Raw genomic sequence first — 111,930 nt, forward strand, 5'->3', positions numbered from 1 at the left:
CATCGCGCTGTCGGTCGACCCGGTGGATTCGCACCACAAGTGGATCGAAGACATCAACGAAACCCAGAACACCGTCGTCAACTTCCCGATCCTGGCCGATGCCGATCGCAAAGTCTCTGATCTGTATGACCTCATTCACCCGAACGCCAACGATACGCTGACCGTGCGTTCGCTGTTCGTGATCGACCCGAACAAAAAGATCCGCCTGACCATCACCTATCCGGCGAGCACCGGGCGCAACTTCCACGAGATTCTGCGTGTAATCGATTCGCTGCAGCTCACCGACAACTACAAGGTGGCCACCCCGGCCAACTGGCAGGACGGTGAAGAGGTGGTGATCGTGCCGTCGCTCAAGGATGAGGACGAGATCAAGCAGCGCTTTCCGAAGGGCTATCGCGCGGTGAAACCGTATCTGCGTCTGACGCCACAGCCGAACAAGTGATCTTATTGGGCAGATCGTTCCCACGTCGAGGCGTCGAACCGTCCGCGTGGGAATGCCGCCCGTGACGCTCCGCGTCACAGTGGACGCGGAGCGTCCATGGATTCATTCCCACGCAGAGCGTGGGAATGATCAGCGTGTAGCCACAAAGCAGGGGATTTCAGGCCGTTTCGACGGCCTTTTTTTTCGCCCGCAGTTTGTTGAAATGTATATCTCTAAAACGAATAACCAAATGAATAAATATGATTTATGGATATATAAATCAGCTGGTAAGGTCACTCCATCGAAGCGAGATCGCAACCCGCGAATCGCCTGTAACGCTTAAGGAATGGTCTCAATGCTGGTCGTCTCACTCGGTGGCAGTCCCAGCCTGCGCTCCCGTTCCGGAGTGCTGCTGGAGCGCTCGCAACGTTGGTTGCAGCAGCAAGGCGTGGAAGTGGTGAGTTATCAGGTGCGCGACTTTCCGGCTGAAGACCTGCTCCATGCCCGCTTCGATAGCCCGAAAGTGCTCGACCTGCTGCAACAGATTGAAAATGCCGACGGCCTGCTGATCGCCACGCCGGTTTACAAAGCGTCGTTCTCCGGCGCGTTGAAAACGCTGCTGGATCTGTTGCCCGAGCGCGCCCTGAACCACAAGATTGTCTTGCCGATGGCCACTGGCGGCAGCATCGCCCACATGCTGGTGGTCGACTACGCGCTCAAGCCTGTTTTGTCGGCGTTGAAAGCCCAGGAAATGCTTCAGGGGATTTTCGCCGAGGACAGCCAGATCGCTTACGGCGAAGGCAGTGCTGCGGCGCAACTGGCACCGGCGCTGGAGCAGCGTCTGCATGAAGCGCTGGATCAGTTTGTCGGTGCCATGGCCCGCCGCCCGAAACCGCTGGAACCGGGCCTGTTGAATGAACGTTTATTGAGTGCTCGCTGGAGCATTTAAGCCACACCCGAACTTGATGTAACTCACCTTACTCAGCCGCTAACGGCCAAGCAGGTGCAGCCAAAACCCAACAGCAAAAAGGAGAGCGCTATGCGCACTGTATTTTTGCGTCGTGGTCTGGTCGCTCTGTTTGCTGCGGCTGTCACCTTCGGCGCCATCACTCAAGCTCAAGCCGAGACATTGCGGATCGGTTATCAGAAGTACGGCACGCTGGTGCTGCTCAAAGCCAAAGGCACTTTGGAAAAGCGTCTGGCCGCCCAAGGCGTCGACGTGCAATGGACTGAATTCCCCGGTGGCCCGCAACTGCTCGAAGGCCTGAACGTCGGCTCGATCGACTTCGGTGTCACCGGCGAAACTCCGCCAGTTTTTGCTCAGGCTGCCGGCGCCGATTTGCTTTATGTCGCTTATGAACCACCAGCGCCGAACAGCGAAGCGATCCTCGTGCCGAAAGATTCGCCGATCAAATCGGTGGCCGATCTCAAAGGCAAGAAAGTCGCTCTGAACAAAGGTTCCAACGTGCACTACCTGCTGGTGCGCGCACTGGAAGACGCCGGCCTCAAATACAGCGACATTCAAACCGTATTCCTGCCGCCCGCCGATGCTCGCGCCGCGTTCGAGCGTGGCAGCGTCGACGCCTGGGTTATCTGGGATCCGTACCAGGCCGCCGCCGAGAAACAACTGCAAGCACACACCCTGCGCGACGGCAAAGGCATCGTCGACAACCACCAGTTCTATCTCGCGACCAAGCCTTACGCGCAGAAAAATCCTGAGGTGATCAAGACCCTCGTGGAAGAAGTACGCGCCGTTGGCGAGTGGTCCAAAGCCAATCCTGAAGACGTGACTCAACAAGTTGCGCCACTGCTCGGTCTGCCGGCGGACATCACCCTGACTTCGGTGAAACGCCAGGGTTACGGCGCGCTGTTCCTGACCCCGGAAGTGGTCGCCGCGCAACAGAAAATCGCTGACACGTTCTTCCAGCTCAAGCTGATTCCCAAGCCATTGAGCATCAAGGATGTGATCTGGACCCCACCGGCCGCTGTGGCTAAAGCGCAGTAATTCGAATCCCCAAGGAGACCACTCCATGAGCCTCAATATCTTCTGGTTCCTGCCCACCCACGGCGACGGCCATTACCTTGGCACCGCCGAAGGCGCTCGCGCCGTCGACCACGGTTATCTGCAACAGGTCGCGCAAGCGGCGGATCGTCTGGGCTTCGGCGGTGTGCTGATCCCCACCGGCCGTTCCTGCGAAGACTCGTGGCTGGTGGCAGCGTCGCTGATCCCGGTGACCCAGCGTTTGAAATTCCTCGTTGCCCTGCGCCCCGGGATCATTTCCCCGACGGTGGCAGCGCGGCAGGCCGCCACGCTGGATCGTCTGTCCGGCGGCCGTGCGCTGTTCAATCTGGTCACCGGTGGCGACCCGGAAGAGTTGGCAGGCGACGGTCTGTTTCTCAGCCACGAAGAACGCTATCAAGCCTCGGTGGAGTTCACTCGCATCTGGCGCCGTGTGCTCGAAGGCGAAACCGTGGATTACGACGGTCAGCACATCAGCGTGAAAGGCGCGAAGCTGCTCTATCCGCCGATCCAGCAACCGCGTCCGCCGTTGTACTTCGGTGGCTCGTCGGAAGCGGCGCAGGACTTGGCTGCCGAACAAGTGGAAATGGTCCTGACCTGGGGTGAGCCGCCAGCAGCAGTGGCCGAGAAGATCGCACAGGTTCGCGCCAAAGCCGCCAAGCTCGGCCGCACCGTACGCTTCGGCATTCGTCTGCACGTGATCGTCCGCGAAACCAATGCTGAGGCGTGGCAAGCGGCGGATCGGCTGATTTCGCATCTGGACGACGACACCATCGCTCGAGCTCAGGCTTCGCTGGCGCGTTTCGATTCGGTCGGCCAGCAACGCATGGCCGCACTGCACGGCGGCAGCCGCGACAATCTCGAAGTCAGCCCGAACCTGTGGGCCGGTGTTGGCCTGGTACGCGGCGGTGCCGGTACGGCGCTGGTTGGCGATGGCCCGACCGTCGCAGCGCGCGTGAAGGAGTACGCCGATCTGGGCATCGACACCTTTATCTTCTCCGGTTATCCACACCTCGAAGAGTCGTATCGCGTCGCCGAACTGCTGTTCCCGCACCTCGACATCGAGCGTCCGGAACTGCCGAAAAGCGCCGGTTATGTCAGCCCGTTCGGCGAGATGGTCGCCAACGACATTCTTCCCAAAGCCGCGTCGCAGAGCTGAGGCGCGCCATGAAGAAAATCATTCACAGCCTCGCGCCCTGGGCGTTGCCGGTATTGCTGCTGGCGGTGTGGCAGTTGTCAGTGTCGGCGGGTTGGTTGTCGACACGGATTCTGCCGGCACCGGTGGCCGTGATCGAAGCCGGCGTGAGCCTGGTGCGCAGCGGCGAAATCTGGACGCACCTGGCGATCAGCGGCTGGCGCGCGGCGCTCGGTTTCACCATCGGCGGCAGCATCGGTCTGGTCTTGGGTTTCATCACCGGCCTGTCGAAATGGGGCGAACGCCTGCTCGACAGCTCGGTGCAGATGATCCGCAACGTGCCGCACCTGGCGCTGATTCCGCTGGTGATCCTGTGGTTCGGCATCGATGAGTCGGCGAAGATTTTTCTGGTGGCGTTGGGCACGTTGTTCCCGATCTACCTCAACACTTATCACGGCATCCGCAACGTCGATCCGGCGCTGGTGGAGATGGCGCGCAGTTATGGCCTGAGCGGTTTCAGCCTGTTCTGGCAGGTGATTCTGCCGGGTGCGCTGCCTTCGATTCTGGTCGGTGTGCGCTTCGCGCTGGGCTTTATGTGGCTGACGCTGATCGTCGCCGAAACCATTTCCGCCAGCTCGGGCATCGGCTACCTGGCGATGAACGCCCGGGAGTTTTTGCAGACCGACGTGGTGGTGCTGGCGATCCTGCTTTACGCGGTGCTCGGCAAACTCGCTGACCTTGCGGCGCGTGGCCTTGAACGTGTGTGGTTGCGCTGGCACCCGGCCTATCAGGTTGCCAAAGGAGGTGCGGCATGACTGCTCAACAACCTCCACGCCTGCTGCGCGGGATCCCGCTGGCGGTGCGCAACCTGCAGAAAACCTTCGGCGCGCGGCAGGTGCTGCGTGACATCGATCTGCACATTCCGGCAGGGCAATTCGTCGCTGTGGTCGGGCGCAGTGGTTGCGGCAAAAGTACCTTGCTGCGCTTGCTCGCCGGCCTCGATCAACCAACGGGCGGTGACTTGCTGGCCGGCTCTGCGCCGCTGAGCGATGCGCGGGAAGACACCCGATTGATGTTCCAGGAAGCGCGTCTGCTGCCGTGGAAAAAGATCATCGACAACGTCGGCTTGGGCCTTAAAGGCAACTGGCGCCCGAAAGCTCTCGAAGCACTGGACGCGGTGGGGCTGGCGGATCGCGCCAATGAATGGCCGGCAGCGTTGTCGGGCGGACAAAAGCAACGCGTTGCGCTGGCCCGTGCGCTGATCCATCAACCGCGTCTGCTATTGCTCGACGAACCGCTCGGCGCACTGGACGCGCTGACCCGCATTGAAATGCAGCAATTGATCGAACGTCTCTGGCAGCAACACGGCTTCACCGTGCTGCTGGTGACCCACGACGTCAGCGAAGCGGTGGCGATTGCCGACCGGGTGATTCTGATCGAGGACGGCGAAGTCGGCCTCGATCTGCATGTGGAACTGCCGCGGCCGCGAGTGCGTGGTTCGCATCGGCTGGCAGCGCTGGAAACCGAAGTGCTTAACCGTGTTCTCTCCCTGCCCGGCGAACCGCCGGCGCCGGAACCTGTTTCACCACTGCCTACGCAACTGCGTTGGGCTCAATAACTCAAGCAAACGACAGGAATCATTGCCATGACTATCAAAGCCATCAACGTCCGTAACCAGTTCAAAGGCTCGATCAAGGAAATCGTCCTCGGCGACGTGCTGTCGGAAATCGACGTGCAGACCGCTTCCGGCATCGTTACTTCGGTGATCACCACCCGCTCGGTCAAAGAGCTGGAACTGGTGGTCGGCAGCGAAGTGATCGCCTTTGTGAAATCCACCGAGGTGTCGATCGCCAAGTTGTAAGCCGGTGAGTAAAAAACAACCCCGAAGGGCGTGAGCCCTTCGGGGTTTTTTGTGCCTGGCGATCGTTCCCACGCAGAGCGTGGGAACGATCATGGCTCAACGCTTGGGCAGATACGGTGGCAGATACAGGCCGATATAGGCATCAAACACCCGCATCCCTTCCTCGGCCATGCGCGGCGTGATTTGCCCATGTTGCTGCACCGAGCGCGCATAAACCCGGTCACCCAACTCCATCGCCAGGGCGAATACATCGACATCCTCCGGCAGCCTCGGCAACTCGAAGTGATGATCGAACAGCTTGTGCATCAGGTCGCCCAGTTCTATGTCGTGCTGACGGTCAGCCTGGGTCACTTCGGTCAAGCCGTGTTGGGCGAGGATCAACTGGCGCGCCGCCGCATCTTCGTCGTAGATCTCCAGCATCCGTTGCTCGACCAGTCGCGACAGATCTCGCCAGTCACGCAGCGCGTCATGATCGATCGGCGCTTGCAGGCAGGCGCGGAACGCCGCGTGTACATCTGCCGTCAGTGCCTCAAGCAGCGCCGGCACACTGGCGAAGAAGTGGTACACGGAGGAGGGCGGAATCTGCGCGCGCTCGGCGACGCTATAGATCGACAGACTCGCCACACCCTCGGCCGCCAGTAATGTGCGCGCGGCGTCGAGTATCGAGTCGATGCGCGCCTGGCTGCGGGCACGGGGTTTGCGGACGGGGGCGGGTCGCGTCATGAAAGTCTCCTGCGGGGCAGCGGGCATTGTACGAGCCGGTTCCTGTGTTGTCTTGTCGGCCGCCATCGCTGGCAAGCCAGCTCCCACAGTGATCTTCAGTGAACCGGGATTTATGTGCGCAGAAAATCCCTGTGGGAGCTGGCTTGCCAGCGATCCGCCGCAGGCGGCCAAAAAAAAACGCCGTTGGCTAAATCAGCCAACGGCGTTCTTTCCTGAAGCTGCAACCGCTTAAACGGTATGCAGATACCAGTTGTACTCAAGGTCGGAGATGGAGTGTTCGAACTCCTCCAGCTCGCTTTCCTTGCAGGCGACGAAGATATCGATGTACTTCGGATCGATGTACTTGGCCATCACCTCGCTGTCGTCCAGCTCACGCAGGGCATCGCGCAAGTTGTTCGGCAGGCTTTGCTCGTTCTGCTCGTAGCTGTTGCCTTCGACTGGCGCGCCCGGCTCGATCTTGTTGGTCAGACCGTGGTGCACGCCGGCCAGTACCGAAGCCATCAGCAGGTAAGGGTTGGCGTCGGCACCGGCGACGCGGTGTTCGATACGCACGGCATCAGACGAGCCGGTCGGTACGCGAATCGCCACGGTGCGGTTGTCCAGACCCCAGCAAGGCGAGTTCGGTACATAGAACTGCGCGCCGAAACGGCGGTACGAGTTGACGTTCGGGCAGAGGAAAGCCATCTGCGCGGGCAGGGTCTCGAGCACACCGCCGATCGCGTGACGCAGCGCGGCGTTCTGCTCGGGATCCTCGCTGGCAAAAATGTTTTTGCCTTCTTTATCCAGAATCGAAATGTGTACGTGCAGACCATTACCGGCCTGGCCCGGATAAGGCTTGGCCATGAAGGTGGTGTCCATTTCATGGTCGTAGGCGATGTTCTTGATCAGACGCTTGAGCAGTACCGCGTAGTCGCAGGCCTTGATCGGGTCGGCGACGTGGTGCAGGTTCACTTCGAACTGCGCCGGGGCACTTTCCTTGACGATGGCGTCGGCAGGGATGCCTTGCTCTTTGGCACCTTCTAGAATGTCCTGGAGGCAGTCGACGTATTCGTCGAGGTCGTCGATCAGGTAGACCTGCGTCGAGTGCGGGCGTTTGCCGGAGATCGGCGAGCGTGGCGGCTGAGGGCGGCCGTTCACGTTTTCCTGGTCGATCAGGTAGAACTCGAGTTCGAATGCGGCGCAGATGGTCAGGCCCAGCTCGTCAAACTTTGCAACAACTTGACGGAGCACTTCGCGCGGATCGGCGAAGAATGGGTCGCCTTCGAGTTCGTGCATGGTCATCAACAGTTGCGCGGTCGGGCGTTTCTGCCATGGCTCGTTGCACAGGGTATCGGGGATTGGATAGCAGATACGATCGGCGTCGCCGATGTCCAGGCCCAGGCCGGTGCTTTCCACCGTAGAGCCATTGATATCCAGAGCAAATAGAGAGGCCGGCAGGTTGATGCCTTTCTCGTAAACCTTGTGGAGGCTGGTGCGTTCGATGCGCTTGCCGCGCACCACACCATTCATATCCGCAATCAGAAGGTCAACGTACAGAACCTCAGGATGTTCCTTAAGGAACGCGTTCGCTTCGTTAAGCTGAACGGCACGCGGGGGTACCGACATGATGCAACACCTTTGTTGTTAAAAATATCAATCATTGATCTTTTCTGGTTTCAGTCAACCCGAACGGCCTGCCGAAGTCAAGCGAGGCCTTTTTTGCCCTAAAAAAGCGCTGCAAGGGCATTTATGGGGCACTTTCGGGCGTTTTTTTGTCCCTGGAAGACTGTGCACCCGCGGGCTTGAGCAGGCCGTGTTGTATTTTTTACGGGGGTGTTGTGTAAAAAAATGAACAAGGCTAAGCTCGGATCAAACCCATAACAGCAATAATACCGGGGTGCTTCATGTCTCGCCTGCCGTTAATCGGCATCACCGACTGCTCGCAACAGTCCGGTCTGCATGCTCATCACATCAGTGGCGACCAATCCGTCCGTAGCGCAGCCAGCATGGCTCGCCAGTTGCCGACGATATTCCCGTCCATGGCCGTTCAAACGCCAGCGTCCGATATTCTGGACGTACGGGAAAGCATCCTGTTTATGGCGTCCCCTTCCAATATAGATCGCTTTCACCCTCAAAGCCTGTGCCGCTTGCCCAGCCGTGCTCATGATTCTGCACGCCTGGACTGTGCACAGGAAATGCAACGCCAGCGTAAAGGGCAGGTAAGCTCCTCTTTCATTGTCTATGCGCGGTGCCGGGCGTAAGCCGGTACTGCGCGAGCAAGCCCCCTTTAACGCGACGCTCCAAGCGTCAAACTTTGCCTGACATTCTGTCAGGAGACTCAGCCCAGAGGCATTTATGAGTAACAACCTCGACCAGCTCACCGATTGGTTGAAAGACCACAAGATCACAGAAGTCGAATGCATGATCGCCGACTTGACCGGTATCACCCGGGGCAAGATCTCGCCGACCAACAAGTTCATCGCCGAAAAAGGCATGCGTCTGCCAGAAAGCGTGCTGTTGCAGACCGTGACCGGCGACTACGTCGAAGACGACATCTATTACGAACTGCTCGACCCGGCCGACATCGACATGATCTGCCGCCCTGACCAGAACGCGGTGTACATGGTGCCGTGGGCCATCGAGCCGACCGCGCAGGTGATCCACGACACCTACGACAAGCAAGGCAACCCGATCGAGCTGTCGCCGCGCAACGTCCTCAAGAAAGTTCTCAAGCTCTATGCTGACAAAGGCTGGCAGCCGATCGTGGCGCCGGAGATGGAGTTCTACCTGACCAAGCGCAGCGACGACCCTGACTATCCGTTGCAGCCGCCGATTGGTCGCTCGGGCCGTCCGGAAATCGGTCGTCAGTCGTTCTCGATCGAAGCGGCGAACGAATTCGACCCTCTGTTCGAGGACGTCTACGACTGGTGCGAACTGCAGGAGCTGGATCTCGACACGCTGATCCACGAAGACGGCACGGCGCAGATGGAAATCAACTTCCGTCACGGCGACGCACTGTCGCTGGCCGACCAGATCCTGGTGTTCAAACGCACCATGCGCGAAGCCGCGCTCAAGCACGATGTAGCCGCGACATTTATGGCCAAACCGATGACCGGCGAGCCGGGCAGTGCGATGCACTTGCACCAGAGCATCATCGACATCGAGACCGGCAAGAACGTCTTCTCTAATGAAGACGGGACCATGAGCCAGTTGTTCCTGCACCACATCGGTGGTTTGCAGAAGCTGATTCCGGAATTGCTCCCGCTGTTCGCGCCGAACGTCAACTCGTTCCGCCGCTTCCTGCCGGACACCTCGGCACCGGTGAACGTCGAGTGGGGCGAAGAAAACCGCACCGTCGGCCTGCGCGTACCGGATGCCGGCCCGCAGAACCGCCGTGTGGAAAACCGCCTGCCGGGCGCTGACGCCAACCCGTACCTGGCGATCGCCGCGAGCCTGCTCTGCGGCTATATCGGCATGGTCGAAGGCCTCAACCCGAGCGCGCCAGTGGTGGGCCGTGGTTACGAGCGCCGCAACCTGCGCCTGCCGCTGACCATCGAAGATGCGCTGGAGCGTATGGAAAACAGCGCGACCATCGAGAAGTACCTGGGCAAAACCTTCATCACTGGCTACGTCGCGGTAAAACGGGCCGAGCATGAAAACTTCAAGCGCGTGATCAGTTCCTGGGAGCGTGAGTACCTGCTCTTCGCCGTCTGATACGCCGGGCGCGGTCCTCACCGGCCGCGCCTTCACCGATAACAAGGAGAATTGGCATGACCAGCAACAACCCGCAAACCCGCGAGTGGCAAGCACTCAGCAATGATCATCACCTGGCCCCGTTCAGCGACTTCAAGCAGCTGAAAGAGAAAGGCCCGCGGATCATCACCAACGCCAAGGGCGTTTACCTGTGGGACAGCGAAGGCAACAAGATTCTCGACGGCATGGCCGGTCTGTGGTGTGTGGCCATCGGTTATGGTCGCGATGAGCTGGCCGACGCGGCTGCCAAACAGATGCGCGAACTGCCGTACTACAACCTGTTCTTCCAGACCGCGCACCCGCCGGCGCTGGAACTGGCCAAGGCCATTGCCGACGTGGCACCGCAAGGCATGAACCACGTGTTCTTCACCGGTTCCGGTTCCGAAGGCAACGACACCATGCTGCGTATGGTCCGCCACTACTGGGCGATCAAGGGCCAGCCGAACAAGAAAGTCATCATCAGCCGCAAGAACGGTTATCACGGTTCGACCGTGGCCGGCGCGAGTCTCGGTGGCATGACGTATATGCATGAACAAGGCGACTTGCCGATCCCGGGCATCGTCCACATCGCGCAGCCGTACTGGTTCGCCGAAGGCGGCGATATGTCCCCGGAAGAGTTCGGTATCTGGGCGGCCAATCAGCTGGAAGAGAAGATTCTCGAAGTCGGCGTCGACAACGTCGGTGCCTTTATTGCCGAGCCGATCCAGGGCGCCGGCGGCGTGATCATTCCGCCCGACAGCTACTGGCCGCGCATCAAGGAAATCCTCGCCAAGTACGACATCCTCTTCGTCGCCGACGAAGTGATTTGCGGTTTCGGTCGTACCGGTGAGTGGTTCGGCAGTGATTTTTACGATCTCAAGCCGGACATGATGACCATCGCCAAAGGCCTGACCTCCGGCTACATCCCGATGGGTGGCCTGATCGTTCGCGACTCCGTGGTGGCGGTGCTCAATGAAGGCGGCGATTTCAATCACGGCTTCACTTACTCCGGTCACCCGGTGGCAGCAGCGGTGGGCCTGGAAAACATCCGCATCTTGCGTGATGAAAAAATTATCGAGAACGCGCACAACGAAACGGCACCGTATTTGCAGAAACGTCTGCGGGAACTGAACGATCACCCGTTGGTGGGTGAAGTTCGCGGAGTCGGTCTGTTGGGCGCGATCGAGCTGGTGCAGGACAAGGCCACGCGCAAGCGTTACGAAGGCAAGGGCGTCGGCATGATCTGCCGCCAGTTCTGCTTCGACAACGGCCTGATCATGCGCGCTGTGGGCGACACCATGATCATTGCGCCGCCGCTGGTGATCAGCAAAGCGGAAATCGATGAGCTGGTTACAAAGGCACGCAAGTGTCTGGACCTGACCCTCAGTGCGTTGCAGGGCTAAGTGCTAGGCTTTGAGCGGGGGAGCCGTGGCGCTCGCGCTTAAAGCTGTCAGAAAGGCTGGTCTTTTCTTGAAAGACCGCCTCGGATCTTGCCAGACTAGCCGCGGTTCCAGTTGTCCGGGTTCGGCCGCTGAACAAAGTGGTTCAAAAAAGAAAAATTTGGAGCATTAACGCATGAAGGCATTAGGCAAAAAGCTCGCTGGCAAGACTCTGCTCGCCATGTCCCTGATGGGAGTCATGGCGGCTGCGGTTCAGGCGGACGACAAGGTGTTGCACGTCTACAACTGGTCCGACTACATCGCCCCGGACACCGTGGCCAACTTCGAAAAAGCCACCGGGATCAAAGTCGTCTATGACGTCTTCGACAGCAACGAAACCCTGGAAGCCAAGCTGCTGGCCGGCAAGTCCGGTTACGACATCGTGGTGCCTTCCAATAACTTCCTCGCCAAGCAGATCAAGGCCGGTGTTTACCAAGAGCTGGACAAGTCCAAGCTGCCGAACTGGAAGAACCTCGACGAAGACCTGCTCAAGGCTGTTGGCGATGCCAGCGACCAAGGCAACAAGCACGCGTTCCCGTACATGTGGGGCTCGATCGGCATCGGCTACAACCCGGCCAAGGTCAAGGCAGCGCTGGGCATCGACAAGATCGATTCCTGGGACGTGGTGTTCAAGCCGGAAAACATCGAGAAGCTCAAAAGCTGCGGCGTAAGCTTCCTCGACGCACCGACCGAAATGATTCCGGCGGCGTTGCACTATCTGGGCAAGCCGACCAACAGCAAGGACAAGGCTGACCTGAAGGCCGCCGAAGACCTGTTCCTGAAAATTCGTCCTTCGGTTGCCTACTTCCATTCCTCCAAGTACATCTCCGACCTGGCCAACGGCAACATCTGCGTCGCCGTCGGTTACTCGGGTGACCTGGAACAATCCAAGACCCGCGCCCAGGAAGCCGGTGACAAGGTCAAGCTGGCATACACCATTCCAAAAGAAGGTGCCGGCACGTTCTACGACATGGTCGCCATTCCCAAGGATGCCGAAAACGTCGAAGCCGCCTACAAGTTCATGAACTACCTGCTTGAGCCGCAAGTGATGGCCGGCATCACCAACGCCGTGCGTTTCCCGAACGGCAACAAAGCTGCTACGCCACTGGTCGACAAAGACATCACCAGCGATCCGAGCATCTACCCATCGGCTGAAGTGAAGAAACAGCTCTATGCGATCAGCGACCTGGACGCAGCGACCCTGCGCCTGATCACCCGCAGCTGGACCAAGATCAAATCCGGTAAATAAGCCGGTTTGAAGCAGCAACCTCTGGCCGTCGTCTCCCGCGAAGGCGGCCAGCGGATCAATTAAATGACAGGAAGTTTTGCAGGAACGGTTTTTCGAGGGTAAGTTGCGCGCCGGTTTTGTTGCCGGGCAGCCACGGCTGTCATGCAGCGCGGGGCAACTTGGGCCCAACTAATTTAGAGGACCTCCACTTGCCTATTTTTTCTTCTTTGCGCAAAGCCCTGCTGGCCACTGCCGGCCTGACGATTGCTGTCGGAGCCCAGGCCGCCGGTACGGTGCATATTTATAACTGGTCCGATTACATCGGCGAGACCACCCTGGCCGACTTCCAGAAAGCCACCGGGATCAAACCGGTCTATGACGTGTTCGATTCCAACGAAACCCTGGAAGGCAAACTGCTGGCCGGGCGTACCGGTTACGACGTGGTCGTGCCGTCGAACCACTTCCTCGGCAAGCAGATCAAGGCCGGCGCGTTCCAGAAACTCGACAAGTCGCAGCTGCCAAATTATTCCAATCTCGACCCGGCGCTGCTCAAGCGTCTGGAGCAGAACGATCCGGGCAACCTGTACGCCGTGCCGTACCTGTGGGGCACCAACGGCATCGGTTACAACGTCGATAAAGTGAAGGCTGTACTGGGTGTCGACAAGATCGATTCCTGGGGCGTTTTGTTCGAGCCTGAGAACATCAAGAAGCTGCAAAGCTGCGGTGTGGCATTCCTCGATTCGGCGGATGAAATGATGCCGACCGTGCTCAACTATCTGGGCCTGAATGCCAACAGCACCAATCCGAAGGATTACGAAAAAGCCACCGACAAATTGCTCGCGGTGCGTCCTTACGTGACCTACTTCCACTCCTCGAAATACATCGGTGATCTGGCCAACGGCGACATCTGCGTGGCCATCGGTTTCTCTGGCGATATCTTCCAGGCGAAGAACCGCGCAGCCGAAGCCAAGAAGGGCGTGAACATCGCCTACGTGGTGCCGAAAGAAGGTGGTGCGCTGTGGTTCGACATGCTGGCAATCCCCAAGGATTCGTCGAACGTGAAGCAGGCCCATGCCTTCATCAACTATCTGCTGAAACCTGAGGTGATCGCTCAGGTCAGTGATTACGTCGGTTATGCCAACCCTAATCCGGGTGCGGACAAGTTGATGGAGCAATCCATCCGCACCGATGCGTCGGTGTATCCGCCGCAGGCCGTTATCGACAAGGCTTATGTGTCGATCGAGTTGCCACCGAACATTCAGCGCCTGATGACCCGCAGCTGGACCAAGGTCAAGTCGGGGATGTAAGGCACACACTATCCTGGGTTCGCCTTGCGGGGCGAACTGCATTGTTTTTTTCTGGGAGTTTCGTAAATGGCAGTTGCCTCCGGCGCCTATAAGAAAGCCCTCGAGGGCGACCAGACACCGAAACAGGTGTTGGTCAAAATCGACCGGGTCACGAAGAAGTTCGACGAGACGATTGCCGTGGACGATGTGTCCCTGGAAATCAAAAAGGGCGAAATCTTCGCCCTGCTCGGCGGTTCGGGATCGGGCAAATCCACTCTGCTGCGGATGTTGGCAGGGTTCGAACGGCCCACGGAGGGGCGCATTTTCCTCGACGGCGTCGACATCACCGACATGCCGCCGTACGAACGTCCGATCAACATGATGTTCCAGTCGTACGCTTTGTTCCCGCACATGACCGTGGCGCAGAACATCGCCTTCGGCCTCAAGCAGGACAAGATTCCGGCCGCTGAAGTCGATGCCCGCGTGGCCGAGATGCTCAAGCTGGTGCAGATGAGCCAGTACGCCAAGCGCAAGCCGCATCAACTGTCCGGCGGTCAGCGTCAGCGCGTGGCGCTGGCACGTTCGCTGGCGAAGCGGCCGAAACTGTTGCTACTCGATGAGCCGATGGGCGCATTGGACAAGAAACTGCGTTCGCAGATGCAGCTGGAACTGGTCGAGATCATCGAGCGCGTCGGTGTGACCTGCGTGATGGTGACCCACGACCAGGAAGAGGCCATGACCATGGCCGAGCGCATCGCGATCATGCACCTGGGCTGGATCGCCCAGATCGGCAGCCCGATCGACATCTACGAAACCCCGACCAGCCGCTTGGTCTGCGAATTCATCGGCAACGTCAACATCTTCGAAGGCGAAGTGATCGACGACGCTGAAGGCCACGCAACCATTACCTGCAAAGATCTCGATCGGCAGATCTACGTCGGCCACGGCATCAGCACCTCGGTGCAGGACAAGTCCGTGACTTACGCGATCCGTCCGGAGAAGCTGCTGGTTACCGCCGATCAACCGACCTGCGAATACAACTGGTCGAGCGGCAAAGTCCACGACATCGCCTACCTCGGCGGGCACTCGGTGTTCTACGTTGAATTGCCGAGCGGCAAACTGGTGCAGTCGTTCGTCGCCAACGCCGAGCGCCGTGGCGCGCGTCCGACCTGGGGCGATCAGGTTTACGTGTGGTGGGAAGACGACAGCGGCGTGGTACTTCGCTCATGAACATGCGCAAATTCAAACGCCGCATCAACCGAATAATCCCCAATGGCCGCCAACTGGTCATCGGGGTCCCGTTCATCTGGCTGTTCCTGTTCTTCATGCTGCCGTTCTTCATCGTTCTGAAGATCAGCTTCGCCGAAGCCGACGTGGCCATCCCGCCGTACACCGAGATCTACACGTACGCCGAGCAGAAGCTGCAACTGCTGCTGAACCTGGGCAACTACGCAATGCTGGCGGGCGACGAGTTGTACATCGCTGCTTACCTCGGCTCGCTGAAGATGGCGCTGATCAGCACCATCCTCTGTCTGGTGATCGGCTACCCGATGGCCTACGCCATTGCCACCGCCCGTAAAGAGCTGCAAACGGTGCTGGTGTTGCTGATCATGATGCCGACGTGGACGGCGATCCTGATCCGCGTTTACGCGTGGATGGGCATCCTCAGCAACAACGGTTTGCTCAACGGTTTTCTGATGAGCATGGGTTTCATCGACGAGCCACTGCAGATCCTCAACACCAACCTTGCGGTGTACATCGGTGTCGTTTACTCGTACCTGCCGTTCATGATCCTGCCGCTGTACGCCAACCTGGTGAAGCACGACAACAGTCTGCTCGAAGCCGCATCGGACTTGGGTTCGAGCACCTTCAACAGTTTCTGGAAAATCACCATCCCGCTGTCCAAGAACGGCATTATTGCCGGCTGCATGCTGGTGTTCATCCCGGTGGTCGGTGAGTTCGTGATCCCGGAACTGCTCGGCGGTCCGGAAACCCTGATGATCGGTAAAGTGCTCTGGCAAGAGTTCTTCAATAACCGTGACTGGCCGGTGGCATCCGCGCTGGCAGTGGTGATGCTGGCGATCCTGATTGTGCCGATCATTCTGTTCAACCGCAGTCAGGCCAAAGAAATGGAGGGCAAAGAATGAAGCGCATCCGTTTCTCCAGCCTGATGCTGGTTATCGGTTTGTTGTTCATCTACCTGCCGATGCTGATCCTGGTGATCTACTCGTTCAACGCCTCGAAACTGGTAACGGTGTGGGGCGGCTGGTCGATCAAGTGGTACGTCGGGTTGCTCGACAACACCCAACTGATGGGCTCGGTGCTGCGCTCGCTGGAAATCGCCTGCTACACCGCAGTTGCTGCGGTGGCGCTGGGCACACTGGCGGCGTTCGTGCTGACCCGTATCACCCGCTTCAAGGGCCGCACGCTGTTCGGCGGACTGGTGACGGCGCCATTGGTAATGCCGGAAGTGATCACCGGTCTGTCGCTGTTGCTGTTGTTCGTGGCCATGGCGCAGATGATCGGCTGGCCGCAGGAACGTGGCATCGTCACCATCTGGATCGCCCACACCACGTTCTGTGCGGCGTATGTGGCGGTGGTGGTGTCGGCGCGTCTGCGTGAGCTCGACCTATCGATCGAAGAAGCGGCGATGGACCTCGGTGCGCGGCCGTGGAAGGTGTTCTTCCTGATCACCATCCCGATGATCGCGCCATCGCTGGCGGCGGGCGGCATGATGTCGTTCGCGCTGTCGCTGGATGACCTGGTGCTGGCGAGCTTCGTCTCCGGTCCGGGGTCGACAACCCTGCCGATGGAAGTGTTCTCGGCGGTGCGTCTGGGTGTGAAGCCTGAGATCAACGCTGTGGCGAGTCTGATTCTGCTGGCGGTATCGATCGTGACCTTCATGGTCTGGTTCTTCAGCCGCCGTGCCGAAGAAGCGCGCAAGAAAGCCATCCAGCAAGCCATCGAAGAAAGCGCAGCCGATTCGTGGAAGCAGCCGGACGTGCGTCGCGCACCAAGCCCGGAAGCCGCGTAAGCACTAATGGGTTGGCCTCATTCTCGAGGTCAACCCAATTCAAACTGTAGGAGTGAGCCTGCTCGCGATAGCGGAGTGTCAGTCAGGAAATTTCCAACTGACAGGACGCCATCGCGAGCAGGCTCACTCCTACATGGGTTTTAGGCAGTCCAGGGTGAGTGGCGGATGACCTCGACAAAGTTCATCGGCTTGAACCCCGGCTCCTGATCCTTCAGCACATCGGTCTTCACATTGCCGAACGTGGTCTGCGGACGATGGCGCAAACCCTCGGCAAACGCGCAGATGATGCACTCCTTGAAGCCTTCCCCGCGCGGGTGCGCATGCACCACCGCTTCGCGCTGCACAGTGCTGAACGCGGCGTAGTCCATTCCGAGTACATCCATCTCGACACCTGCAGTGACCAGTGCCACGGTCGGACGCAGATGCTTCGGTACGCCCGGCGTGGTGTGCAGGGCAATCGACAGCCACACCTGTTCTATATCGTCATCACTCAACCCGTACGGTTTGAGAAACGCCGCCGCCGCGTTGGCACCGTCCACTTCGAAACGCTCGTCATCACTGCGATGACCTTCGACCAGACCGAGGTCGTGGAACATCGCGCCGACGTAGAGCAGCTCCGGATCGTAGGCCAGTCGTTGGCGTTCACCGCTCAGTGCGCCGAACAAAAATACCCGCCGCGAGTGGTGGTAGAGCAGGTCGGACTCGATGTCGCGGATGTACTCGGTGGTGGCCCGGACGAGGGCGCTGTCGGGGATTTTGATGCCGGCGATGGTTGTGCTCATGGCAGGTTTCCTCACTGAAACGCCGTTGTGGCGCTGCTGGGGAAAGTCTGTTCCCGACGCTGAAAGGGGACAATCGATGCATGGCTGCGATCCTTGCCAATCGACCTGCAAATCGTGCCAAGCTAAAAGATCGCAGCCTTCGGCAGCTCCTACATGGGAACGCGGACACCTGTAGGAGCTGCCGCAGGCTGCGATCTTTTGCTCTTAAAGGGGGAATCCACAGCCATGAGCAAAACCGTCGCCATCGTCGTGTTCGCCGGAGTGCAGTCACTGGATGTCAGCGGCCCGATGGATGTGTTCGCCGAGGCCAATCGCTTCCTGGCGGCCGAGGATCACTATCGGCTCGAAGTGATCGGCGTCGAACGCGGCCCGATGGCCTGCTCCAACGGTTTGAACCTGAATGCCCATCGGCATTTCAGCGAAGCACTCGACGCCTACGATCTGCTGCTGGTCGCCGGTGGGCCACAATTGCCGTTCATGGATTTTGGCGCGACGTTCGACGGTTGGCTGCGTGAGGCCTGTGCACGGGCGCAGCGTTTTGGTTCGATCTGCAACGGCGCGTTCACGCTCGCGCGCGCGGGGTTGCTGGAGGGGCGCACCGTGACTACGCACTGGAATGACGCCGAGGCGTTGGCGCAGTTGTGTCCGACGACGCAGGTCGAGGCTGATCGCTTGTATGTCGAGGACGGCACGCTCTATACCTCGGCCGGGGTCACGGCGGGGATTGATCTGTCGCTCTACCTGCTGGCGCGTGATCACGGTGCTGAAGTGGCGCTGAGCGTGGCTAAACGGCTGGTGGTGTTCACCCAGCGGTCTGGTGGGCAGTCGCAGTTCAGCCCGTTCCTCACGCCGCATGCAGAGCCGACGTCGGCGGTGGCGATGGTGCAGTTGTATGTGTTGGCCAATCTCACGGGTGATCTGACGATCGCCGATCTGGCCAATGCGGCGAACATGAGTGCGCGTAACTTTTCTCGGGTGTTTGCTCGTGAGGCGAAGGTGACGCCGGCGGAGTTTGTCGAGCGGGCGCGGGTGGATGCGGCGCGGGTGATGCTGGAGAGCACGGCGGCGCCGTTGAAAACTGTGGCGTATCAGTGTGGGTTTCGTGATGCGCAGCACATGCGCGGGGTGTTTAATCGCCGGCTGGGGGTTACGCCGCAGCAGTTTCGGCTGAATTTTGCGGTGATGGTTTGACCCTTACCCTTACCCCAGCCCTCCCGAAACGTCGGACCGCCCAGAGGGAGAGGGGGCCGACCGCAGTGTCTGGCGTGATACATCGACCTGAAAGACCTTAGCGATTATGGATTCGGTAAAGCAGTGTCAGGTCGCTGTAAACCTTGAGCATCCCCCAATCAGTCCCCTCTCCCTCTGGGCGGTCCGACGTTTCGGGAGGGCTAGGGTGAGGGGCTCTTAAGGCGCTGCCCGCGCCGGCAACAGCTTCAAGGTACTGCGCGTATTCGCCGTCACCTCTTCGGCATTGAAATGCGCCTGCACATACATCCCGTCGACATACGCCTCAGCCTGATCGTCATAGTGACTGTCGAACGGCACACCACTCTGCCCAACCGGGTTAATCGTCAACCCATGCGCCGGATCGGCAAAATCCACCAAGCGCCGCGTCGACGGCCCATACGTCACCGGCCATGGCGCCGGGCCGATCTTCGCTGAAAGGTTGTTCGGCACTTCATGACTGCCCGGCGCCGCAAACGGCCCAACGTTGAAAATCCGATCCAGCGGCTTCTGCTGTCCCAACGGATGGCCGTGAGTCAGCGTGTGCGCAGCGCCCCATTTCCACTCGGCAGAGTTATCGCCGAGGGTCAGCTTCAAGTGCTGCATGCTCGCCTGCCACGCCGCGCGGACGATATCGGCGCGGGTCTCCTTGTTCGGCGTGCTGCGGTTGTCCCACCACGGTGAATCGGCATTCGCCGCCAGTTTCGGCAGCGCCGCATCGATCACCCGCGTCGACAGTAATGTCTCGAAGAAGTCATTGCCCAACTCATCACGCATCGCCGCATCGGCAAGGTCATACAAGAACTGGTTGAACAGCGTTGCACTGACCGAATCCAGCGGATAGTCGCCTGGCCACTGCGCCAGTTGCTCGACCAGTTTCAGTTGCGCCGGATCGCTGACCACCTCACGCAGCACCGGCAGCAACGGCGCGAGCAAGCGCGGGCCGTAACCGGTGGTGGTGCCCAGTTGCAGCTTCTGATTGGCCTCGTTGGTCCACTTCATGCTCTTGTCGCTGAGCTGCCGGTTCAGTTGCTGACCGCGATCGGCGAGGTTGTAGTAACCAGGAATCTGCATGCCGGTCGGCGACACGGGCTGGAAGTTGGCCGAGACGATGTAGCCGCGTGCCGGGTTCTCTTCCTGCGGGTTGGCGCTGAATGGGTAGAAACCCTCCTTGTCGGCCTGATTGCTGCTGCCGTCGAGCATGAATTCCGGCCGCACCCCGGCCGGGCGCTTGGGCAGCAATGCCGAGGCCCACCAGGCGATATCGCCCTTGGCGTTGGCGTAAACCAGGTTCAGCCCCGGCGCCTGGACTTTTGCGGCAGCGGCGCGGGCCTTGGCCAGGGTGTCGGCGCGATTGAGCTGGTAGAAGCCTTCGAGGATCGGGTTCGGTGTTTCGAGAAAGGCCCACCACATGGCGATCGGCGTCTTGCCGGCAGCGGTGCCGAGCGCATCGTTGACGATAGGGCCGTGGGGCGATTGGCGCAGGGTCAGGGTCACCGGCGACTGCCCCTTCACGTTGATCTGCTGTTGCGTGACGACCATGTCGGTCCACTGGCCGCGATACCAGACCTGATTCGGATTATCCGGGTTGACCTTCTCGGCGATCAGATCGAGATCGTCGTTCTGGAACATGGTCAGGCTCCAGCCGAAATCGAGGTTGTGACCGAGAAACGCAAACGGCACCAGCGCCTGATGATGGCCGTACAACTCGAAGCCGGGCGCCGACAATTGCGCTTCGTACCACACCGACGGCACCGAGAAACGAATGTGCGGATCACCCGCCAGCAATGGCTTGCCGCTCTGGCTGCGGCTGCCCGCGATGACCCAAGCATTACTTCCTTCGAACTGCGGCAGACCGTTGTCGATCAACGCCTGTTCGCTGAGGCGGGCGAGGGCGTTGAGGTCCTTCCAGTCGCCAGCGGCGAGGGCCGGCGCAGGCTTGGCGTGACCGTTGACCAGCACGCCTTTGGGCTGCCAGTCGAGGTCGAAAACGTTGAGGTAATCGGCGCCGAGCTGATCGCGCACGTAGGTCAGCAGCGGTTCGGTGCGAAACGCCGCGGCAAAGCTATAGGCCATGTAGCCGGCGACGCTGATGCTGTCTTCCGCCGTGAACGGCCGTTTGGGGATGCCCAGCACATCAAACTCGATCGGTGCAGCGTGGCTGTCCTGATATTGATTGATGCCATCCAGATAGGCTTGCAGGCCCTTCCACGCCGGTGACTGTTTATCGAGACTGGCGACGTAACTGGCCGCGCGTTCGCGGATGCGCAGGCTGCGGAACAGTTTGTCGGTGTCGAGCAGTTTCGGCCCGAGCACTTCGGCCAGTTCGCCGCGGGCGAGGCGGCGCATGGCTTCCATCTGGAACAGGCGATCCTGGGCATGCACATAACCGAGGGCGCGATAGAGGTCGGTTTCGTTCTCGGCGCGAATGTGCGGCACGCCGCGTTCGTCGTAGCGCACGGTCACCGAACCCTGCAGGTTGCGCAGCTCGACCTGACCCTGGCGCGTCGGTTGTTTGCTGTAGACATACCCGCCGACGCCGACAAGCAGAACAACGATGAGCAGGGCAAGTACGGTGAACACGCGCTTCATGGTGACTCCTTGTGCAGGCGGGATGCCGCCCGTCGGGCTGCAAACAATTAGCACAGACCTTCAGTGCCGTGCAGCGCTGTCCTTGAAAAGTCCGGAATGCCTTACTGCGTCTCCACCGGCCACGGGCAGTAGCAACCGACCGCCAGGGTGTGCGTGGCATTGACCGGGCGATCTTCCGTCAGGGCATTCAAAATCGGTTCGATAAAGCTGTTGCTGGAATTGCAGGTGAGGCCTTCGCTGTACGGACCGAAGTAGGCCAGTTTGCCGCTGCGGTCCCAGATCGCCACGGCCGGACTGGCTGGAACCTGTTCGGAGCCGGGCAATATCGTGATGGTTTTCAGGCTGCTGAGGGTTGCCGGCAACTGACCGTGGCTGCCAGCCTTCTGCACAGCGAAGAACTCCACGCCTTTGGCGCCAAACTGCTCGACCATCTCGGTCAGGTGCTGTTGGTTGCCGACGTTGCACGGGCAGGCCGGGTCCCAGAAGTGCACCAGGCGAATCTTGCCAGGGCCGGCGAGGTTGTCCGGCAGGCGCAGCGGATCACCGGAAAATACCGCCGTGTGTTCGCTGAACGCTCGCAGATAACGCCCTTGAAACCAGTCATACGCCGCCCACAGCACCCCGGCGCAAATCATCGCGAGCAGGCTGGCAAACAGTGCGGTGCGGTAGGGCGAACGCATGGTTTTCGATCCTCGAAAGGTCGGCTAGCTTGCCATGTCTGTCACTACAGATGAATATCGCAGGCCGATAAAGTCTGTTTACCGCTTTGGAATTGCCTTATGTCTGCCACTTTCGACCCCGATCAAATCCGCGCCAGCCTCAAGCCTTTGGCCGAGTGGCAGCCGTTGTCGGACGAGGCGAAGGCGTACCAGCAGTTTTATCAAACCGATTTTCCCCATCGTGATGTCTGGCGTGGCATGGGCCGTTTCGAAGTCGATGGTTATGAAGTGGTCAGCCATTGCTGGTGGCCGGAGAAGGTCAAGGCGACGCTGTTTCTGCTGCACGGCTACTACGATCACACCGGGCTGTATCGGCATGTGATCGAGTGGGCGCTGGATCAGGACTTCGCGGTGATCGCCTGCGATTTGCCGGGGCATGGTCTGTCGAGCGGGCCGCGCGCGAGCATTCGCGATTTCTCCGAGTATCAGGACGTCCTGCAAGCGTTGTTCGCCGAGGCGCAGTCGATCACCCTGCCGCAGCCGTGGCATTTGTGCGGGCAGAGCACTGGCGGGGCGATTGTGGTCGATCACCTGCTCAACCATGCTGAAAACAGCCCGGCGCAGGGCCAGGTGATTTTGATGGCGCCGCTGGTGCGGCCACGGGCGTGGGGCTGGTCGCAGCTGAGTTATTACCTGCTCAGGCCTTTCGTCAGGGGTGTCGCGCGACGCTTCAGCGAGAATTCCAACGACCCGGATTTCCTGCCGTTTCTGCAGGCCGATCCGTTGCAGCCACGACGCTTGCCGACGAAATGGGTGGGGGCGTTATCGCGCTGGATCATTCGCGTCGAGCACGCGAAGAAGAGTCCGCGGCGGCCACTGATCATTCAGGGGCAGGCGGACATGACCGTCGACTGGCAGCACAATCTACAGGTGTTGAAATGGAAGTTTGATCGGCCGCAGATCTTGTTGTTAGCCGAGGCGCGGCATCATCTGGCGAATGAGACGGCGGAGATGCGGGAGGAGTATTTCGAGTTTCTCAGCAAGCGCATCAGAGGCCGGAATCTCTAGTGAAGCTGAAGGCCCCATCGCTGGCAAGTCAGGCGCTGAAGCTCATTGCCCGACCGCCAACCCTGCGCGAATCGCCGCCAGCGCCGCCTGATAGTAGGCCTTGCCTTCAGTCGACTCGGCAAACGTCGCAAACTCTTCCAGCTCTTCATCCGACAAATCGCGATAGACGTAGAGCAGCGTGTTGTTCATGTCCGCGCCAATCTGATCCATCAAACGCTGGCGCTGACCGTTGAGCATACCTTGCGCCTGACCACCACCGAGCAGCCCCGGAATCATCGAACTCAAGCTGTCCGCCGCCACACCAGCAATCGCCAAGCTCACTTCGGCGCCAGCTTCACGGGCCGGCAAGGCTTGCGCGAGGTGGCCGATGATCAGCAGACGGCTGTCGCTGGCCTGCATCTTTGGCAGACCCTTGGCATTTTTCGCCAATTGATCGCGCCGGGTCGCCAGCAATTCGGCTGCGACGATTTTCTTGCCCAGCGGTGATTGAAAGAAGGTCAGCGCCGGTTTCGGGTCGGCAAGCTTCTGCCGCAGTTGCGCTTCGGCGCGTTGATCGACGGCCTGCGGCGCGAAGCGCTGGTTGCTGTTGTTCACCAGCGCTTGAAACACCGCCGGCGGCAGGCTGTTCTGATAGCGCTGCTGTGCGGCCGTCAGGGCGTCATTGAAATGCGCACGTTGATCTGGCCAGCCGGCGACCTTGTACAACTGATCGTGGCCGTCCGCCCAGGCGGGCAAAACGCAGAACATCAACAGTGAAAAAAGCAAACGGCGCATAGGGACTCCTGTCAGCAGCGGACTATTCTCCGTGCGGTGCCGGTACTTGTCGAGAATTCGTAGCAAGCCGCCGCGTGGCTCTGTCGGATTTGTTGCCGCCGACATACTATGCGCGCCATGCAAATATCCTCTGAACACCCACTGCTGTTACGCATTGTCGATGACCTGGCCGAACACGGCTGGTCGCAGCAGAACATATTCCTGCCCGCCGGTTTGACCCGCGAGCTGGCGGCCGAGTGCCGCAAACGTGAAGCCGAGGGTGAACTGGCGCCGGCGGCGGTGGGGCGTGGGCCGTTTTCGGAGATCCGCGAGGGGATTCGTGGCGACCACATTCAGTGGATCGATCCAGGTCAGGCCGAGGCCAGCGACCGCTATCTGAACTTGATGGAAAGCCTGCGTGAGGCGCTCAACCGTGGCCTGTTTCTCGGTCTTGAGGATTTTGAGTGCCATTTCGCCTTGTATCCGCCCGGCGCTTTTTATCGCCGGCATGTCGACCGTTTTCGCGACGATGACAAGCGCATGGTGTCGGTGGTGGTCTATCTCAATGACGCGTGGCTGCCGGAGGATGGCGGTCAGTTGCGCATGTACCTGAATGATGAGCGCGTGCATGACGTGCAGCCTACTGGCGGGTGTCTGGTGGTGTTTCTCTCTGGTGAGGTGCCTCATGAAGTGCTGCCGGCGAACCGCGAGCGCCTGTCGCTGACTGGCTGGTTTCGTCGCCGTGGCAACGAGCCGTTCTGAGATGCACAGGATTCTGGTCAGTCGCTGCCTGTTGGGTCATCGCGTGCGTTATGACGGTGGTGCGAGCGGGCCGTTTGATTTGCTTGAACAGTGGATTGCCGAAGGGCGGGTGGTGCCGTTGTGCCCGGAGGTCGCGGGAGGATTGCCGACGCCTCGGGCGGCGGCGGAGATTCCCGGCGGGCAGGGTGGTGAAGTGCTCGATGGTGTCGCGACGGTGATCACTACCGAAGGCGAGGATGTCAGTGCGCAGTTTCTCGATGGCGCGCGGCAGGCGCTGGAGCTGGTGCACAAGCACGGGATTCGTGTGGTGGTGCTCAAGGCCAACAGTCCTTCTTGCGGGAATCTGTTGACGTATGACGGGACGTTCAGCGGAGTGAAAGTCTCTGGCGAAGGCGTGACGGCTGCGTTGCTCAAGCGCCATGGTGTGCAGGTTTTCAGTGAGCTTGAATTGGCTGAGGCGGCGGTGGCCCTGGCGGCTTTGGGCTGATCCGGAATCGTTGCCCTCACCCCAGCCCTCTCCCGGAGGGAGAGGGAGCCGACCGAGGTGTCTGACGTCTTGCATCGACCTGGAAGACCTTATCGACTATGGATTCGACACAGCCATGACCGATCGATTATGGAATCGACAAAGCCATGACCAGTCGATTTCGGATTCGGTATAGCCATCCCAGGTCGGCGTATCTCTAAAGCAACCCCAAATCAGTCCCCTCTCCCTACGGGCGGTCCGACGTTTCGGGAGGGCTAGGGTGAGGGGCTTCTAAGGCTTCAACCACTTCTCGGTCAGTGCCGCCAGGCGTCCGTCCTCCTTGATCCGCTGCATCGCACTCGCAAGGCTGGCCTGAAACGCCGGATTACCCTTCTGAAACGGAATCGCCAATTCCACCGGCTCTGCCACTTTCGGCTTCTCTTCCGTCAACGCCTGCACCAGCACCATCGGCCGTGGCTGCTCGTCTTTTTTCGCCAGCAACTGCGAATCGACCTTGCCGTAAGACTCGCTGAAGTCGAAACGATCCTTGAGTTCGGATGTCAGTGCTATGTGGTTGAGCGCAACGTCGTACTTGCCGCTTTCAACGCCCTGGAGCAGGTCTGCCTCATCCGTGACGATGAAGTCAGCGCGTACATCCAGCTCCCGGGCCAGCAGTTGCCCAAGCTCGACCTCGAACCCCGTGAGTGTGTCGCCTTCCTTGTAATTGAACGGCGGTGTATTAGCCTCAAGGGCTATGCGCAGCTCGCCACGGTCGTTGACGTCATCAATCAGTTCGGCGTGAGCCAAAGGGCTCAAAAGGGGTAGCAGGCAGATCAGGCCAGGCAGAAAACGCATGGTCACTCCTTTGAAATCATTATCGCGACGCTCTGATTCAGGCTCGCTTTGCTATGGTTGTCGAGTGCCTTCGACAACGAATGGTCATGAAGTTGTCATGACCGTGCGGATTTTACGGAAAAACTGGAGAAGAAAATGAAAAGCTTTATGTCACGTGCAGCGTTGGCGGGTGTGCTGATGGGGGTTTCGGTGCTGGCCAGTGCGGCGACACCGGCACCAAAAGGCGCCGAAGTGTTCATCGTTTCTCCCGAGGACGGGGCCACGGTTTCGCAGACCTTTACCGTCAAATTCGGTACCAAGGGCGTCGCCCTGGCGCCGGCCGGTGACGTCACCAAAAACACCGGTCACCATCACCTGCTGATCGACGCCAAGGAAATCGTTCCTGCCGGTTCGGTCGTCCCTACCGATGCCAATCATATGCACTTCGGCAAGGCGCAGACCCAGGCTGACATCAAGCTCGCCCCGGGCCAACACACCTTGCAGCTGGAACTTGGCGACAGCGGTCACATGGCGTTCGACCCGCCAATCGTCTCGAAAAAAATCACCGTCAACGTCGAATAACCTTTTCGCCGTGCATGAAAAAGGGAGCCCGAAGGCTCCCTTTTTTGTCGCTCAACGCTAAATCAGAACAACACACGGCTACGGATAGTGCCGTTGATGTGCTGCAGCTTCTCTTGCGCCAGATCCGAGTACTCGGCGTCGACGTCGATCACCACGTAGCCAACCTTCTCGTTGGTCTGCAGGAACTGACCGGAGATGTTGATGCCGTTTTCGGCGAAGACCTTGTTGATCTCGCTCATCACACCCGGGATGTTCTCGTGGATGTGTAGCAGGCGGTGCTTGCCAGGGTGAGCCGGCAGGGCCACTTCCGGGAAGTTCACCGACGATACCGAAGTACCGTTGTCGCTGTACTTGACCAGTTTCTCTGCAACTTCCAGACCGATGTTGGCTTGCGCTTCGGCGGTCGAACCACCGATGTGCGGGGTCAGGATCACGTTGTCGAGGCCACGCAGCGGGCTTTCGAACTCTTCGTCGTTGGAGCGTGGCTCCACCGGGAACACGTCGATGGCCGCGCCGATCAGGTGCTTGTCCTTGATCGCGTCCGCCAAGGCGTCCAGCTCGACCACGGTACCGCGCGCCGCGTTGATCAGGATGCCGCCCTTTTTGATGGCGCGGATTTCCTTCTCGCCGATCATCCACTGGGTCGCAGCGGTTTCCGGAACGTGCAGGGTGACGATGTCGGACATGCCCAGCAGTTCGGTCAGGCTGCCGATCTGAGTAGCGTTGCCCAGTGGCAGCTTGGTCACGGTGTCGTAGAAGTACACCTGCATGCCCAGGCCTTCAGCCAGAACCGACAGCTGCGTACCGATCGAGCCGTAGCCGACGATACCCAGTTTCTTGCCACGGATCTCGAAGGAGTTGGCTGCGGATTTGATCCAGCCGCCACGGTGGCAGGAAGCGTTTTTCTCCGGGATGCCGCGCAGCAGCAGGATCGCTTCGGCCAGCACCAGTTCCGCTACGGAGCGGGTGTTGGAGTACGGCGCGTTGAACACGGCAATGCCGCGCTCACGGGCAGCACTCAGGTCAACCTGGTTGGTGCCGATGCAGAAACAGCCGACCGCTACCAGCTTCTTCGCGTGATCGAAGATCTCTTCGGTCAGTTGGGTGCGCGAACGAATGCCGATGAAGTGAGCGTCAGCGATCTTTTCCTTGAGCTGGGCTTCCGGCAAGGAACCTGTCAGGTATTCGATGCTGGTGTAGCCCGCCGCCTTGAGGACGTCGACAGCCGATTGGTGGACGCCTTCGAGAAGAAGGAACTTGATCTTGCTCTTATCGAGAGAAGTCTTGCTCATCTGCGTAAACCTGTATCCCGGAGAAAAATGGCAGGAAATGGTCAACAGACGCTGACCCGGACGACAAGAAAGTCGTCTCCGCGGATCTGGCCTTGGGCGCTGTCCTGCGGGGTCGATATGCTAGCATAGCCTCCCCGCTAAACACTCATTCCTGCGACGTGAAGCGTTCTCAGGATGACCATGAATTGTTCGAGAGTTCTGTCGATGACCAATCCTGCCCTGATTGATGAACTGAAGACCCTGGTCGAGCCTGGCAAGGTCCTGACCGACGCCGACTCCCTGAATGCGTACGGCAAGGATTGGACCAAACACTTCGCCCCGGCGCCAAGCGCCATTGTGTTTCCCAAGACCATTGAGCAGGTGCAGGCGGTGGTCCGTTGGGCCAACTCGCACAAGGTCGCACTGGTGCCATCGGGCGGGCGCACCGGACTTTCCGCCGCTGCCGTGGCGGCGAATGGCGAAGTGGTCGTGTCGTTCGACTACATGAATCAGATTCTCGACGTGAACCTCACCGACCGCACCGCCGTTTGTCAGCCGGGCGTGGTCACCGAGCATTTGCAGAACGTCGCCGAAGAGAAAGGCTTGTACTACCCGGTCGATTTCGCTTCGGCAGGTTCCAGCCAGATTGGCGGCAATATCGGCACCAATGCCGGCGGGATCAAGGTGATTCGCTACGGCATGACCCGCAACTGGGTCGCCGGCATGAAGGTGGTCACCGGCAAGGGTGATGTGCTGGAACTGAACAAAGACCTGATCAAGAACGCCACCGGCTACGACTTGCGTCAGCTGTTTATCGGTGCTGAAGGCACCCTCGGTTTTGTCGTCGAAGCGACCATGCGCCTCGATCGTGCGCCGAAAAACCTCACCGCGATGGTCCTCGGCACCGCTGATTTCGACTCGATCATGCCGGTGCTGCACGCCTTCCAGGGCAAGCTTGACCTGACCGCGTTCGAATTTTTCTCCGACAAGGCCTTGGCCAAAGTCATGGGCCGTGGTGACGTGCCGGCACCTTTCGAAACCGATTGCCCGTTCTACGCACTGCTGGAATTCGAAGCGACCACCGAAGAAGTGGCCAACAGTGCACTGGAAACCTTCGAGCATTGCGTCGAGCAGGGCTGGGTGCTGGACGGCGTGATGAGCCAGAGCGAAACGCAGTTGCAGAACTTGTGGAAACTGCGCGAATACATCTCCGAAACCATCTCGCACTGGACGCCGTACAAGAACGACATCTCGGTCACCGTGTCGAAAGTGCCGGCATTTCTCAAGGAAATCGACGCGATCGTCGGCGAACACTATCCGGACTTCGAAATCGTCTGGTTCGGCCACATCGGCGACGGCAACCTGCACTTGAACATTCTCAAGCCGGATAACCTTAGCAAGGACGAGTTCTTCGCCAAGTGCGCGACCGTCAACAAGTGGGTGTTCGAAACCGTCGAGAAGTACAACGGTTCGATTTCCGCTGAACATGGCGTGGGCATGACCAAGCGCGATTACTTGACCTACAGCCGTTCCCCGGTCGAGATCGAGTACATGAAAGCGGTAAAAGCGGTGTTCGACCCGAACGGCATCATGAACCCGGGCAAGATTTTTGCGGTTTGATCGGCAATCTTTGATGAATCAATGAAGGCAGGAGTCGGTAAATGAGCTATCAGCACCAGTACGTCGACGGCACGCGCATCCACTTCCCGATCGGGAAAGTCGTGTGCATTGGCCGTAATTACGCCGAACACGCCAAGGAACTGGACAACCCGGTGCCTACCGAGCCGTTACTGTTCATCAAACCAGGCAGTTGCGTGGTCGAGCTGGAAGGCGGTTTCGCCATTCCGACCGAGCGCGGTTCGGTGCACTACGAAGCGGAAATCGCCGTGTTGATCGGCAAGCCGTTGTCGACCAAACCGAGCCGTGAAGAAGTACTCGACGCCATTTCCGGTTTCGCCCCGGCGCTGGACCTGACCCTGCGCGACAAGCAGGCCGAGCTGAAAGCCAAGGGCCTGCCGTGGGAAATCGCCAAGTCGTTCGACGGCGCGGCGGTGCTTGCGCCGTTCGTGGTCGGCAGCACCTTTGCTGACCTGACCGACATCGGTATTCGTCTGACCATCAACGGCGAAGTCCGCCAGGACGGCAACAGCAGTGCGATGCTCAATCCGATCGTGCCGATGATCCAGCACATGGCCGGCTGCTTCTCGCTGCAGGCCGGTGATGTGATCCTCACCGGTACGCCGGTGGGTGTTGGCCCGCTGAACGTGGGCGACGACATCGTCCTCGAGCTGGTCGGCGCGAGCAGCTTCACCAGCAGCGTGCGCTGATTTAACGCGGTCCCCTTGCAGGAGTGAGCCTGCTCGCGATAGCGGTCTGTCAGTCAACGATTGTTTCGACTGACCTGACGCCATCGCGAGCAGGCTCACTCCTACAGGGTTTTGTGATCTCTCCCACAATGGCGCAGGGCAATCCCGCCATTTGCCGTTTTTTTCACATCCTGTACGGATAATTCCTCTCATTCTGGCGTCTGAGCCGGCCTCTTTGTGCTATTACCCATAGCCTGAATTTTCGGAACGCGTCCATCGATGTCATCTCAAACTCAGCTCAAACCCACCCGCCGCTCACGTTTCTCCCTGCGCTGGTATGTCTGGCTCTTGCTGGTGGTTGCCGCCGCTTATGCCTTGGCGTTTGCCATGCATTGGGATGATCGCGGGGTGCTCTGGCTGCAGGAAAGCTTCGAAAGCCAGGCCGAGCAGAAGGAAAGCATCTGGCTGCCGGACTATCGAGTGGTGATAGATGCCAAACCGCTCAAGGGGATGGAGAAGGACGAGGCTTCGGATCTGGCATACAACCCGCAGACCAAAACGCTTTTCTCGGTGATGGGCAAGAACCCGTTTCTCGCCGAGCTGACCTTGCAAGGTGATGTGCTGCGCAAGATGCCGCTGGTGGGCTGGAGCAATCCGGAAGGCCTGACGATGATGGAAAACGGCCTGATGGCCATCGTCGATGAGCGCCAGCACCTGCTGTCGATCGTCAAAGTCGACGGCGACACCCGCGAATTGAACATCGCCGACTTCCCGAAATACGATCTCGGCCCGTCGAAAGACCAGAACAAAGCCTTCGAAGCTATTACCTGGGATGCGCACAACCAGCAATTGCTGTTGGGCGAGGAGCGGCCACCGGCGCTGTTTACCTGGAAAAGCGATGGCAGCCAGATCCTCAAGGGTGAAAAGCAGAAACTTGCCAGTGATGAACTGGATATTCGCAACCTCTCGGCCTTGGCGATTGACCCGCGCACCCAGCACACCCTGGTGCTGTCCGCCGACTCACATCTGCTGCTGGAACTGGACGAGAAGGGCGAACAGGTCAGCTTCATGACCCTGCTTGGCGGCTTCAACGGTCTGAAAAACACCATCCCCCGCGCCGAAGGCGTGACCATGGACGAGGCGGGCACGCTGTACATGGTCAGCGAGCCGAACCTGTTCTATCGCTTCGAAAAACAGAAATAGCAGCCTTTACCGATTCCAATGTAGGAGCTGCCGAAGGTTCGGGCCGCGTTCGGACGATCTTTTGACTGTGGGACGCAGAGCGTCCCCGGCTGCGTTCCCACGTAGAGCGTGGGAACGATCAGATCGCAGCCTGCGGCAGCTCCTACAGGGGTTGGCTTGTGGTTTGAGGCAAGTGGCCATTAAGCTTCAGTTCAGACGGGCGTGATATTTCATCCGCCTGTTTTGATCCCGAGCTCATCCGAATGCGTCGACTTGCCCGCCCCAAGCCTCTGATTATTTTCCTGTCGGTGATTGCCCTGATCGCGTTGATTGCGATCGGCCAATACATGCGCCTGTTCGAGCGCGCCTGGTTCAATCTGCACACGTTGTGGCAACCGCTGAGCAGTGAATCCATTGCGTTGGACCAGTATCGAGTCGAGATTGAAGCGCGGGTGATTGACGGGCTGGACGACGATGTCTCGGCGCTGACCTTCGATCCGGTGCGCAAAAGCCTGTTCACCGTGACCAACAAGAATTCCGAACTGGTCGAACTGTCGCTCGAAGGCCAGATCCTGCGGCGCATTGCCCTGATTGGTTTTGGCGATCCCGAAGCCGTCGAGTACATCAGCGCCGACACCTACGTGATCACTGATGAGCGTCAGCAGCGGCTGATCAAGATACACCTGGAAGCAGACACCACATTCCTCGACGCGGCGGACGCCGAGCAGATGACCCTCGGCGTGCATATGGCCAGCAACAAAGGTTTTGAAGGCCTGGCGTATGACTCGGTAGGCAAGCGCTTATTTGTCGCGAAAGAGCGTAACCCGATGCTGATCTACGAAGTGCACGGCTTTCCGCATTTCAATCCGGAGAAGTCCTACGCGGTGCATGTGATCAACGATCCCAAGCGTGACGCCGGGATGTTTGTGCGCGATCTGTCGAGTTTGCAGTACGACGAGCGCAGCGGGCATTTGCTGGCACTGTCGGATGAGTCGCGGCTGATTCTGGAGCTGGATGTCGGCGGGCGGCCGTTGAGCACGATGTCCATCAGTGGCGGGCGGCAGGGTTTGAAGAAAACCGTACCGCAGGCGGAAGGCATTGCGATGGATGATGACGGGACGTTGTATCTGGTGAGTGAGCCGAATCTGTTTTACGTCTTCAAAAAACCAACACCGAACTAACCAACACCACAGAACCATTGTAGGAGTGAGCCTGCTCGCGATAGCGGTGTGTCAGTCGACATTTATCTCAACTGACACACCGCTATCGCGAGCAGGCTCACTCCTACAGGTTTATCCGTCTGCCCACAAATCTGTAGGTGACCGGGCTTACTCAGCCTTGAGGGTTTTCACGCCTTCGCTAGTACCCAGCAACAACAGATCCGCCGGACGCGCCGCGAACAAGCCGTTGGTGACCACGCCGACAATCGCATTGATCTGCGCTTCCAGCTCCACCGGGTTGGTGATCTGCAGGTTGAACACGTCAAGAATGATGTTGCCGTTATCGGTCAAAACGCCTTCGCGGTACACCGGGTCGCCGCCCAGCTTCACCAGTTGGCGCGCGACATGGCTGCGGGCCATCGGGATCACTTCGACTGGCAGCGGGAATTCGCCCAGCACCGGCACCAGTTTGCTGGCGTCGGCGATGCAGATGAAGGTCTTGGCCACGGCCGCGACGATCTTCTCGCGGGTCAGGGCCGCGCCGCCGCCCTTGATCAGGTTCAGGTGCGCGTCGCTTTCATCGGCGCCATCAACGTAGAACTCCAGGTCGCTGACGGTGTTCAGCTCATACACTGGAATCCCGTGGCCCTTCAGACGCGCGGCAGTGGCTTCGGAACTGGCAACCGCGCCATCGAACGCGCCCTTGTGTTGGGCCAGAGCGTCGATGAAGCAGTTGGCGGTGGAGCCGGTGCCGACCCCGACGATGCTCTTGTCGTCGAGTTTCGGAAGGATGAAGTCGACGGCGGCCTGAGCCACTGCCTGTTTGAGTTGATCCTGGGTCATGCGGGCTCCGGAAGCGGGCAAGGTGAGAACGGAAAGGCCGGCATTATAGCCGCAAGCGCGGCTAAAACCTCTGGATTCGTGTGGTCGTGCGGGCAAAAGCCGGGTTAGACTCCCCGGTCCCGCTCAACCGCTCAGTGATGCTTTCCGATGCTCGAACAGTACGTCAAAAAGATCCTCACCTCGCGCGTTTATGACGTTGCCGTAGAAACCCCGCTGCAGAACGCTCGCCAGCTCTCCGAGCGGCTGGGCAATGACATCTGGCTCAAGCGTGAAGACTTGCAGCCGGTGTTCTCGTTCAAGATTCGCGGCGCCTACAACAAGCTGACGCAACTGAGCGATGAAGAGCGCGCGCGTGGCGTGGTCACCGCGTCGGCGGGCAATCATGCGCAGGGTCTGGCCCTGGCGGCGAAAGTGCTGGGCGTCAAAGCCACCATCGTCATGCCCAAGACCACCCCCGAGATCAAAGTCGAAGGCGTGCGCTCGCGCGGCGGCAAAGTCGTGCTGCACGGCGATTCGTTTCCGGAGGCGCTGGCCTACTCGCTGAAGCTGGTCGACGAAAAAGGCTACGTCTACATCCACCCGTACGACGATCCGCACACCATTGCCGGGCAGGGCACCGTGGCGATGGAAATTCTGCGCCAGCACCCGCAGCCGCTGGACGCGATTTTCGTTCCGGTCGGTGGCGGTGGTTTGATCGCCGGTATCGCCGCGTACGTGAAATACCTGCGCCCGGACATCAAAGTCATCGGCGTCGAGCCGGACGATTCCAACTGCCTGCAAGCGGCGATGGCTGCCGGTGAGCGCGTGGTGCTGCCGACCGTGGGCATCTTTGCCGACGGCGTGGCCGTGGCGCAGATCGGTCAGCACACCTTCGACATCTGCAAAGACTATGTCGATGAAGTGATCACCGTCAGCACCGACGAGATCTGTGCAGCAATTAAAGATATCTACGACGATACCCGCTCGATCACCGAACCTGCCGGCGCGTTGGGCGTGGCCGGGATCAAGAAGTACGTCGAGCAACGCGGTGTCAGCGGCCAGACCTTCGTCGCCATCGACTCCGGTGCCAATGTCAACTTCGACCGCCTGCGTCACGTTGCCGAGCGCGCCGAACTGGGCGAGGGCCGTGAAGCGATCATCGCCGTGACCATCCCCGAGAAGGCCGGCAGCTTCAAGGCGTTCTGCGAAGCCATCGGCAAGCGCCAGATCACCGAATTCAACTATCGCTACAACACCGGCAGCGAAGCGCACATCTTCGTTGGTGTGCAGACTCACCCGGAAAACGACCCGCGCAGCGCATTGCTGGCGAGCTTGGCCGAGCAGGGTTTCCCGGTGCTCGACCTGACTGACAACGAACTGGCCAAGCTGCACATCCGCCACATGGTCGGCGGTCACGCGGCGCATGTGATTGATGAAGTGGTGTTCCGCTTCGAGTTCCCGGAGCGTCCGGGTGCGCTGTTCAACTTCCTTAATAAACTCGGTGGGCGCTGGAACATTTCGATGTTCCATTACCGCAACCACGGCGCTGCCGATGGCCGGGTGGTCGCGGGCCTGCAAGTGCCGCACGACGAGCGTCATCTGGTGCCGGCGGCGCTTGAGGAAATCGGCTACCCGTACTGGGATGAAAGCGACAACCCGGCCTATCAGCTGTTTCTTGGCTGAGCGGCTACGCTGATGGGCATGGCCCAAGGAAGAGAAATTCATGGAAACCCTGACCACCCTGAAAGTCCTTCACGTCGCGGCGACCGTGGTGATCCTCGCCAGCGGGTTGGGGCTCGCTGCTCTTTCCTGGCGTAATCGCAGCGAAGGGCCGGCCAGCACGATGCAGCGTCCCTGGCTGTTTATCTGGTGTTTGATGCTGATCGGTATGCTGAGCATGCCTTTCACCGGCTGGTGGTTGGTACATCTGATCGGCTGGCCACTGGGGCAGTTCTGGATTCTGGGGTCCAGCGTGATCTATGCCGTGGCCACGTTGAGTGCGGTCTGGCTGCTGGTTCGGCTGAATCGGCTGTGGACGAGCGGGGTCGGCAACTGGAAATTCAGCCTGGCGCTGGCGATTGTCAGCGGCGTCGGGTTTCTCGCCATTGCGGGGTTGATGGGGGCCAAGCCTGTTTAAGGCTATATACCGAGTCGAGCCAATCGCTGGCAAGCCAGCTCCCACAGGGATCTTCAGTGAACACGGATATTGTGGACAGCCGAAAAACCTGTGGGAGCTGGCTTGCCAGCGATGGCGTAATTAGCCACGCAGACTAATCACCGGCCAGCCACGCTTCTCTGCTTCGGCGCGCAGATTCGGATCCGGATCGACAGCAACCGGATTCGCCACCTGCTCCAGCAACGGCAAATCATTCATCGAATCGCTATAGAAATAGCTGTCATCCAGAGAATATCCGGTCTCTTCCAGCCAACGATTCAGCCGCGTCACCTTGCCTTCGCGAAAGCACGGAATGTCGATGCTGCGCCCGCTATAACGGCCATCAACCATTTCACACTCGGTTGCGATCAGGGTTTCAACGCCCAGGCGCACAGCAATCGGCGCGGTGACGAAGCGGTTGGTCGCGGTGATGATCACCAGTTTGTCGCCAGCATCGCGGTGCTTTTTCAGCAGTTCCAGCGCCTTGGGCAAGATGATCGGTTCGATGCAGTCGCGCATGTAATCGTTGTGCCATTGATCGAGCACGGCCATTTCGGTGCGGCCGAGGATCTCCAGGCAGAAGTTCAGGTACGCGGCGTTATCCAGTTTGCCGGCCAGGTAATCCTGATAGAACTCGTCGTTGCGAGCCTTGTACGCAATCGGGTCGAGGAAGCCGCGTTCACACAGATAGTCGCCCCAGGCGTGATCGCTGTCGCCGCCCAGAAGGGTGTTGTCCAAATCGAATAGAGCCAGGCGCATTGCAGTTACCCGCTGATAAGTCTGTAAAAAGGCGACAAGAATACGGTCTTTTCACAAGAGTGCACATAAGGTAGGAAGCCTCGTTGCCGCCTTATCAACCTTTGTGGAACAATGCGGCGACATGCGTTTGCGAGGTTGTTGCCGTGATCGACCCCGATGGTTTCCGCCCCAATGTCGGGATCATTCTGACGAATGACGCCGGCCAGGTGCTATGGGCTCGCCGTATCAATCAAGATGCCTGGCAGTTTCCGCAAGGGGGAATCAACCCTGAAGAGACGCCGGAAGACGCCTTGTACCGCGAGCTGAACGAAGAAGTTGGCCTGGAACGTGAAGATGTTGAAATACTGGCCTGTACTCGGGGCTGGTTGCGCTATCGTTTGCCGCAACGTCTGGTGCGTACGCACAGCCAACCGCTGTGCATCGGCCAGAAACAGAAATGGTTTCTCCTGCGCCTGATCTCCAACGAGCAGCGGGTGCGGATGGATTTGACCGGTAAACCGGAGTTCGATGGCTGGCGCTGGGTCAGCTATTGGTATCCGTTGGGCCAGGTGGTGACATTCAAGCGCGAGGTGTATCGCCGCGCCCTCAAAGAGCTTGCCCCGCGCCTTTTAGCGCGCGACTGACGACGGAGTTCGACCCCGAGCCATGCTCAATACGCTGCGCAAGATCGTCCAGGAAGTTAACTCCGCCAAGGATCTCAAGGCGGCGTTGGGGATTATTGTGTTGCGCGTCAAAGAGGCCATGGGCAGCCAGGTCTGCTCGGTCTACCTGCTTGATCCCGAGACCAACCGCTTCGTCCTGATGGCCACCGAGGGCTTGAACAAGCGCTCGATCGGCAAGGTCAGCATGGCACCCAACGAAGGTCTGGTCGGTCTGGTCGGCACGCGTGAAGAACCCCTGAACCTCGAAAACGCTGCGGATCACCCGCGCTACCGTTACTTCGCCGAAACCGGTGAAGAGCGTTATGCCTCGTTCCTCGGCGCACCGATCATTCACCACCGCCGCGTCGTCGGCGTGTTGGTCATCCAGCAAAAAGAACGCCGCCAGTTCGACGAAGGTGAAGAAGCCTTCCTCGTGACCATGAGCGCGCAGCTTGCCGGCGTTATCGCCCACGCCGAGGCCACTGGTTCGATCCGTGGTCTGGGCCGTCAGGGCAAAGGCATTCAGGAAGCCAAGTTCGTCGGCGTGCCGGGTTCGCCGGGTGCGGCGGTCGGTACGGCGGTGGTCATGCTGCCGCCGGCCGATCTCGACGTGGTGCCGGACAAGACCATCACCGACATCAACGCCGAGCTGGCGCTGTTCAAGACCGCCATCGAAGGCGTGCGCGCCGACATGCGCGCGTTGTCCGCCAAGCTGGCGACGCAACTGCGCCCGGAAGAGCGCGCGCTGTTCGACGTCTACCTGATGATGCTCGACGATGCCTCGCTGGGCAGCGAAATCACCACCGTGATCAAGACCGGCCAATGGGCCCAGGGCGCGCTGCGCCAGGTGGTCACTGAGCACGTCAACCGTTTCGAACTGATGGACGACGCCTACCTGCGTGAGCGTGCCTCGGACGTCAAAGACCTCGGTCGCCGCCTGCTCGCCTATTTGCAGGAAGAGCGTCAGCAGAATCTGGTCTACCCGGAAAAAACCATTCTGGTCAGCGAAGAACTGACGCCGGCGATGCTCGGCGAGGTGCCGGAAGGCACGCTGGTCGGTCTGGTCTCGGTACTCGGTTCGGGTAACTCCCACGTGGCGATCCTGGCCCGGGCCATGGGCATTCCGACGGTGATGGGTCTGGTCGACCTGCCGTATGCCAAGGTCGACGGCATCGAAATGATCGTCGACGGCACACGCGGCGAGGTCTACACCAACCCAAGCGAAGTGCTGCGCAAGCAGTTCGCTGAAGTCGTCGAAGAAGAGAAACAACTGGCGCTGGGCCTCGACACCCTGCGTGACTTGCCATGCGTGACCCTCGACGGTCACCGCATGCCGCTGTGGGTCAACACCGGTTTGCTCGCCGATGTGGCGCGGGCGCAGAAGCGTGGCGCCGAAGGTGTCGGCCTGTACCGCACCGAAGTGCCGTTCATGATCAACCAGCGCTTCCCGAGCGAGAAGGAACAACTGGCGATCTACCGCGAGCAGCTCGCCGCGTTCCACCCGCAACCGGTGACCATGCGCAGCCTCGACATCGGCGGTGACAAGTCGCTGTCGTACTTCCCGATCAAGGAAGACAACCCGTTCCTCGGCTGGCGCGGCATTCGTGTGACTCTCGACCACCCGGAAATCTTCCTGGTGCAGACCCGCGCGATGCTCAAGGCCAGCGAAGGCTTGAACAACCTGCGGATTCTGCTGCCGATGATCTCCGGCACTCACGAACTCGAAGAAGCCCTGCACCTGATCCACCGCGCCTGGGGCGAAGTACGCGACGAAGGCACCGATGTGCCGATGCCGCCGATTGGCGTGATGATCGAGATTCCGGCAGCGGTGTACCAGACCAAGGAACTGGCGCGGATGGTCGACTTCCTGTCCGTCGGCTCCAACGACTTGACTCAGTATTTGCTGGCGGTCGACCGTAACAACCCGCGTGTGGCCGATCTTTACGATTACCTGCATCCGGCAGTACTGCAAGCCCTGCAAACCGTGGTACGCGATGCCCATGCCGAAGGCAAACCGGTGAGTATCTGCGGCGAAATGGCCGGTGATCCGGCGGCGGCGGTGCTGTTGATGGCGATGGGGTTCGACAGCCTGTCGATGAACGCCACCAACTTGCCGAAGGTGAAGTGGATGTTGCGTCAGGTCAATCTGAGCAAGGCTCAGGAGTTGTTGGCGGAGCTGATGACCATTGATAACCCGCAGGTTATCCACAGTTCGCTGCAATTGGCGCTGAAGAACCTTGGGTTGTCGAAGATGCATCCGCCGGCGGTGGTCAAAGCCCTCTGAAGATCAAAAGCCCCTCACCCTAACCCTCTCCCAAAGGGAGAGGGGACTGATCCGGGGATGCTGCAGAACTCCGCCGACCTGAAGCTGCCTTGCTGAATCCATAATCGATTCACACCGGGATGAAAGTGCTGTGCTGAATCCATAATCGATTCACGCGGGGGTGAAAGTGCTGCGCTAAAGCCATAATCGACTCGGTCTTTCAGGTCGATGTACGGCTCAAGACACCTCGGTCGGCCCCCTCTCCCTTTGGGAGAGGGCTGGGGTGAGGGTCTGCTCTTAAGCTGTTATCTCCACTTCGCCCAAATGCCCGCCATACGGCCCAAAACTCCGCTCGACTATCCGTCGCGTCCCATCCGCCTGCACGATCAACGCCGTACTCGCCCGCGTTCCATAGCTCTGGCTGGCAATAAACACACTCGACAGCAATGTTTCAGTGGCCAGACCCACCCCGGTATCCGGCAATTCCGCTTCCGGCGCGGTCTGGGCATCGCTTAGCAAATCGAGCAAGTGCTGCGGTTGCGGATCATCCAGCACCGCACTCAACCCAGCCTTGGCCTTGAGCAACTTCGGCCACGGCGTGTCCAGCCCGGCATTGGATACCCCGTAGACGCCCGATTCCAGCATCACCGGCTCCGACAGCCGCGCATTGAAGTGCCACAGCTCATGACTATTGCCGAGCAACAGATTGAACCCGGCATATTCCGCCGAATGCCCGACCACTTCGTTCAAATAATCATCAATCGACGCATCGCCAGTCAGAAACCGCGCCACCAGCTCACCCCGCGACTTGCGTGCAGTTGGCTGCTGCGGATCACGAATATTGGTCAGCGCAGCAAAGCGCCCGCTGGCACCTATCCCCAGCCAGGTTCCGCCGGCCTCCAGATCACGTCCGGCATGCACATGCGGCGCCTCCGTCCACTGCGCCAGAGGCAGGCTCGGCCGGGCGTAGAATTCGTCGCGGTTGGCCGCGACGATCAGCGGCTGGGCATGGCCCGGGCGCCAGGCGAAAACAATCAGGCACATAAGGTGGTCCTTGTGTGTTTTTGCTCACTTTACGCATCCCGCGTCCGTGCATCCATCGCCAGTGGAGCCAAAGGGTGTGCATCCGTTACCATGCCGCTCCGGTTTTGCGGATGCGGTCTGGGGAGACGGTCATGGAATTTCTGCTCTATCTGGCGCTGGGCGCCTGTGCGGGCGTGCTGGCCGGGCTGTTCGGGGTTGGCGGCGGGATCATCATTGTCCCGGTGCTGGTGTTCAGTTTCACCTTGCAGGGCTTTGATCAGTCGATCCTCACGCATCTGGCGGTCGGCACTTCGCTGGCGACGATCATCTTCACCTCGGTCAACGCTGTGCGTGAGCATCACCGTCGTGGCGCAGTGCGCTGGCCGATCTTCATGTGGATGGCCGTCGGCATTCTGTTGGGGGCCGGTTTCGGCGCGCTGACCGCTGAAGCGATTTCTGGCCCGCACCTGCAAAAGATCATCGGCGTTTTCGCCTTGATCATCTCGGTGCAACTGGCACTGGACATCAAACCCAAGGCCAGCCGAACGGTGCCGGGTAAACTCGGTCTGACCGTGGCCGGCAGTGTGATTGGCTGGGCCTCGGCGATTTTCGGCGTCGGTGGCGGCTCGCTGACCGTGCCGTTCCTGACCTGGCGCAGTGTGCCGATGCAGCAAGCGGTGGCGACCTCGTCGGCCTGCGGCCTGCCGATCGCCTTGGTCAGTGCATTAAGTTTCATGATTCTGGGGTGGCACGATCCGTTGTTGCCGGCCCATAGTCTCGGTTTTGTGTATTTGCCGGCGTTGTTGGGCATTGCCCTGACCAGCATGATCTTCGCCCGCATCGGCGCGCGTTTGGCGCATCGCTTATCGCCGCGCTTGCTGAAACGGCTGTTCGCCGCTTTGCTGTTCAGCGTGGGCGTGAGCTTCCTGCTTTAATCGCGTCGCAATCCTGGCTTAATCCTGAGGTGGCAGCGTCGCCCGGGAATTTTGGTTTCAACTCTAACGAGGAGTCGCAATGCTGCCTTACCCGCAGATCGACCCGGTGGCCCTGGCCATCGGTCCGCTGAAAATCCACTGGTACGGTCTGATGTACCTGATCGGCATCGGCGGTGCGTGGCTGCTGGCGTCGCGCCGGCTCAACCGTTTCGACCCGACCTGGACCAAGGAGAAACTCTCCGACATGGTCTTCTGGATGTCGATGGGCGTGATCGTCGGCGGGCGCCTGGGCTATGTGCTGTTCTACGATCTGAGCGCCTACCTGGCCAACCCGACACTGATTTTCGAAGTGTGGAAGGGCGGCATGTCGTTCCACGGCGGGTTCATCGGTGTGATGCTGGCCGCGTTGTGGTTCGGCAAGCGCAACGGCAAGTCGTTCTTCCAGTTGATGGACTTCGTCGCGCCAATGGTGCCGATCGGTCTGGGCGCCGGGCGCATCGGTAACTTCATCAACGCCGAGTTGTGGGGCAAGGCCACCGACGTGCCGTGGGCCATGGTCTTCCCGCCATTCAGCGATCCGGCGCAACTGCCGCGTCACCCGTCGCAGCTGTATCAGTTCGCGCTCGAAGGCGTCGCGCTGTTCCTGATTCTGTGGATTTTCTCGCGCAAACCGCGTCCGACCATGGCCGTTTCCGGCATGTTCGCGCTGTTCTACGGCATCTTCCGTTTTATCGTCGAATTCGTTCGCGTGCCGGATGCACAACTGGGCTATCTGGCCTGGAACTGGCTGACCATGGGCCAGGTGCTCTGCGTGCCGATGATCGTCGGCGGGCTGTTCCTGATCTGGCTGGCCTATCGTCGCGCGCCGGCAGCACCGCTCGCGCCGACGGCTTAAACTACGAACCCCGGCGCGCGACGCCGGGGCTCAAAGGACACAGGTAACTCATGAAGCAATATCTCGAACTGGTCTCGCACGTTATCCAGAACGGCAGCAAACAGGTCAACCGCACCGGCATCAACACCATCAGTTTCCCGGGTGCGATGCTGCGCTTCGATCTGCAGGAAGGTTTTCCGGCGATCACCACGCGCAAGATGGCCTTCAAATCGGCCATCGGCGAGATGTGCGGTTTTCTCCGTGGCGTCAACAACGCCGCCGAATTCCGGGCGCTGGGCTGCAAGGTCTGGGACCAGAACGCCAACGAAAACGCGCAGTGGCTGGCCAACCCGTTCCGTCAGGGTGACGACGACCTCGGCGAAATCTACGGCGTGCAATGGCGCAAATGGCCGGCGTACAAGCAGATCCCGCTGAGCAACACCGCCGCCATCGAACAAACCCTGGCCAACGGCTACAAGCAGATCGCTCAGGGCGAAGAAGACGGCCAAGCCTACGTGGTGTTGTACAAAGCCATCGACCAGGTGCGCCAGTGCGTCGACACGATCATCAAGGATCCAGGCAGCCGCCGCATCCTGTTCCACGGCTGGAACGTCGCTCAGCTGGATGAAATGGCCCTGCCGCCGTGCCATCTGCTGTACCAGTTCCACCCGAATGTCGAGACCAAAGAGATTTCTCTGACCCTCTACATCCGCTCCAACGATCTGGGCCTGGGCACACCGTTCAATCTCACCGAAGGCGCCGCGCTGCTGAGCCTGATCGGTCGCCTGACCGGTTACACGCCGCGCTGGTTCACCTATTTCATCGGTGATGCACACGTCTACGAGAACCATCTGGACATGCTCAACGAACAGCTCAAGCGCGAGCCGTTCGCCATGCCGAAACTGAAAATCTCGGATCGTGTGCCGGAGTTTGCCAAGACTGGCGTGTATCAGCCGGAATGGTTGGAGCTGGTCGAGCCGAGCGATTTCTCGCTGGAAGGCTATGAGCATCACGCGCCAATGACCGCGCCAATGGCGGTCTAGTCAGCAGGATCATTCCCACGCTCTGCGTGGGAATGAATCCCGTGACGCTCCGCGTCACTTAGGACGCGGAGCGTCCATGGCGGCATTCCCACGCGGAGCATGGGAACGAGCGCCAACGTCAATGGCCGTGGCTGCGGCCTACGTGGGAGTGTTCCACTTCCGTCGCGACAACCCCGCCACTCACTTCCAGCCGCTGCAAAATCCCGCATTGATCGGCCATCGGCCCTTCGCCACAGCGTTGGCGCAGGTCGAGCAACTGTGTCTGCAACGCCAGCAACCCATCAATCCGCGCCTTCACATGCTGGATATGCTCGTCGATCAACGCATTGACGCTCTCACACTGGTCCTGTGGACTGTCGCGCAAGGTCAGCAAACTGCGAATCTCTTCGAGGGTCATGTCGAGGGTGCGGCAGTTGCGGATAAAGGTCAGGCGTTCGGCGTGGGCCTGGGTGTAGACGCGGTAGTTGCCGTCGCTGCGCGCCGGTTCCGGCAGGAGGTTTTCGCGCTCGTAGTAGCGGATGGTTTCCACGGCGCAGTCGGTGAGTTTGGCCAGTTCTCCGATCTTCATGACGACAATCTCCAAAAGGGTGCTTGACCCTATAGTGGCTACAGGGTCTTTACTTGGCAACAGGCACCTTCATGGACGCGACCAATGAGCGATTCCCAGCATACCCACAAGCCCGGCGACGGCCACGATCACAGTCATAAATTGCAGCCTGTGCATAAGCATTCACATGGCGGCGATGCCTGCTGTGGGTCGAAAGCCGCAGCACCGGCACCGGTTCATGCGCACGAAGATTCCTGCTGCTCGTCGACAGCTGCCGCGCCTGCGTTGGTGCAACTGAGCGAGAAAACCAGCGCCGACGCGCGGCTGAGCAGTTTCCGTATCGAGGCGATGGACTGCCCGACCGAGCAGACACTGATTCAGAATAAACTCGGCAAACTCGCCGGCGTGCAGCAGCTCGAATTCAATCTGATCAACCGCGTACTCGGCGTGACCCATAACCTGCCGGGCACCGAGCCCATCACCGAAGCGATCAAATCCCTCGGCATGCACGCCGAACCGCTGGAGGCGGGCGTCGAAGCGCCAGCCCCGGCACCGGTGAAAAAACACTGGTGGCCGCTGGCGCTGTCCGGTGTCGGCGCGCTCGCCGCTGAAGTCATCCACTTCACCAGCGCCGCACCGACCTGGGTGGTGGCGATCATCGCGCTGGTGTCGATCCTCAGCGGTGGTCTGAGCACTTATAAAAAGGGCTGGATCGCCCTGAAGAACCGCAACCTCAACATCAACGCGCTGATGAGCATTGCTGTGACCGGTGCCATCCTCATCGGCCAGTGGCCGGAAGCGGCGATGGTGATGTTCCTGTTCACCGTCGCCGAGTTGATCGAAGCGCGCTCGCTGGACCGTGCGCGCAACGCGATCAGCGGTTTGATGCAGATGACGCCGGAGCAAGCCACGGTGTTGCAGGCTGACGGCAGCTGGATTGAGCAGGACGTGAAAAGCGTCGAGCTCGGTGCCCGTGTGCGGGTAAAGCCCGGCGAGCGCATTGCGCTGGACGGTGAAGTGGTCAGCGGCAGTTCGACCATCGACCAGGCGCCGATCACCGGTGAGAGCCTGCCGGTCGAGAAAACCGTCGGCGACAAAGTTTTCGCCGGCACCATCAACCAGGCCGGTTCGCTGGAATACACGGTGACCGCAGCGGCGAACAATTCGACCCTGGCGCGCATCATCCACGCCGTCGAACAGGCCCAAGGCGCGCGCGCACCGACTCAACGTTTCGTCGATCAGTTCTCGAAGATCTACACGCCGGTGGTGTTCGTGTTTGCCTTGGCCGTGGCGATCATTCCGCCGCTGTTCATGGGCGCGGTGTGGTTCGACTGGATCTACCGCGCGCTGGTGTTGCTGGTGGTCGCCTGCCCATGCGCTCTGGTGATTTCCACCCCGGTGACCATCGTCAGCGGCCTCGCGGCAGCGGCGCGCAAAGGCATTCTGGTCAAGGGCGGCGTGTACCTGGAGGGCGGTTTCAAGCTCGATTATCTGGCGCTGGATAAAACCGGCACGATCACCCATGGCAAACCGGTGCAGACCGATTACCTGTCCCTTGATCCGACCGCCGATGCCACCGCACCTTCAATCGCCGCGGCGTTGGCCGGCCGTTCCGATCACCCGGTGTCGCTGGCCATCGCCAACGCTGCTGTGGATAAAAACTTCGCAGCGCTGATTGTGGATAACTTCGAAGCGCTTGGCGGGCGTGGCGTCAAAGGCGACATTAACGGTCAGACCTATCATTTGGGCAACCATCGTCTGGTCGAAGAGTTGGGCCTGTGCTCGCCAGCGCTGGAAGAGAAACTCTTCGCACTGGAGAAACAAGGCAAATCGGTGGTGCTGCTGCTCGACAGCTCTGGCCCATTGGCGCTGTTCGCCGTGGCTGACACGGTCAAGGAAACCAGCCGCGAAGCGATTCGTCAGTTGCACGAACTTGGGGTGAAAACCCTGATGCTCACTGGCGATAACGTCCACACCGCCCAGGCGATTGCTGCGCAGGTCGGTATCGACGAGGCCCGTGGCGACTTGCTGCCGACCGACAAACTGCAAGCCATCGAGGAGCTTTACGGTAAAGGTCATCGGGTCGGCATGGTCGGCGACGGCATCAACGATGCCCCGGCACTGGCCCGCGCCGAGATCGGTTTCGCCATGGCCGCTGCCGGCACCGACACCGCGATTGAAACCGCCGATGTCGCCCTGATGGACGACGATCTGCGCAAGATCCCGGCGTTCATCAGCCTGTCGCGCAACACCGCGAGCATCCTGAAACAGAACATCGCCCTGGCGCTGGTGATCAAGGCTATCTTTCTTGCGGTAACCTTCGCCGGGCTCGCCACCATGTGGATGGCGGTGTTCGCCGACATGGGCGTGAGCCTGTTGGTGGTGTTCAACGGTTTGCGCCTGCTGCGCAAATAAACGATGAGGGATGGTTGTGCTGAGTGCCGAGCTGAAAGCGTTTTACATGGTCGCCCGCCTGGGCAGCATTACGCTGGCGGCGAAAAAACTCGGCCTCAGCCAACCGACCGTGACCACGCAGGTCCGCAATCTGGAAAGTCAGTATTCGGTGGAGCTGTTCTACCGCGGCGGCCGGCGCCTGAGCGTCAGTGACGAAGGCGCGCGGCTGCTGCCGATGGTCAAGACGCTGTTGCAGCAGGAAGCCGACATCGAGTTTTTCCTGCGCAACAGCGGTCAGGTGCAGGGCACGTTACGGATTGCCGCTACGGCGCCGTATTACATCCTCGATCTGGTGAAAACCTTCCGCGAGCGCTTGCCGCAAGTGGAAGTATCGGTGGAAATCGGTAATTCGCAGCAGGTGCTCGAAGCGCTGGAGGATTACCGGGTGGACATCGCTGCGTCGTCGCAATTACTCGATGACGCGCGGCTGATTCGCCGGGTGCTTGGCACTGATCCGCTGGTACTGGCGGTGCATCGCAATCATCCGCTGGCGGCGCAGGAGCATGTGGCGTTGAGCGCACTGGCCGGGCATACGTTGTTGATGCGTGAGTCGGGTTCGACGACGCGGCGGCTGACGGAAGAGTTGCTGGCGAGTGCCGGGGTGAGCTTCGGGCCGTTACTGGAGATCGGCAGCCGTGAGTCGATTCGTGAGGCGGTGTTGCGCAATATCGGCATCAGCATTATTGCCCGGCAGGAGGTGCCGCATGATCCGCAATTGCGCGTGCTGACGATCGAGAATGCGCCGCAGATTCCTGAGTATCTGTATTGCCTGAAGGAGCGCAAGGGCGCGCGGTTGCCGGCGGCGTTCCTCGGCTTGGCACAGGAAATGTCCCCCGCGTAATGATCGTTCCCACGCAGAGCGTGGGAACGATCTCTGGTGAACCAAAATCCCCGAATACCACTATCGGCCGTTTTTGCCTCACTGCCACATGACGGACGCATTACAACTCTAGGATTGGCCCCATCTGCTTGATGAGGTCTGTCCATGAATCCTGCCATCGCAACTGCCCTGACCAACCCCGGCGCACCCATGAAAGTGCGCGGCGTGCAGAAACGCTTCGGCGCGTTCACTGCGCTGGATAACGTCTCCCTCGACGTCGCCGCCGGTGAACTGGTGTGCCTGCTCGGCCCGTCGGGCTGCGGCAAAACCACCTTGCTGCGCTGCATCGCCGGTCTGGAGAAGCAGGACAGCGGCGAGCTGTACCTCGGTGACCGCGACGTCTCGCACCTGGCCCCGCAAGCCCGCGACTACGGGATTCTGTTCCAGTCCTACGCACTGTTCCCCAATTTGACCGTCGAGGCGAATATTGCCTACGGCCTTGCTGGCAGCGGGCGCGACGAAGTGCGCCGCCGCGTCGGGCAGATGCTGGAACTGGTCGGCCTCACCGGCAGCGAGAAAAAGTACCCCGGCCAGTTGTCCGGCGGCCAGCAACAGCGCGTTGCTCTAGCTCGGGCCTTGGCGCCGGCACCGTCGCTGCTGTTGCTCGACGAACCGATGTCGGCCCTCGACGCCCGCGTCCGCGAGCATCTGTGTACTGAACTGCGCCAACTGCAGCGCAACCTCGGCATCACCACACTGATGGTCACGCACAATCAGGACGAAGCCATGCTGATGGCCGACCGTATCGCCGTGATGAACAACGGCCGCGTCGAGCAGTACGCCACCCCGCAGGAAATCTACAACCGCCCGGCCACGCCGTTCGTGGCCGAGTTTGTCGGCCAAGGCAACTGGTTGCCGTTCCAACGCAGCAGCGACACTCACGCGCAGGTCGGCGGGATGAACCTGCGCCTCAGCGACGGCAGCATCCAGCGCGCCTCGGGCCGTTTGTTCTGCCGCCCGGAAGCGATCAACGTCAATCCACCGGTGCACGAAGAGAACCTGTTCCCGGCCAAAGTCCGCGAGATCACCTTTCTCGGCAATCGCTGCCGCATGAGCTTCGAACTCGATCAGTTGCCCGGCCACGCCTTGCTCGCCGAACTCGCCCCGGAAGCCATGCCGCGCCTCGGCGCCCAGCAAATCATGGTCGCCTTGCCGCCGCGCAGCCTGCAGGTGTTTGCCTGATGAACAGCAACCTCGCGCTGCCGCTACCGCACAAGCAGGTGCGCCAGACTTCGAAAGCCGAGATCGGCGATCGCATTTTTGTCGTCGGCGGCAAAGTCCTTCTGCTGCTGTTGCTCGGCGTCGCGGTGTTGCTGCCGTTGCTGGCGATCTTCTGGCGTGGCTTCAGCAGTGAGGCCGGGCAGGGCGGTGGCTGGGTCGCGGCGAAGGAGTTGGTGACCAGCGAGAATTTCCACTGGCTGCTCGGCAACAGCCTGAAAGTGTCCCTCAGCGTCGCGGCCATCGTTGTACCGCTGGCTTACCTGTTTGCCTACGCCTTGCAACGCACGATGATTCCGGCCAAGGGCATCTGGCGCGGGATTTCCCTGCTGCCGCTGATGGCGCCGTCGATGTTGCCGGGCATTGCGCTGGTCTATCTGTTCGGCAACCAGGGCATGTTGCGCGGGTTGCTCTCGGACAACATCTACGGGTTCTGGGGGATTGTGCTGGGTGAGGTGATTTACACCTTTCCCCATGCGTTGATGATTTTGCTGTCGGCATTGTCGCTGGCCGATGCGCGACTGTTCGATGCGGCGTCGAGCATGGGCGCCAGTCCGGCCAAGGCGTTTCGCAGCATCACCTGGCCAGCGACGCGTCAGGCTGTGTTTGCCGCGTTCTGTCTGGTGTTTACCCTGACCATCACCGATTTCGGTGTGCCGGTGGTGGTCGGTGGCGACTATCAAGTGCTGGCGCTGGAGGCCTACAAAGCCGTGGTCGGCCAACAACAATTCGGTCGCGGCGCGTTGATCGGCATGGTGCTGTTGCTGCCGGCGCTGTTCAGCTTCGGTGTCGATGCCTGGTTGCGTCGGCGTCACGGCGATTCCATGAGCGGTCGCGCTCAGGTGTTCAAACCGGCGCCGTCGAAGTTGCGCGATGGCTGCTATCTGGCGATTGTCTTGCTGATCAGCGCCGCGTTGATTCTGGTGTTCGGCATGGCGGTGTTCTCCTCCTTGGTAAAGTTCTGGCCGTACAACCTTTCGCTGTCGCTCAATCATTACCAGTTCAACGAAACCGCTGGCGGTGGCTGGCTGGCCTACAGCAACAGTTTGAAAATGGCGTTGGGCACGGCACTGATCGGCAGCGTGCTGATCTTTACCGGCGCTTACCTGATGGAGAAAACCCGCAGCCAACGCGGCCTCAACCTGGCGTTGCGCATGCTCAGTTTTGTGCCGATGGCGGTGCCGGGGCTGGTGCTCGGCTTGGGTTACGTCTTCTTCTTCAACCTCACTGGCAACCCGCTGCACGTGCTGTACGGGACGATGACGCTGCTGATCGTCTGCACCATTGCGCACTACCTGACCACTGCACAAATGACTGCAACCACCGCGTTGCGCCAACTCGACGCCGAGTTCGAAGCGGCTGCACTGTCGCTGAAGGCGCCGCTGTATCGGCATTACCTGCGTGTCACCGTGCCGATCTGCCTGCCGGCGCTGCTCGACATTGTGCGCTACCTGTTCGTCTCGGCGATGACCACCGTTTCCGCGGCGATCTTCCTCTACAGCCCCGACACCATCCTCGCGGCGGTGGCGGTGCTGAACATGGATGACGCCGGCAACGTCGGCGGCGCGGCAGCGATGTCGACCCTGATTCTGTTCACCTCGGCGGGTGTGTCCTTGCTGCTGGCGTGGGCTTCGCGCGGCTTGCTGCGCCGTTCTCAAGCCTGGCGGCAAACCGCGCCCGGTCACTGATTCCAACCCCGTTCAACTCATTACAGGAAAACGATCATGTTCAAGCCTATGGCCCTGGCCGCTGCTGTGCTCGCTACTTTCAGCCTGAATGCCTTCGCGGCAAAAACCGAGTTGACGGTGTACACCGCCCTCGAAGCCGAGCAGCTGAAGTCCTACAAAGAAGCCTTCGAAAAGGCCAACCCGGACGTCGAAATCAAATGGGTGCGTGATTCCACCGGGATCATCACCGCCAAACTGCTCGCCGAAAAGGCCCGCCCACAGGCTGACGCGGTGTGGGGCCTCGCCGCTTCGAGCTTGGCGATCCTCGATCAGCAAGGCATGCTGCAAAGCTACGCGCCGAAGGACCTCGGCAAGATCGGCGCGAACTACCGCGACGCCGCCAACCCGCCAGCCTGGGTCGGCATGGATGTCTGGGCCGCGACCATTTGCTTCAACACCGTCGAAGCCGAGAAGCAGGGCCTGACCAAGCCCGTGAGCTGGCAGGATCTGACCAAACCTGAGTACAAGGGCAAGATCGTCATGCCCAACCCGGCATCGTCCGGCACCGGTTTCCTCGACGTCAGCGCCTGGCTACAAACCTTCGGCGAGAAACAGGGCTGGGCCTACATGGACGGTCTGCACCAGAACATCGGCCAGTACGTTCACTCCGGTTCCAAACCTTGCAAGCTGGCGGCGGCGGGCGAGTTTCCGATCGGGATTTCCTTTGAGTATCCGGCGGTTCAGCTGAAGCGTCAGGGCGCGCCGCTGGACATCATCCTGCCGAAGGAAGGCCTAGGCTGGGAGATCGAAGCGACTGCGGTGATCAAAGGTACGCCGCATGAAGAGGCCGCGAAGAAACTGGCTGACTTCTCGGCGAGTGCTGAGGCGATGGATCTGTACAAGGAGAACTTCGCTGTCCTCGCGCAACCGGGTATCGCCAAGCCGCAGACCGAATTGCCGGCGGATTACGAGCAGCGCCTGATCAAGAACGACTTTGCCTGGGCCTCGAAGAATCGCGACGAGATTTTGACCGAGTGGCGCAAACGTTATGACGGCAAGTCCGAGAAAGTTGCGGCCAAGTAAATCTTCGTAGTCTGACCGGGCCTCATCGCTGGCAAGCCAGCTCCCACAGGGTTTTGCGGTGAACACGAATTTTGGGAACACCTCGATACCTCTGGGAGCTGGCTTGCCAGCGATGACGGCCTCTCTTTCAGAGCACCTCTAAATGACACAACACAAAGACCTGCTCATCGTAGGTGCCGGCATTCTCGGCCTATCGCACGCCTATGCCGCCGCTAAACGCGGCCTAAAAGTCGCCGTTTTTGAACGCACTGCCACGCCCCTCGGCGCCTCGGTGCGCAACTTCGGCCAGGCCCTGGTCACCGGCCAGCCTCCGGGCACCATGCTCGAACTGGCCAAGGCCAGCCGCGAGATCTGGGGTGATTGGGCGCAGCTCGCCGGTTTGCAAGTCAAGCGCAACGGTTCCTATCTGTTCGCCCGCACTGAAGCCGAAGAACATCTGCTCGAAGCCTTCTGCAACGGTCGCGCCGTGGAACACGGTTACAACATCCAGTTGCTGCGCGGCGCTGCCTTGCGCGATCTGTATCACGGCCAGTTCCGCCACCACCGCGCCGCGTTGCACGGCATGGACGATCAACAGCTGTATTCGCGCGAAGCGATTCCGGCACTGATCGATTATCTGCGCCGCGACCTTGGCGTGGATTTTCATTTTTCCACGTTGGTGCGCGACGTCGAACCCGGCCACCTGCACAGCACCGCCGGCAGCTTCACGGCGAAGCAGATCATCGTCTGCTCCGGCCACGATTATCAAACCCTGCTGGCCGAGCCGATCGCTGCGCTCGACCCGCAAATCTGTCGCCTGCAAATGCTCCGCGCCAAACCTGCGACCGAGCTGAATCTGCAACACGCCTTGCTCACCGGTTTGAGTTGCGTGCACTACGGCGCTTTCGCCGATCTGCCGGAAGCGGCGGCGGTGCAGGCACAGATCCTCCGTGAGCAACCGCACCTGCACGACAACGGCATTCACCTGCTGATCAGCCCGACGCCGTACGGCGAGCTGATCATCGGCGACTCGCACCATTACGGTAGCGACCCTTCACCGTTCAACGCCGAGCAAGTGGATAACTGGATGCTTGAACTCGCCGAGCAGACGCTGGGCTGCAAGGTGCAAGTGGTCGAGCGCTGGCAGGGCGTCTATGGTTCCCGGGGGCCGGGGCCGTTTTCGTTGCTGCGCCCGGCAGCGGGATTGAGTGTGGCGCTGATGCACACCGGTGTCGGCATGAGCGTCGGCCCGGCGCTGGCCGAGCGCAATGTTGCGCAGTTGCTGGAGGAAATTGAATGACAGCTCACGAGCAAGTCGTCGCGCGGGTATTCGGGCTGTACGAACGCTTTGGCACCAGTGATTACATCGGCGAACCGGTGTCGCAGATCGAGCACATGTCTCAGGCGGCCGAACTGGCGATGGCTGAGGGCTTCGATGATGAAGTGGTGTTGGCGGCGTTCTTTCATGACATCGGCCACTTGTGTGCCGAGGGCGCGGATAACATGGGTGGTTATGGCGTGGTCAGCCATGAGCGGCTGGGTGCGGATTATTTGCGTGAGGCCGGGTTCAGCGAGCGCATGGCGCGGCTGGTGGAGTATCACGTGCAGGCCAAGCGTTATCTGACGTTGCGTGAGCCGGGATATTTCGAGCGCTTGAGTGAGGCGAGTCGGCGGACGCTGGAGTATCAGGGCGGGGTGATGACCGCGGCTGAGGCGGATGCGTTTGAGCGAGATCCGTTGTGTGCGGTGAGTTTGCGGATGCGGCAGTGGGATGAGTTGGCCAAGGAGAGGGCGGTGCAGGTGATTGATCTGGCGGTGCTCAAGCGTAAGGCTGAGGTTTTGTTGTTGGCTGAGTGATTGTCTCCCTCACCCCAGCCCTCTCCCGGAGGGAGAGGGAGCCTACGGTGTTGTTCTCAGGTGATACATCGACCTGAGATATCCAGTCGAACTCAGGTTTGAAAAGCCTGGAGATCTGCTCCCTTTCCCCCTCTACCCCTTTGGGGAGAGGGCTGGGGTGAGGGGGTAGCGATCTAAAGCTCAAGCACCCGAGCAACCAACGCCTCAATCTGCTCCTGCCTTTCCGCCTGATTCAACTTCGCCTGCGGATTCAACGACGACCACTGCGGATGCGCCCGTGCCTTGTTCAGCGCCTCGGGCAACTTGCCCTCACGCCAGGTCTTATCCTGCGGAGTCGCCACCTGAACCGCATCCATCGCCGCATGCCCACGTTGATCCAGCGCCAACACCAACTGCCGCTGGCGCAACGCCAACAGCCGCAACACACCGTCATCCACCGTCAGTTCGCGCTGCCCCTTGATCTTGCCCAGCAAGCGACTGCCATAACTGCGCGCCGTTTGCAGCGCACCACCGGCAATCGCCCCCGCCAACGCCGCCGCACCAAGGGTAATCCCGCCAACCAGCAAATCCACACCAGCTCCTGCCGCCGCACCTGCAGCAATCCCGCCGCCCACCCGTACGCCGAGTTGCTTCAAGGTCTCAGGGTTGAACAAGTCATCGCCCCAACGTCCATCGAGCAACGGCAAATCACTCGACGCCGCGTCCTGCGGACGAAACGCATACAGTTTTAACAACGCCTCGACACACTTCTGCTCGCGCTGGCGCACAGCCTTGCGCAGCTCGCTGATGGCTTGCTGTTCCTGCGCAGCTTCACTGACCACACTGCGTCGGCACGCGGCGCAGTCGATCAACAATTCAGCAATCAACCGCGCCGCACTTTGCTGACGGGCGAGGCGCTGAGCCTGCTGATCGGCAATCAATCGCTCCAGTTGCGGCCGGGCATTCTCCAGCAGCAGCGCGAGGCTTTCGTACAACCGGCGCTCGCCATCCTCGGGCGGCGCAACGCTGTCAAAACGTACCAGTGCGTGCAGTCCGAGCCTTGCCAACGCCTCACGCCAGTCCGGCTCGCGATGATTGGCGCTGCTGACGAAATTCAGCACCGGCAGCAGCGGTTTGCCACAACTGGCGAGCACTTCCAGTTCATCGCGGTACTTGGCCAACACCGGCTCGCGGGCGTCGATCACATACAAACCGGCGTCGGAGGCGAGCAATTGCCGCAGCACTTTGGCTTCCTGTTCGAAACGCTGGCGCGCCTCGCTGCCATCGAGAAACCGCGCCAATCGCGCCGGGCCATCGAGACGTTCGCCGGGACGTTCCAGGCGTTCGAGAAAATCCAGCAGGGCGATGGCGTCTTCCAGGCCGGGCGTGTCGTAGAGGTCGAGCAGCGGCTCGCCGTCCACCGACAACCGCGCGCCTTCGACATGCCGCGTGGTGCTCGGGCGATGGGAGACTTCGCCGAAGCCGACATCGCGGGTCAGCGTGCGTAACAGTGAGGTCTTGCCGACGTTGGTGTGGCCGACCACTGCGAGCTTCAGCGGCGCTTTCCAGGCATCAGTCATGGCCAGTCTCCAGCCAGTTCAACGGCGCGCAATCGGCGAACGGCAGCTCAAGTTGTTGCAGTGCAACGTGCCAATCGCCGAGACGTTCGGCGTCCAGCGCTTCGCCGGGCGGCGCTTGCAGCAGCCACACGCGGGTTTCGCCAGCGCTGCGCGCCAGCTCGGCGATTAGCGCGAGGCTGCCACGATCCGGCGAGCGCCGTGGATCGCAGGCAATCGCCAGGCGTGCTGGCGGAAAGCGGCTCAATTGTTCGAGGAGTTTGTGCCGTGACTCGCGGCTGTCGAGGATGCCGGCGTTGCTGACGTTTTTCGGCAGCGCGGGCGGCCATGGGCGTTGTTCGTCGAGTTCGATGGCGACCAGCAACGCACCTTCGCTGGCGAGTTCGCCGACGCCACTTTCGACGCGATGCAGTTGCGCAGGCTCCGGATCATTGACGCCGAGGCGTTCGCTGGTTGGCATCAGACGTTCACGCAATTGCGCGTAGCCGGGCAGGTTCAAGTCCAGACGCAGCGCGGTTTTACCGCTGTTCCAGCGCCAGAAACACAACAGCGTCAGCAGCAGACGCGGCAGCACGCCGTAGACCACCAACACGCCGACCAGCCAGGTTGCCCAGGCCTGTCGAGCGCTTTCAATATCGAGCGCGCCGTCGCCGCTGGCGCGGATCATCTCCACCGTTGGCACGTTGAAGCCGAGCAGCGATGGCAGATAACCGAGCGCGTGGGTGACGTGGATAAAGGTGTCGGCGCTGAGAATCGTGGTTTCCCAGACGAAGCCGTAGCGCCGGGTCGCCATCAGCGTCAGCAGCAGAATCAATGCGCTGAACATCGCCAGCAGCCACAAGCCGTTGACCAGCGTACCGAGCGCCCAGCGATTGAGCTTCTTGCGTTGCAGCATCAAGAGCAGTGCCGGCGCCAGTTGCGCGGCTTTGGCGTCGCGGGCCATTTTTTCGCTGAGCCATAACCACAATCGGCCGAGCGTGGCGCCGTGCTCGCCGGCAAAGATCAATCCCAGCAACCAACTCAGTAGCAGAATCAGGTTCAGCCCGAGCAGACTGCCCAAGGCCCAGAACACATTGACCGGCGTTTGGCTCAACGCAGCAAAGGCCAGACCAGCGCCGCTAAGCACAGCGAAAATCATCAACAGCAGCAGCGCCAGGCGCGCACCTTGCAGCCAGTGTTTGAGGGCCGAAGTCAGCCCGTCACGTTCGGCCAGCCATAACGCCCGGCGTTGAATGCGGCTCGGCAGATCGCCGCCGGCCGTGCGCGCCAGTCGGTTGGCTTCCAGATCATCCAATGGGCCTGCGTGTTCTTCGCGCAGGCGCACGGTCTCGGTGAGCCAGAGGTTTTGCAGTGGAGTCAGTTCAGTCACGCGGCTTTCCGTCGCTTAATTGATTGAAGAGCATAACCGCTGTGGCGCTTATCGGGGTAAGCGCGGCTCTGGTATCCTCGCCGGCATGACTAAATCACTCCCCCTCAGCCTGATCGCAGCCCTCGGTGAAAACCGCGTGATCGGCGTCGACAACAGCATGCCCTGGCACCTGCCGGGGGACTTCAAATACTTCAAGGCCACGACCTTGGGCAAGCCGATCATCATGGGTCGCAAGACCTGGGATTCGCTCGGTCGGCCGTTGCCGGGGCGCTTGAACATTGTGGTCAGCCGTCAGACCGGTCTGGTGCTCGAAGGTGCCGAGGTTTATCCGTCGCTGGAAGCAGCCGTGGTTCGCGCCGAGGAGTGGGCGAAGGAGCAGGGCGTCGATGAGCTGATGCTGATTGGTGGCGCGCAGTTGTACGCGCAAGGGCTGGCGCAGGCGGATCGTCTGTATCTGACTCGCGTGGCGTTGAGCCCGGAAGGGGATGCGTGGTTTCCGGAGTTTGATTTGCACCAGTGGAAGCTGGTGTCGAACGTTGAAAATCCGGCGATTGAAGATAAGCCCGCGTACAACTTCGAAGTCTGGGAAAAAGCTTAAAAGATCGCAGCCTGCGGCAGCTCCTACACGGTATCCGCGTTCCCTGTAGGAGCTGCCGAAGGCTGCGATCTTTTGATCTTGCTTTACATCACGCTTGAGCCAACTCCGCATGCTCATCAGCATCCAGCAACGCTTTATCAGTCTGCTGCATCACCTGACTGGTAATCGCACCAGCGGTGATCGAACCACTCACGTTCAACGCCGTGCGCCCCATATCGATCAGCGGCTCAACCGAAATCAGCAACGCCACCAGTGACACCGGCAAACCCATCGCCGGCAGCACGATCAGCGCCGCGAAGGTCGCGCCGCCACCAACACCCGCCACGCCCGCCGAACTCAAGGTCACAATCGCCACCAGCGTCGCGATCCACAGTGGATCCAGCGGATTGATGCCTACGGTTGGCGCAACCATCACCGCCAACATCGCCGGGTACAGACCGGCGCAACCGTTCTGGCCAATGGTCGCACCGAACGACGCAGCAAAACTCGCCACCGACTGCGGAATCCCCAGACGACGGGTCTGCGCTTCAATGCTCAGCGGAATGCTGGCGGCGCTGGAACGGCTGGTGAACGCGAACGTCAGCACTGGCCAGATTTTGCGGAAGAAGCGCAGCGGGTTGATCCCGGCCGCCGATACCAGCAAACCGTGCACGACGAACATCAGGCCCAGACCGAGGTACGACACCACGACGAAACTGCCGAGTTTGATGATGTCTTGCAGGTTGGAACCGGCGACCACTTTGGTCATCAGCGCCAGCACGCCGTACGGCGTCAGCTTCATCACCAGACGCACCAGACGCATTACCCAGGCTTGCAGGGTATCGATGGCGTTGATTACTTTCTGACCTTTTTCGACGTCATCCTTGAGCAGTTGCAGCGCGGCAACCCCGAGGAATGCGGCGAAAATCACCACGCTGATGATCGAGGTCGGCTTGGCCCGCGCCAGATCGGCGAACGGGTTCTGCGGGATGAACGACAGCAGCAGTTGCGGCACATTCAGGTCGGCAACCTTGCCGACATAGTCGGACTGAATGGTTTGCAGACGGGCCATTTCCTGGGTGCCGGCGACCAGACCTTCAGCGGTGAGGCCGAACAGGTTGGTCAGGCCGATGCCGATCAGCGCCGCAATCGCGGTGGTGAACAGCAGGGTGCCGATGGTCAGGAAGCTGATTTTGCCCAACGACGAAGCATTGTGCAGACGCGCCACGGCGCTGAGGATCGAGGCGAACACCAGCGGGATAACGATCATTTGCAGCAACTGCACGTAGCCGTTGCCGACCAGATCGAACCAGCCAATCGAGGCTTTCAGCACCGGGTTGCCGGCACCATAAACGGTGTGCAGCGCGACGCCGAACGCAACGCCGAGCACCAGCGCCAGCAGGACTTTTTTCGCCAGGCTCCAGGTGGTGTGGCGGGTCTGTGCCAGACCGAAGAGCAGGGCGAGGAACACCAGCAGGTTGAGAATCAACGGTAGATTCATGAGATCTCCAGGAAAGACTGTGCCAACAGCCTTCCGGGGCTGCTGCGAACCGGCAAGCCTAACAGCTTGATTTGCAATGAATTAATATCAAAATCGAAGGTTGTCCGTCGTTTTTGGAATAAGCCTGTGTCGCTCTCGGCAATGCATCTGGCGCAATAGGGACGCGGGCGGTCGCTGACAGACGAGGACTGTCACACTTATTTGTTAGCGTCGATCTCTTTGAATCAGGGAGAAGAGGCTTATGAAGTTCGCACCGAAATTTCTGGCTGTCGCGCTGACAGTGGGCATGGGTCTGGCCACTCAGGCCTTCGCTACGGACCTGAAACACTGGCCGGCCGATCAGGCCAAGGCGCTGGACGCGATGATCGCCGCCAACGCCAACAAGGGTAACTACGCGGTGTTCGACATGGACAACACCAGTTACCGCTACGACCTCGAAGAGTCCTTGTTGCCGTTCATGGAAAACAAGGGCCTGATCACCCGCGACAAACTCGACCCTTCGCTGAAACTGATGCCGTTCAAGGACACCGCCGAGCACAAGGAGAGCCTGTTCAGTTACTACTATCGCCTCTGCGAAGTCGACGACATGGTCTGCTACCCGTGGGTGGCGCAGGTGTTCTCCGGCTTCACCCTCAAGGAACTCAAAGGTTACGTCGATGAACTGATGGCCTCGGGCAAACCGGTGCCGGCAACCTATTACGAAGGCGATGTGGTCAAGAAACTCGACGTCAACCCACCGAAGATCTTCACCGGCCAGCAAGAGCTGTACAACAAGTTGATGGAAAACGGCATCGAGGTCTACGTGATGACCGCCGCGTCTGAAGAACTGGTGCGTATGGTCGCAGCGGATCCGAAGTATGGCTACAACGTCAAACCGCAGAACGTCATTGGCGTTTCGATGTTGCTCAAGGATCCGAAGACAGGCGAACTGACCACCGCGCGCAAGCAGATCACCGCCGGTAAATATGACGAGAAGGCCAACCTCGGCCTGGAACTGACGCCGTATCTCTGGACCCCGGCGACGTGGATGGCCGGCAAGCACGCGGCGATCCTCACTTACATCGATGAGTGGAAAAAACCGGTACTGGTAGGTGGCGATACCCCGACCAGCGACGGTTATATGCTGTTCCACGATGTCGACGTGGCCAAGGGCGGGATTCACTTGTGGATCAACCGCAAGGATAAATACATGACGCAATTGAACGGCATGATGGCCAAGCACGCGGCAGCGCAGGCGAAAGAAGGGTTGCCGGTAACGGCGGACAAGAACTGGGTGATCGTCAAGCCAGAAGAAATTCAGTAACAGACACAGGGCCAGTGTGGGAGCGAGCCTGCTCGCGAAAGCGTAGTGTCAGTTGATCGTTCCCACGCTCTGCGTGGGAATGCTGCCCGTGACGCTCCGCGTCACTGGACGCGGAGCGTCCCTTGAGACATTCCCACGCAGAGCGTGGGAACGATCAAAGGCAAAAAAATGCCCCGCACATTGGCGGGGCATTTTGTCTCGGCGATTTGACGCTTACAGCCCGTCGAGCATCGCTTTGTTGCGCACAGCACCTTTGTCGGCGCTGGTCGCCAGCAGGGCGTAGGCCTTGAGGGCGGTGGTCACTTTGCGTGGACGCACTTCTACAGGTTTCCAGCCTTTCTTGTCCTGCTCGGCACGGCGTGCGGCCAGTTCTTCGTCGCTGACCAACAGGTTGATCGAGCGGTTCGGAATGTCGATCAGCACTTTGTCGCCGTCCTGCACCAGACCGATCGCGCCGCCGGCGGCAGCTTCTGGCGAAGCGTGGCCGATGGACAGACCGGAAGTACCGCCGGAGAAACGTCCGTCGGTTAGCAGCGCGCAGGCTTTGCCCAGGCCTTTGGATTTCAGGTACGACGTCGGGTAAAGCATTTCCTGCATGCCCGGGCCGCCTTTCGGACCTTCGTAGCGAATGATGACGATGTCGCCAGCCTTCACTTCGTCAGCGAGGATGCCGCGTACGGCGCTGTCCTGGCTTTCGAAGATCTTCGCGTTGCCTTCGAAGACATGGATCGACTCGTCGACACCGGCGGTTTTCACCACGCAGCCGTCGAGGGCGATGTTGCCGTACAACACGGCCAAACCACCTTCTTGCGAATAGGCGTGTTCGAAGCTGCGGATGCAGCCGTTTTCACGGTCGTCATCCAGGGTTTCCCAACGGGTCGACTGGCTGAACGCCGTCTGCGTCGGGATACCGGCAGGGCCGGCCTTGAAGAAGTGATGCACCGCTTCATCGGTGGTCTGGGTGATGTCCCACTTGGCGATGGCTTCTTCCATGCTGCGGCTGTGCACGGTCGGCAGGTCGGTGTGCAGCAGGCCGCCACGGGCCAGCGAACCGAGGATGCTGAAGATGCCGCCGGCGCGGTGCACGTCTTCCATGTGGTACTTCTGGATGTTCGGCGCGACTTTGCACAGCTGCGGAACGCTGCGCGAAAGACGGTCGATGTCGCGCAGGTCGAAATCGATTTCGGCTTCCTGGGCGGCAGCGAGCAAGTGCAGGATGGTGTTGGTCGAGCCGCCCATGGCGATGTCGAGCATCATCGCGTTCTCGAACGCCTTGAAGTTGGCGATGTTGCGCGGCAGCACCGATTCGTCGTTTTCGCCGTAGTAACGCTTGCACAGCTCGACGATGGTGCGGCCGGCCTGCAGGAACAGCTGTTCGCGGTCGCTGTGGGTAGCGAGGGTCGAACCGTTGCCCGGCAGTGCGAGGCCGAGGGCTTCGGTCAGGCAGTTCATCGAGTTGGCGGTGAACATGCCGGAGCACGAACCGCAGGTCGGGCAGGCGCTGCGCTCGTACTCAGCGACTTTCTCGTCAGAAGCGCTTTCGTCGGCGGCGATCACCATGGCGTCGACGAGGTCGAGGCCGTGGGAAGCGAGTTTGGTCTTGCCGGCTTCCATCGGGCCGCCGGAAACGAAGATCACCGGAATGTTCAGGCGCAACGCGGCCATCAACATGCCCGGGGTGATCTTGTCGCAGTTGGAAATGCACACGATGGCGTCGGCGCAGTGGGCGTTGACCATGTACTCGACGGAGTCGGCGATGATCTCGCGGCTCGGCAGCGAATACAGCATGCCGTCGTGGCCCATGGCGATGCCGTCATCCACGGCGATGGTGTTGAATTCTTTCGCTACGCCGCCGGCGCGTTCGATTTCGCGGGCGACCAGTTGACCCAGATCCTTCAGGTGTACGTGGCCCGGTACGAACTGGGTGAACGAGTTGGCAATGGCAATGATCGGCTTTTTGAAGTCGTCATCTTTCATCCCCGTGGCGCGCCACAATGCGCGGGCACCGGCCATGTTGCGGCCGTGGGTGGATGTTTTCGAGCGGTAATCTGGCATGGAGCACTCCGGGCGGCTAATCACTTACTAATCAGGTGCAAAAGGGGAGTGAGCTTCTATTGACGTCTGGAACACTCAGAAATGGCCGTGTGTTCGTGAAGTTGCCGATGACGTTGCGGGATCGCCGCTGGTCTCAGCTTGAGCTCATAAACCCGCCGGGGGATGAATGGCGATGAATCAGCCGATTCTACACCGCTGGCGTCTGGAGGGAATGGCGCAAAGTGTTGTTCCAGTGCCGACGGGGTGTATGGGATGACGACCGGCGGGTTTAATCACCGCCGGTCTGCGCCACGGTATTGGCTTCAAGGTTTCTGGCGCGATGGCTGAGCCTGTTGTTGAGCACCAGCGCTGTCGCGCTCAGCAACACAAAGCTGTAGCCGAGCGTGGATTGCAGATTGGCTGGGCTGAGGCTGATCAACGCGCTGATAAGGCCGCCAGAAATAAAGATGATCGTACTGCCCGCCGAGGCCGACGTCCCGGCGTTCTCGGGAAACAGGCCCATGGCCCGAGAGGTGGCGGCGGGGCGGGCAATGGTGGTGCCTGCGGTGCAGATCAACATCGGGATCAACACAGTGGCTGGCGCCAGCGCGTGATTGGCTGCCAGGTACAGCATTGCCAGCCCCGACAGCAGTATCAGACTTAGCCCGGTGAAGACTTGCTGAGCAGGAGTGATCCGTCGATTGAGTACGGTGGCGAGGATGCCACCGATGACATAGGCCGCGCCGTAAACCAGCAGGATCAGTGAAAAGTCGTAGGGTTCGAGCTGCAATTGATCCATGAAAATCAGCGGCGAAATCACGATGAACGAGAAGTGACAGGCGAAAGCGAACGCTGAAATCAGCCAGTAGCCGACAAACTCGAAATCCCCCAGCACGCGGCGGTAGGACTGAATGAAACCGAGCCGTGTGCCGCTGTAGGCCGGACGGCTGTTTGGTAAAAACAGCCAGGCCTTGATCAGCACCGTGGCGGCCAGCGCGGTAAACACCCAGAAGCTGCCGCGCCAACCGAGTGAGGCCTGAAGAAAGGTGCCGGCCAGCGGCGACACCGAGATGAAGATGCCGGTAGCCGTGACCATCAGGATACGCAAACGGTCGCGTTCCTCACCTTCGAACAGATCCTGCACCAGCGCCTGGGACAGTACGAAACAGCCACATCCCAGGGCCTGCATCACCCGGAATATGAGAAATAGCGTGTAATCGGAGGTCATCACGCAACCGAGCGCACCCAGCATCGATACGCTCATGCCGGCGAGTAACAAGCCCTTGCGTCCGATCACGTCCGAGAGGGGGCCGATCAGGACCTGAGCAAACGCGATCCCCACGGCGAACAGACTGATGGACAGTGCGATGTCTGCCGGCGAACGGTGAAAATGCGTCGCCAGTGCCGGAAAGGAAGGCAGCAGCACATCCAGTGGAAATACACCCAGCAGCACCATGGCCAGCAACAGACTGACAGCGGCGCGACGCTGTCTTGTGGTTGCCACGGATTGTCCTTTATCCATCGATCAGTCCTGCCTTGGCGAAAAGCTTCTGGTTATGGGGAAGCGCGAAAAAACCGGCCTTTCGTAGTGCGTCCAGCGTGGCGATGGCGCCTGATCGTGCACGTGCCCGGTTGGCTTGCACCGTTGCCATGCCGCCGACAATTTCCATCACGTCACTGTCAGCGATGCCGGCTCCTCGCAAACTCTGTTGCAACCAGCGTTCGTCGGCCTCGAAAAAAATCCCGATGATTTCCAGCAGTGTCCTGCTCACGAACGTGCGCTGGCGGCTGTTCATCGACAGCCAGAAGTAATGGAACGCTTCGGCGAAATATCGACTGTGGCGGGCTTCGTCCGCCAGATGGTCACGCAGCATGTCGTTGACGCTGGACACCAGGCTGTCGCGGCATACGTCCAGCAGCTCACGGGCAATGATGGTTTCCGAGACGAAACCGAGCAGAAACCATGCCAGCGCCCGGTTCTTTTCCGGCGTGCGAGCAATCAGCGAGTTCAGGCGGGTGATGCGCTTCGGAATCGCCGGCCGTTCGGTGATTCCATAGAAATTGGCGATCTGCTCCGCGAGACGATTGGAAAACAGCGCGTGATAACCCTCGTCGGTGTAAAGCTGCAACGCGGCGTTTTTCATTACCGCAGGCACGTGAATGGGCAGTTCGCGGTGCACGATGACTTCCACGGCACGGTTGACGATGCGGTGTTCGAGCAGGGTGGTGTAATCGAGAAAGTGCACCAAGTGGTTGGCTGACAGTCGGTGCAACACGTCCCGCCCCGCCATCTGGATAGCCGGATGTGCCAGATAAGGTAGAAACGCCGGTGGAAACCAATGGCGGGTTTGCAGTTGCAGCGGCACATCGTCGGGCAATTGGTAGTCATGGGTACTGCTGCGTACCGAGGCACGGCTGTCCCAGTCTCCCAAGGTGAATTTGAGTGCCCAGGACACCGGCGCTTGATCCGGGTCGGCATTCGACAGGGTCATGCCTGCACCTCACGCAACAACTCGCGCATTTCGTGACACATCACTTGCCCGTCGCTTTGTCCGCAACCAACGAAGAACAGCGGTTGTTCAGCACTGCCCTCAAGCTTGAGCAGTGCTTCGACCTGCTGGTCGGCAAACGCGCCGGTCAACCAAGTGTTGAGGCCCAATGCCGTGGCGACCAGTTGAAAGGTCTGCGACAAGTGGCCCGCTTCAACGAAGGCCATCCGATAGGCCCGCGAGTGTTCGTACTTCCACCAGAGCCGGTCGAAACGGGCGGTGATAAACAAACCCAACGGCAGGTTGTTGATGAAATGCTGACCGCCGAGCAATTGGCCCAGCGCGGGCTCAGGCAATGGATTAACCCGGCTCAGGGTGTGGTCGGCCGGATGATAGGCATAGATGCCGGGTTCCAGGCCATCGACGTTCTGCACCAGCAGAAAGCCTTCGCAAGCGTTCAGACCGCCAGCGGAAGGACTGCTCCGGCGTGCGCCGAGCCCTTGGGCGATGCTGTCGTCGCGGTCATTGTCACGTTCCTGGAGATAGCCGAGGGCAAGATAGAGCAGGGTGCCGACGTCCTTCAGCGTTATCGCTGCACCTGTATAGGAGCGGCAGGTTTTGCGCTGGAGCAGAACATTTCCCAGACGGTCGTCATTCAACGCGCTCGGCGCAGGCAGGGCGATACGCTGCTCGGGTGCCGGCATTGGGCGGTTTGTCGCGGGCTGTGGGTTAGCCAGTACTTCGTTGCAGTGCGCCAGATATTGTCTGGACCACTCGTGAATATTCTGTGGGGTATGTTCGCAGGGAATATTTTGCGTGCCGATGTGATAAATCTTCGACAGCTCATCCCAACCCCATTGCGGACTGTCTATTGGGGAAATAGTTAGAATGCCTGCGCTTAATAGTTGTGTGTCTATTAAGTTGTGGGTGTCGAAAAGTTCCGGGTTGTGGATTAGTTGTGCGAGTCGATTGGCATAATTAAGATCAAGTTCGTGCTGTGTGTGGTTTTTATAGTTCCACACGATTTGCCCGGGTGAGCGCGGCAAGATAAATAAGTAAGGGTTGATGTGCATGTCTGTCGATTCACTCTGGAGAAAGTCAAAAGGACGCCGGGTTGCCGGCACTTCCCAGCGTCCAGACTCACTTAACGGGCTTTAGGGGCAACCAGAAAAGCCAGGTTTGCGATTTTTTTACTTTCCAGAGAAATACGTTTCATGATGTGAACTCCTTGTTCGTTGATAGTTGAAGTCACCTCGTGGTGACGACTTCATAATAGTTTGTAATGGATTATTGGCAAGAGGATATTAAGTAGGAAATTTCCAGTAATTTTGTCGGAGCAGTCTTTAGCCGGAAATAAACTTGTAGGGGAAGTTTCGGTAATAAAAAGATGTAAGGAAATGTCCTGCATGTCTGCGGGAATATAATTGTAGGAACTCGAGGGAGATAGCGAAGGGAAGGGTGATGCCTGAGATAAAAACGGGGAGCCTGCTGGCTCCCCGATGTCCGCATGGATCAGCTGTTGGGCAGCAATCGGCAGGTGATGCTCTTGATGTAGCGCGTTTCGGCGATGGCAGGGTGCACCGGGTGATCCGGACCCTGGCCGCCACGCTCGAGCAACTGGATGTTGCGATCCAGGTGACGCGCGCTGGTCAGCAGGATGTTCTGCAGGTCATCTTCCGGCAGGTGCATCGAGCACGATGCGCTGACCAGGATGCCGTCCTTGTTGAGCAGGCGCATGGCTTGCTCGTTCAGGCGACGGTAGGCGCCTTCGCCGTTTTTCATGTCTTTCTTGCGTTTGATGAACGCTGGCGGGTCGGCCACGATCACGTCGAAACGTTCTTCGCTGGCTTTCAGTTCTTTCAGGGCTTCGAAGACGTCGCCTTCGATGCAGGTCATCTTGTCGGCGAAGCCGTTCAGCGCAGCGTTGCGCTCAACACCGTCGAGGGCGAAAGCCGAGGCATCGACGCAGAACACTTCGCTGGCGCCGAACGCCGCAGCCTGCACGCCCCAGCCACCGATGTAGCTATAGAGGTCGAGGACGCGTTTGCCTTTGGCGTAAGGGGCCAGGCGGGCGCGGTTCATGCGGTGGTCGTAGAACCAGCCGGTTTTCTGACCCTGAATCACCGGGGCTTCGAACTTCACGCCGTTCTCTTCCAGCGCCACCCACTCCGGCACCAGGCCGAACACGGTTTCGACGTAGCGGTTGAGGCCTTCAGCATCACGGGCAGCTGAGTCGTTCTTGAACAGGATACCGCTTGGCTTGAGCACTTGGGTCAGGGCCGCGATCACGTCATCTTTATGCGCTTCCATGGTCGCCGAGGCGATCTGCACCACAAGAATGTCGCCGAAACGGTCAACGACCAGGCCTGGCAACAGGTCGGAATCACCGTAGACCAGACGGTAGAACGGTTTGTCGAACAGGCGCTCGCGCAGCGACAAGGCCACGTTCAGACGGTGCACCAGCAGCGATTTGTCCAGCGCAACTTTGGTGTCGCGCGACAGCAGGCGGGCGCAGATCAGGTTGTTCGGGCTCATCGCCACGATGCCCAGCGGCTTGCCGCCGGCGGCTTCGAGGAGGGCTTGATCGCCGGCCTGGAAGCCGTGCAATGGGGTGGCGGCCACATCGATTTCGTTGCTGTAGACCCACAAGTGACCGGCGCGCAGGCGACGGTCGGCGTTGGCTTTGAGGCGCAAGCTAGGCAGGGACATGACGTCGCTCCGGAAAAAAGAGCGGGAGTATAGCGTGTTGCGACTTGTGCCGGGTTTGGAGTGCGATGAAACGCTAATGGCCTTTTCGCGAGCAGGCTCGCTCCCACAGGGGATTTGTGGCGGACACAAGATCAGTGTGGGAGCGACGGTGCGACGATTCGACTTGCTCGCGAAGGCGGTTTTGACTTCTACGCAGACAGTGCGTCGATCAGCTCTTTGTTGAACGCCGGAATATCATCAGGCTGACGGCTGCTGATCAGGTGACCATCCTTGACCACTTCTTTATCGACCCAATTGGCCCCGGCATTCACCAGGTCATCCTTGAGCGTCTTGTAACTGGTCATGGTCTTGCCGTTGACCAGCCCCGCCGAGATCAGCAGCCAGCCACCATGGCAGATCACCGCAATCGGTTTGCCGGCCGAGGCGCCGGTCTTGACCAGATGCTGGGCATCCTGATCGATGCGGATGGTGTCGGAGTTCTGCACGCCGCCCGGCAGGACGATTGCGTCGTACTGCTCGCTGCTGGCGCTCTGGAATGTCTGGTCGACCTTGAAGTCGTCCGCCGGTTTGTCGTGGTTCCAGCCTTTGACCTTGCCGGCCTCGGCGGAAAGGATGTCGACTTGCGCGCCGGCTTGCTCCAATGCCTGCTTGGGACCGGTCAGTTCGACCTGTTCGAAACCGTCTGTTACCAAAATGGCGACGCGTTTGCCGTTGAGGGAGGTGGCCATCGATAAGCTCCTGAGTCTGTGGGAGTTTGCCGCCGTAATGGACCGGAGTGATCCGTTGGGCATTACAGATTCCGAAGCCGTGGCCTGAATGAAAGTTCCTGACAATTGCCCACTGGTGTGTCGTCGTGCGGTTTTTAGAGGTTAGAATCGCCGCCTGTCCCAGAGTGTGTACTTATGTCCCAAGAGCTGACCACCGAACAGATTCAACAATCGCTGCAAGGCATCAGTGTGCCGGCGCAACCGCAGATCATGGTGGATCTGCAAATGGAGCAGTACATGCCCGACCCGGACCTGGAGGTGATCGCCAAGCTGATCTCCCAGGATCCCGGCCTGTCCGGTTCGCTGCTGAAAATCGTCAACTCGCCGTATTACGGCCTGAGCAACAAGATCACTTCGATCCAGCGTGCGGTGAACCTGCTGGGCAGCCGTTCGATCATCAACCTGATCAACGCGCAGTCGATCAAGGGCGAGATGAATGACGACACCATCGTTACGCTCAACCGTTTCTGGGACACTGCCCAGGATGTGGCGATGACGTGCCTGACGCTGGCCAAGCGTATTGGCACTCAGGCGGGCGATGAGGCTTACGCCTTGGGCCTGTTCCACGATTGCGGCGTACCTTTGATGTTGCAGCGCTTCCCCAATTACATGACGGTTCTGGAAAAGGCTTACGCCAACGCCAGCGCCGAATGTCGCGTAGTGGACACTGAAAACAGCGAGTTCAATACCAACCATGCAGTGGTGGGTTACTACACGGCCAAGTCCTGGCGTCTGCCGGAGCATGTCAGCGCGGCCATCGCCAATCACCACAACGCCCTGGCGATTTTCAGCGATGAGACGTCACGCAACAGTCAGCTGAAAAACCTGCTGGCGATCCTGAAAATGGCCGAGCATATCTGCGCGTCGTATCGCGTGCTGGGCAACCAGACCGAAGATTTCGAATGGAACGCCGTCGGGCCGTTGGTACTCGATTACGTAGGGCTGTCGGATTACGACTTCGAAACCCTCAAACAAACGATCCGCGACCTCGGCGCGCATTGATTCGAGGACGCTATGCCTGAACTGCCGGAAGTCGAAACCACTCGTCGCGGGATTGCCCCGCACCTGGAAGGCCAGCGTGTCAGCCGGGTGATCGTGCGGGACCGGCGGTTGCGCTGGCCGATCCCCGAAGACCTCGATGTGCGTCTGTCGGGGCAGCGAATCGTGCTGGTCGAACGACGGGCCAAGTACCTGTTGATCAATGCCGAGGTTGGTACGCTGATCAGCCACTTGGGCATGTCGGGCAATTTGCGTCTGGTCGAAGTCGGTTTGCCGGCGCTCAAGCATGAACACGTCGATATTGAACTGGAGTCGGGGCTGGCGCTGCGCTACACCGATCCGCGACGGTTCGGCGCGATGTTGTGGAGCAATGATCCGCTCAATCATGAATTGCTGATTCGTCTCGGCCCGGAGCCACTGACCGATCTGTTCGATGGCGAGCGTTTGTTTCAGCTGTCGCGCGGGCGTTCGATGGCGGTCAAACCGTTCATCATGGACAACGCGGTGGTGGTCGGGGTCGGCAATATTTATGCGACCGAAGCGCTGTTCGCTGCCGGGATTGATCCGCGTCGTGAAGCCGGGGGCATTTCCCGGGGGCGCTATCTGAAGCTGGCCATCGAGATCAAACGCATTCTAGCCGCTGCCATTGAGCGTGGCGGGACGACGTTGCGCGATTTCATCGGCGGTGACGGTCAGCCGGGCTATTTCCAACAGGAACTGTTTGTCTATGGCCGTGGCGGTGAACACTGCAAGGTCTGTGGCACCGGCTTGCGTGAAGTGAAGCTGGGCCAGCGTGCCAGTGTGTTCTGCCCGCGCTGCCAGAGCTGAGGCAAACGGCTGAAAAAGTCCTACGGTCTATAGTGAGTTGTCTCACTGTTAAGCCCGAAGGATCGTGCCATGAAATCCTTGCAAGTCCTCTTTGTTACGCTGCTGCTGTGTTCCAGTCTGGCTGTTCAAGCCGCGGAAAATGGCAGTGGCGATCCGCGTTACACCATCCAGAATCCACCGGCCTACGCGATGATCGGCGATTTGCTGATTGCCCGACCTTTATTGGTGGTGGCGACGGTGATTGGTGCGGGGGCGTTTGTCGTGTCGTTGCCGTTTACCGCACTGGGTGGCGGGGTGGGCGATGCGGGGCAGGCGTTGGTGGTGGATCCGGCGAAAGCCGCTTTTGTGCGGTGCCTGGGGTGTATCGGGGAGGGGTTTGAGCAGCGCGAGTAAGCTGATCAGGGATTTCCTGTGTGGCTGACGGCCTCATCGCGAGCATGCTCACTCCTACAGTTGAAATGCGTTCCAATGTAGGAGTGAGCCTGCTCGCGATGGCGTCTGTACAGGCACTGGAAGACTCAAGTCTTGCCGGTAATCTTGCGGTATTTCTCCATCAACTGTTCTTCAGTCTCCGGATGCGCTTCGTCCAGTGGAATGCAATCCACCGGGCAAACCTGTTGGCATTGCGGTTCGTCGTAGTGGCCGACGCACTGGGTGCACAGGTTCGGGTCGATCACATAGATCTCTTCGCCTTGGGAGATGGCGGCGTTCGGGCACTCGGGTTCGCAGACGTCGCAGTTGATGCAATCGTCGGTGATGATCAGGGACATGCTAACTCCAGCCCGGGCGGCAGGCCCGGGCGCTATAAATCAATGCGCGCAATTGTGCCGCATTGGCGCGCGCAGTGCACGCTGCTGCGATCAAGGGCTGTAATCAACAGCCAGGATCGCAGCCCGAGCCTTCGGCAGCGCCTACTTTTTGAAGCGCAGGGTCAGCGCATCGGCCACAGCGGGGTGGACGAACTTGCTGATATCGCCACCCAACGCGGCAATTTCCCGCACCAGCGTCGAGGAAATGAACGAATAACGCTCGGACGGGGTGAGAAACAGACTCTCCACATCCGGAGCCAACTGGCGATTCATGTTGGCCAGCTGGAATTCGTATTCGAAGTCCGACACCGCGCGCAAACCACGCAGGAACACATTGGCGTTCTGCTCTTTGGCGAAATGCGCCAGCAGCGTCGAGAAGCCGACCACTTCCACGTTCGGCAGGTGTTTGGTGACCTCGCGAGCCAGTTCGACCCGTTGTTCCAGCGGGAACAGCGGGTTCTTTTTCGGGCTGGCAGCAACCGCAATGATCACGTGGTCGAACAGGCGCGAGGCGCGTTCGACCAGATCGCCATGGCCCTTGGTAATAGGGTCGAAGGTACCTGGGTACAACACTCGGTTCATCGCGTCGTCCTGGCGGGAGTCCGTTGGGGAGTCGGATGGTATCGCAGCCGTCCCGGTCGGCCAAGTCGCCTGTTGGGTAAGAAAGCACTATAGACGATGGCAATAATCGGTTTTTTCACGGGTTTCTCAGCCGATCGGCGAGGGATGTTGCCAGTTGCGCGGTCAGGCCATACACCGACAGCTGCGGGTTGGCGCCGATGCTGGTGGGGAACAGTGAGCCGTCATGGATCGACAGATTAGCCAGTTGATGATGCCGGCCGAGACTGTCGGTGACCGCGCTTTTCGGATCTTCGCCCATCGCGCAGCCGCCCATGACGTGAGCGCTGCCCAACCGAGTGCGGTACAGCTCAAGGCTCAAACCATCGATCAGCGTGCGCGCTTCGGCAAAGGTTTTCGCGTATCGGGCGTCGGCGTGCATCGGCATTACCGATTTCGCACCGCCGGCGAACTGGATTTCGGCCATGACATGAAAGGCCCGGCGCAGGCCGTCCCAGGCGTAGGGCGAAACCTGATAGTCGAGCACCGGCGAACCATCGCCCCGTAATTCGACTGCGCCACCCGTGCTGTCCGGGTGAAAACCGTCGCGCAGCAACGCCAGCATGGCGTGGGTGTGCGGCAGGTCCGCCATGTGTTGCGCACTCTCCTCGCCAAAGCCGCCGAGCAGGGTGGCCGCCAGTGCCGGATGCAACGGTGGTACTTCAAGTTTGAAAGCCATCGGCCCGGTGGTGCCGTCCTTCCATTGGAAATGGTCGGAATAGATCGACTGCGGCGCCCCGTAGAACGGGTTGATGACTTCGTCGAAACGCGCGGCGGACATGTTCACCGGGTGCAGGAAGGTGCGTTTCCCGAGGTTTTTATGCGGATCCGGGGCATCCGAACGCAGCAACAGCGCCGGGCTGTTGATACCGCCGCCAGCCAATACGTAATGCCGCGCCTTGACCGTGATACTACGCCCGGTCTGCTCGACGCAGCGCTCATCCATCGCCACGCATTGCAGGCCGGTGACCTTGTCGCCGCTGATCAGCAGTTTCTCCGCTCGGGCCAGATAAAGCAGCTCGCCGCCCTTTTCCAGCGTCGCCGGAATGGTCGTGACCATCATTGATTGCTTGGCGTTGGTCGGGCAGCCCATGCCGCAGTAACCAAGGTTCCAGCAGCCGCGCACATTGCGCGGGATCACGTGCCAGCTGTAGCCGAGTTGCTCACAGCCTTTGCGGATCACGTCGTTGTTGGCATTGGGCGGGACCATCCACGGCGCTACGCCGAGGCGCTGTTCCATTTTCTCGAACCACGGCGCCATCTCGGTGGGGCTATGGCCTTTGACGTTGTGTTCTTTGGCCCAGTGTTCGAGGGTCGGCTCCGGCGTGCGAAAGCTCGAGGTCCAGTTGATCAGCGTCGTACCGCCAACCGCGCGACCCTGGAGGATGGTGATCGCGCCGTCCTTGCTCATGCGGCCGATGCCCTCCTGATAGAGGCTGCTGTAGGCCTGGTCTTCGAGCATTTTGAAATCTGAACTGGTTTTCAGCGGGCCTTCTTCGATCAGCAGGACTTTGTAGCCGGCAGCGCTGAGGATTTCCGCAGTGGTGCCGCCACCGGCGCCGCTGCCGATGATCGCCACGTCGGCTTCAAGGGTGAGGTCGTCGCTCAGTTGTGCGCCGTTGTAGGTTTTCCAGCCTCGGGCGAGGCCTTCGCGGAACGGGTCGGGTACGGGCATCGATCAGGTTCTCTTGTTTTTGTTGTTCTGGCGGGCCTCATCGCGAGCAGGCTCACTCCTACATTTGGAATGCAACCCCCTGTAGGAGTGAGCCTGCTCGCGATAGGTGCGACTCGGTCTCAGACCGAAGGCGGCCCTGGATAGCCGCAATGCGCCCACGATTCTGCGCGGGTATACCAGGCCATCATCACCATCTGCTGCAACGAGCTATGCCCCATGCGTAACAGACTCAACGAGCTGTTTTCCCAGCGATCAAGGAAATGCCGCATCGCCTCGGCACTGGCGTTTTCCCAACTGCCCCAGATCCCGGTGAGTGGCCCGCGCGTCACCGTCATGCCGAGCACGTCGAACAACTGCCGGATGAGTTTGAGCATTTCCGGCGACAGGTGATCGAGGCTGTAGTCCAGCGACTTGAGCGTGCCTTCAACAGCGACCGGCATTTTCTCGGCCGCCAAGGCGCCGTCGAGCATCACCGGAATCAGCGCACGAAGAAACAGCAGGTCGCCGTCGCGCAGCGAGACAAAACCGTTGGCCGCGACGCTCGACGAGCAGCCGCTAAGGCTGGCGCCGAGTCCGGCGGTGGCGAGGAACGCCGTAGCGCCGAGGCTGAATTTCAGCAGGCCACGGCGTGACAGTGCAGGTGTTTCGGTCAGGCTTGGGTGCATTATTTTTATTACCCGGCGGTGACGAAGGTTTAGCGAATGAACAGCTTCTGGATCAGTTTCTGAATCGATTTGCCGTAGGGCGGATAAATCAGCCTGGCCGCGTTGAACCGCTGTTTGATCAGCACGCCTTTGGCTTTGCTGAAGGTCAAAAAGCCTTCGTGACCGTGGTAGTGGCCCATGCCGGAAGCACCGATGCCGCCGAACGGCATGTCGTCCTGAGCCACATGCAGCAACGTGTCGTTCAGGCACACGCCGCCGGAATGGGTTTCGTGCAGCACACGGTTCTGTTCGCGTTTGTCGTAGCCAAAGTAGTAAAGAGCCAGAGGACGTGGCCGCTGATTGATGTAAGCGAATGCCTGCTCCAGATCCTGATACGGCACGATCGGCAGCAGCGGCCCGAAGATTTCGTCCTGCATCACCGTCATCTCGTCGCTGACATTCAGCAGCACGCTGTGCGGCATGCGCCGGCCCTGGCCCTGCTCGAACAGCGGAATCAACAGCGCACCCTTGCTGGTGGCGTCGCTGACGTAGCCGTTGAGCCGTGCCAATTGGCGTTCGTTGATGATCGCCGTGTAGTCCGGATTGTCAGTGAGTGTCGGATAGAAACCCTGCACGGCCTGGCGATAGGCTTCGACAAAAGCACCGACCCGGTCTTCCGGCACCAGCACGTAATCCGGGGCAACGCAGGTCTGGCCGGCGTTGAGGGTTTTACCGAAGGCGATGCGCTCGGCAGCATCCTTGAGCGGCACATCGTGGGAGACGATAGCCGGCGACTTGCCGCCCAGTTCCAGGGTGACCGGGGTCAGGTTTTCGGCGGCGGCGCGCATCACGTGTTTGCCGATGCTGGTGGCGCCGGTAAACAGCAAGTGGTCGAAGCGCAAGCGCGAGAACGCCACGCCGATGTCGGCTTCACCGAGCACCACGCAGACCAGGTCTTCGGGGAAAATTCTCGCCAGCAACTCTTTCATCAACAAGCCGGTGGCCGGGGTCGATTCACTGAGTTTGAGCATCACCCGGTTACCCGCTGCCAGGGCGCCGACCAGCGGGCCGACGGCCAGATACAGCGGGTAATTCCACGGCACGATGACGCCGACTACGCCCAGAGGCTGATACACCACTTTTGCCGACGCTGGCTGGAACGCGATACCTACCTTGCGCCGCGAGGCTTTCATCCAGCCTTTGAGATGACGGCTGGCGTAATGAATGCCGTGCAGGCTTGGCATCAGCTCGGCGAGCAGGGTTTCATCGGCGCTGCGATGGCTGAAATCGGAGCTGATTGCCTCGATCAATGCCTGACGCTCGTTGCTCAGCAAATCACTCAGCGCCTTGAGCCATTGCTGGCGTTGGGCGGCGGGTGGCATCGGGTTCGCGGCATACGCAGCCCGCTGCGCCTCGAACAACCGGTCCAGCTCGGCCAGCGGTTGTTGCAGCGTTTGCAGGTAGGCAATGTCGGCAGTCATGGTCTGCTCCGGATTTATTGTAATGATGAACTTTTTAGAGTCTATGCTCTAGAAAGTCAAATGACTTCCTTGCACAGCATTGTTTTATCCATTTCCGGTTAGGTCGTAAGATGCCCCCCAACGCACTCTGAATTAAAGCTCAAGCCATGGCCCCACGAATAAAAACCAGCGAGCGTATCGTGCTGAACAGCCTTGAGCTGTTCAATCAACAGGGCGAGCGCAGCATCAGCACCAATCACATTGCCGCCCACATGGAGATTTCTCCCGGCAATCTGTACTACCACTTCCCCAACAAGCAGGCGATCATCGCCGTGTTGTTCAGTGAGTACGAAAGCCTCGTGGACAGCTTTCTGCGTCCGCCGCAGGGGCGTGCGGCGACGGTCGAGGACAAGCGTTTCTATCTCAAGGAATTGCTCTCGGCGATGTGGCGCTACCGCTTTCTGCACCGCGATCTGGAGCATCTGCTCGACAGCGATCCGGAACTGGCCGCCCGCTATCGGCGCTTCTCGCAACGCTGTGTGATTCAGGGCGCGGCGATCTACGAAGGTTTTGTCGCCGCCGGGATTCTCGATATGGACCGCGTGCAAATCGAATCCCTGACCCTCAATGCCTGGATCATCCTGACGTCGTGGGTGCGCTTCCTGTGCACCACCCGCGAGAATTCCAACCACCTCAGTGAACAAGCCATTAAACGTGGCGTGTATCAGGTGCTGGTGCTGGAAGCCGGGTTTGTCACCGAGCAGGCGCGAGACGAGGTCAATGCGTTGTTCGAGGAGTTCTACGTGCCGCTGGCCCAGGCCCTCGAAGACGTGAAATAAACCGTTCTGTTGAAATCCCCCAGGAGCCTGTTATGCCGATTGCGCAACTGATCAGCCCCGAAGCACTGGATGCCCGCAGGGCGCAGCCGGGACTGGTGATTCTCGATTGTCGTTTTGCCCTCGAAGACCCGGACTACGGCCAGCGCAGCTATGCCGAAGGGCACATTGCCGGGGCGAGCTTCGCCGATCTTGAGCGTGACCTCAGCGGTAAAGTGGTGAAAGGCGTGACTGGCCGTCATCCGTTGCCCGAGCCGGCGGCGTTGATCGAGCGGCTGCAGACCTGGGGCATCAACAACGACAGCGATGTGATTTTGTACGATGACGGTCCCGGTGCCTACGCGGCGCGGGCGTGGTGGTTGCTGGCGTGGCTGGGCAAGCGCGATGGCGTGTTCATTCTCGATGGCGGGCTCAAGGCGTGGCATGCGGCGGGGCTGCCGCTGAGCCTGGATGCGCCGACGGTCAGTCGCGGTAGTTTCAGTGGTCAGGCGGATATGAGCCTGCTGATCAGCGCCGAAAAATTGCAAAAGCGTCTTGGCCAACCTGCGTTGACCTTGATTGATGCTCGGGCTTTGCCGCGATTCAAGGGGGAGGTCGAACCAATTGATCCGATTGCCGGACATATTCCCGGCGCGCAATGCGCGGCGTTCACCGACAACCTCGGCAACGATGGGCGATTCCTGCCGGCGGATCAGCTCAAACAACGTTTTGCCGCCAAGCTCGGCGAGCGCTCGCCAGCGGATCTGGTGGCGTATTGCGGTTCCGGCGTGACGGCGTGTCACAACCTGTTTGCGTTGTGCCTGGCGGGTTATCCGTTGGGGTCGTTGTACGCTGGATCATGGAGCGAGTGGATCAACGAGCCTTCGCGCGGTATCGCCACCGGCGAATAAGATCAAAAGATCGTAGCCTTCGGCGGCTCCTGCATTGGAATGCATTTCCCTGTAGGAGCTGCCGAAGGCTGCGATCTTTTAGCTTTCCATCCGGGCGCTACGGTAGGCGGCGGGCCCGACGCCATAAGCCTGCTTGAACTGCCGGCTCAAATGGCTCTGGTCGGCAAACCCCAATTGTGTGGCGACCTCCACCGGCAGGCAGCCGTGCTGCAGAAGTGCGCGGGCCTGGGCGATACGTTGCTGCATCAGCCAGGTGTGCGGCGGCATACCAGTAGCGCGGCGAAACACTCGGGCGAAATGGAACGGCGACAGATTGACCGCCGCCGCGAGCTCTTCCAGTGACGGTGGCGCCGCCAGTTGTGCGTGCAGCAATTCTTTGCCCAACAGCACTGCGCGGTGTTCCTTGCCGGCTCGACCGGGCACCGGCACCGCCGCATGGCGCTGCAACAGCAGCAACATCATCTCGCGCCACACCGTTTGCTGTTGCAGCGCGGTCGCTGGGCTTTCCAGCAAGCGGTGCAATTGCGCAAAGCCGTTGACCAGATCCGCATCGCGATACAGCGTGGCGCCGAACGCCGGCAGACTCGTGGTGGACAGCTCCAGCTCATCCAGCAACGAAACGATCTGTGAAGTATCGGGATAAAACGCCCGATACAGCCAGCCGTCCTCAGTGCCTTTGTGCCCGGTGTGCAATTCGTCCGGATTGATCAACACCAGCGTGCCGCTGCCAGCCAGATGCTCGGCGCCGCGATAGCGATAACGCTGGGCACCGGCCATGATCATGCCGATCACGAATCCGTCGTGCACATGCGGGGCGAAGCGATGCTCGATGTAGCGCGCCGACAACAACTCGACCCCGGCCAGCGGCGCGGTTTGCCAGAAGCGGATCGACTCGCCCTGATCGCTCATGCGGGCACGCTGGCCAGCCACTGCGGGATGCGTCGTTCCAGGTAATAACCAGGCTGACGTAGCGAGCCGTCGACAAAGCCGACATGCCCGCCGCGTGCCTGCAATTCGAAAGCGGTCGACGCCGACAGCTCACTGGCCTGCGGCAAACTGTGCGGGAACACGAACGGATCGTCCGCCGCCTGAATGATCAGGGTCGGCGTGCGGATCTCACCGAGGAAGTAGCGGCTTGAAGCGCGGCGATAGTAATCCTCGGCATCATTGAAACCGTGCAACGGCGCGGTCACCCGGCCATCGAAATCCCAGAACGTGCGCATGTTTTCCAGCGAGCCGAGGGCTGCCAGCGCGGCGAGTCCGTCTTCGCGACCGTCGTGCTGAAACTGCCGTTGCTTGTTCTTGATGTAAGCGACCATCTCGCGCATGAAGTGCGCCTGATAGACCTTGGAAAATCCCTGGCCGATGCGGTCGGCGCATTGGTCGAGGCGAAACGGCACCGACACTGCGACTGCACCGAGCACACCGCTGGCGCTGCCGGTTTCCCCAAGATGTTTGAGCAGCACGTTGCCGCCCAGGGAGTAGCCGACGGCATACAACGGTGCCAATGGTCGTTTGGCGCGCAGGTGCTTGATAGTCTCGGCGAGGTCTTCGCTGGCGCCGGAGTGATAACTGCGCGGGAGCAGATTCGGTTCACCGGAACAGCCACGCCAGTTCAGCGCCACGCTGGCCCAGCCTTGATCGGCCAGCGCCTTCTGGATACCGGCGACGTAAGGCGAATTGGAGGAGCCGGTCAGGCCGTGCAGTACCAACACCAGGGGCGCATCGGCGGTGTGCGGGCCGTGCCAGTCGAGGTCGAGGAAGTCGCCATCCTCGAGCCACAGGCGTTCACGTTCACGCTCGATATGTACGGTTTTGCGCCACAGCGGCCCCCACAAGGTTTGCAGGTGCGGATTGCCGAGGCCGAGGGCGGGGGTGAAGCGTTCTGAAGAGGTGGACACGATGATTCTCGATGCAGAGCGGCGACCCTGTTGGAAGGGGCGCCGCCTATTCAGACCGGTCGATTAACCGGCGATCTCTGCCGTACGTTGCCACAGCGCGTAGTAAACCCGGCCGGATTTCTGTTCGCGGTGCAGGCGCCAGTTGCCCGGCAGGCCCAGCGTCGATGGCGCCGTTTCGCTTTCAGTGTAGATCCACGAGTCCGGCGCCAGCCACTGACGCTCTTCGAGCAAGGTGCAGACGGCAGGCAGCAGGTTCTGGTTGAACGGCGGATCGAGGAACACCAGGTCGTACGCGCTGGCGGTCTGGGTTTCCAGATAACGCAGGGCGTCGGCAGTCTGCACCTGGCCGTTGGCGCAGCGCAGGGTACCGAGGTGTTCTTTCAGGCTGGACACCGCAATGTTGCTGGCATCCAGTGCCTGGCCCATGGCCGCGCCACGGGACAGCGCTTCGAGAAACAGCGCGCCGCTGCCGGCGAACGGATCGAGTACCTTGGCCCCTTCAACATACGGCGCGAGCCAGTTGAACAGGGTTTCACGCACGCGGTCCGGCGTCGGGCGCAGGCCCGGCGCATCGGGGAAGCTCAGCTTGCGGCTGCGCCATTGGCCGCCAATGATGCGCAACTGGTTCACACCGTTGTGGACGTTGTGCGCAGGCTTTTTAGGGGAACGAGTTGCCATTAATGCTCCGGAACCCCGAGCGGTTGCTCGGCAGGTTTATCAGATGGGGCCGGTAACGGCTTTTGCGGCACGGTCGGGCCAGCGGTGACGATGACCATTTTGTCCGTGCTCAGGTGTTTGTTCAGGGCGTCGCGGACTTGTTCCACGGTCAGGCTTTGCGACTGACGCATGAAATCGTCCAGATAGCTCAGCGGCAGATTATAGAAGCCCATCGCGCCAAGTTGGCCGACGATATCGGCATTGCTCGCGGTGGACAGCGGGAAGCTGCCGGCCAGTTCGCGTTTGGCGTCATCGAGCTCTTTCTGCGTCGGCCCGGTTTTCAGATAGTCGGCGAGCACGTCCTGCACCAGTTTCAGGGTGCCTTCGCTCATTTCTGCGCGGGTCTGCAGGTTGATCATGAACGGGCCACGTGCCTGCATCGGACTGAATGCCGAGTACACGCCGTAGGTCAGGCCGCGTTTCTCACGCACTTCGCTCATCAGGCGCGTGCCGAAACCGCCACCACCGAGGATCTGGTTGCCCATCGACAGCGCAGCGTAATCCGGATCGTCACGGTCGATGCCCAGTTGCGCGAGCATCAGGTTGGTTTGCTTCGACGGGAACTCGATGTGGTTGACGCTGGCTTTCGGTTCCTGCGGCTGAGCGATTTTCGCCAGCGCCGGGCCTTTGGGCAGGGCCGAGGAGACCTGGTTGGCAATCACCTCGGCCTCCGCGCGCGACAGATCACCGACCAGCGCGATGACCACGTTGCCAGCGGCGTAGGCCTTGGCGTGGAACTCACGCAACTGCGCAAGGGTAATCTTCGGCACGCTCTGTGGGTTACCGTCGCTCGAATGCGCGTACGGGTGGTCGCCATAAAGACGCTTCATCAGCTCAAGGCTGGCGAGTTTGCCGGGGTTCTGTTTCTGGTATTCGAAACCGGCGAGCATCTGGTTCTTGATACGCGCGAAGGAGTCGGCCGGGAAGGTCGGTTTACCGACCACTTCCGAGAACAGCTTCAAGGCCGGTTCGCGTTTGTCGGCAGCACTCAGGCTGCGCAGCGAGGCCAACGCCATGTCCTTGAACGCACCGTTGCCGAAATCCGCCCCCAGACCTTCAAAGCCCTGAGCGATGGCGCCGACGTCTTTACCGGTAACACCTTCGTTGAGCATCGCGTTGGTCAGTACCGCCAAACCCGATGCGCTGCCGTCCTGGCTGCTGCCGGCGGCGAAGATCAGGCGCATGTCGAACATCGGTAGCTCATGGGCTTCGACGAACAGCACTTTGGCGCCTGCGGCGGTGTTCCAGGTTTGCACGTCGAGTTTGCGGCTGGCCGGGGCCTTGCCGTCGAGTTCGGCCAGCGATTGCAGCTTCTGGCTGGACTTGGCGTTGTCGAGGGCTTCGCTGGCATTGCTGTCAGCGCCCGGCGACAGGTAGAACGCGGCAGAGCCAATCACCGCCACGGCGATCAGGCCGAGCAGCAGGCGTGGGGATTTGCGCTTACTCATGAGTCGTCTCCAGTGGCAGGACGTGGGCGACGCTGAGACGTTCGCGGGTGAAATACAGCTTGGCGGCGTTCTGGATGTCTTGCGGGGTCACGCTTTCCAGATCGGCGAGTTCGGTGTCCATCAGTTTCCACGACAGGCCTACGGTCTCGAGTTGACCGATGGCGGTGGCCTGGCTGGTGATCGAATCACGTTCGAACACCAGACCGGCGATCACTTGTGCACGTACGCGCTCGAGTTCTTCGGCGGACGGCGCGGTGGTTTTCAGCTGCTCCAGCAACTTCCACAGACCGGCCTCGGCTTGCGCCATGGTCTTTTTCTTCTGCGTGTTCGGCGTTGCCGAGAGGGTGAACAGGCTGTCGCCACGGGTGTAGGCGTCGTAGCTCGACGAACCGCCGGAGACCAGTTCTTCGCCGCGCTCCAGTTGCGTCGGGATGCGGCCGCTGTAACCGCCGTCGAGCAGGGCCGAGATCAGGCGCAAAGCGTTGACCGAGCGTTTGTCATCAGCCGTCGCAATGCTTGGCACGTTGAAACCGAGCATCAAGCTAGGCAACTGAGTCTGCACGTGCAGGGTGATCTGGCGTTCGCCGGGCTCGGCCAGTTCCAGTGGTTTTTTCGCCGGTGGCACGTCGCGCTTGGCGATCGGGCCGAAATAGCGCTGGGCGAGGGTTTTCACTTCGTCCGGGGTCACGTCGCCGACCACCACCAGTGTGGCGTTGTTCGGCACGTACCAGGATTGGTACCAGTGGCGCAGCTCTTCGACCTTCATGCGGTCGAGGTCGGCCATCCAGCCAATGGTCGGCGTGTGGTAGCCGCTGGCCGGGTAGGCCATGGCCTTGTAGCGCTCGTAGGCTTTGGACATCGGCTTGTCATCGGTGCGCAAGCGGCGCTCTTCCTTGATGACTTCGATTTCCTTGGCGAACTCGTCGGCCGGCAGGCGCAGATTGGCCATGCGGTCCGCTTCCAGTTCGAAGGCTACGCCCAGACGGTCGCGCGCCAACACTTGGTAATAAGCGGTGAAGTCGTCGCTGGTGAAAGCGTTCTCTTCGGCGCCCAAGTCGCGCAGGATCAAAGAGGCTTCGCCGGGACCGACTTTCTCGCTGCCCTTGAACATCATGTGTTCAAGCGCGTGGGACAAACCGGTCTGGCCCGGGGTTTCGTAGCTGGAGCCGACCTTGTACCAGACCTGCGAGACCACCACGGGCGCGCGATGGTCTTCGCGCACGACGACCTTGAGGCCGTTGTCGAGGGTGAATTCGTGGGTCGGTTGCGGGTCGGCCGCCAGGGCCGAAAGGGGCAGGCAGACTGTGCTGAGCAGCAGGCCTGCAGCGCGGCGGGCTAGAGCATTCATTCGTTTTTTAACCTGTTGGGCTGCCCGCTTGGTCTTAGCCTAGGCGGGCGAGGAGGTGCTAGGATACTGATCCGTTTTACTGGCGGCCACGCCTATCAAGCCACTGATCGGTCGATAGGTTGTATGGGTTCCCGGAAGAAGCTTTGAGTTTGTCAGCTAAACTCTGCGTTTTCGCCGACGATGCCGTTCCAGTCCTTCGTATTAATCGACCTTTGAGGTGCCTGTGGCGCCTCGACAAAATGTTGCGCGTGAACAAGCTGGATGAAACACAGTCTGTTCTGCATCGAATATTTATTTGCCGGGGCGCCCTTATGGCGCGTCGCTACCGTGAGATAGCCGTCCTCCATGTTTGGTTCCAACGACGACAAGAAGACCCCAGCTGCGGCTGGCGAGAAGAAAAGCCTGTTCGGATGGCTGCGTAAGAAACCGCAGGAACCCGTCGTCGAACAGCCGCCCGCGATTCCTGAGCCTGCACCGGAACCTGCTCCGGTTATAGAAGAAGAGCCGGCACCGATCGTTCTGCCGATTGCCGAGCCGGTGCTGCAACCGGTCGAGCCAGAACCCGAGCCTGAAGCGCCTGTAGCGGCGGAATTGCCGCTGACCCCGGCGGCTGAGCCATGGCTGACTTTGCCAGTGGCGGAAGAGCCAGTGGCATTGGTTGAAGAGGCAGCGCCGCACATCACCCCAGACATTCCTGCGCCTGCTGCATTCGTTGCAGAGGTTGCTCCGGCGCCGGTGGTTGAGCCGGTAGTTGAGCCTGCGCCGGTTGTTGTCGAGCCTGTTGCGCCCGTGTTTGTTGCGCCAGTTGTCCAAGAGCCCGAGCCTGCACCTGCACCTGCACCTGCACCTGCACCTGCACCTGCACCTGCACCTGCACCGGTTGTCGCTGCTCCTGTTACTCCAGTCGAAGTGGTTGCCGAGGCCCCGGTCGAAGCCCCGCGCACCGAAGAAACCAAAGCCGGTTTCTTCGCCCGCCTCAAGCAAGGTTTGTCGAAAACCAGCGCCAGCATCGGCGAGGGCATGGCCAGCCTGTTCCTCGGCCGCAAAACCATCGATGACGATCTGCTCGATGACCTCGAAACCCGTCTGCTCACCGCCGACGTGGGTGTCGAAGCCACCACGCAGATTATCCAGCGCCTGACACAGAAGGTCGCGCGCAAAGAGCTGGCCGACGCCGACGCGCTGTACAAATCCCTGCAGGCCGAACTGGCCGCGATGCTCAAACCGGTCGAACAACCGCTGAAAATCGCCTCGCAGAACAAGCCTTTCGTGATTCTGGTAGTCGGCGTCAACGGCGCCGGCAAAACCACCACCATCGGCAAACTGGCGAAGAAGCTGCAACTGGAAGGCAAGAAAGTCATGCTTGCCGCCGGTGACACCTTCCGCGCCGCCGCTGTGGAACAATTGCAGGTCTGGGGCGAGCGCAACAAGATTCCGGTGATCGCCCAGCACACCGGCGCCGACTCGGCTTCGGTGATCTTCGACGCCGTGCAGGCTGCCAAGGCCCGCGGCATCGACGTTTTGATCGCTGACACCGCCGGTCGTCTGCACACCAAAGACAACCTGATGGAAGAGCTGAAGAAGGTTCGCCGTGTGATTGGCAAGCTCGACGCTGACGCGCCGCACGAAGTGCTGCTGGTGCTCGACGCCGGTACTGGCCAGAACGCCATCAATCAGGCCAAGCAATTCAACCAGACCGTCGAACTGACCGGCCTGGCGCTGACCAAGCTCGACGGTACCGCCAAGGGCGGGGTGATCTTCGCCCTCGCCAAGCAGTTTGGCCTGCCGATCCGCTACATCGGCGTCGGTGAAGGCATCGACGATTTGCGTACCTTTGAAGCCGAACCCTTTGTCCAGGCACTGTTTGCCGAGCGGGAGCGTTCATGATTCGTTTCGAACAGGTCGGTAAACGCTACCCGAACGGTCACGTCGGCTTGCATGAGCTGAGCTTTCGAGTCCGTCGTGGCGAGTTCTTGTTTGTCACCGGCCACTCCGGTGCCGGTAAATCCACGTTGTTGCGCCTGTTGCTGGCGATGGAACGTCCGACCAGTGGCAAACTGCTGCTGGCCGGCCAAGACCTGAGCACCATCAGCAACGCGCAGATTCCGTTCCTGCGCCGGCAGATCGGTGTGGTATTCCAGAATCACCAGTTGCTGTTCGATCGCACGGTGTTCAACAACGTCGCCTTGCCGCTGCAGATTCTTGGCTTGTCCAAGGCCGAAATCGCCAAGCGTGTCGATTCGGCGCTGGAACGCGTGGCGCTGTCGGATAAAACCGATCTGTACCCGGGCGACCTGTCCACCGGTCAGCAACAGCGCGTCGGCATTGCCCGCGCCATCGTGCACCGCCCGGCCTTGCTGCTGGCGGACGAACCGACCGGTAACCTCGACCCGCGTCTGGCGGCGGAAATCATGGGCGTGTTCGAAGACATCAACCGTCTGGGCACCAGCGTGCTGATCGCCAGTCACGACCTGGCGCTGATCGCGCGCATGCGTCACCGCATGTTGACCCTGCAACGTGGCCGATTGATCGGCGACGGGGAGGCCGGGGTATGAGTGCAACACGCAGTCCGAAGGTTTCCGAGCGCGTGGCCCCGAAAGCCGCCGATCCGCAGCCGCCGAAAAAGAAAAAGCACGACGAAGACGACGGTCCGGACTTCGCCACGTTGTTCCGTGCGTGGGTCGAAAGCCATCGTGCCAGCCTGCTCGACAGCCTGCGTCGCCTCGGCAAGCAGCCGATTGGCAGTTTCTTCACCTGCATGGTGATGGCCGTGGCGCTGAGCCTGCCGATGGGGCTTTCGCTGTTGCTTAACAACGTCGAGCGTCTTGGCGGTTCGTGGCAGCGAGCGGCGCAGATTTCGCTGTATCTGCAACTCGACGCCAGCCCGGAACAGGGCGAGTCGCTGCGCGAACAGATCAAAGGCATGCCCGGCGTAGCTGATGCTGAATATGTCGGCCGTGATCAGGCGCTGGAAGAGTTCCAGCAACAGTCCGGACTGGGTGAAGCCCTGCGCGAGCTGCCGGAGAACCCGTTGCCGGGCGTGGTACTGGTCACTCCGAATGAAGTCGACAAGCCAACCCTGGAAGCATTAAGACAAAAACTTTCCGAGCTGCCCAAGGTACAACAGGCGCAACTTGATCTAGTCTGGGTCGAGCGTCTGGCCGCCATCCTCAAGCTTGGCGATCGTTTTGTCTTCGGTCTGACAGTGCTGCTGGTTTCTGCATTACTTTTGGTGATAGGCAATACCATTCGTCTTCATATTGAAAACCGCCGCACCGAGATAGAAGTGATTAAACTCGTCGGCGGCACTGACAGTTATGTGCGTCGCCCTTTCCTTTATATGGGCGCGTTGTATGGCTTCGGTGCGGGGCTACTGTCCTGGGGCGTATTGGCGTTTGGCCTGAACTGGCTGAACGATGCGGTGGTTGGGTTGGCCGGCTTGTACGGCAGTGATTTCGCGCTGGCCGGAGTGCCAGTTGCCGACGGTCTGTCGCTCTTGCTTGGCGCGGTGCTGTTGGGTTATATCGGTGCATGGATTGCAGTCGCACGTCATCTCAGGGAGTTGGCGCCGAAGTAGAATCTTTTTTGCGCGTGATTGGCCTCGCGGTTTTTTTGGGAACTTGTACTTGAATTCCCGGTCAATTTTTCGCAGTGCCGAGAGGCACGAGTATGTAAGTGGGAGGTTTTTTCGTATGACCAATTCTTTGCAACCTGCGTATGCGTTGGTTCCGGGTGCGAACCTGGAAGCTTACGTGCACACCGTCAACAGCATTCCATTGCTGACGCCGGAGCAGGAGCGTGAACTGGCCGAGAGTCTCTACTATGAGCAGGATTTGGGGGCGGCTCGGCAGATGGTGCTCGCCCACCTGCGTTTTGTCGTACATATCGCCCGTAGCTACTCCGGCTACGGTCTGGCTCAGGCTGACCTGATCCAGGAAGGTAACGTTGGCCTGATGAAGGCCGTAAAGCGCTTCAACCCGGAAATGGGTGTGCGTCTGGTGTCGTTCGCCGTGCACTGGATCAAGGCGGAAATTCACGAGTTCATCCTGCGCAACTGGCGCATTGTGAAAGTCGCGACCACCAAGGCCCAGCGCAAGCTGTTCTTCAACCTGCGCAGCCAGAAGAAACGTCTGGCGTGGCTGAACAACGAGGAAGTCCACCGTGTGGCGGAAAGCCTCGGCGTTGAACCGCGGGAAGTGCGCGAGATGGAAAGTCGCCTGACCGGCCATGACATGGCCTTCGACCCGGCCGCGGAAGCGGACGACGACAGTGCTTTCCAGTCGCCGGCCAACTATCTGGAAGACCACCGGTACGACCCGGCGCGTCAACTGGAAGATGCCGACTGGAGCGACAACTCCAACAGCAACCTGCACGAAGCGCTGGAAGTGCTGGACGAACGCAGCCGTGACATCCTCTACCAGCGCTGGCTGGCAGAAGAGAAAGCCACGCTGCACGACCTGGCGCAGAAGTACAACGTGTCGGCCGAGCGGATCCGTCAGCTCGAGAAGAGCGCGATGAACAAGCTCAAGTTGTCGATCGCCGCATAACCGGCGAGCAGGCAATAAAAAACGCCCCGATCAGCGATGATCGGGGCGTTTTTTTATGCGCATATATCAGGGCAGCATCAATCCCTGTGGGAGCTGGCTTGCCAGCGATGGCGTCGGGTCAGTCATGTAGATGGTGGCTGAACTACCGCTATCGCGGGCAAGCCCGCTCCCACAGGGATCTTTAGGGTTTGGAAGAATCTTGACTGGCTATCGAGACCACGGTGCGCGGCGCGAATCGTTGAGCCCCAACAGATAACTATCCCCACCCAACTGACTCATCTGCTGCCGAATCCACCCGGCCCGGCGCGACACATAAGCGGTCGGATGACTTGCACTCCAGACACGCGGATTGGGCAGTACAGCTGCCAGATAACTAGCCTGCTGCCGCGACAACGACTTCGCGCTCACGCCAAAGTGATGGCGGGCCGCAGCTTCGGCGCCAAACACCCCGTCATCCCACTCGACGCTGTTCAGGTACACCTCAAGAATCCGCTGCTTGGGCCAGAACACCTCGATCAGCGCGGTAAACCAGGCCTCCAGGCCTTTACGCAGATAGCTGCGGCCGGCCCACAGAAACAGGTTCTTCGACACTTGCTGGCTCAAGGTGCTGGCGCCGCGAATCGAGCCGCCGAGTTCGTTGTGCGCCAGTGCGGCCTGGATCGCACTGAAGTCAAAACCCCAATGCTCGGGAAACTTCTGATCCTCACCGGCCATGACCGCCACTTTGAGATCGTCGGAGATCTCGTCCCACGGCTTCCATGTGCGCTGCAGGTCAATCGGCTCACCGTCGACCCAGGATTCGACCTTGCGCTCGACCATCAACGCCGTTCCCGGCGGCGGCACGAAGCGAAACACCAGCACCAGCAAGACGCTGCCACCGGCGAACCAGAGCAGGGCCTTCGTGAGACGACGGAAAATAGTACGCAGCATAGAGATGGCTTGGCCGAACCGGTGGAGCGGGCCATTATACAGACCCTGCCGATCGCGTCTGACTGGAGTTCCCAATGCTGCGTGGCTTTTTGATGCTGGCCGCTTTTTTCGGTTTCACCGGTGTTGCGTTGGGCGCATTCGCCGCCCATGGCCTGAAAAGCCGACTGACGCCTGAATATCTGTCTATTTTCCACACCGGCGTCACTTATCAACTGGTGCACACCCTGGCACTGTTCGGAGTGGCGCTGTTGGCCACGCAGATTCAGGGGCGGCTGGTCGCTTGGGCCGGCGTGTCGTTCACCGTGGGCATTCTGCTGTTCTCCGGTAGCCTGTACGTGCTGACCATCACCGGTATCAGCAAACTCGGCATCATCACTCCGTTCGGCGGTCTGGCATTTCTGGCCGGTTGGGTTTGCCTGGGCCTCGCCGCCTGGCGCCTGCAACCAACCGCTTGACGCTTGGTGCTGACCTTTAGGTCATGATCGGGCTAGAATGCCTGCCCCTAAAAATGATGGCGGCGTTGCGCATGCGCATTCAGTTGAACGGTGAATCCCTTGAACTGCCCGACGGCGAGACTGTTGCGGCCCTGATCACCCGTCTGGAACTGACCGGACGCCGGGTGGCAGTCGAACTCAATCTGGATATCGTCCCGCGCAGCCAGCATGCCGACACCACGCTCAATGACGGTGACAACGTCGAAGTGGTGCACGCCATCGGCGGCGGCTGATCGCCCGCCCCGCGAGGGCACAGAATTCTGCAAGACCCTCACCCTTAAAGAGGATTCCCCATGAGCATCGTTCGTAGCGACAAGCCTTTTGTTCTGGCCGGTCGTACTTACCAGTCGCGTTTGCTGGTCGGTACCGGCAAGTACCGTGACATGGAAGAAACCCGTCAGGCCATCGAAGCCTCGGGTGCCGAGATCGTCACCTTCGCCGTACGCCGCACTAACCTGGGCCAGATCGAAGGCGAGCCGAACCTGCTCGACGTGCTATCGCCGGAGCGCTACACCTTCCTGCCGAACACTGCGGGCTGCTACGACGCCATCGAAGCTGTGCGCACCTGCCGCCTGGCCCGTGAGCTGCTCGATGGTCACAACCTGGTGAAGCTGGAAGTACTGGCTGACCAGAAAACCCTGTTTCCTAACGTGATCGAAACCCTCAAGGCCGCGGAAACGCTGGTCAAGGAAGGTTTCGACGTGATGGTGTACACCAGCGATGACCCGATCATCGCCCGTCAACTGGCAGAAATCGGCTGCATCGCGGTCATGCCGCTGGCCGGTCTGATCGGTTCCGGTCTGGGGATCTGCAACCCGTACAACCTGCAGATCATCCTCGAAGAAGCCAAGATTCCTGTGTTGGTCGATGCCGGTGTCGGTACTGCCTCCGACGCGACCATCGCCATGGAACTGGGTTGCGATGCGGTGCTGATGAACTCGGCCATCGCCCACGCCCAGCAACCGGTGATGATGGCTGAAGCCATGAAACACGCCATCGTTGCAGGCCGTCTGGCCTACCTCGCTGGCCGTATGCCGAAAAAACTCTATGCCAGCGCCTCTTCGCCGCTGGATGGTCTGATCAAGTAAGAGCCATTGATGACTGAATCGAACGACACGCCTATCCAGACGGAAGAAGGCGACGAGCGCCAACACCGCCGCATCAAGAGTTTCGTGATGCGCGCCGGGCGCATGACCGAAGGCCAGCAACGCGGTCTGGATCAGGGCGCGCCGCTGTACGTGCTGCCGTTGGCGGACGCGCCGGTGGATTACGATCAAGTGTTCGGCCGTTCGGCACCGCGCTCGCTGGAGATCGGTTTCGGCATGGGCCACTCGCTGCTGGAAATGGCCGCGGCGGCGCCGGAGCAGGATTTCATCGGTGTTGAAGTGCACCGTCCGGGTGTTGGCGCGCTGCTCAATGGCGTGCTGACCCAGGGTCTGACCAACCTGCGCGTCTACGATTGCGACGCGATCGAGGTGCTCAACCGCTGCATCGCCGACAATAGCCTCGACCGCCTGATGCTGTTCTTCCCGGATCCGTGGCACAAGAGCCGTCACCACAAGCGTCGTATCGTTCAGGCCTCGTTCGCTGAACTGGTGCGCAGCAAGTTGAAGGTTGGCGGCATTCTGCACATGGCCACCGACTGGGAGCCGTACGCCGAATACATGCTGGAAGTGATGAACGTCGCCCCGGGTTATCGCAACCTCGCCGAAGACGGCAAATGCGTACCGCGCCCGGCCGAACGCCCGATCACCAAGTTCGAACGCCGCGGCGAACGTCTTGGCCATGGCGTCTGGGACCTGAAGTTCGAAAAACTCGCCTAAGCATCACGCAATGATCGTTCCCACGCGGAGCATGGGAACGATCAAAAGCGGCCGAAAGATCAGCGGCGGTCGGCGACTACGCCGATGAGGACAAGGACTACCAGCAGCACTGGCGCCAGGCTGTAGTTGTTGAACTGGCTCAAACCCTTGATAACCCACGGCGTGGCGTAAATCAGCGCTGCACCGCTGCCGATCACGCACAGCAGCGCCATCAGCGGTACTCGCAGGGCGCCGGCGATGCTGCCCAGGCGTTGCTCGACCCAGCCTTTGAAGTCGGCGCCGAACAGCACCAGCAGGCAGCCGACCAGCGCCAGGGCGATTTCCGAGAGGTTGCTGCGGCTCCAGCGGGAGACGGTGGCGAGCAGGTCGAGTATCAAATCCATGCGTTTTCCCTTAGGACAGAAGTTGAGGGCTGGGCTCAGTTCAGAAATTGTTGCAGCAAGTCGTTGAGAAACAGTTGTCCGCGCTCGGTGGCCGCCAGACGTGACGGTTCGACCTGCAACAGACCGCTTTGTTCTGCCGCGGCCCGGCCTTCGGCGAGGCTTTCCAGCGACAGCCCGGTGCGCTCCGGATACAGGCGCGATTCGACGCCAGCGGTCAGGCGCAAAGCGTTCATCAGAAACTCGAACGGCATCTCGTCATTGGTCAGGGCTTTTTCGCCAGCCTGGAAGCTTTTTGCCGGGTTGAGATAGTCCTTCGGCAGACGGGTCTTCCAGGTACGCACGATGCGTCCGTCGGGATGACTCAACTTGCCGTGCGCACCCGCGCCGATGCCGATGAAGTCGCCGAAGCTCCAGTAATTGAGGTTATGCCGCGCTGGCCGACCGGCCTGGGCATAAGCCGAGACTTCGTACTGCGCGTAACCGTGCTCGGCCAAAAGCGCCTGCCCGGCTTCCTGAATGTCCCACAGCGTGTCGTCCTCCGGCAGCACCGGCGGCTGGTTCCAGAACACGGTGTTCGGTTCCAATGTCAGTTGATACCAGGAGATGTGCGTCGGATTCAGTTCGATAGCCTGGCGCAAATCGCTCAAGGCATCGTCTAGCGACTGATCCGGCAAGCCGTGCATCAAGTCGAGGTTGAAGTTATCGAACCCGGCCTGACGCGCCATGCCGGCAGCACGCACCGCTTCGTCACCGTTGTGAATCCGGCCCAGCGCCTTGAGCTTTTCCTGCTGGAAACTCTGGATGCCAATCGACAGGCGATTGATCCCCAGCTTGCGGTACGCGACGAACTTCTCTTGCTCGAAGGTGCCGGGATTGGCTTCCAGAGTGATTTCGATGTCATGAGCAAATGGAATGCGCTGCTCGACGCCTTCCAGCAGTCGCCCGAGGGCTTCGGCGCTGAACAGGCTCGGCGTGCCGCCACCGAAAAAGATCGAACTGATTTCACGCCCGTACACGGCGTGCAGATCCTGATCGAGATCGGCCAGCAAGGCGTCGACGTATTCCTGCTCCGGCAACACCGGGCTGGCGGTGTGCGAGTTGAAGTCGCAATACGGACATTTGCGCACACACCACGGGATGTGGATGTACAGCGCCAGGGGCGGCAGCGTCGGCAGCGGCGCCCGAGGCGAAGAGGCGGCGCCGCCGACAATCAGCGACGACGCGGAAGAATCACCGGTCATTTCAAGCCCAGACGCTGGCGCAGCAGATCCATTGCACGGGCGCGGTGGCTGATCTGGTTCTTGTCGGCCGGGCTCAATTCGGCGCTGGAGACGTCACGCTCCGGCACCCAGAACAGCGGGTCATAACCGAAACCGTGTTCGCCGCTGGCAGCGGTGAGGATGCGCCCGTGCCACAAGCCTTCGCAGAGGATCGGCAACGGATCATCGGCGTGACGTACCAGCGCCAGTACGCAAACGAACTGCGCGCCGCGCTCGGCTTGCGGCACGTCCTTCAGCGCATCGAGCAGTTTGGCGTTGTTCGCCGCATCGCCCTTGCCATCGGCATAGCGCGCCGAATAGATGCCCGGTGCACCGCCAAGGAAATCCACCGCCAGCCCTGAGTCGTCGGCCAGCGCCGGCAGCCCGGAAATACGTGCGGCGTTGCGTGCCTTGAGGATCGCGTTCTCGACGAACGACAGACCGGTTTCTTCCGGCTCGACCTTGCTCCACTCGCCAATCGAGCGCAGTTGCACCGATTCGCCGAGCATGGCCTGGAGTTCTTTGAGTTTGCCGGTGTTATGGCTGGCCAGTACGAGCTGCTTGATGTTCATCATTCGCCGGGAAAGAGTTCTTGGTTGAAATTGATGGTGTTGATCTTGTCGCCGTTCTGCACCTTGATCTCAAAGGTGCGGGTTTCCTGCTGCTCAACCGGATACTGGGCGATGTAGTAGATCGCGCCCTGTTCGGTGATCTGGCGGAAATTCAGCGGCACGCTCTGGCTGGTCAGGTCTTTGACCGTGCCGGTGACGTTGGCGACCAGCGGTTTGCCGTCCTTGATCACCGAGACATTGATCACGCCCTGATTCTTGCTGCGCACCAGTTCCGCAGCCTTGGCGATGTCCGGCGTCAGAAACGTCGAGTTGAAAGTGTTGTAGTGCACCGTGACGTCGCCGAAGGTTTCCTTGCGTTCGCCCTTGATGACGTCGGCCGCCAGGGCGCTGGCGCTCAGGCAGGCAGTCAATAACAACAACGCTAAACGACCCATGATCGTGCTCCTCGAAATGACGGGATTCAGACCGCGACTTTGTGGTCTGCAAGCTGCGGGCTGCTGACGCGGTAGATACCGATCTCACCTAACAGATTAGGCCATAGCTTACTGGCCCACCCGTGACGGTGCTGTTGATCCACGGCAAGCCGATCAATGACCTTCGCATCACGTTCGCGGCAAAGTTCTTCAAAGTCTTCGAAGGTGCAGAAGTGAATGTTCGGTGTGTTGTACCAGGTGTACGGCAAAAACTCGGAGACCGGCATGCGCCCCTTGCTCGCCAGGTACCAGCGGCAGCGCCAGTGACCAAAATTCGGGAAGGTGATGATGCATTGGCGACCGACCCGGAGCATTTCGTCGAGGATCTTGTCCGGGTAGTGCACGGCTTGCAGGGCCTGGGTCATGACGACGATGTCGAAACTGTTGCTGGCAAAGTTGCCCAGCCCCTTGTCCAGATCCTGCTCGATAACGTTGACGCCTTTGGCCACGCACTGGGCAATGTTGTCAGCGTCGTTTTCCAGGCCATAACCGGTGACGTTCTTGTTGTCGCGCAGCCAGGTCAGCAGCTCGCCGTCACCGCAACCGAGGTCGAGGACGCGGCTGCCGGCGGGGATCCATTCCTGGATGATTTCCAGATCAGCTCTCATGGCTTTCTCACAACGTGATGCGGTTCATGTAATTGCCGAACGCCTGCAAGTAGCGCGGGATCGGAATCAGGAAGGCGTCGTGGCCCTGCGGTGCGTCGATTTCCAGATAACTGACGTCTTTGCGTGCCGCCATCAGCGCATCCACCAGTTCCCGCGAACGGGCAGGGGAGAAGCGCCAGTCGGTGGTGAACGACATCACGCAGAACTTGGCTGTGGCGTTCTCGAAGGTTTTCGCCAGGTTATCGTCGAAGTTCGCCGCCGGATCGAAGTAATCCAGTGCCTTGGTCATCAACAGATAGGTGTTGGCGTCGAAGCGTCCGGAGAACTCTTCGCCCTGATAACGCAGGTAGCTTTCGACCTGAAACTCGACGCTGTGGAAGTCGTAGTTGAGCTTCTCGCTCTTGAGGCCACGGCCGAATTTCTCGCCCATGGAATCGTCGGACAGATAAGTGATGTGCCCGACCATGCGCGCTAGCATTAGCCCGCGCTTGGGGATCACACCCGCTTCCTGGAACGAACCGCCGTGGAACTCCGGATCCGTGAGGATCGCCTGACGCGCGACTTCGTTGAAGGCAATGTTCTGCGCCGACAGCTTCGGTGCCGAGGCGATGGCCAGGCAGTGGCGCACGCGATCCGGGTAAGTGATGGTCCATTGCAGCGCCTGCATGCCGCCGAGGCTGCCGCCGATCACGGCTGCCCACTGGCCGATGCCGAGCAGATCAGCGAGACGCGCCTGGCTGTGCACCCAGTCTTCCACGGTGAGTACCGGGAAATCGGCACCAAATGGTTTGCCGGTCTCCGGGTTGATGCTGCTCGGGCCGGTGGAGCCGTTGCAGCCGCCAAGGTTGTTCAGGCTGACCACGAAGAACTTGTTGGTGTCGATCGGTTTGCCGGGGCCGATGCAACTGTCCCACCAACCGGGTTTGCGGTCGTCGACGCTGTGGTAGCCGGCGGCGTGATGATGGCCAGACAAGGCGTGGCAAATCAGCACGGCGTTGCTCGCTTGCGCGTTCAGCGTGCCGTAGGTTTCGTAGATCAGGTCATAGGCGGCCAGCGAGCGGCCACAGGCCAGCGCCAGCGGATCGCTGAAGTGCGCGGTTTGCGGCGTCACCAGACCAACAGAATCGGGGGGAAAGGCAGTTGGCATCGACCCTGCTCTCGTTGAAATGAGGCGTAAGTCTAAAGACCGGGGGGGTTAGCGGCAAGCGGCCCTCACCCTAGCCCTCTCCCAGAGGTAGAGGGGACCGACCGAGGTGTTCTTTTGAGCTACGCCGACCTGATCTATCCGGGCTGAACTCAGGTTCCGAAAACACCCTGGATCGGCTCCCTCTCCAGGGGGGGAGGGCTGGGGTGAGGGGCGCAGGCGCTGCAAAACTCAAGACAAGCGCCCAACCAACCCAGGCAAATCCGGCAACTTCTTCGGCGAGCAGATCTTCACCCGCTTTTGCCGGTTCAACTCACCACTGAGCAAACTGACCTGGCTCTTCGAAACGCCAAACGCCTTGGCCAGAAAACCCATCAGATAAGCATTGGCCTTGCCCTCGACCGGCGGCGCAGTCAGGCGAATCTTCAAGCGATCCCCATGCAGCCCGGCGAAGTCATCGCTACGGGCTGCCGGTTGCAGGTGACACTCGAGGATCAAGTCGTCACCGTCCCAACGGAACCAGCTCACATCAGCAAGCGCAGGATTTCCGGCATCATCGTCATCGCCGCCAGATTGTTGATCACCAGCATGTCGATCAGCTTCAACGCGAGGAAGGCGAAGATTGGCGACAGGTCCAGACCGCCAAGATTCGGCAGGAAGCGGCGGAACGGCGCCAGCGCCGGCTCGCAGATCTGGTTGACCAGTTCAGCACCCGGATTGTGGCTGCCCGGCGCGACCCACGAGAGGATCACGCTGATGATCAGGGCGAAGAAGAAGATCTTCAGGAACAGCGCGGTCACGCCGATCAGCGACCAGATAAACAGTTGCAGCGGGTTGCCGGTGGTGCCGTAAGTCAGCAGCAGGGTCAGCGCCATCAGCGCCAGTTGCACCAGAATCGCCAGCACCAGCGACGACATGTCCAGACCGAACAGGCTCGGGATAATCCGGCGCAGTGGTTTGAGCAGTGGCTGGGTCGCTTTGACGATGAACTGGCACAGCGGGTTGTAGAAGTTCGCCCGTACCAGTTGCAGCACGAAGCGCAGCAGCACGATCAGCAGGTACAGACTGCCGAGGGTTTGCAGCACGTAAACCGCTGCGGTGTTCAATCCAATCATGTAAGGCTCCTTATTTGCCCAGTTGTTCGGCCATTTCGGCCGAGCGGTGCGCGGCGGCGCCGAGTGCGGTTTCGACCAGGGCTTCAAAGCCATTGGCCTGGAATGATTTGATTGCAGCTTCCGTGGTGCCGTTTGGCGAGGTCACGCGACGGCGCAGTTCGGCGGCGTCGACATCGCTGGAAACCGCCATGTGCGCTGCGCCCAGCGCCGTTTGCAGGGTCAGTTGTTCTGCGACGTCTTTCGGCAGGCCGAGTTTGACGCCGGCGGCAGTCATGGCTTCGATCAGCAGGAAGAAGTAGGCAGGGCCGGAACCGGACACGGCGGTGACGGCGTCCAGTTGCTGTTCTTCATTCAGCCACAGGGCGATGCCGACGGCGGACAGCAGCTCTTCGGCTTGCTGACGCTGCTCGGCAGTCACTTCGCTGGTCGCGTACAAGCCGCTGACGCCCTGGCGCAGCAGCGCCGGGGTATTGGGCATGCAGCGCACGATCGGCTGCTCGCCGAGCCACGCGGTCATGCTGGCACAGGTGATACCGGCAGCAATCGACACCACCAATTGATTGGGTTTCAGGCTTGGGCGAATGGCTTCGCACACGGCTTTCATAGCCTGCGGCTTGACCGCCAGCACGATCACATCGACGCCGTCGATGGCCTGAGCATTGTCGGCGAAAGTTTCGATGCCGTGTTCGGCACTGACCTTGGCGCGGGTTTCTTCACCCGGGTCGCTGGCGCGGATCTGTCCGGCTTCCAGACCCTTGGCGCGCAGGCCGCCAATCAGACTGGCCGCCATGTTGCCCGCACCGATAAACGCAATACGTGTGTTGCTCATGTGTGGTCCTTATCTGGAATGGTTCAAGACTGGGAATAATCACGGGCGCCAAACAGGGCGGTACCGATACGCACCCAAGTGGCGCCTTGGGCAATGGCCGACTCGAGGTCGTGGCTCATGCCCATGGACAGTGTGTCGAGCGGCAGATCGAGGCTGGCCTGCAATTTCTGTACAGCGGCGAAGGCCGCGTCTTGCTCGGCGCGATCTTCGGTCGGCTCGGGAATCGCCATCAGGCCACGCAATTTCAGGCGCGGTAATGCGTTGATGGCCTCGGCCAATGCCGGCAGATCAGCCGGGGTGCAGCCGGATTTACTGGCTTCACCGCTGACGTTGACCTGAATGCAGATGTTCAGCGGCGGCAGCTCGGCCGGGCGCTGTTCGGACAGACGTTGAGCGATTTTCAGGCGATCCACGGAATGCACCCAATCGAAATGCTCGGCAATCGCCCGAGTCTTGTTCGATTGAATGGGGCCGATGAAGTGCCAGATCAAGGGCAGGTCGGCCAGTTCGAGCTGTTTGCCCAGGGCTTCCTGCAGGTAGTTCTCGCCAAAGTCGCGCAGGCCGGCGGCATACGCCTCGCGCAGCGCTTCGGCGGGTTTGGTTTTGCTCACGGCGAGCAACTGGACGCTGTTTTCAGGACGGTGTGCGGCTTGGGTCGCGGTCTGGATGCGCGAACCAACGTGGAAAATGTTGTCTGCTATCGTGGACATCAAGAGGCGCCGGCGGTCTGAAGGTTCGCGGCATTCTACTGGAATTGAGGAGCGCTATGGATATCACTGAATTGCTGGCCTTCAGCGCCAAACAGGGCGCTTCCGACCTGCACCTGTCGGCCGGTCTGCCGCCGATGATCCGCGTCGATGGCGATGTGCGGCGGATCAATCTGCCGGCGCTGGATCACAAGCAAGTGCACGAACTGATCTACGACATCATGGACGACACCCAGCGCGTCGACTTCGAGAAACATCTGGAAACCGACTTTTCCTTCGAAGTGCCGGGTGTCGCGCGTTTCCGGGTTAACGCCTTCAACCAGAACCGTGGCGCCGGCGCCGTATTCCGTACGATTCCGTCGAAAGTGCTGAGCATGGAAGACCTCGCCATGGGCGATGTCTTCCGCAAGATCACCGATGCGCCGCGCGGGCTGGTGTTGGTCACCGGGCCGACCGGTTCGGGCAAATCGACCACGCTGGCGGCGATGATCGATTACCTCAACACTCACCGTCATCACCATATCCTCACCATCGAAGATCCGATCGAGTTTGTTCACGAATCGCGCAAATGCCTGATCAATCAGCGTGAAGTTCACCGTGATACCCGCAGTTTCGCTACGGCTTTGCGTTCAGCGCTGCGCGAAGACCCGGATGTGATACTGGTCGGCGAGATGCGTGATCTGGAAACCATTCGCCTGGCGTTGACCGCAGCCGAAACCGGGCATCTGGTGTTCGGCACGCTGCACACCACATCCGCAGCGAAAACCATCGACCGTGTCGTGGATGTGTTCCCGGGTGACGAGAAGTCGATGGTGCGTTCGATGCTGTCCGAGTCGTTGCTGGCGGTGGTCTCGCAGACGTTGATCAAGAAGATCGGCGGCGGACGGGTGGCGGCGCACGAGATCATGCTGGGCACGTCGGCGATCCGTAACCTGATTCGTGAGGACAAGGTCGCGCAGATGTATTCGGCGATTCAGACCGGTGGGTCGTTGGGGATGCAGACACTGGACATGTGCCTGAAGGATCTGGTGACCAAGGGCTTGATCAGTCGCGAGCATGCGCGGGAGAAGGCGCGCACGCCGGATAATTTCTGAGACCAGAAGCTAAAGATCGCAGCCTTCGGCAGCTCCTACAGGGAAACGCTGATCCTGATGTAGGAGCTGCCGAAGGCTGCGATCTTTTGATCTTGCTTCGAAGACTTAGCGCTGAACCACGCGCATCTGCTGCTGTTCTTTCGGCAACACACGCTTGGCCACTACGTAATGCTGCTGCCAGTACGGCTTGTTCAGCGTATCGATGCTCACCGCTTTGCCACGACGCGGGGCGTGGATAAAGCGGTCGTTGCCCAGGTAGATGGCAACGTGGTTGACCCGGCGGCTCTTGATGTTGAAGAAAATCAGGTCGCCCGGCTTCAGATCCTTGCGCTCGACTTTCTCGCCGTGACCGCTGGCCATGGCGTTAGAGGTGCGTGGCAGGTCGAAGGTGGCGTCGTTGAACGCGTATTTCACCAGGCCGCTGCAATCGAAGCCTTTACTTGGGCTGCTGCCGCCCCAACGATAAGGGGTACCGAGGACGTTCACCGCACGGCTCAGCACATTGCTGCTTTCCTTGCTCGCCATCGGTGGCACCAGCTTGCTGTGGCTCTTGCTGCTCAGCGTGGTGGTTTTGCTTTTGCTGCTTTTGCTCGAAGGAGCCGAAGCATGGGATTTAGGGGTGAAGCCGTTAACGTTAGGAAGACGTTGCTCACGATTGGTGGCGTGGGCGGCCAGTGGCATTAATAGGCAGATGGTTAGCCATGTCTTGAAAAATGGTCGCATTAGGCGTGGCTCTTCAGTGATAGCGCGCAACTTTATAACAGAGTTTTTTTTCATTCCGAGTCCGTTGGTCGATTCAGTTGGCGGCCAACGGAACCAAATAATCGGAAAATGGACGCAATTGTCGGACAGAAGTCAGGTGCTATAAGGCTTTGACGGTAGCAACGGTAACATTTGCCGTACGTCGGCTACCTGTAAAAAAGTCACAAAGAATTCAAGAATATTTATCTATCGTGTGAATCGAGGTCTTCATGAACCCCTATCAACAATTTGTTCAGCAGCAAGATACGCACAGCAAAATCATCGGTTATCTGTTGTGGATTTTCGGTTTTACCGGTGCTCACCGCTTCTATTACGGCAAGCCGGTGACCGGGACGATCTGGTTTTTCACCCTTGGTTTGCTGGGCATTGGCTGGCTGATCGACCTGTTCTTGATCCCGGCGATGGATCGCGAGGCGGATCTGCGTTTTACCGCCGGGCCGATCGAGTACAACGTAGCGTGGATTCTGCTGACGTTCCTCGGAGCATTGGGTGTGCACCGGATGTATCAGGGCAAATGGATCAGTGGGCTGATCTATCTGCTGACGGGCGGGTTGTTCTTTCTGGGGGTGCTGTATGACTTCTGGACGCTGAATGATCAGGTGTCCGTACGCAACGCCGAAGGCAGAGGCGCCTTCCAGTAAGCCATCGCTGGCAAGCCAGCTCCCACAGGTTTTTGCGCTAACCCAAAGATAGCGCAAGACCTTGTGGGAGCTGGCTTGCCAGCGGTTGGGGGCAACCCGGTATCAAGCCTGGTGACTGATCCGCCCATCCACCAAGGTGTAGCGAACCACACCCGGCAAAGTGTGCCCAATGAACGGGCAGTTCTCACCCTTCGACAACCAGCCTTCACCGGCCACCGTCGAAGCCTGCGGATCGAACAGCACGATATCTGCCGCCCCACCCACCGCCAGTTTGCCAGCCGGCAGACGTAGCGCTTCAGCCGGGCCTGCGCTCAAACGCGCCAGCAAGGTAGGCAGATCCAGCAACCCATCCTCAACCAGCGTCATCGCCAGCGGCAGCAGCAACTCAACACTGCTGATGCCCGGCTCGGTCGCGCCGAATGGCGCCAGTTTGGCGTCGCGTTCGTGCGGCTGGTGATGGCTGGAAATCGCCGAGACCACGCCGGATTTCACTGCCTCACGCAGACCATCGCGATCCGCACGAGTGCGCAGCGGCGGTTGCACGTGGTACAGGCTGCTGAAGTCGATCAATGCTTCGTCGGTCAGAATCAGCTGATACAGCGCGACATCCGCCGTCACCTTCAGGCCGCGGGCCTGAGCCTGCGCGATCAGAGCCACGCCGCGAGCGCTGGTCAACTGGCTGAAGTGCGCACGCACGCCAGTCTGCTCGACCAGTAGCAGGTCGCGAGCCAAAGCCACAGTTTCAGCAGTTTCCGGAATCCCCGGCAGACCGAGGAAGCTGGCCACCGCGCCTTCGTGGGCGAGACCGCCCTCGGCCAGGTCATGATCCTGCGAGTTGAAAATCACCGTCAGATCAAACGTCGCCGCATATTCCAGCGCCCGGCACAGCGTGCGGGTATTGCGGAAACTCTCCAGACCATTGCCGAACGCCACGCAACCAGCGTCGCGCAACGCAACCAGCTCAGCCAGTTGCTCGCCGTCCAGACCTTTGCTCAGCGCGCCGATCGGGAACACCTTGGTGTTGCCGGCTTCGCGTGCGCGGTCGAGGATCAGTTCGGCCACGGCGGAAGTGTCGAGCACCGGTTTGGTCTTCGGTGGGCAGCACAGGCTGGTCACACCGCCGGCCGCTGCCGCGCGGGTTTCGCTGATGATCGAGCCTTTGCGGCTGTAGCCCGGCTCGCGCAGGGCAACGTTCAGATCGACGAGGCCCGGAGCGGCAACAAGGCCTTGGGCATCAATGGTTTCTACGGCCGTGAAACCCGCCGGGGCCGCGCCGAGGGCGACGATCTTGCAGGCTTCAACGTGAATGTCGGTGACTTGATCCAGGCCGCTGCTTGGATCGATGACGCGTGCGCCGAGAATGCTGAGCTTCACTGGGCGTTCTCCTGCTCGAATTGACGCTGCGCGGTTTGTCCGCTCATGGCCATGGACAGCACAGCCATACGAATCGCGATGCCGTAGGTGACCTGATTGAGGATCACCGAGTGCGGGCCGTCGGCCACTGCGGACTCGATCTCCACCCCCCGGTTGATCGGCCCAGGGTGCATGACGATGCAATCGGGTTTGGCCCCGGCCAGACGCGCGGTGGTCAGGCCGAACAGGCGGTAGAACTCGCCTTCGCTCGGCAACAGGCCGCCGGTCATGCGTTCACGCTGCAGGCGCAGCATGATCACCACGTCGACGTCTTTCAGGCCTTCGGTCATGTCGGTGTAAACCTTCACGCCGTATTGCTCGATGCCGATCGGCAGCAGGGTTTTCGGCGCGATCACGCGGATGTCCGGGCAACCGAGGGTTTTCAGCGCGAGCATGTTCGAGCGCGCGACCCGCGAGTGCAGGATGTCGCCAACGATGGCCACCGAGAGGTTTTCGAAACCGCCCTTGTGCCGACGGATGGTGAGCATGTCGAGCATGCCCTGCGTCGGGTGGGCGTGACGGCCGTCGCCGCCGTTGATGATCGCCACTTGCGGGCAAACATGTTCGGCGATGAAGTGCGCGGCGCCGGAATCACCGTGGCGTACGACGAACATGTCGGCGGCCATGGCTTCAAGGTTGCGCAGGGTGTCGAGCAGGGTTTCACCTTTGCTTGCCGACGAGGTCGACACGTTCAGGGTGATCACGTCCGCCGACAGCCGCTGGGCCGCCAGTTCGAAGGTGGTGCGGGTGCGTGTGGAGTTTTCGAAGAACACGTTGCACACGGTCTTGCCGCGCAGCAACGGGACTTTCTTCACCGCCCGGGCACCGACTTCGAGGAACGAGTCGGCAGTGTCGAGGATTTCCGTCAGCAACTCGCGGCGCAGGCCGTCGAGCGAGAGGAAGTGGCGCAGCTGGCCCTGATCATTGAGCTGCAGCGGGCGCTTGGTATCTAGAGGCGTCATCGCGAAGGGGACTCTCAATAGGGCGGATTAAAGGTTGAAGTCTTGCAGTTCGAGCGTCAGCGGCTCGGGGCCGGACAGCTTCACCCGTTCGTGAGCGGCCAGCGACAAAGTCGCGCCGACCACGTTCGGGCGGATCGGCAACTCGCCAGCGTCCAGATCCAGCAGACAAACCAGAGTCACGCTGGCCGGGCGGCCGTAGTCGAACAATTCGTTCATGGCGGCGCGGATGGTGCGGCCGCTCATCAGTACGTCGTCGATCAGCACCAGATGCTGGCCTTCGATCTCGAAGGGCAGGGCGGACGGGCGCACTTGCGGGTGCAGACCGTTCTGGCTGAAGTCGTCACGGTAGAAGGACACGTCCAGCGTGCCCAGTGGCGCGTCGCTGCCCAATTCCTTGAGCAAGGCCTGCGCGACCCAGATGCCGCCGGTGCGGATGCCGATGTAACGCGGTTCGGTGATTTCACGCTGGGCAAGGTGCGCCTTGAGGCGGGTCGCCATCTGGCTGATCAGATCGGCGGGATTTGGCAGGCTCATGGTTGCTCCTTGTTGGGGGCGAATCGGGTCCTTGGACACGACTCGGTTTTTCACTCAAAAGAAAAGCGCCGAAGCGCTTGTCAGGATTCAAACAATGCAGTGTTTTCATCGAGCCAGCCCTGCAACAGCAGAGCGGCGGCGATGGCGTCCACCGGGTTGTCGCGGTAACTGCCCTTTTGGCCGCCTCGCACCAGTCGCTCGCCTTTGGCCTCGAAGGTGGTCAGACGTTCGTCGTGGGTATAGAAGGGCACATTGAAGCGGCCGTTGAGGCGGCGGGCGAATTTCTCCGCGCGCAGGCACATTTCACTCGGCGTACCATCCATGTTCAGCGGCAGGCCGACGACCACGGCGTCGGGTTTCCATTCCTTGAACAGCGCTTCCACCTGATTCCAGTCGGGAATGCCGTTTTGCGCTTTCAGGGTGCACAGCTCACGGGCCTGGCCGGTAATCACCTGGCCGACCGCGACGCCGATCTGTTTGGTGCCGTAGTCGAAGCCGAGAATCAGGCGCAGGGCCATCAGGCGTGACCTGCCTGGCTGGTCAGCAGGCTGAGGTTGATCCCCAGGTGCTTGGCCGCCGCTTCGAGGCGCAGTTCGCTGCTGGTGTTGAAGAGGATGTCGGCGTCGTACGGGCAGGTCAGCCAGGCGTTGTCGGCCAGTTCGGCTTCCAGTTGCCCGGCTTCCCAACCGGCGTAACCGAGGGCAATCAGGCTTTTCGCCGGGCCGACGCCGTCCGCGATGGCGAACAGCACATCCTGCGAGGTCGACAGGGCCAGATCACCGTCCAGTTGTGCGGTGGCCTGGAAGGTCTTGCCCGCCGGATGCAGAACAAAACCGCGATCGGTCTGTACCGGGCCGCCGATGAAAATCGGTACGTGCTGGCACAGTGCTGGCGGGTCGATGTCCGGGCGCAGTTGCTCAAGAATGTCGGCCAGATTCAGCTCTTGCGGCCGGTTGACCACAATCCCCATAGCGCCATTGGCCGTGTGCTCGACGATGTAGGTCAAGGTGTGGGCAAAGTTCGGGTCGGCCATGTGTGGCATGGCGATCAGGAAGTGATGCTTGAGGTAGCTGGGGCTGACGTTTTTCATGTGCGCTAGTGTGGCGTTCGGGGGGCCAACTGACAAGCTGAAGCCGCCAAAAGATCGCAGCCTTCGGCAGCTCCTACATGTGAATGCAGGCCAATGTAGGAGCTGCCGAAGGCTGCGATCTTTTGATCTTGCCCTTAATTGCTCGAGAGCTTGTCGCCGCGGGCGAATTTCCAGGTGCGAATGATTTCCAGACGATCGATATCCGACAAGTCCCCGGTAAACGGCGCAAACGGTGCCGCCAGTCGAACAATGCGCTGCGCCGCCTGATCCAGCAGCGGCTGGCCGGATGATTCCAGCACCAGCACTTCATACAGCGAGCCGTCGCGATTGATCGAAACCATCAGGCGCAAATTGCCGTAGATCTGCTTGCGCCGTGCTTCCTCGGGGTAATTGAGGTTGCCGATGCGTTCGACCTTCTTGCGCCAGTCGTCTTTGTACCAGGCGCCCTTGTCGCGCATGGTCGACGCCGCGCTCAAGCGATGAATGCGCGGGCGCTTGGCGTACAGCTGTTGTTCCTTGGCCAGTTCGGCTTCGAGGCTGGCGATGTCGCTGGACAGCTGCGAGCTGTCGAACTCTGGCGCGTCGACTGTCGGTTTGACTTCGGTTTTGCTTTCTTCTTTCTTGGTCGGTGCTTTTTTCGGCTTCGGCGCAACGGTGGTCACCGCAGCCTTGGGCGCAGCCTCCTGCACTTGCGGCTTGGCGGCCGGTGGCGGGGTGACTTTCTTGACCTGATTGTCCTGGAACGGCGCCACCTCAGTGGTCTTCGGGATCGCCTTTTTGTCCAGCGTGCCGCTGCCTTCCTGATTTTCCTGCGCGAGAAAGTCAGCCTTCTCCGGCTTCTTTTCGCTTTTGAAGGTGGCGAGGGTGATTTCCAGGGTTTTGCTGATTTGCTTGGGCTCGACCATCGTGAAGCCGACGCCGAGCAGCAGCGCCAAATGAATCAGCGCCGCGAGAAACAGGGTAAATCCGAGGCGATCGGCCGGGCGCACGCCACGGTGGGCGAGTTCTGCGGGCAGATCGGACGGGAGGGTCATGACAAGAAAACCAACATCGCGTTTTTCAGAGGCTGCGCATGATAACGCAATGTTGGTTTCACGCCTTGGGCTTCACGCTTCAAGCGACAGACTGCATGTGACGTGCATCAAGCTTGTGGCTTTTTGCCGGCGGCTTGCAGCTTCTTGGCGATCGCGTCCATCAGCATGCCGCCGATGTCAGTGCCAAAGGCATTGTCGATTTCACGGATGCAGGTTGGGCTGGTGACGTTGATTTCGGTCAGGCTTTCGCCAATCACATCGAGACCGACGAACAGCAGGCCTTTCTCACGCAACGTCTGGCCGACTTGAGCCGCGATCCAGCGATCCTTTTCAGTCAGCGGACGCGCTTCACCCCGGCCACCGGCAGCCAGGTTGCCACGGGTTTCGCCCTGCGCCGGAATCCGCGCCAGGCAGTAATCCACCGGCTCGCCGTCGATCATCAGGATGCGTTTGTCGCCGTCCTTGATTGCTGGCAGGTAAGCCTGGCCCATGATCTGCTGGCCACCGAGGGCGGTCAGGGTTTCCAGAATCACCGACAGGTTCGGATCGCCAGCGCGATGACGGAAAATCGACGTGCCACCCATGCCGTCCAGCGGCTTGAGGATCACGTCGCCGTGCTTGGCGGCGAATTCACGCAGCACGTCGGCGCGGCGGCTGACGATGGTCGGCGGCGTGCACTGCGGGAACAGCGTGGCGAACAGTTTTTCATTGCAGTCGCGCAGGCTTTGCGGTTTGTTCACCACCAGCACGCCAGCGGTTTCGGCCTGTTCGAGCAGGTAGGTGGAGTAAACGAACTCCATGTCGAACGGCGGATCCTTGCGCATCAGGATCACGTCGAGATCGCTCAGCAGGTTGTCCTGCTCGGCGTCCAGTTCGAACCATTTTTCCGGGTTGGCGAAGACTTTCAGCGGCTTCATGCGCGCCCGTGCCTGACCTTCGCCCTGATACAGGTCGCGCTGTTCCATATAGAACAGTTCCCAGCCACGCTTCTGCGCGGCCAGTAGCATGGCCAGCGAGCTATCCTTTTTATAGGAGATGCTGGCGATAGGGTCCATGACAATCCCGACGCGAACGCTCATTGGGTTTTCCTCGAAAATTGGCTACCGGATCGGTATTGAAAAAGTGCCGCCAGAGTGGCGCCGGGCGGGTTTTCGGTCAAGGAAAAACCCGTCGATAGATTGCATCTGGAGACTGTGCTAAAAAGGCTGCCATGCCGTGCTGGCCCTTGAGCATCAAGGGTTTCCAGCCATCAGTCATCGCAAAACGGACAATTTGATTCGCAAAGGCGACGGTAGAGCCCCCTTATGGAACAGCAGTCCAGCGCCTTGAAGGTCATGGTCATCGACGACTCGAAAACGATTCGTCGCACCGCCGAAACATTGTTGAAGAATGTCGGTTGCGAAGTGATCACGGCGATCGACGGTTTCGACGCCTTGGCCAAGATCACCGATAACCACCCCGGGATCATTTTTGTCGACATCATGATGCCGCGTCTGGATGGTTATCAGACCTGCGCTTTAATCAAGAACAACAGTGCGTTCAAGGCCACGCCGGTGATCATGCTGTCATCGCGTGACGGGCTGTTCGACAAGGCCAAGGGGCGGATTGTCGGATCTGATCAATTTTTGACCAAGCCTTTCAGCAAGGAAGAACTGCTCAACGCGATCCAGGCCCATGTTCCGGGCTTCGCCGCCGTTTTGCCGCAGTAAGACACGTACAGTGACGCTCGGCCAGCGGGCCGGGCGTCGACAAGAAAAATGGGGAAAACCATGGCACGTATCCTGATCGTCGATGATTCGCCGACTGAAATGTACAAACTGACCGGCATGCTCGAAAAGCACGGCCATGAAGTGCTCAAAGCCGAAAACGGCGCCGACGGCGTGGCCCTGGCCCGTCAGGAAAAACCCGACGCGGTGCTGATGGACATCGTCATGCCAGGCCTCAATGGTTTTCAGGCCACCCGCCAGTTGACCAAGGATGCCGACACCAGCCACATCCCGGTGATCATCATCACCACCAAGGATCAGGAAACCGACAAGGTCTGGGGCACCCGTCAGGGCGCCAAGGACTACCTGACCAAACCGGTCGACGAAGACACCCTGATCAAGACCCTGAACAACGTGCTCAAAGGCTGATCGCGCAACCATGAGCGAATCGCTGACCGCGTTCGAACTGCTCTGGCAAATCGACCAGCGCTGCCGCTTGCTGGCGGCGGACCTGCCGTCGCAACCGGCGCGTCAGGATCGCTGGAGCGGCATCGGCTTTCGCCTCGGCGAGCATTGGTATGTGGCGCCGATGGGCGAAGTCAGCGAAGTGCTGCACGAACCGCGCTTCACACAGTTGCCCGGGGTCAAGCCGTGGGTCAAAGGCGTGGCTAACCTGCGCGGGCGGCTGTTGCCGATCATGGATTTGTGCGGATTTTTCGGCCACGAACTGTCGCCGTTGCGTAAACAGCGGCGGGTCTTGGTGGTCGAGCATGGGGACGTGTTTGCCGGGTTGATGGTCGATGAGGTGATTGGTCTGCAGCATTTCGAGCAGGACAGCTTCGAACCGATCTCGATCAGCAAGCGCCAGGGATCCAAGGCCGAGTTCGTCAAAGGCTATTTCCGCCGCGAGCAGAACTGGCGGGTGTTCAGTTTGTTTGCATTGGCGAAATCCCCGGTGTTCATGAGCGTCGCGATATAGCTGTTACAACAAAGATCCCTTGTAGGAGTGAGCCTGCTCGCGATTCAGGCACCGCGGTGTATCAAGTACACCGCGTTATCGTTCAATCGCGAGCAGGCTCACTCCTACAGGTTCTACCGGTGAGCTTCAAACAGGCGAGGACCGATGACAAAAGCAAAAACAGGCAAGCCGGCGGAAGGATCGCGCAGTCGCTCGCAGATCATCGTGCTGTTCATCGCACTGATCGTGTTCATCATGCTGCTGTTCGCCAACTTCGCTTATCTCAACACCCAGGCGAACTACGACAAACAGTACATCGGCCACGCCGGTGAGCTGCGCGTGCTCTCGCAACGCATCGCCAAGAACGCCACCGAAGCCGCCGCCGGCAAGGCGGCTGCGTTCAAGTTGCTCAGCGATGCGCGCAACGATTTCGCCCAGCGCTGGGGTTATCTGAAAAAGGGCGACCCGGCCACCGGCCTGCCGCCGGCACCCGCCACCGTGCGCCCGGAAATGCGCGCTGTGCAGTTGGATTGGGAGCGCCTGCTGAAAAACACCGACGCGATTCTTTCCAGCGAGCAGACCGTGCTGTCGCTGCATCAGGTCGCCGCGACCCTGGCCGAAACCGTGCCGCAGTTGCAGATCGAATACGAAAAAGTCGTCGAAATCCTCCTCCAGCGCGGCGCCCCGGCGGCGCAGGTGGCGATGGCTCAGCGTCAGTCGCTGCTGGCCGAACGTATTCTTGGCGCGGTCAACACCGTGCTCGCCGGCGACGAAAACTCCCAGCAAGCCGCCGATGCCTTCGGCCGCGACGCCACGCGTTTCGGCCAAGTGCTCAACGGCATGCTGCAAGGTAACCCGGCGCTGAAAATCAGCCAGGTCGAAGACCGTGATGCCCGCGCGCGTCTGAGTGAGATTTCCGAACTGTTCCAGTTTGTCTCCGGTTCGGTGGATGAAATCCTCGAAACCTCGCCCGAGCTGTTCAAGGTTCGTGAATCGGCGAGCAACATTTTCAGCCTGTCGCAGACCCTGCTCGACGAAGCCTCGCACCTGGCCACTCGCTTCGAAAACCTTGCCGGCGGGCGCAACACCGACACCATCGGCGGTTACGTCCTCGGTTTGCTGGCGCTGGCCTCAATCATCCTTATCGGTCTGGTGATGGTCCGGGAAACCAATCGCCAGTTGCGCGAAACCGCCGAGAAGAACGAGCGCAACCAGAACGCGATCATGCGCCTGCTCGATGAAATCGAAGACCTCGCCGACGGCGACCTCACCGTGACCGCCTCGGTGACCGAAGACTTCACCGGCACCATCGCCGACTCGATCAACTATTCCGTCGACCAATTGCGCGATCTCGTCGCGACGATCAACCTCACTGCCGGCCAGGTCGCCGCAGCGGTGCAGGAAACCCAGGCCACCGCGATGCACCTGGCACAGGCCTCGGAACATCAGGCGCAGCAGATTTCCGAAGCTTCGACGGCGATCAGCGACATGGCCGAGTCCATCGATCAGGTCTCGGCCAACGCCGCCGAGTCTTCGGCAGTCGCCGAGCGCTCCGTGGAAATCGCCAACAAGGGCAACGAGGTGGTGCACAACACCATCCACGGCATGGACAACATTCGCGAACAGATTCAGGACACCGCCAAACGCATCAAGCGTCTGGGCGAGTCGTCGCAGGAAATCGGCGACATCGTCAGCCTGATCGACGACATTGCTGACCAGACCAACATACTCGCCCTCAACGCGGCGATTCAGGCGTCGATGGCCGGTGATGCCGGACGCGGTTTTGCCGTGGTCGCCGACGAAGTGCAGCGCTTGGCCGAACGCTCGTCCGCCGCCACCCGGCAGATCGAAACCCTGGTGCGGGCGATTCAGACCGACACCAACGAAGCCGTGATTTCCATGGAGCAAACCACCACCGAAGTGGTGCGCGGCGCGCGACTGGCGCAGGATGCCGGTGTGGCCCTGGAAGAAATCGAAGGTGTATCGAAGACCCTCGCGGCGCTGATTCAAAGCATCTCCAATGCAGCGCAGCAGCAGACGACTTCCGCCGGGCAGATCTCGCTGACGATGAACGTGATCCAGCAGATCACCTCGCAGACTTCGTCCGGCTCCACGGCCACCGCCGAGAGCATCGGCAACCTGACGAAAATGGCCAGTCAGCTACGGCGTTCGGTGTCCGGATTCACCTTGCCGGCGGCGACAGATAAAGCGTGAGTGGAGTTGTTATGGGTGATCGGCACGACTATGTGGCCCTCGAATGGGTCAAAGGCGAAATTGCCGAAACGCTGAGGCTGGCGCATCAGGCGATTGAAGCCGTGCTCGATGATCCGCAAGCCTTTCCCGGGCTGGACGAGTGCCTGGATTACATCCATCAGGTCCACGGCAGTTTGCAGATGGTCGAGTTCTACGGCGCAGCCTTGCTCGCCGAAGAAATGGAACATCTGGTCGAAGCCTTGCAGCATGAGCGCGTCAGCCACCGCGACGAAGCGCTGCACCTGTTGCTGCAAGCCCTTGGGCAATTGCCGATCTACCTCGACCGCGTGCAGAGCGCCCGCCGCGATTTGCCGCTGGTGGTGTTGCCGCTGATCAACGATCTGCGTAGTGCTCGTGGCGAAAGCCTGTTGTCTGAAACCAGCCTGTTCAGCCCGCAGTTGCCTGACTTCCCGCCCCTGAGCGCCGAAGCACTGGCGCGGCTTGAGCCGGCAGAGTTGCCGAACGTGCTGCGCAAATTACGCCAGATGCTGCAAATGGCTTTGGTCGGTTTGCTGCGCGAGCAGGATGACCAGACCCACCTCGGTTATCTGGCCAAAGTCTTTACTCGCCTCGAAGCGCTGAGCGGTGATTCGCCGCTGAGCCCCCTGTGGCAAGTCGCCTCGGCGCTGGTCGAAGGCATGCGCGAGGGCGTGATCGCCAACAGCCCGGCGCTGCGCAGCCTGTTCAAGGATGCCGACAAAGAACTCAAACGCTTGCTCGATCAGGGCATGGCTGGCCTCAATCAGCCGGCGGCTGCCGAGCTGCTGAAAAGCCTGTTGTTCTATATTGCCAAAGCCGAACATCCCACCGGGCAGATGCTGACCATGAAAGATCGCTACTCCCTGGACGACGCGTTGCCCGACAGCGCGATGGTCGACGAAGAACGTGCGCGCCTGGCCGGCCCCGACCGCGATGCGATGCGCTCGGTGCTGGCAGCGCTGTGTGAGGAACTGGTGCGGGTCAAGGAACGCCTCGACCTGTTCGTGCGCAGCGACCGCCAGCACACTTCCGATCTGGAAAGCCTGCTGGCACCGCTGCGGCAGATCGCCGACACGCTCGCCGTGCTCGGTTTTGGCCAACCGCGCAAAGTGATCATCGATCAACTGGCGGTGGTGCTCAGCCTCGCCCAAGGCCAGCGCGAACCGAATGACGCGATCCTGATGGACGTTGCCGGTGCGCTGCTTTACGTCGAAGCGACGTTGGCCGGAATGGTCGGCACCGTCGAGCCGGAAAGCCCGGAAGATTCGCGCCTGCCGACCACCGACCTGACGCAGATTCACCAGATCGTCATCAAGGAAGCACGCATCTGCCTGCAACAGGCCAAGGACATGATCGTCGACTACATCGACGCCGACTGGGATCGCCAGCAACTGCAACCGTTGCCGGCGTTGCTGACGCAGGTGCGCGGTGCGCTGGCGATGATTCCACTCAGCCGCGCGGCGAGTCTGGTCGAAGCCTGCAACGGTTTTATCCGCGAACATCTGCTGCTTGATCCGCACGAGCCGGGTTGGGAACAACTCGATCATCTGGCCGATGTCATCAGCAGCCTTGAGTACTACCTCGAACGCTTGAGTGACGACCCGCAGGCACCGGGCGAGCAATTGCTCGATGTCGCGCAGAAGTCCCTCGCCAGCCTCGGGTTCTTTCCAAATGAACCGCATGTGCCCGTGCTCGACGACGTGCTCAGCCCCAGCGAAGCGCTGGTGATGCAGGACATGCAGGCGCTCGACGATCCGGAAACCGTACAGTCGCTGGCCGACGTTCTGGCCAGCCCGGTTTCGGCGCTCAACCCGCCGGCGTTGATCACCCCCGGCAGCCTGATGCCGCCACCGGCCGATGAAGAGCCGGTCGACGATGAACTGCGCGAAGTTTTCCTCGAAGAGACCGATGAGGTCCTCGAAGTTCTCCACGAATACCTGCCGCGCTGGTCGGCCAATCCGCAGGATCGCGACGCGCTGACTGAACTGCGCCGCGCTTTCCACACCTTGAAGGGCAGCGGGCGCATGGTCCGCGCGCTGATCCTCGGTGAACTGGCCTGGGCGGTGGAAAACCTGCTCAACCGCGTGCTCGAACAGAGCGTCGAGCCCGGTTCGGTGGTGCAGCAACTGCTCACCGACACGGTGTTGTTGCTGCCCGAGTTGATCAACGAATTCGCCACCAACAGTCAGCGTCAGCGCAGCGATGTCGATCAACTCGCCGCACGCGCACATGCCTTGGCCAAGGGTGACGAACCACTGGCGGCCGAAGACGTCGACGATGTGGCGGCACTCGATCCGTTGTTGCTGGAGATCTTCCGCAACGAAGCCGAAACCCACCTCGCCAGCCTCAATCGTTTTCTCGATCAGGCCGCCGAGCATGTGCCGTTGCAGGCCAGTGACGAGTTGCAGCGCGCCTTGCATACGTTAAAGGGCAGCGCCTCGATGGCCGGCGTATTGCCGATTGCCGAACTGGCGGCGCCGCTCGATCAACTGGCCCGCGAGTTCAAGGCGCACCAGTTGCCGCTGGACCTCGACGAAGTGGAATTGCTCCTCGAAGCCGAGGGCCTGTTCCGCGTCGGTCTGCGTCAGCTCAAGCATGATCCGCTGGCGCCGATTGTCGGTGCGCAGTCGCTGATCAAACGCTCGGAAACCCTGCTTGCCGAGCGTCTGGCGTCGATCCTCGATGCGCCCAATACCGGCCTGCGGGTCAAGCGCGATCCGCAACTGATCAATAACTTCCTCGCTCAAGGCATGGACATCCTGCTGGATGCTGAGAGCCTGCTACAGCGCTGGCAGCAACACCCCGGCGAGCGTCAGGAACTCAGCGCCTTGCTGGATGAACTGACCACCCTTGGCGAAGGCGCGCATTTGGCGGATTTGCTGCCGGTGGATGTGTTGTGCGAAGCCTTGCTCGATCTCTACGGCGCCGTTGAAGAAAGCAGCCTGGCGGTCAGCGAGCAGTTTTTCCAGGAAGCGCAGAACGCCCATGAAGCGCTGATCAACATGCTCGATGAACTGGCTGCCGGTCAGGAAGTCACGGCGCAGCCAGAGCGGATTCGGGCGTTGCATGATCTGCTCGATCAGAGCCTCGATCCTTCTTCCATGGGCCTGATTCGCAGCGATGGCAGCCGCACCCTGAGCATCCGTGAACTGGGCAGCGCCACCGCTGAGTTGCAGCAAAAGGCAACGGCGCTTGAGCCCGATGACGAGATTGTCGAGATCTTCCTCGAAGAGGCGGTGGACATTCTCGACAGCTCAGGCCAGGCCTTGCAGCGCTGGTTGAGCGATCCGGACAATGCCGCGCCGCTGTCCTCGTTGCAGCGCGATTTGCATACGCTCAAGGGCGGCGCGCGGATGGCCGAAGTCGAGGCCATCGGCGATCTGGCCCAAGAGCTGGAAAGCCTTTACGAAGGTCTGGTCGATCGTCGCTTCAACTACAGC

The 111,930-nt window shown here is 60.3% G+C and carries 110 protein-coding genes (2 of these 110 cut by a window edge); 59 read left to right on the forward strand and 51 right to left on the reverse strand.

Features of this window, described 5'->3' with window-relative positions; translation table 11 throughout:
* The 7 genes from ACM6IN_RS17605 to ACM6IN_RS17635 all read left to right on the forward strand — a co-directional run.
* Positions 1-442, forward strand: the 3' portion of a protein-coding gene (locus ACM6IN_RS17605; RefSeq protein ID WP_095125823.1) for a peroxiredoxin. The gene continues 197 nt to the left of window position 1, outside the view; 442 of the gene's 639 nt are visible here — the last part of the coding sequence; the start codon falls outside the window, past its left edge; the stop codon is at positions 440-442.
* Positions 443-776: 334 nt separating this feature from the next.
* A complete protein-coding gene (gene ssuE / locus ACM6IN_RS17610; protein WP_034151973.1) occupies positions 777-1,370 on the forward strand; it encodes an NADPH-dependent FMN reductase in 594 nt (197 codons plus the stop codon).
* 90 nt (positions 1,371-1,460) lie between these two features.
* The gene (locus ACM6IN_RS17615; RefSeq protein ID WP_007913834.1) at positions 1,461-2,426 is read left to right on the forward strand and encodes a sulfonate ABC transporter substrate-binding protein; all 966 of its coding nucleotides are present in this window, start codon (positions 1,461-1,463) and stop codon (positions 2,424-2,426) included.
* A 25-nt stretch (positions 2,427-2,451) separates the two neighbouring features.
* Positions 2,452-3,600, forward strand: coding sequence for an FMNH2-dependent alkanesulfonate monooxygenase (ssuD, locus tag ACM6IN_RS17620; protein ID WP_018928626.1), 1,149 nt, complete (start codon positions 2,452-2,454; stop codon positions 3,598-3,600).
* An 8-nt stretch (positions 3,601-3,608) separates the two neighbouring features.
* Positions 3,609-4,391 carry an aliphatic sulfonate ABC transporter permease SsuC gene (gene ssuC / locus ACM6IN_RS17625; RefSeq protein ID WP_003229260.1) on the forward strand — a complete coding sequence of 261 codons (783 nt, stop codon included), beginning with the start codon at positions 3,609-3,611 and terminating at the stop codon, positions 4,389-4,391.
* Positions 4,388-5,194, forward strand: coding sequence for an aliphatic sulfonates ABC transporter ATP-binding protein (gene ssuB / locus ACM6IN_RS17630; RefSeq protein WP_007913838.1), 807 nt, complete (start codon positions 4,388-4,390; stop codon positions 5,192-5,194). Before ssuC ends, ssuB begins: the two co-directional genes overlap by 4 nt.
* Before the next feature lie 27 nt (positions 5,195-5,221).
* Positions 5,222-5,437, forward strand: coding sequence for a TOBE domain-containing protein (locus ACM6IN_RS17635; protein WP_003229256.1), 216 nt, complete (start codon positions 5,222-5,224; stop codon positions 5,435-5,437).
* A 96-nt stretch (positions 5,438-5,533) separates the two neighbouring features.
* On the opposite strand, the gene ACM6IN_RS17640 is transcribed toward ACM6IN_RS17635, so the two are convergent.
* A complete protein-coding gene (locus ACM6IN_RS17640) occupies positions 5,534-6,160 on the reverse strand; it encodes a TetR/AcrR family transcriptional regulator (RefSeq protein ID WP_007913840.1) in 627 nt (208 codons plus the stop codon).
* A 228-nt stretch (positions 6,161-6,388) separates the two neighbouring features.
* Positions 6,389-7,765, reverse strand: coding sequence for a glutamine synthetase family protein (locus tag ACM6IN_RS17645; protein WP_007913842.1), 1,377 nt, complete (start codon positions 7,763-7,765; stop codon positions 6,389-6,391).
* A 729-nt stretch (positions 7,766-8,494) separates the two neighbouring features.
* On the opposite strand from ACM6IN_RS17645, the gene ACM6IN_RS17650 reads away from it, so the two are divergent.
* The 7 genes from ACM6IN_RS17650 (at position 8,495) to ACM6IN_RS17680 (ending at position 16,858) form a co-directional block, all read left to right on the forward strand.
* Positions 8,495-9,853, forward strand: a complete 1,359-nt coding sequence (locus ACM6IN_RS17650; protein WP_007913846.1) for a glutamine synthetase family protein — start codon at positions 8,495-8,497, stop codon at positions 9,851-9,853.
* A gap of 56 nt (positions 9,854-9,909) precedes the next feature.
* The gene (locus tag ACM6IN_RS17655) at positions 9,910-11,274 is read left to right on the forward strand and encodes an aspartate aminotransferase family protein (RefSeq protein ID WP_007913848.1); all 1,365 of its coding nucleotides are present in this window, start codon (positions 9,910-9,912) and stop codon (positions 11,272-11,274) included.
* A gap of 172 nt (positions 11,275-11,446) precedes the next feature.
* Positions 11,447-12,559 carry a polyamine ABC transporter substrate-binding protein gene (locus ACM6IN_RS17660; RefSeq protein WP_095112832.1) on the forward strand — a complete coding sequence of 371 codons (1,113 nt, stop codon included), beginning with the start codon at positions 11,447-11,449 and terminating at the stop codon, positions 12,557-12,559.
* A gap of 188 nt (positions 12,560-12,747) precedes the next feature.
* Positions 12,748-13,845, forward strand: coding sequence for a polyamine ABC transporter substrate-binding protein (locus ACM6IN_RS17665; protein ID WP_414894594.1), 1,098 nt, complete (start codon positions 12,748-12,750; stop codon positions 13,843-13,845).
* Positions 13,846-13,911: 66 nt separating this feature from the next.
* Positions 13,912-15,054 carry an ABC transporter ATP-binding protein gene (locus ACM6IN_RS17670; protein WP_007913856.1) on the forward strand — a complete coding sequence of 381 codons (1,143 nt, stop codon included), beginning with the start codon at positions 13,912-13,914 and terminating at the stop codon, positions 15,052-15,054.
* A 35-nt stretch (positions 15,055-15,089) separates the two neighbouring features.
* On the forward strand, positions 15,090-15,971 hold the full coding sequence (locus tag ACM6IN_RS17675; protein ID WP_176091783.1) for an ABC transporter permease subunit: 882 nt from the start codon (positions 15,090-15,092) through the stop codon (positions 15,969-15,971).
* On the forward strand, positions 15,968-16,858 hold the full coding sequence (locus tag ACM6IN_RS17680) for an ABC transporter permease subunit (protein WP_007913861.1): 891 nt from the start codon (positions 15,968-15,970) through the stop codon (positions 16,856-16,858). The genes ACM6IN_RS17675 and ACM6IN_RS17680 overlap by 4 nt, the downstream gene beginning before the upstream one ends.
* A 140-nt stretch (positions 16,859-16,998) precedes the next feature.
* Here the strand turns inward: ACM6IN_RS17680 and ACM6IN_RS17685 are convergent, their stop codons facing one another.
* On the reverse strand, positions 16,999-17,640 hold the full coding sequence (locus ACM6IN_RS17685) for an HD domain-containing protein (RefSeq protein WP_414916439.1): 642 nt from the start codon (positions 17,638-17,640) through the stop codon (positions 16,999-17,001).
* Between the two features lie 225 nt (positions 17,641-17,865).
* Between ACM6IN_RS17685 and ACM6IN_RS17690 the strand changes: the two genes are divergently transcribed.
* Positions 17,866-18,831 carry a GlxA family transcriptional regulator gene (locus ACM6IN_RS17690; RefSeq protein WP_414916440.1) on the forward strand — a complete coding sequence of 322 codons (966 nt, stop codon included), beginning with the start codon at positions 17,866-17,868 and terminating at the stop codon, positions 18,829-18,831.
* 216 nt (positions 18,832-19,047) lie between these two features.
* Here the strand turns inward: ACM6IN_RS17690 and ACM6IN_RS17695 are convergent, their stop codons facing one another.
* Both ACM6IN_RS17695 and ACM6IN_RS17700 read right to left on the reverse strand, forming a co-directional pair.
* Entirely contained in the window at positions 19,048-21,459 is a 2,412-nt protein-coding gene (locus ACM6IN_RS17695) for a penicillin acylase family protein (protein WP_414916441.1), read from the reverse strand.
* A 101-nt stretch (positions 21,460-21,560) separates the two neighbouring features.
* Positions 21,561-22,139 (reverse strand): DUF6436 domain-containing protein, encoded by a 579-nt coding sequence (locus tag ACM6IN_RS17700; RefSeq protein WP_007913865.1) that lies wholly within the window; start codon positions 22,137-22,139, stop codon positions 21,561-21,563.
* A 99-nt stretch (positions 22,140-22,238) separates the two neighbouring features.
* On the opposite strand from ACM6IN_RS17700, the gene ACM6IN_RS17705 reads away from it, so the two are divergent.
* Positions 22,239-23,186 (forward strand): alpha/beta hydrolase, encoded by a 948-nt coding sequence (locus ACM6IN_RS17705; protein ID WP_414916442.1) that lies wholly within the window; start codon positions 22,239-22,241, stop codon positions 23,184-23,186.
* A 42-nt stretch (positions 23,187-23,228) separates the two neighbouring features.
* Here the strand turns inward: ACM6IN_RS17705 and ACM6IN_RS17710 are convergent, their stop codons facing one another.
* Positions 23,229-23,960, reverse strand: coding sequence for a DUF2059 domain-containing protein (locus tag ACM6IN_RS17710; protein WP_007913867.1), 732 nt, complete (start codon positions 23,958-23,960; stop codon positions 23,229-23,231).
* Between the two features lie 108 nt (positions 23,961-24,068).
* Here ACM6IN_RS17710 and ACM6IN_RS17715 point away from each other — a divergent pair, with 108 nt between their 5' ends.
* Positions 24,069-24,701, forward strand: a complete 633-nt coding sequence (locus tag ACM6IN_RS17715; RefSeq protein ID WP_007913869.1) for a 2OG-Fe(II) oxygenase — start codon at positions 24,069-24,071, stop codon at positions 24,699-24,701.
* A 1-nt stretch (position 24,702) separates the two neighbouring features.
* Complete coding sequence (locus tag ACM6IN_RS17720; RefSeq protein ID WP_414916443.1) at positions 24,703-25,188, forward strand: DUF523 domain-containing protein; 486 nt, start codon at positions 24,703-24,705, stop codon at positions 25,186-25,188.
* 270 nt (positions 25,189-25,458) lie between these two features.
* Here the strand turns inward: ACM6IN_RS17720 and ACM6IN_RS17725 are convergent, their stop codons facing one another.
* On the reverse strand, positions 25,459-26,022 hold the full coding sequence (locus ACM6IN_RS17725; RefSeq protein ID WP_414916444.1) for a transporter substrate-binding domain-containing protein: 564 nt from the start codon (positions 26,020-26,022) through the stop codon (positions 25,459-25,461).
* A gap of 135 nt (positions 26,023-26,157) precedes the next feature.
* Here ACM6IN_RS17725 and ACM6IN_RS17730 point away from each other — a divergent pair, with 135 nt between their 5' ends.
* Positions 26,158-26,583, forward strand: a complete 426-nt coding sequence (locus tag ACM6IN_RS17730; RefSeq protein ID WP_095112825.1) for a DUF4399 domain-containing protein — start codon at positions 26,158-26,160, stop codon at positions 26,581-26,583.
* Positions 26,584-26,645: 62 nt separating this feature from the next.
* On the opposite strand, the gene serA is transcribed toward ACM6IN_RS17730, so the two are convergent.
* Entirely contained in the window at positions 26,646-27,875 is a 1,230-nt protein-coding gene (gene serA / locus ACM6IN_RS17735) for a phosphoglycerate dehydrogenase (protein ID WP_008085296.1), read from the reverse strand.
* Positions 27,876-28,079: 204 nt separating this feature from the next.
* Between serA and ACM6IN_RS17740 the strand changes: the two genes are divergently transcribed.
* From ACM6IN_RS17740 to ACM6IN_RS17755, 4 genes are all read left to right on the forward strand, one after another.
* Complete coding sequence (locus ACM6IN_RS17740; protein WP_042704915.1) at positions 28,080-29,474, forward strand: FAD-binding oxidoreductase; 1,395 nt, start codon at positions 28,080-28,082, stop codon at positions 29,472-29,474.
* Positions 29,475-29,515: 41 nt separating this feature from the next.
* Positions 29,516-30,181: a fumarylacetoacetate hydrolase family protein gene (locus ACM6IN_RS17745; RefSeq protein ID WP_007913879.1), complete on the forward strand. Its 666-nt coding sequence runs from the start codon at positions 29,516-29,518 to the stop codon at positions 30,179-30,181.
* Positions 30,182-30,439: 258 nt separating this feature from the next.
* On the forward strand, positions 30,440-31,363 hold the full coding sequence (locus ACM6IN_RS17750; RefSeq protein ID WP_095112824.1) for an SdiA-regulated domain-containing protein: 924 nt from the start codon (positions 30,440-30,442) through the stop codon (positions 31,361-31,363).
* Positions 31,364-31,605: 242 nt separating this feature from the next.
* Complete coding sequence (locus ACM6IN_RS17755; protein WP_414894602.1) at positions 31,606-32,523, forward strand: SdiA-regulated domain-containing protein; 918 nt, start codon at positions 31,606-31,608, stop codon at positions 32,521-32,523.
* Positions 32,524-32,670: 147 nt separating this feature from the next.
* Here the strand turns inward: ACM6IN_RS17755 and rpiA are convergent, their stop codons facing one another.
* The gene (gene rpiA / locus ACM6IN_RS17760) at positions 32,671-33,345 is read right to left on the reverse strand and encodes a ribose-5-phosphate isomerase RpiA (RefSeq protein ID WP_007913886.1); all 675 of its coding nucleotides are present in this window, start codon (positions 33,343-33,345) and stop codon (positions 32,671-32,673) included.
* 147 nt (positions 33,346-33,492) lie between these two features.
* Here rpiA and ilvA point away from each other — a divergent pair, with 147 nt between their 5' ends.
* Positions 33,493-35,007, forward strand: coding sequence for a threonine ammonia-lyase, biosynthetic (gene ilvA, locus ACM6IN_RS17765; protein ID WP_123376155.1), 1,515 nt, complete (start codon positions 33,493-33,495; stop codon positions 35,005-35,007).
* A gap of 40 nt (positions 35,008-35,047) precedes the next feature.
* Positions 35,048-35,461 carry a DUF2269 family protein gene (locus tag ACM6IN_RS17770; protein ID WP_414916445.1) on the forward strand — a complete coding sequence of 138 codons (414 nt, stop codon included), beginning with the start codon at positions 35,048-35,050 and terminating at the stop codon, positions 35,459-35,461.
* A gap of 120 nt (positions 35,462-35,581) precedes the next feature.
* Here ACM6IN_RS17770 and ACM6IN_RS17775 read toward each other — a convergent pair whose 3' ends face one another.
* On the reverse strand, positions 35,582-36,238 hold the full coding sequence (locus tag ACM6IN_RS17775; RefSeq protein ID WP_095112821.1) for an HAD family hydrolase: 657 nt from the start codon (positions 36,236-36,238) through the stop codon (positions 35,582-35,584).
* Between the two features lie 143 nt (positions 36,239-36,381).
* Between ACM6IN_RS17775 and ACM6IN_RS17780 the strand changes: the two genes are divergently transcribed.
* Together ACM6IN_RS17780 and ptsP are read left to right on the forward strand one after the other, a co-directional pair.
* Positions 36,382-36,861 (forward strand): RNA pyrophosphohydrolase, encoded by a 480-nt coding sequence (locus tag ACM6IN_RS17780; protein WP_003229203.1) that lies wholly within the window; start codon positions 36,382-36,384, stop codon positions 36,859-36,861.
* 22 nt (positions 36,862-36,883) lie between these two features.
* Positions 36,884-39,163 carry a phosphoenolpyruvate--protein phosphotransferase gene (gene ptsP, locus ACM6IN_RS17785; protein WP_007913900.1) on the forward strand — a complete coding sequence of 760 codons (2,280 nt, stop codon included), beginning with the start codon at positions 36,884-36,886 and terminating at the stop codon, positions 39,161-39,163.
* Positions 39,164-39,439: 276 nt separating this feature from the next.
* On the opposite strand, the gene ACM6IN_RS17790 is transcribed toward ptsP, so the two are convergent.
* The gene (locus ACM6IN_RS17790; protein ID WP_414916446.1) at positions 39,440-40,186 is read right to left on the reverse strand and encodes an NRDE family protein; all 747 of its coding nucleotides are present in this window, start codon (positions 40,184-40,186) and stop codon (positions 39,440-39,442) included.
* 131 nt (positions 40,187-40,317) lie between these two features.
* On the opposite strand from ACM6IN_RS17790, the gene ACM6IN_RS17795 reads away from it, so the two are divergent.
* The 3 genes from ACM6IN_RS17795 to ACM6IN_RS17805 all read left to right on the forward strand — a co-directional run bounded on the left by ACM6IN_RS17795 (position 40,318) and on the right by ACM6IN_RS17805 (position 43,017).
* Positions 40,318-41,100, forward strand: coding sequence for a sulfite exporter TauE/SafE family protein (locus tag ACM6IN_RS17795; protein WP_007913005.1), 783 nt, complete (start codon positions 40,318-40,320; stop codon positions 41,098-41,100).
* Between the two features lie 79 nt (positions 41,101-41,179).
* Positions 41,180-41,995 carry a prolipoprotein diacylglyceryl transferase gene (lgt, locus tag ACM6IN_RS17800; RefSeq protein WP_007913003.1) on the forward strand — a complete coding sequence of 272 codons (816 nt, stop codon included), beginning with the start codon at positions 41,180-41,182 and terminating at the stop codon, positions 41,993-41,995.
* Between the two features lie 50 nt (positions 41,996-42,045).
* Positions 42,046-43,017 (forward strand): thymidylate synthase, encoded by a 972-nt coding sequence (locus ACM6IN_RS17805; RefSeq protein ID WP_414916447.1) that lies wholly within the window; start codon positions 42,046-42,048, stop codon positions 43,015-43,017.
* 118 nt (positions 43,018-43,135) lie between these two features.
* Here ACM6IN_RS17805 and cadR read toward each other — a convergent pair whose 3' ends face one another.
* Positions 43,136-43,585 (reverse strand): Cd(II)/Pb(II)-responsive transcriptional regulator, encoded by a 450-nt coding sequence (gene cadR, locus ACM6IN_RS17810; RefSeq protein WP_034153703.1) that lies wholly within the window; start codon positions 43,583-43,585, stop codon positions 43,136-43,138.
* A gap of 84 nt (positions 43,586-43,669) precedes the next feature.
* On the opposite strand from cadR, the gene ACM6IN_RS17815 reads away from it, so the two are divergent.
* From ACM6IN_RS17815 to ACM6IN_RS17845, 7 genes are all read left to right on the forward strand, one after another.
* The gene (locus ACM6IN_RS17815; protein WP_007912996.1) at positions 43,670-45,979 is read left to right on the forward strand and encodes a heavy metal translocating P-type ATPase; all 2,310 of its coding nucleotides are present in this window, start codon (positions 43,670-43,672) and stop codon (positions 45,977-45,979) included.
* A gap of 16 nt (positions 45,980-45,995) precedes the next feature.
* A complete protein-coding gene (locus ACM6IN_RS17820) occupies positions 45,996-46,859 on the forward strand; it encodes a LysR family transcriptional regulator (protein WP_007912994.1) in 864 nt (287 codons plus the stop codon).
* A 144-nt stretch (positions 46,860-47,003) separates the two neighbouring features.
* Positions 47,004-48,080: a putative 2-aminoethylphosphonate ABC transporter ATP-binding protein gene (locus ACM6IN_RS17825; protein WP_007912992.1), complete on the forward strand. Its 1,077-nt coding sequence runs from the start codon at positions 47,004-47,006 to the stop codon at positions 48,078-48,080.
* Positions 48,080-49,804 (forward strand): putative 2-aminoethylphosphonate ABC transporter permease subunit, encoded by a 1,725-nt coding sequence (locus ACM6IN_RS17830; RefSeq protein WP_007912990.1) that lies wholly within the window; start codon positions 48,080-48,082, stop codon positions 49,802-49,804. The genes ACM6IN_RS17825 and ACM6IN_RS17830 overlap by 1 nt, the downstream gene beginning before the upstream one ends.
* Before the next feature lie 36 nt (positions 49,805-49,840).
* Positions 49,841-50,866 carry a putative 2-aminoethylphosphonate ABC transporter substrate-binding protein gene (locus tag ACM6IN_RS17835; RefSeq protein ID WP_007912988.1) on the forward strand — a complete coding sequence of 342 codons (1,026 nt, stop codon included), beginning with the start codon at positions 49,841-49,843 and terminating at the stop codon, positions 50,864-50,866.
* A 142-nt stretch (positions 50,867-51,008) separates the two neighbouring features.
* Complete coding sequence (locus ACM6IN_RS17840; protein WP_414916448.1) at positions 51,009-52,145, forward strand: TIGR03364 family FAD-dependent oxidoreductase; 1,137 nt, start codon at positions 51,009-51,011, stop codon at positions 52,143-52,145.
* Positions 52,142-52,702: a phosphonate degradation HD-domain oxygenase gene (locus tag ACM6IN_RS17845; protein ID WP_414916449.1), complete on the forward strand. Its 561-nt coding sequence runs from the start codon at positions 52,142-52,144 to the stop codon at positions 52,700-52,702. The genes ACM6IN_RS17840 and ACM6IN_RS17845 overlap by 4 nt, the downstream gene beginning before the upstream one ends.
* A 173-nt stretch (positions 52,703-52,875) precedes the next feature.
* Here ACM6IN_RS17845 and ACM6IN_RS17850 read toward each other — a convergent pair whose 3' ends face one another.
* Both ACM6IN_RS17850 and ACM6IN_RS17855 read right to left on the reverse strand, forming a co-directional pair.
* On the reverse strand, positions 52,876-54,261 hold the full coding sequence (locus ACM6IN_RS17850) for a GTPase/DUF3482 domain-containing protein (protein ID WP_095112813.1): 1,386 nt from the start codon (positions 54,259-54,261) through the stop codon (positions 52,876-52,878).
* Positions 54,254-55,627: a DUF2868 domain-containing protein gene (locus ACM6IN_RS17855; protein ID WP_414916450.1), complete on the reverse strand. Its 1,374-nt coding sequence runs from the start codon at positions 55,625-55,627 to the stop codon at positions 54,254-54,256. The genes ACM6IN_RS17850 and ACM6IN_RS17855 overlap by 8 nt, the downstream gene beginning before the upstream one ends.
* 85 nt (positions 55,628-55,712) lie before the next feature.
* Between ACM6IN_RS17855 and ACM6IN_RS17860 the strand changes: the two genes are divergently transcribed.
* Complete coding sequence (locus tag ACM6IN_RS17860) at positions 55,713-56,225, forward strand: dihydrofolate reductase (protein WP_007913563.1); 513 nt, start codon at positions 55,713-55,715, stop codon at positions 56,223-56,225.
* 88 nt (positions 56,226-56,313) lie between these two features.
* Here ACM6IN_RS17860 and ACM6IN_RS17865 read toward each other — a convergent pair whose 3' ends face one another.
* A complete protein-coding gene (locus ACM6IN_RS17865; RefSeq protein ID WP_414916451.1) occupies positions 56,314-57,705 on the reverse strand; it encodes an L-cystine transporter in 1,392 nt (463 codons plus the stop codon).
* A 241-nt stretch (positions 57,706-57,946) separates the two neighbouring features.
* Between ACM6IN_RS17865 and ACM6IN_RS17870 the strand changes: the two genes are divergently transcribed.
* Positions 57,947-59,008 (forward strand): phosphorylcholine phosphatase, encoded by a 1,062-nt coding sequence (locus tag ACM6IN_RS17870; RefSeq protein ID WP_095112810.1) that lies wholly within the window; start codon positions 57,947-57,949, stop codon positions 59,006-59,008.
* Between the two features lie 213 nt (positions 59,009-59,221).
* Here the strand turns inward: ACM6IN_RS17870 and ilvD are convergent, their stop codons facing one another.
* From ilvD to ACM6IN_RS17900, 6 genes are all read right to left on the reverse strand, one after another.
* A complete protein-coding gene (gene ilvD, locus ACM6IN_RS17875) occupies positions 59,222-61,063 on the reverse strand; it encodes a dihydroxy-acid dehydratase (RefSeq protein WP_007913567.1) in 1,842 nt (613 codons plus the stop codon).
* Between the two features lie 268 nt (positions 61,064-61,331).
* The gene (locus ACM6IN_RS17880; RefSeq protein ID WP_414916452.1) at positions 61,332-62,564 is read right to left on the reverse strand and encodes a multidrug effflux MFS transporter; all 1,233 of its coding nucleotides are present in this window, start codon (positions 62,562-62,564) and stop codon (positions 61,332-61,334) included.
* A complete protein-coding gene (locus tag ACM6IN_RS17885; protein ID WP_007913571.1) occupies positions 62,557-63,534 on the reverse strand; it encodes a diiron oxygenase in 978 nt (325 codons plus the stop codon). The genes ACM6IN_RS17880 and ACM6IN_RS17885 overlap by 8 nt, the downstream gene beginning before the upstream one ends.
* The gene (locus ACM6IN_RS17890) at positions 63,531-64,604 is read right to left on the reverse strand and encodes a SagB family peptide dehydrogenase (protein WP_007913575.1); all 1,074 of its coding nucleotides are present in this window, start codon (positions 64,602-64,604) and stop codon (positions 63,531-63,533) included. The genes ACM6IN_RS17885 and ACM6IN_RS17890 overlap by 4 nt, the downstream gene beginning before the upstream one ends.
* A 439-nt stretch (positions 64,605-65,043) precedes the next feature.
* Positions 65,044-66,240, reverse strand: coding sequence for a class I SAM-dependent rRNA methyltransferase (locus ACM6IN_RS17895; protein ID WP_414916453.1), 1,197 nt, complete (start codon positions 66,238-66,240; stop codon positions 65,044-65,046).
* Between the two features lie 188 nt (positions 66,241-66,428).
* A complete protein-coding gene (locus ACM6IN_RS17900) occupies positions 66,429-66,968 on the reverse strand; it encodes a type 1 glutamine amidotransferase domain-containing protein (RefSeq protein WP_007913579.1) in 540 nt (179 codons plus the stop codon).
* A 228-nt stretch (positions 66,969-67,196) separates the two neighbouring features.
* Here ACM6IN_RS17900 and ACM6IN_RS17905 point away from each other — a divergent pair, with 228 nt between their 5' ends.
* From ACM6IN_RS17905 to ACM6IN_RS17915, 3 genes are all read left to right on the forward strand, one after another.
* Positions 67,197-68,009: an HDOD domain-containing protein gene (locus ACM6IN_RS17905; protein WP_162131202.1), complete on the forward strand. Its 813-nt coding sequence runs from the start codon at positions 67,197-67,199 to the stop codon at positions 68,007-68,009.
* Positions 68,010-68,021: 12 nt separating this feature from the next.
* Positions 68,022-68,834 (forward strand): bifunctional DNA-formamidopyrimidine glycosylase/DNA-(apurinic or apyrimidinic site) lyase, encoded by an 813-nt coding sequence (mutM, locus tag ACM6IN_RS17910; protein ID WP_007913582.1) that lies wholly within the window; start codon positions 68,022-68,024, stop codon positions 68,832-68,834.
* 69 nt (positions 68,835-68,903) lie between these two features.
* Positions 68,904-69,227 (forward strand): hypothetical protein, encoded by a 324-nt coding sequence (locus tag ACM6IN_RS17915; protein WP_007913584.1) that lies wholly within the window; start codon positions 68,904-68,906, stop codon positions 69,225-69,227.
* Positions 69,228-69,352: 125 nt separating this feature from the next.
* On the opposite strand, the gene ACM6IN_RS17920 is transcribed toward ACM6IN_RS17915, so the two are convergent.
* From ACM6IN_RS17920 to ACM6IN_RS17940, 5 genes are all read right to left on the reverse strand, one after another.
* Positions 69,353-69,604: a YfhL family 4Fe-4S dicluster ferredoxin gene (locus ACM6IN_RS17920; RefSeq protein ID WP_252884975.1), complete on the reverse strand. Its 252-nt coding sequence runs from the start codon at positions 69,602-69,604 to the stop codon at positions 69,353-69,355.
* Between the two features lie 141 nt (positions 69,605-69,745).
* A complete protein-coding gene (gene coaD / locus ACM6IN_RS17925) occupies positions 69,746-70,225 on the reverse strand; it encodes a pantetheine-phosphate adenylyltransferase (protein ID WP_003229157.1) in 480 nt (159 codons plus the stop codon).
* A 115-nt stretch (positions 70,226-70,340) separates the two neighbouring features.
* Positions 70,341-71,936 (reverse strand): GMC family oxidoreductase N-terminal domain-containing protein, encoded by a 1,596-nt coding sequence (locus ACM6IN_RS17930; RefSeq protein WP_414916454.1) that lies wholly within the window; start codon positions 71,934-71,936, stop codon positions 70,341-70,343.
* A 119-nt stretch (positions 71,937-72,055) separates the two neighbouring features.
* Positions 72,056-72,601: a twin-arginine translocation pathway signal protein gene (locus ACM6IN_RS17935; protein WP_414916455.1), complete on the reverse strand. Its 546-nt coding sequence runs from the start codon at positions 72,599-72,601 to the stop codon at positions 72,056-72,058.
* Positions 72,602-72,630: 29 nt separating this feature from the next.
* A complete protein-coding gene (locus ACM6IN_RS17940) occupies positions 72,631-74,061 on the reverse strand; it encodes a coniferyl aldehyde dehydrogenase (RefSeq protein WP_095112803.1) in 1,431 nt (476 codons plus the stop codon).
* A gap of 146 nt (positions 74,062-74,207) precedes the next feature.
* Here ACM6IN_RS17940 and ACM6IN_RS17945 point away from each other — a divergent pair, with 146 nt between their 5' ends.
* Together ACM6IN_RS17945 and ACM6IN_RS17950 are read left to right on the forward strand one after the other, a co-directional pair.
* Positions 74,208-74,879: a TetR/AcrR family transcriptional regulator gene (locus tag ACM6IN_RS17945; protein WP_007913599.1), complete on the forward strand. Its 672-nt coding sequence runs from the start codon at positions 74,208-74,210 to the stop codon at positions 74,877-74,879.
* A gap of 32 nt (positions 74,880-74,911) precedes the next feature.
* On the forward strand, positions 74,912-75,766 hold the full coding sequence (locus tag ACM6IN_RS17950) for a sulfurtransferase (protein WP_095112802.1): 855 nt from the start codon (positions 74,912-74,914) through the stop codon (positions 75,764-75,766).
* A 78-nt stretch (positions 75,767-75,844) separates the two neighbouring features.
* Here the strand turns inward: ACM6IN_RS17950 and ACM6IN_RS17955 are convergent, their stop codons facing one another.
* The 6 genes from ACM6IN_RS17955 to ACM6IN_RS17980 all read right to left on the reverse strand — a co-directional run bounded on the left by ACM6IN_RS17955 (position 75,845) and on the right by ACM6IN_RS17980 (position 81,527).
* A complete protein-coding gene (locus tag ACM6IN_RS17955; RefSeq protein ID WP_414893054.1) occupies positions 75,845-76,675 on the reverse strand; it encodes an AraC family ligand binding domain-containing protein in 831 nt (276 codons plus the stop codon).
* Positions 76,672-77,667: a hydrolase gene (locus ACM6IN_RS17960; protein WP_007913606.1), complete on the reverse strand. Its 996-nt coding sequence runs from the start codon at positions 77,665-77,667 to the stop codon at positions 76,672-76,674. The genes ACM6IN_RS17955 and ACM6IN_RS17960 overlap by 4 nt, the downstream gene beginning before the upstream one ends.
* 63 nt (positions 77,668-77,730) lie before the next feature.
* On the reverse strand, positions 77,731-78,345 hold the full coding sequence (gene rsmD, locus ACM6IN_RS17965) for a 16S rRNA (guanine(966)-N(2))-methyltransferase RsmD (protein WP_414916456.1): 615 nt from the start codon (positions 78,343-78,345) through the stop codon (positions 77,731-77,733).
* Positions 78,345-79,832 (reverse strand): M16 family metallopeptidase, encoded by a 1,488-nt coding sequence (locus ACM6IN_RS17970; RefSeq protein ID WP_414916457.1) that lies wholly within the window; start codon positions 79,830-79,832, stop codon positions 78,345-78,347. Before ACM6IN_RS17970 ends, rsmD begins: the two co-directional genes overlap by 1 nt.
* Positions 79,825-81,180 carry a M16 family metallopeptidase gene (locus ACM6IN_RS17975; protein WP_414916458.1) on the reverse strand — a complete coding sequence of 452 codons (1,356 nt, stop codon included), beginning with the start codon at positions 81,178-81,180 and terminating at the stop codon, positions 79,825-79,827. Before ACM6IN_RS17975 ends, ACM6IN_RS17970 begins: the two co-directional genes overlap by 8 nt.
* 152 nt (positions 81,181-81,332) lie before the next feature.
* Positions 81,333-81,527 (reverse strand): hypothetical protein, encoded by a 195-nt coding sequence (locus tag ACM6IN_RS17980; RefSeq protein ID WP_025112092.1) that lies wholly within the window; start codon positions 81,525-81,527, stop codon positions 81,333-81,335.
* Here ACM6IN_RS17980 and ftsY point away from each other — a divergent pair.
* From ftsY to rpoH, 4 genes are all read left to right on the forward strand, one after another.
* Positions 81,526-83,067, forward strand: a complete 1,542-nt coding sequence (gene ftsY / locus ACM6IN_RS17985) for a signal recognition particle-docking protein FtsY (RefSeq protein WP_414916459.1) — start codon at positions 81,526-81,528, stop codon at positions 83,065-83,067. The genes ACM6IN_RS17980 and ftsY overlap by 2 nt on opposite strands.
* Positions 83,064-83,735 carry a cell division ATP-binding protein FtsE gene (ftsE, locus tag ACM6IN_RS17990; protein WP_003229148.1) on the forward strand — a complete coding sequence of 224 codons (672 nt, stop codon included), beginning with the start codon at positions 83,064-83,066 and terminating at the stop codon, positions 83,733-83,735. The genes ftsY and ftsE overlap by 4 nt, the downstream gene beginning before the upstream one ends.
* Positions 83,732-84,757: a permease-like cell division protein FtsX gene (ftsX, locus tag ACM6IN_RS17995; protein WP_077574909.1), complete on the forward strand. Its 1,026-nt coding sequence runs from the start codon at positions 83,732-83,734 to the stop codon at positions 84,755-84,757. Before ftsE ends, ftsX begins: the two co-directional genes overlap by 4 nt.
* Positions 84,758-84,872: 115 nt before the next feature.
* Positions 84,873-85,727, forward strand: a complete 855-nt coding sequence (gene rpoH, locus ACM6IN_RS18000) for an RNA polymerase sigma factor RpoH (RefSeq protein WP_007913617.1) — start codon at positions 84,873-84,875, stop codon at positions 85,725-85,727.
* Between the two features lie 207 nt (positions 85,728-85,934).
* Here rpoH and mtgA read toward each other — a convergent pair whose 3' ends face one another.
* Positions 85,935-86,657 (reverse strand): monofunctional biosynthetic peptidoglycan transglycosylase, encoded by a 723-nt coding sequence (mtgA, locus tag ACM6IN_RS18005; protein WP_007913618.1) that lies wholly within the window; start codon positions 86,655-86,657, stop codon positions 85,935-85,937.
* Between the two features lie 74 nt (positions 86,658-86,731).
* Between mtgA and ACM6IN_RS18010 the strand changes: the two genes are divergently transcribed.
* From ACM6IN_RS18010 to trmB, 4 genes are all read left to right on the forward strand, one after another.
* Positions 86,732-87,112, forward strand: coding sequence for a DUF423 domain-containing protein (locus tag ACM6IN_RS18010; RefSeq protein WP_007950170.1), 381 nt, complete (start codon positions 86,732-86,734; stop codon positions 87,110-87,112).
* 71 nt (positions 87,113-87,183) lie between these two features.
* Entirely contained in the window at positions 87,184-87,384 is a 201-nt protein-coding gene (gene thiS / locus ACM6IN_RS18015) for a sulfur carrier protein ThiS (RefSeq protein ID WP_122604433.1), read from the forward strand.
* A 60-nt stretch (positions 87,385-87,444) separates the two neighbouring features.
* Positions 87,445-88,239: a thiazole synthase gene (locus ACM6IN_RS18020; RefSeq protein WP_007913621.1), complete on the forward strand. Its 795-nt coding sequence runs from the start codon at positions 87,445-87,447 to the stop codon at positions 88,237-88,239.
* 9 nt (positions 88,240-88,248) lie between these two features.
* Positions 88,249-88,974: a tRNA (guanosine(46)-N7)-methyltransferase TrmB gene (trmB, locus tag ACM6IN_RS18025; RefSeq protein WP_007913622.1), complete on the forward strand. Its 726-nt coding sequence runs from the start codon at positions 88,249-88,251 to the stop codon at positions 88,972-88,974.
* 59 nt (positions 88,975-89,033) lie between these two features.
* On the opposite strand, the gene ACM6IN_RS18030 is transcribed toward trmB, so the two are convergent.
* The 10 genes from ACM6IN_RS18030 to ACM6IN_RS18075 form a co-directional block, all read right to left on the reverse strand.
* Complete coding sequence (locus tag ACM6IN_RS18030; protein ID WP_007913629.1) at positions 89,034-89,357, reverse strand: DUF3392 domain-containing protein; 324 nt, start codon at positions 89,355-89,357, stop codon at positions 89,034-89,036.
* Between the two features lie 35 nt (positions 89,358-89,392).
* Entirely contained in the window at positions 89,393-90,598 is a 1,206-nt protein-coding gene (gene hemW / locus ACM6IN_RS18035) for a radical SAM family heme chaperone HemW (protein ID WP_414916460.1), read from the reverse strand.
* Entirely contained in the window at positions 90,595-91,191 is a 597-nt protein-coding gene (gene rdgB / locus ACM6IN_RS18040) for an RdgB/HAM1 family non-canonical purine NTP pyrophosphatase (RefSeq protein WP_414916461.1), read from the reverse strand. Before rdgB ends, hemW begins: the two co-directional genes overlap by 4 nt.
* Complete coding sequence (locus tag ACM6IN_RS18045) at positions 91,188-91,622, reverse strand: DUF4426 domain-containing protein (protein WP_414916462.1); 435 nt, start codon at positions 91,620-91,622, stop codon at positions 91,188-91,190. The genes rdgB and ACM6IN_RS18045 overlap by 4 nt, the downstream gene beginning before the upstream one ends.
* 26 nt (positions 91,623-91,648) lie before the next feature.
* Positions 91,649-92,269 (reverse strand): methionine biosynthesis protein MetW, encoded by a 621-nt coding sequence (gene metW, locus ACM6IN_RS18050; RefSeq protein ID WP_007913638.1) that lies wholly within the window; start codon positions 92,267-92,269, stop codon positions 91,649-91,651.
* A 7-nt stretch (positions 92,270-92,276) separates the two neighbouring features.
* Positions 92,277-93,416, reverse strand: a complete 1,140-nt coding sequence (gene metX, locus ACM6IN_RS18055; RefSeq protein WP_093429832.1) for a homoserine O-succinyltransferase MetX — start codon at positions 93,414-93,416, stop codon at positions 92,277-92,279.
* A gap of 228 nt (positions 93,417-93,644) precedes the next feature.
* The gene (locus ACM6IN_RS18060) at positions 93,645-93,941 is read right to left on the reverse strand and encodes a DUF167 domain-containing protein (protein WP_007913642.1); all 297 of its coding nucleotides are present in this window, start codon (positions 93,939-93,941) and stop codon (positions 93,645-93,647) included.
* A complete protein-coding gene (locus ACM6IN_RS18065) occupies positions 93,938-94,528 on the reverse strand; it encodes a YggT family protein (protein WP_007913643.1) in 591 nt (196 codons plus the stop codon). Before ACM6IN_RS18065 ends, ACM6IN_RS18060 begins: the two co-directional genes overlap by 4 nt.
* A 10-nt stretch (positions 94,529-94,538) precedes the next feature.
* A complete protein-coding gene (proC, locus tag ACM6IN_RS18070) occupies positions 94,539-95,357 on the reverse strand; it encodes a pyrroline-5-carboxylate reductase (protein WP_007913644.1) in 819 nt (272 codons plus the stop codon).
* A gap of 23 nt (positions 95,358-95,380) precedes the next feature.
* A complete protein-coding gene (locus tag ACM6IN_RS18075) occupies positions 95,381-96,067 on the reverse strand; it encodes a YggS family pyridoxal phosphate-dependent enzyme (RefSeq protein ID WP_007913645.1) in 687 nt (228 codons plus the stop codon).
* A 56-nt stretch (positions 96,068-96,123) separates the two neighbouring features.
* On the opposite strand from ACM6IN_RS18075, the gene ACM6IN_RS18080 reads away from it, so the two are divergent.
* Complete coding sequence (locus ACM6IN_RS18080) at positions 96,124-97,158, forward strand: type IV pilus twitching motility protein PilT (protein ID WP_414916463.1); 1,035 nt, start codon at positions 96,124-96,126, stop codon at positions 97,156-97,158.
* Positions 97,159-97,263: 105 nt separating this feature from the next.
* On the opposite strand, the gene ACM6IN_RS18085 is transcribed toward ACM6IN_RS18080, so the two are convergent.
* Entirely contained in the window at positions 97,264-97,881 is a 618-nt protein-coding gene (locus tag ACM6IN_RS18085) for a C40 family peptidase (RefSeq protein ID WP_007913648.1), read from the reverse strand.
* Positions 97,882-98,129: 248 nt separating this feature from the next.
* On the opposite strand from ACM6IN_RS18085, the gene ACM6IN_RS18090 reads away from it, so the two are divergent.
* Positions 98,130-98,561, forward strand: a complete 432-nt coding sequence (locus tag ACM6IN_RS18090; protein WP_110718026.1) for an NINE protein — start codon at positions 98,130-98,132, stop codon at positions 98,559-98,561.
* Positions 98,562-98,663: 102 nt separating this feature from the next.
* Here the strand turns inward: ACM6IN_RS18090 and ACM6IN_RS18095 are convergent, their stop codons facing one another.
* The 7 genes from ACM6IN_RS18095 to gshB form a co-directional block, all read right to left on the reverse strand.
* Positions 98,664-99,935, reverse strand: a complete 1,272-nt coding sequence (locus ACM6IN_RS18095; protein WP_007913658.1) for a dihydroorotase — start codon at positions 99,933-99,935, stop codon at positions 98,664-98,666.
* The gene (locus ACM6IN_RS18100; RefSeq protein WP_007913665.1) at positions 99,932-100,936 is read right to left on the reverse strand and encodes an aspartate carbamoyltransferase catalytic subunit; all 1,005 of its coding nucleotides are present in this window, start codon (positions 100,934-100,936) and stop codon (positions 99,932-99,934) included. The genes ACM6IN_RS18095 and ACM6IN_RS18100 overlap by 4 nt, the downstream gene beginning before the upstream one ends.
* Positions 100,937-100,963: 27 nt before the next feature.
* Positions 100,964-101,470, reverse strand: a complete 507-nt coding sequence (gene pyrR / locus ACM6IN_RS18105) for a bifunctional pyr operon transcriptional regulator/uracil phosphoribosyltransferase PyrR (protein WP_034153653.1) — start codon at positions 101,468-101,470, stop codon at positions 100,964-100,966.
* Between the two features lie 80 nt (positions 101,471-101,550).
* Positions 101,551-101,988, reverse strand: coding sequence for a Holliday junction resolvase RuvX (gene ruvX, locus ACM6IN_RS18110; RefSeq protein WP_007913667.1), 438 nt, complete (start codon positions 101,986-101,988; stop codon positions 101,551-101,553).
* Positions 101,988-102,560, reverse strand: a complete 573-nt coding sequence (locus ACM6IN_RS18115; protein WP_007913668.1) for a YqgE/AlgH family protein — start codon at positions 102,558-102,560, stop codon at positions 101,988-101,990. The genes ruvX and ACM6IN_RS18115 overlap by 1 nt, the downstream gene beginning before the upstream one ends.
* A gap of 134 nt (positions 102,561-102,694) precedes the next feature.
* The gene (locus ACM6IN_RS18120; protein WP_007913669.1) at positions 102,695-103,594 is read right to left on the reverse strand and encodes an energy transducer TonB; all 900 of its coding nucleotides are present in this window, start codon (positions 103,592-103,594) and stop codon (positions 102,695-102,697) included.
* Between the two features lie 107 nt (positions 103,595-103,701).
* Positions 103,702-104,673 (reverse strand): glutathione synthase, encoded by a 972-nt coding sequence (gshB, locus tag ACM6IN_RS18125; protein ID WP_414916464.1) that lies wholly within the window; start codon positions 104,671-104,673, stop codon positions 103,702-103,704.
* Positions 104,674-104,898: 225 nt separating this feature from the next.
* Between gshB and pilG the strand changes: the two genes are divergently transcribed.
* From pilG to ACM6IN_RS18150, 5 genes are all read left to right on the forward strand, one after another.
* Complete coding sequence (gene pilG / locus ACM6IN_RS18130) at positions 104,899-105,303, forward strand: twitching motility response regulator PilG (RefSeq protein ID WP_414916465.1); 405 nt, start codon at positions 104,899-104,901, stop codon at positions 105,301-105,303.
* Positions 105,304-105,363: 60 nt separating this feature from the next.
* Positions 105,364-105,729 carry a twitching motility response regulator PilH gene (gene pilH / locus ACM6IN_RS18135; RefSeq protein WP_007913674.1) on the forward strand — a complete coding sequence of 122 codons (366 nt, stop codon included), beginning with the start codon at positions 105,364-105,366 and terminating at the stop codon, positions 105,727-105,729.
* Between the two features lie 10 nt (positions 105,730-105,739).
* Positions 105,740-106,279: a chemotaxis protein CheW gene (locus tag ACM6IN_RS18140; RefSeq protein ID WP_007913675.1), complete on the forward strand. Its 540-nt coding sequence runs from the start codon at positions 105,740-105,742 to the stop codon at positions 106,277-106,279.
* 144 nt (positions 106,280-106,423) lie between these two features.
* Positions 106,424-108,472, forward strand: coding sequence for a methyl-accepting chemotaxis protein (locus ACM6IN_RS18145; RefSeq protein WP_007913676.1), 2,049 nt, complete (start codon positions 106,424-106,426; stop codon positions 108,470-108,472).
* A gap of 11 nt (positions 108,473-108,483) precedes the next feature.
* A protein-coding gene (locus tag ACM6IN_RS18150; RefSeq protein WP_414916466.1) for an Hpt domain-containing protein crosses the window boundary here: on the forward strand, positions 108,484-111,930 show its 5' portion. It continues 2,451 nt past the right edge of the window; only the first 3,447 of its 5,898 coding nucleotides appear in the window; it begins with the start codon at positions 108,484-108,486; its stop codon lies beyond the right edge, outside the window.

The sequence above is a fragment of the Pseudomonas sp. IT-P395 genome (assembly GCF_949767675.1).
Lineage (GTDB): Bacteria > Pseudomonadota > Gammaproteobacteria > Pseudomonadales > Pseudomonadaceae > Aquipseudomonas.

Coding starts and splice junctions, on each gene's coding strand:
- ssuE (WP_034151973.1), top strand. CDS start 777: ATGCTGGTCGTCTCACTCGGTGGCAGTCCCAGCCTGCGCTCCCGTTCC.
- ACM6IN_RS17615 (WP_007913834.1), top strand. CDS start 1,461: ATGCGCACTGTATTTTTGCGTCGTGGTCTGGTCGCTCTGTTTGCTGCG.
- ssuD (WP_018928626.1), top strand. CDS start 2,452: ATGAGCCTCAATATCTTCTGGTTCCTGCCCACCCACGGCGACGGCCAT.
- ssuC (WP_003229260.1), top strand. CDS start 3,609: ATGAAGAAAATCATTCACAGCCTCGCGCCCTGGGCGTTGCCGGTATTG.
- ssuB (WP_007913838.1), top strand. CDS start 4,388: ATGACTGCTCAACAACCTCCACGCCTGCTGCGCGGGATCCCGCTGGCG.
- ACM6IN_RS17635 (WP_003229256.1), top strand. CDS start 5,222: ATGACTATCAAAGCCATCAACGTCCGTAACCAGTTCAAAGGCTCGATC.
- ACM6IN_RS17640 (WP_007913840.1), bottom strand. CDS start 6,160: ATGACGCGACCCGCCCCCGTCCGCAAACCCCGTGCCCGCAGCCAGGCG.
- ACM6IN_RS17645 (WP_007913842.1), bottom strand. CDS start 7,765: ATGTCGGTACCCCCGCGTGCCGTTCAGCTTAACGAAGCGAACGCGTTC.
- ACM6IN_RS17650 (WP_007913846.1), top strand. CDS start 8,495: ATGAGTAACAACCTCGACCAGCTCACCGATTGGTTGAAAGACCACAAG.
- ACM6IN_RS17655 (WP_007913848.1), top strand. CDS start 9,910: ATGACCAGCAACAACCCGCAAACCCGCGAGTGGCAAGCACTCAGCAAT.
- ACM6IN_RS17660 (WP_095112832.1), top strand. CDS start 11,447: ATGAAGGCATTAGGCAAAAAGCTCGCTGGCAAGACTCTGCTCGCCATG.
- ACM6IN_RS17670 (WP_007913856.1), top strand. CDS start 13,912: ATGGCAGTTGCCTCCGGCGCCTATAAGAAAGCCCTCGAGGGCGACCAG.
- ACM6IN_RS17680 (WP_007913861.1), top strand. CDS start 15,968: ATGAAGCGCATCCGTTTCTCCAGCCTGATGCTGGTTATCGGTTTGTTG.
- ACM6IN_RS17685 (WP_414916439.1), bottom strand. CDS start 17,640: ATGAGCACAACCATCGCCGGCATCAAAATCCCCGACAGCGCCCTCGTC.
- ACM6IN_RS17690 (WP_414916440.1), top strand. CDS start 17,866: ATGAGCAAAACCGTCGCCATCGTCGTGTTCGCCGGAGTGCAGTCACTG.
- ACM6IN_RS17695 (WP_414916441.1), bottom strand. CDS start 21,459: ATGAAGCGCGTGTTCACCGTACTTGCCCTGCTCATCGTTGTTCTGCTT.
- ACM6IN_RS17700 (WP_007913865.1), bottom strand. CDS start 22,139: ATGCGTTCGCCCTACCGCACCGCACTGTTTGCCAGCCTGCTCGCGATG.
- ACM6IN_RS17705 (WP_414916442.1), top strand. CDS start 22,239: ATGTCTGCCACTTTCGACCCCGATCAAATCCGCGCCAGCCTCAAGCCT.
- ACM6IN_RS17710 (WP_007913867.1), bottom strand. CDS start 23,960: ATGCGCCGTTTGCTTTTTTCACTGTTGATGTTCTGCGTTTTGCCCGCC.
- ACM6IN_RS17715 (WP_007913869.1), top strand. CDS start 24,069: ATGCGCGCCATGCAAATATCCTCTGAACACCCACTGCTGTTACGCATT.
- ACM6IN_RS17720 (WP_414916443.1), top strand. CDS start 24,703: ATGCACAGGATTCTGGTCAGTCGCTGCCTGTTGGGTCATCGCGTGCGT.
- ACM6IN_RS17725 (WP_414916444.1), bottom strand. CDS start 26,022: ATGCGTTTTCTGCCTGGCCTGATCTGCCTGCTACCCCTTTTGAGCCCT.
- ACM6IN_RS17730 (WP_095112825.1), top strand. CDS start 26,158: ATGAAAAGCTTTATGTCACGTGCAGCGTTGGCGGGTGTGCTGATGGGG.
- serA (WP_008085296.1), bottom strand. CDS start 27,875: ATGAGCAAGACTTCTCTCGATAAGAGCAAGATCAAGTTCCTTCTTCTC.
- ACM6IN_RS17740 (WP_042704915.1), top strand. CDS start 28,080: ATGACCAATCCTGCCCTGATTGATGAACTGAAGACCCTGGTCGAGCCT.
- ACM6IN_RS17745 (WP_007913879.1), top strand. CDS start 29,516: ATGAGCTATCAGCACCAGTACGTCGACGGCACGCGCATCCACTTCCCG.
- ACM6IN_RS17750 (WP_095112824.1), top strand. CDS start 30,440: ATGTCATCTCAAACTCAGCTCAAACCCACCCGCCGCTCACGTTTCTCC.
- ACM6IN_RS17755 (WP_414894602.1), top strand. CDS start 31,606: ATGCGTCGACTTGCCCGCCCCAAGCCTCTGATTATTTTCCTGTCGGTG.
- rpiA (WP_007913886.1), bottom strand. CDS start 33,345: ATGACCCAGGATCAACTCAAACAGGCAGTGGCTCAGGCCGCCGTCGAC.
- ilvA (WP_123376155.1), top strand. CDS start 33,493: ATGCTCGAACAGTACGTCAAAAAGATCCTCACCTCGCGCGTTTATGAC.
- ACM6IN_RS17770 (WP_414916445.1), top strand. CDS start 35,048: ATGGAAACCCTGACCACCCTGAAAGTCCTTCACGTCGCGGCGACCGTG.
- ACM6IN_RS17775 (WP_095112821.1), bottom strand. CDS start 36,238: ATGCGCCTGGCTCTATTCGATTTGGACAACACCCTTCTGGGCGGCGAC.
- ptsP (WP_007913900.1), top strand. CDS start 36,884: ATGCTCAATACGCTGCGCAAGATCGTCCAGGAAGTTAACTCCGCCAAG.
- ACM6IN_RS17790 (WP_414916446.1), bottom strand. CDS start 40,186: ATGTGCCTGATTGTTTTCGCCTGGCGCCCGGGCCATGCCCAGCCGCTG.
- ACM6IN_RS17795 (WP_007913005.1), top strand. CDS start 40,318: ATGGAATTTCTGCTCTATCTGGCGCTGGGCGCCTGTGCGGGCGTGCTG.
- lgt (WP_007913003.1), top strand. CDS start 41,180: ATGCTGCCTTACCCGCAGATCGACCCGGTGGCCCTGGCCATCGGTCCG.
- ACM6IN_RS17805 (WP_414916447.1), top strand. CDS start 42,046: ATGAAGCAATATCTCGAACTGGTCTCGCACGTTATCCAGAACGGCAGC.
- cadR (WP_034153703.1), bottom strand. CDS start 43,585: ATGAAGATCGGAGAACTGGCCAAACTCACCGACTGCGCCGTGGAAACC.
- ACM6IN_RS17815 (WP_007912996.1), top strand. CDS start 43,670: ATGAGCGATTCCCAGCATACCCACAAGCCCGGCGACGGCCACGATCAC.
- ACM6IN_RS17825 (WP_007912992.1), top strand. CDS start 47,004: ATGAATCCTGCCATCGCAACTGCCCTGACCAACCCCGGCGCACCCATG.
- ACM6IN_RS17830 (WP_007912990.1), top strand. CDS start 48,080: ATGAACAGCAACCTCGCGCTGCCGCTACCGCACAAGCAGGTGCGCCAG.
- ACM6IN_RS17835 (WP_007912988.1), top strand. CDS start 49,841: ATGTTCAAGCCTATGGCCCTGGCCGCTGCTGTGCTCGCTACTTTCAGC.
- ACM6IN_RS17840 (WP_414916448.1), top strand. CDS start 51,009: ATGACACAACACAAAGACCTGCTCATCGTAGGTGCCGGCATTCTCGGC.
- ACM6IN_RS17845 (WP_414916449.1), top strand. CDS start 52,142: ATGACAGCTCACGAGCAAGTCGTCGCGCGGGTATTCGGGCTGTACGAA.
- ACM6IN_RS17850 (WP_095112813.1), bottom strand. CDS start 54,261: ATGACTGATGCCTGGAAAGCGCCGCTGAAGCTCGCAGTGGTCGGCCAC.
- ACM6IN_RS17860 (WP_007913563.1), top strand. CDS start 55,713: ATGACTAAATCACTCCCCCTCAGCCTGATCGCAGCCCTCGGTGAAAAC.
- ACM6IN_RS17865 (WP_414916451.1), bottom strand. CDS start 57,705: ATGAATCTACCGTTGATTCTCAACCTGCTGGTGTTCCTCGCCCTGCTC.
- ACM6IN_RS17870 (WP_095112810.1), top strand. CDS start 57,947: ATGAAGTTCGCACCGAAATTTCTGGCTGTCGCGCTGACAGTGGGCATG.
- ilvD (WP_007913567.1), bottom strand. CDS start 61,063: ATGCCAGATTACCGCTCGAAAACATCCACCCACGGCCGCAACATGGCC.
- ACM6IN_RS17880 (WP_414916452.1), bottom strand. CDS start 62,564: ATGGATAAAGGACAATCCGTGGCAACCACAAGACAGCGTCGCGCCGCT.
- ACM6IN_RS17885 (WP_007913571.1), bottom strand. CDS start 63,534: ATGACCCTGTCGAATGCCGACCCGGATCAAGCGCCGGTGTCCTGGGCA.
- ACM6IN_RS17890 (WP_007913575.1), bottom strand. CDS start 64,604: ATGCACATCAACCCTTACTTATTTATCTTGCCGCGCTCACCCGGGCAA.
- ACM6IN_RS17895 (WP_414916453.1), bottom strand. CDS start 66,240: ATGTCCCTGCCTAGCTTGCGCCTCAAAGCCAACGCCGACCGTCGCCTG.
- ACM6IN_RS17900 (WP_007913579.1), bottom strand. CDS start 66,968: ATGGCCACCTCCCTCAACGGCAAACGCGTCGCCATTTTGGTAACAGAC.
- mutM (WP_007913582.1), top strand. CDS start 68,022: ATGCCTGAACTGCCGGAAGTCGAAACCACTCGTCGCGGGATTGCCCCG.
- ACM6IN_RS17915 (WP_007913584.1), top strand. CDS start 68,904: ATGAAATCCTTGCAAGTCCTCTTTGTTACGCTGCTGCTGTGTTCCAGT.
- ACM6IN_RS17920 (WP_252884975.1), bottom strand. CDS start 69,604: ATGTCCCTGATCATCACCGACGATTGCATCAACTGCGACGTCTGCGAA.
- coaD (WP_003229157.1), bottom strand. CDS start 70,225: ATGAACCGAGTGTTGTACCCAGGTACCTTCGACCCTATTACCAAGGGC.
- ACM6IN_RS17930 (WP_414916454.1), bottom strand. CDS start 71,936: ATGCCCGTACCCGACCCGTTCCGCGAAGGCCTCGCCCGAGGCTGGAAA.
- ACM6IN_RS17935 (WP_414916455.1), bottom strand. CDS start 72,601: ATGCACCCAAGCCTGACCGAAACACCTGCACTGTCACGCCGTGGCCTG.
- ACM6IN_RS17940 (WP_095112803.1), bottom strand. CDS start 74,061: ATGACTGCCGACATTGCCTACCTGCAAACGCTGCAACAACCGCTGGCC.
- ACM6IN_RS17945 (WP_007913599.1), top strand. CDS start 74,208: ATGGCCCCACGAATAAAAACCAGCGAGCGTATCGTGCTGAACAGCCTT.
- ACM6IN_RS17950 (WP_095112802.1), top strand. CDS start 74,912: ATGCCGATTGCGCAACTGATCAGCCCCGAAGCACTGGATGCCCGCAGG.
- ACM6IN_RS17955 (WP_414893054.1), bottom strand. CDS start 76,675: ATGAGCGATCAGGGCGAGTCGATCCGCTTCTGGCAAACCGCGCCGCTG.
- rsmD (WP_414916456.1), bottom strand. CDS start 78,345: ATGGCAACTCGTTCCCCTAAAAAGCCTGCGCACAACGTCCACAACGGT.
- ACM6IN_RS17970 (WP_414916457.1), bottom strand. CDS start 79,832: ATGAGTAAGCGCAAATCCCCACGCCTGCTGCTCGGCCTGATCGCCGTG.
- ACM6IN_RS17975 (WP_414916458.1), bottom strand. CDS start 81,180: ATGAATGCTCTAGCCCGCCGCGCTGCAGGCCTGCTGCTCAGCACAGTC.
- ftsY (WP_414916459.1), top strand. CDS start 81,526: ATGTTTGGTTCCAACGACGACAAGAAGACCCCAGCTGCGGCTGGCGAG.
- ACM6IN_RS17980 (WP_025112092.1), bottom strand. CDS start 81,527: ATGGAGGACGGCTATCTCACGGTAGCGACGCGCCATAAGGGCGCCCCG.
- ftsE (WP_003229148.1), top strand. CDS start 83,064: ATGATTCGTTTCGAACAGGTCGGTAAACGCTACCCGAACGGTCACGTC.
- ftsX (WP_077574909.1), top strand. CDS start 83,732: ATGAGTGCAACACGCAGTCCGAAGGTTTCCGAGCGCGTGGCCCCGAAA.
- rpoH (WP_007913617.1), top strand. CDS start 84,873: ATGACCAATTCTTTGCAACCTGCGTATGCGTTGGTTCCGGGTGCGAAC.
- mtgA (WP_007913618.1), bottom strand. CDS start 86,657: ATGCTGCGTACTATTTTCCGTCGTCTCACGAAGGCCCTGCTCTGGTTC.
- ACM6IN_RS18010 (WP_007950170.1), top strand. CDS start 86,732: ATGCTGCGTGGCTTTTTGATGCTGGCCGCTTTTTTCGGTTTCACCGGT.
- thiS (WP_122604433.1), top strand. CDS start 87,184: ATGCGCATTCAGTTGAACGGTGAATCCCTTGAACTGCCCGACGGCGAG.
- ACM6IN_RS18020 (WP_007913621.1), top strand. CDS start 87,445: ATGAGCATCGTTCGTAGCGACAAGCCTTTTGTTCTGGCCGGTCGTACT.
- trmB (WP_007913622.1), top strand. CDS start 88,249: ATGACTGAATCGAACGACACGCCTATCCAGACGGAAGAAGGCGACGAG.
- ACM6IN_RS18030 (WP_007913629.1), bottom strand. CDS start 89,357: ATGGATTTGATACTCGACCTGCTCGCCACCGTCTCCCGCTGGAGCCGC.
- hemW (WP_414916460.1), bottom strand. CDS start 90,598: ATGACCGGTGATTCTTCCGCGTCGTCGCTGATTGTCGGCGGCGCCGCC.
- rdgB (WP_414916461.1), bottom strand. CDS start 91,191: ATGATGAACATCAAGCAGCTCGTACTGGCCAGCCATAACACCGGCAAA.
- ACM6IN_RS18045 (WP_414916462.1), bottom strand. CDS start 91,622: ATGGGTCGTTTAGCGTTGTTGTTATTGACTGCCTGCCTGAGCGCCAGC.
- metW (WP_007913638.1), bottom strand. CDS start 92,269: ATGAGAGCTGATCTGGAAATCATCCAGGAATGGATCCCCGCCGGCAGC.
- metX (WP_093429832.1), bottom strand. CDS start 93,416: ATGCCAACTGCCTTTCCCCCCGATTCTGTTGGTCTGGTGACGCCGCAA.
- ACM6IN_RS18065 (WP_007913643.1), bottom strand. CDS start 94,528: ATGATTGGATTGAACACCGCAGCGGTTTACGTGCTGCAAACCCTCGGC.
- proC (WP_007913644.1), bottom strand. CDS start 95,357: ATGAGCAACACACGTATTGCGTTTATCGGTGCGGGCAACATGGCGGCC.
- ACM6IN_RS18075 (WP_007913645.1), bottom strand. CDS start 96,067: ATGTCCACGATAGCAGACAACATTTTCCACGTTGGTTCGCGCATCCAG.
- ACM6IN_RS18080 (WP_414916463.1), top strand. CDS start 96,124: ATGGATATCACTGAATTGCTGGCCTTCAGCGCCAAACAGGGCGCTTCC.
- ACM6IN_RS18085 (WP_007913648.1), bottom strand. CDS start 97,881: ATGCGACCATTTTTCAAGACATGGCTAACCATCTGCCTATTAATGCCA.
- ACM6IN_RS18090 (WP_110718026.1), top strand. CDS start 98,130: ATGAACCCCTATCAACAATTTGTTCAGCAGCAAGATACGCACAGCAAA.
- ACM6IN_RS18100 (WP_007913665.1), bottom strand. CDS start 100,936: ATGACGCCTCTAGATACCAAGCGCCCGCTGCAGCTCAATGATCAGGGC.
- pyrR (WP_034153653.1), bottom strand. CDS start 101,470: ATGAGCCTGCCAAATCCCGCCGATCTGATCAGCCAGATGGCGACCCGC.
- ruvX (WP_007913667.1), bottom strand. CDS start 101,988: ATGGCCCTGCGCCTGATTCTCGGCTTCGACTACGGCACCAAACAGATC.
- ACM6IN_RS18115 (WP_007913668.1), bottom strand. CDS start 102,560: ATGAAAAACGTCAGCCCCAGCTACCTCAAGCATCACTTCCTGATCGCC.
- ACM6IN_RS18120 (WP_007913669.1), bottom strand. CDS start 103,594: ATGACCCTCCCGTCCGATCTGCCCGCAGAACTCGCCCACCGTGGCGTG.
- gshB (WP_414916464.1), bottom strand. CDS start 104,673: ATGAGCGTTCGCGTCGGGATTGTCATGGACCCTATCGCCAGCATCTCC.
- pilG (WP_414916465.1), top strand. CDS start 104,899: ATGGAACAGCAGTCCAGCGCCTTGAAGGTCATGGTCATCGACGACTCG.
- pilH (WP_007913674.1), top strand. CDS start 105,364: ATGGCACGTATCCTGATCGTCGATGATTCGCCGACTGAAATGTACAAA.
- ACM6IN_RS18140 (WP_007913675.1), top strand. CDS start 105,740: ATGAGCGAATCGCTGACCGCGTTCGAACTGCTCTGGCAAATCGACCAG.
- ACM6IN_RS18145 (WP_007913676.1), top strand. CDS start 106,424: ATGACAAAAGCAAAAACAGGCAAGCCGGCGGAAGGATCGCGCAGTCGC.